This window comes from Flavobacterium psychrotolerans, assembly GCF_003097635.1.
GTDB lineage: Bacteria > Bacteroidota > Bacteroidia > Flavobacteriales > Flavobacteriaceae > Flavobacterium > Flavobacterium psychrotolerans.
The window spans coordinates 1-115,343 of the sequence record NZ_QCZI01000009.1; the positions used below are offsets into that span (position 1 = coordinate 1).

Annotated in this window: 92 protein-coding genes and 1 tRNA gene; 65 read left to right on the plus strand and 28 right to left on the minus strand. The window is 35.2% G+C overall.

The window, feature by feature from the left end:
* Positions 1-242: 242 nt before the first annotated feature.
* A tRNA-Ser gene (locus tag DB895_RS08135) sits at positions 243-330 on the plus strand.
* Between the two features lie 260 nt (positions 331-590).
* Positions 591-1,847: a site-specific integrase gene (locus DB895_RS08140; protein ID WP_116724872.1), complete on the plus strand. Its 1,257-nt coding sequence runs from the start codon at positions 591-593 to the stop codon at positions 1,845-1,847.
* A 27-nt stretch (positions 1,848-1,874) separates the two neighbouring features.
* On the opposite strand, the gene DB895_RS08145 is transcribed toward DB895_RS08140, so the two are convergent.
* Genes DB895_RS08145 through DB895_RS08155 form a run of 3 tightly spaced genes read right to left on the minus strand, consistent with a single transcriptional unit; the run spans position 1,875 to position 4,746 of the window.
* Positions 1,875-3,107 carry a hypothetical protein gene (locus tag DB895_RS08145; RefSeq protein ID WP_116724873.1) on the minus strand — a complete coding sequence of 411 codons (1,233 nt, stop codon included), beginning with the start codon at positions 3,105-3,107 and terminating at the stop codon, positions 1,875-1,877.
* Positions 3,104-3,544, minus strand: coding sequence for a Rieske (2Fe-2S) protein (locus DB895_RS08150; RefSeq protein WP_116724874.1), 441 nt, complete (start codon positions 3,542-3,544; stop codon positions 3,104-3,106). The genes DB895_RS08145 and DB895_RS08150 overlap by 4 nt, the downstream gene beginning before the upstream one ends.
* A 2-nt stretch (positions 3,545-3,546) precedes the next feature.
* On the minus strand, positions 3,547-4,746 hold the full coding sequence (locus tag DB895_RS08155; protein WP_166426950.1) for a di-heme oxidoredictase family protein: 1,200 nt from the start codon (positions 4,744-4,746) through the stop codon (positions 3,547-3,549).
* A 334-nt stretch (positions 4,747-5,080) separates the two neighbouring features.
* Here DB895_RS08155 and DB895_RS08160 point away from each other — a divergent pair, with 334 nt between their 5' ends.
* The 5 genes from DB895_RS08160 to DB895_RS08180 all read left to right on the plus strand — a co-directional run bounded on the left by DB895_RS08160 (position 5,081) and on the right by DB895_RS08180 (position 15,001).
* Positions 5,081-5,398, plus strand: a complete 318-nt coding sequence (locus DB895_RS08160) for a DUF6660 family protein (protein ID WP_317046138.1) — start codon at positions 5,081-5,083, stop codon at positions 5,396-5,398.
* Between the two features lie 148 nt (positions 5,399-5,546).
* The gene (locus tag DB895_RS08165) at positions 5,547-9,857 is read left to right on the plus strand and encodes a CusA/CzcA family heavy metal efflux RND transporter (protein ID WP_116724875.1); all 4,311 of its coding nucleotides are present in this window, start codon (positions 5,547-5,549) and stop codon (positions 9,855-9,857) included.
* A gap of 9 nt (positions 9,858-9,866) precedes the next feature.
* Positions 9,867-11,120, plus strand: a complete 1,254-nt coding sequence (locus DB895_RS08170; RefSeq protein ID WP_116724876.1) for an efflux RND transporter periplasmic adaptor subunit — start codon at positions 9,867-9,869, stop codon at positions 11,118-11,120.
* An 18-nt stretch (positions 11,121-11,138) separates the two neighbouring features.
* Entirely contained in the window at positions 11,139-13,160 is a 2,022-nt protein-coding gene (locus DB895_RS08175) for a heavy metal translocating P-type ATPase (protein WP_116724877.1), read from the plus strand.
* 353 nt (positions 13,161-13,513) lie between these two features.
* On the plus strand, positions 13,514-15,001 hold the full coding sequence (locus DB895_RS08180) for a hypothetical protein (protein WP_116724878.1): 1,488 nt from the start codon (positions 13,514-13,516) through the stop codon (positions 14,999-15,001).
* On the opposite strand, the gene DB895_RS14275 is transcribed toward DB895_RS08180, so the two are convergent.
* The gene (locus tag DB895_RS14275) at positions 14,978-15,145 is read right to left on the minus strand and encodes a hypothetical protein (protein ID WP_166426951.1); all 168 of its coding nucleotides are present in this window, start codon (positions 15,143-15,145) and stop codon (positions 14,978-14,980) included. The genes DB895_RS08180 and DB895_RS14275 overlap by 24 nt on opposite strands.
* 424 nt (positions 15,146-15,569) lie before the next feature.
* On the opposite strand from DB895_RS14275, the gene DB895_RS08185 reads away from it, so the two are divergent.
* The 14 genes from DB895_RS08185 (at position 15,570) to DB895_RS08255 (ending at position 27,348) form a co-directional block, all read left to right on the plus strand.
* The gene (locus DB895_RS08185; protein WP_116724879.1) at positions 15,570-15,875 is read left to right on the plus strand and encodes a helix-turn-helix domain-containing protein; all 306 of its coding nucleotides are present in this window, start codon (positions 15,570-15,572) and stop codon (positions 15,873-15,875) included.
* On the plus strand, positions 15,872-16,771 hold the full coding sequence (locus DB895_RS08190; protein WP_116724880.1) for a transcriptional regulator: 900 nt from the start codon (positions 15,872-15,874) through the stop codon (positions 16,769-16,771). The genes DB895_RS08185 and DB895_RS08190 overlap by 4 nt, the downstream gene beginning before the upstream one ends.
* Entirely contained in the window at positions 16,701-17,366 is a 666-nt protein-coding gene (locus DB895_RS08195; protein ID WP_116724881.1) for an AAA family ATPase, read from the plus strand. The genes DB895_RS08190 and DB895_RS08195 overlap by 71 nt, the downstream gene beginning before the upstream one ends.
* Positions 17,363-17,992 (plus strand): hypothetical protein, encoded by a 630-nt coding sequence (locus tag DB895_RS08200; protein ID WP_116724882.1) that lies wholly within the window; start codon positions 17,363-17,365, stop codon positions 17,990-17,992. Before DB895_RS08195 ends, DB895_RS08200 begins: the two co-directional genes overlap by 4 nt.
* Before the next feature lie 158 nt (positions 17,993-18,150).
* The gene (locus tag DB895_RS08205) at positions 18,151-18,861 is read left to right on the plus strand and encodes a DUF3800 domain-containing protein (RefSeq protein ID WP_116724883.1); all 711 of its coding nucleotides are present in this window, start codon (positions 18,151-18,153) and stop codon (positions 18,859-18,861) included.
* Positions 18,861-19,346, plus strand: coding sequence for a hypothetical protein (locus DB895_RS08210; RefSeq protein WP_116724884.1), 486 nt, complete (start codon positions 18,861-18,863; stop codon positions 19,344-19,346). The genes DB895_RS08205 and DB895_RS08210 overlap by 1 nt, the downstream gene beginning before the upstream one ends.
* A 411-nt stretch (positions 19,347-19,757) precedes the next feature.
* Complete coding sequence (locus DB895_RS08215; protein ID WP_116724885.1) at positions 19,758-20,129, plus strand: hypothetical protein; 372 nt, start codon at positions 19,758-19,760, stop codon at positions 20,127-20,129.
* 159 nt (positions 20,130-20,288) lie between these two features.
* Complete coding sequence (locus DB895_RS08220; protein WP_116724886.1) at positions 20,289-21,149, plus strand: DUF3347 domain-containing protein; 861 nt, start codon at positions 20,289-20,291, stop codon at positions 21,147-21,149.
* Between the two features lie 19 nt (positions 21,150-21,168).
* Positions 21,169-21,771 carry a heavy metal-binding domain-containing protein gene (locus DB895_RS08225; RefSeq protein ID WP_116724887.1) on the plus strand — a complete coding sequence of 201 codons (603 nt, stop codon included), beginning with the start codon at positions 21,169-21,171 and terminating at the stop codon, positions 21,769-21,771.
* A 181-nt stretch (positions 21,772-21,952) separates the two neighbouring features.
* Positions 21,953-22,465, plus strand: coding sequence for a DUF3347 domain-containing protein (locus tag DB895_RS08230; protein ID WP_116724888.1), 513 nt, complete (start codon positions 21,953-21,955; stop codon positions 22,463-22,465).
* A gap of 1 nt (position 22,466) precedes the next feature.
* Positions 22,467-22,925, plus strand: coding sequence for a heme-binding domain-containing protein (locus tag DB895_RS08235; protein WP_116724889.1), 459 nt, complete (start codon positions 22,467-22,469; stop codon positions 22,923-22,925).
* Complete coding sequence (locus DB895_RS08240) at positions 22,915-25,260, plus strand: multicopper oxidase domain-containing protein (RefSeq protein WP_116724890.1); 2,346 nt, start codon at positions 22,915-22,917, stop codon at positions 25,258-25,260. The genes DB895_RS08235 and DB895_RS08240 overlap by 11 nt, the downstream gene beginning before the upstream one ends.
* Before the next feature lie 1,410 nt (positions 25,261-26,670).
* Entirely contained in the window at positions 26,671-27,138 is a 468-nt protein-coding gene (locus tag DB895_RS08250; RefSeq protein WP_243694647.1) for a DUF6943 family protein, read from the plus strand.
* A 30-nt stretch (positions 27,139-27,168) separates the two neighbouring features.
* On the plus strand, positions 27,169-27,348 hold the full coding sequence (locus DB895_RS08255; RefSeq protein ID WP_116724892.1) for a hypothetical protein: 180 nt from the start codon (positions 27,169-27,171) through the stop codon (positions 27,346-27,348).
* A gap of 259 nt (positions 27,349-27,607) precedes the next feature.
* On the opposite strand, the gene DB895_RS08265 is transcribed toward DB895_RS08255, so the two are convergent.
* Genes DB895_RS08265 through DB895_RS08275 form a run of 3 tightly spaced genes read right to left on the minus strand, consistent with a single transcriptional unit; the run spans position 27,608 to position 28,996 of the window.
* Positions 27,608-27,811: a hypothetical protein gene (locus tag DB895_RS08265; RefSeq protein ID WP_116724893.1), complete on the minus strand. Its 204-nt coding sequence runs from the start codon at positions 27,809-27,811 to the stop codon at positions 27,608-27,610.
* A gap of 4 nt (positions 27,812-27,815) precedes the next feature.
* A complete protein-coding gene (locus tag DB895_RS08270; protein ID WP_116724894.1) occupies positions 27,816-28,238 on the minus strand; it encodes a DUF5675 family protein in 423 nt (140 codons plus the stop codon).
* Positions 28,238-28,996, minus strand: coding sequence for a hypothetical protein (locus DB895_RS08275; RefSeq protein ID WP_116724895.1), 759 nt, complete (start codon positions 28,994-28,996; stop codon positions 28,238-28,240). The genes DB895_RS08270 and DB895_RS08275 overlap by 1 nt, the downstream gene beginning before the upstream one ends.
* 1,034 nt (positions 28,997-30,030) lie before the next feature.
* Between DB895_RS08275 and DB895_RS14280 the strand changes: the two genes are divergently transcribed.
* The 4 genes from DB895_RS14280 to DB895_RS08295 all read left to right on the plus strand — a co-directional run bounded on the left by DB895_RS14280 (position 30,031) and on the right by DB895_RS08295 (position 34,675).
* Positions 30,031-30,174, plus strand: coding sequence for an Arm DNA-binding domain-containing protein (locus tag DB895_RS14280; protein ID WP_166426952.1), 144 nt, complete (start codon positions 30,031-30,033; stop codon positions 30,172-30,174).
* 329 nt (positions 30,175-30,503) lie between these two features.
* Positions 30,504-32,888 (plus strand): TonB-dependent receptor, encoded by a 2,385-nt coding sequence (locus DB895_RS08285; protein ID WP_116724897.1) that lies wholly within the window; start codon positions 30,504-30,506, stop codon positions 32,886-32,888.
* 5 nt (positions 32,889-32,893) lie between these two features.
* A complete protein-coding gene (locus DB895_RS08290; RefSeq protein WP_116724898.1) occupies positions 32,894-33,715 on the plus strand; it encodes a DUF4249 domain-containing protein in 822 nt (273 codons plus the stop codon).
* Positions 33,716-34,012: 297 nt separating this feature from the next.
* On the plus strand, positions 34,013-34,675 hold the full coding sequence (locus DB895_RS08295) for a thiamine diphosphokinase (protein ID WP_116724899.1): 663 nt from the start codon (positions 34,013-34,015) through the stop codon (positions 34,673-34,675).
* A gap of 88 nt (positions 34,676-34,763) precedes the next feature.
* On the opposite strand, the gene DB895_RS08300 is transcribed toward DB895_RS08295, so the two are convergent.
* Entirely contained in the window at positions 34,764-35,393 is a 630-nt protein-coding gene (locus DB895_RS08300; RefSeq protein ID WP_116724900.1) for a hypothetical protein, read from the minus strand.
* Positions 35,394-35,578: 185 nt separating this feature from the next.
* Here DB895_RS08300 and nudK point away from each other — a divergent pair, with 185 nt between their 5' ends.
* From nudK to uvrB, 3 genes are all read left to right on the plus strand, one after another.
* The gene (gene nudK / locus DB895_RS08305) at positions 35,579-36,163 is read left to right on the plus strand and encodes a GDP-mannose pyrophosphatase NudK (RefSeq protein WP_116724976.1); all 585 of its coding nucleotides are present in this window, start codon (positions 35,579-35,581) and stop codon (positions 36,161-36,163) included.
* 35 nt (positions 36,164-36,198) lie between these two features.
* Positions 36,199-37,152, plus strand: a complete 954-nt coding sequence (gene rlmF, locus DB895_RS08310; RefSeq protein ID WP_116724901.1) for a 23S rRNA (adenine(1618)-N(6))-methyltransferase RlmF — start codon at positions 36,199-36,201, stop codon at positions 37,150-37,152.
* Between the two features lie 61 nt (positions 37,153-37,213).
* Positions 37,214-39,205 carry an excinuclease ABC subunit UvrB gene (gene uvrB, locus DB895_RS08315; protein WP_116724902.1) on the plus strand — a complete coding sequence of 664 codons (1,992 nt, stop codon included), beginning with the start codon at positions 37,214-37,216 and terminating at the stop codon, positions 39,203-39,205.
* On the opposite strand, the gene DB895_RS08320 is transcribed toward uvrB, so the two are convergent.
* Positions 39,202-39,603: a tellurite resistance TerB family protein gene (locus tag DB895_RS08320; protein ID WP_116724977.1), complete on the minus strand. Its 402-nt coding sequence runs from the start codon at positions 39,601-39,603 to the stop codon at positions 39,202-39,204. The two genes, uvrB and DB895_RS08320, sit on opposite strands and share 4 nt — an antisense overlap.
* 52 nt (positions 39,604-39,655) lie before the next feature.
* Here DB895_RS08320 and DB895_RS08325 point away from each other — a divergent pair, with 52 nt between their 5' ends.
* From DB895_RS08325 to DB895_RS08335, 3 genes are read left to right on the plus strand one after another with little or no spacing between them, the layout of a single operon-like run.
* Entirely contained in the window at positions 39,656-40,492 is an 837-nt protein-coding gene (locus DB895_RS08325) for an alpha/beta hydrolase (RefSeq protein WP_116724903.1), read from the plus strand.
* A 43-nt stretch (positions 40,493-40,535) separates the two neighbouring features.
* Complete coding sequence (locus DB895_RS08330) at positions 40,536-40,988, plus strand: DUF1456 family protein (RefSeq protein ID WP_116724904.1); 453 nt, start codon at positions 40,536-40,538, stop codon at positions 40,986-40,988.
* A gap of 4 nt (positions 40,989-40,992) precedes the next feature.
* Entirely contained in the window at positions 40,993-41,667 is a 675-nt protein-coding gene (locus DB895_RS08335; RefSeq protein ID WP_116724905.1) for an NAD(P)H-binding protein, read from the plus strand.
* Here the strand turns inward: DB895_RS08335 and DB895_RS08340 are convergent.
* Both DB895_RS08340 and DB895_RS08345 read right to left on the minus strand, forming a co-directional pair.
* Positions 41,664-42,827, minus strand: coding sequence for a hypothetical protein (locus DB895_RS08340; RefSeq protein WP_116724906.1), 1,164 nt, complete (start codon positions 42,825-42,827; stop codon positions 41,664-41,666). The two genes, DB895_RS08335 and DB895_RS08340, sit on opposite strands and share 4 nt — an antisense overlap.
* Positions 42,828-43,086: 259 nt before the next feature.
* Positions 43,087-43,437, minus strand: a complete 351-nt coding sequence (locus DB895_RS08345; protein ID WP_116724907.1) for a 4Fe-4S dicluster domain-containing protein — start codon at positions 43,435-43,437, stop codon at positions 43,087-43,089.
* A 140-nt stretch (positions 43,438-43,577) separates the two neighbouring features.
* On the opposite strand from DB895_RS08345, the gene DB895_RS08350 reads away from it, so the two are divergent.
* From DB895_RS08350 to DB895_RS08370, 5 genes are all read left to right on the plus strand, one after another.
* Positions 43,578-44,636: an acyl-CoA reductase gene (locus tag DB895_RS08350; RefSeq protein WP_116724978.1), complete on the plus strand. Its 1,059-nt coding sequence runs from the start codon at positions 43,578-43,580 to the stop codon at positions 44,634-44,636.
* A gap of 136 nt (positions 44,637-44,772) precedes the next feature.
* Complete coding sequence (gene serC / locus DB895_RS08355; protein WP_116724908.1) at positions 44,773-45,858, plus strand: 3-phosphoserine/phosphohydroxythreonine transaminase; 1,086 nt, start codon at positions 44,773-44,775, stop codon at positions 45,856-45,858.
* Between the two features lie 136 nt (positions 45,859-45,994).
* Complete coding sequence (locus DB895_RS08360; protein ID WP_116724909.1) at positions 45,995-46,954, plus strand: D-2-hydroxyacid dehydrogenase; 960 nt, start codon at positions 45,995-45,997, stop codon at positions 46,952-46,954.
* Positions 46,955-47,077: 123 nt separating this feature from the next.
* The gene (locus DB895_RS08365) at positions 47,078-47,488 is read left to right on the plus strand and encodes a DUF6146 family protein (protein ID WP_116724979.1); all 411 of its coding nucleotides are present in this window, start codon (positions 47,078-47,080) and stop codon (positions 47,486-47,488) included.
* Between the two features lie 51 nt (positions 47,489-47,539).
* Positions 47,540-47,845, plus strand: a complete 306-nt coding sequence (locus tag DB895_RS08370; RefSeq protein WP_116724910.1) for a DUF6787 family protein — start codon at positions 47,540-47,542, stop codon at positions 47,843-47,845.
* Positions 47,846-47,872: 27 nt separating this feature from the next.
* Here the strand turns inward: DB895_RS08370 and DB895_RS08375 are convergent, their stop codons facing one another.
* Both DB895_RS08375 and folE read right to left on the minus strand, forming a co-directional pair.
* Positions 47,873-48,169 carry a hypothetical protein gene (locus DB895_RS08375; RefSeq protein ID WP_116724911.1) on the minus strand — a complete coding sequence of 99 codons (297 nt, stop codon included), beginning with the start codon at positions 48,167-48,169 and terminating at the stop codon, positions 47,873-47,875.
* Positions 48,170-48,214: 45 nt separating this feature from the next.
* Positions 48,215-48,886: a GTP cyclohydrolase I FolE gene (folE, locus tag DB895_RS08380; RefSeq protein WP_116724912.1), complete on the minus strand. Its 672-nt coding sequence runs from the start codon at positions 48,884-48,886 to the stop codon at positions 48,215-48,217.
* A gap of 325 nt (positions 48,887-49,211) precedes the next feature.
* On the opposite strand from folE, the gene DB895_RS08385 reads away from it, so the two are divergent.
* The 17 genes from DB895_RS08385 (at position 49,212) to DB895_RS08470 (ending at position 74,409) form a co-directional block, all read left to right on the plus strand.
* A complete protein-coding gene (locus DB895_RS08385) occupies positions 49,212-49,877 on the plus strand; it encodes an ABC transporter ATP-binding protein (RefSeq protein ID WP_116724913.1) in 666 nt (221 codons plus the stop codon).
* A gap of 2 nt (positions 49,878-49,879) precedes the next feature.
* Positions 49,880-51,571, plus strand: coding sequence for an LIC_10190 family membrane protein (locus DB895_RS08390; RefSeq protein ID WP_116724914.1), 1,692 nt, complete (start codon positions 49,880-49,882; stop codon positions 51,569-51,571).
* Between the two features lie 55 nt (positions 51,572-51,626).
* Entirely contained in the window at positions 51,627-52,523 is an 897-nt protein-coding gene (locus tag DB895_RS08395; protein ID WP_116724915.1) for an ABC transporter ATP-binding protein, read from the plus strand.
* A gap of 44 nt (positions 52,524-52,567) precedes the next feature.
* The gene (locus tag DB895_RS08400) at positions 52,568-53,404 is read left to right on the plus strand and encodes an ABC transporter permease (RefSeq protein ID WP_116724916.1); all 837 of its coding nucleotides are present in this window, start codon (positions 52,568-52,570) and stop codon (positions 53,402-53,404) included.
* Between the two features lie 16 nt (positions 53,405-53,420).
* The gene (locus DB895_RS08405; protein WP_116724917.1) at positions 53,421-55,709 is read left to right on the plus strand and encodes a T9SS type B sorting domain-containing protein; all 2,289 of its coding nucleotides are present in this window, start codon (positions 53,421-53,423) and stop codon (positions 55,707-55,709) included.
* A 30-nt stretch (positions 55,710-55,739) separates the two neighbouring features.
* Positions 55,740-60,851 (plus strand): T9SS type B sorting domain-containing protein, encoded by a 5,112-nt coding sequence (locus tag DB895_RS08410; RefSeq protein WP_166426953.1) that lies wholly within the window; start codon positions 55,740-55,742, stop codon positions 60,849-60,851.
* A 16-nt stretch (positions 60,852-60,867) separates the two neighbouring features.
* Positions 60,868-61,788: an alpha/beta hydrolase gene (locus DB895_RS08415; protein WP_116724919.1), complete on the plus strand. Its 921-nt coding sequence runs from the start codon at positions 60,868-60,870 to the stop codon at positions 61,786-61,788.
* A 2-nt stretch (positions 61,789-61,790) separates the two neighbouring features.
* Positions 61,791-63,608, plus strand: a complete 1,818-nt coding sequence (locus tag DB895_RS08420; RefSeq protein WP_116724920.1) for an MGH1-like glycoside hydrolase domain-containing protein — start codon at positions 61,791-61,793, stop codon at positions 63,606-63,608.
* Positions 63,609-63,879: 271 nt separating this feature from the next.
* Positions 63,880-64,662, plus strand: coding sequence for an MlaE family ABC transporter permease (locus tag DB895_RS08430; RefSeq protein ID WP_116724922.1), 783 nt, complete (start codon positions 63,880-63,882; stop codon positions 64,660-64,662).
* Positions 64,663-64,665: 3 nt separating this feature from the next.
* Entirely contained in the window at positions 64,666-65,418 is a 753-nt protein-coding gene (locus DB895_RS08435) for an ABC transporter ATP-binding protein (RefSeq protein ID WP_116724923.1), read from the plus strand.
* 7 nt (positions 65,419-65,425) lie between these two features.
* Entirely contained in the window at positions 65,426-66,400 is a 975-nt protein-coding gene (locus tag DB895_RS08440; protein ID WP_116724980.1) for an MlaD family protein, read from the plus strand.
* Positions 66,401-66,574: 174 nt separating this feature from the next.
* A complete protein-coding gene (locus DB895_RS08445) occupies positions 66,575-67,609 on the plus strand; it encodes a glycoside hydrolase family 130 protein (protein ID WP_116724924.1) in 1,035 nt (344 codons plus the stop codon).
* Positions 67,610-67,619: 10 nt separating this feature from the next.
* The gene (locus DB895_RS08450) at positions 67,620-69,872 is read left to right on the plus strand and encodes a glycosyltransferase (protein ID WP_116724925.1); all 2,253 of its coding nucleotides are present in this window, start codon (positions 67,620-67,622) and stop codon (positions 69,870-69,872) included.
* A 65-nt stretch (positions 69,873-69,937) separates the two neighbouring features.
* Positions 69,938-71,347 (plus strand): alpha-amylase family glycosyl hydrolase, encoded by a 1,410-nt coding sequence (locus tag DB895_RS08455; protein WP_116724926.1) that lies wholly within the window; start codon positions 69,938-69,940, stop codon positions 71,345-71,347.
* A gap of 304 nt (positions 71,348-71,651) precedes the next feature.
* On the plus strand, positions 71,652-73,067 hold the full coding sequence (rlmD, locus tag DB895_RS08460) for a 23S rRNA (uracil(1939)-C(5))-methyltransferase RlmD (protein ID WP_116724927.1): 1,416 nt from the start codon (positions 71,652-71,654) through the stop codon (positions 73,065-73,067).
* 96 nt (positions 73,068-73,163) lie between these two features.
* The gene (locus tag DB895_RS08465; RefSeq protein WP_116724928.1) at positions 73,164-73,685 is read left to right on the plus strand and encodes a DUF6452 family protein; all 522 of its coding nucleotides are present in this window, start codon (positions 73,164-73,166) and stop codon (positions 73,683-73,685) included.
* Positions 73,657-74,409 (plus strand): DUF6048 family protein, encoded by a 753-nt coding sequence (locus tag DB895_RS08470; RefSeq protein ID WP_116724929.1) that lies wholly within the window; start codon positions 73,657-73,659, stop codon positions 74,407-74,409. Before DB895_RS08465 ends, DB895_RS08470 begins: the two co-directional genes overlap by 29 nt.
* 8 nt (positions 74,410-74,417) lie before the next feature.
* Here the strand turns inward: DB895_RS08470 and DB895_RS08475 are convergent, their stop codons facing one another.
* Positions 74,418-74,654: a hypothetical protein gene (locus DB895_RS08475; RefSeq protein WP_116724930.1), complete on the minus strand. Its 237-nt coding sequence runs from the start codon at positions 74,652-74,654 to the stop codon at positions 74,418-74,420.
* A gap of 20 nt (positions 74,655-74,674) precedes the next feature.
* Entirely contained in the window at positions 74,675-75,877 is a 1,203-nt protein-coding gene (locus tag DB895_RS08480) for a THUMP domain-containing class I SAM-dependent RNA methyltransferase (protein WP_116724931.1), read from the minus strand.
* Between the two features lie 90 nt (positions 75,878-75,967).
* Between DB895_RS08480 and DB895_RS08485 the strand changes: the two genes are divergently transcribed.
* From DB895_RS08485 to DB895_RS08515, 7 genes are all read left to right on the plus strand, one after another.
* Positions 75,968-76,732 carry a class I SAM-dependent DNA methyltransferase gene (locus DB895_RS08485; RefSeq protein WP_116724932.1) on the plus strand — a complete coding sequence of 255 codons (765 nt, stop codon included), beginning with the start codon at positions 75,968-75,970 and terminating at the stop codon, positions 76,730-76,732.
* Positions 76,732-77,400: a ZIP family metal transporter gene (locus DB895_RS08490; protein WP_116724933.1), complete on the plus strand. Its 669-nt coding sequence runs from the start codon at positions 76,732-76,734 to the stop codon at positions 77,398-77,400. The genes DB895_RS08485 and DB895_RS08490 overlap by 1 nt, the downstream gene beginning before the upstream one ends.
* Before the next feature lie 117 nt (positions 77,401-77,517).
* Positions 77,518-78,330, plus strand: a complete 813-nt coding sequence (gene murQ, locus DB895_RS08495) for an N-acetylmuramic acid 6-phosphate etherase (RefSeq protein ID WP_116724934.1) — start codon at positions 77,518-77,520, stop codon at positions 78,328-78,330.
* Positions 78,331-78,351: 21 nt separating this feature from the next.
* Positions 78,352-78,573: a DUF6095 family protein gene (locus DB895_RS08500; RefSeq protein WP_116724935.1), complete on the plus strand. Its 222-nt coding sequence runs from the start codon at positions 78,352-78,354 to the stop codon at positions 78,571-78,573.
* The gene (locus DB895_RS08505) at positions 78,573-79,145 is read left to right on the plus strand and encodes a pentapeptide repeat-containing protein (protein ID WP_116724936.1); all 573 of its coding nucleotides are present in this window, start codon (positions 78,573-78,575) and stop codon (positions 79,143-79,145) included. Before DB895_RS08500 ends, DB895_RS08505 begins: the two co-directional genes overlap by 1 nt.
* Positions 79,146-79,338: 193 nt before the next feature.
* Positions 79,339-79,710: a DNA topoisomerase IV gene (locus DB895_RS08510; RefSeq protein WP_116724937.1), complete on the plus strand. Its 372-nt coding sequence runs from the start codon at positions 79,339-79,341 to the stop codon at positions 79,708-79,710.
* A 10-nt stretch (positions 79,711-79,720) separates the two neighbouring features.
* Entirely contained in the window at positions 79,721-80,497 is a 777-nt protein-coding gene (locus DB895_RS08515) for a TerC family protein (protein ID WP_116724938.1), read from the plus strand.
* A 28-nt stretch (positions 80,498-80,525) separates the two neighbouring features.
* Here the strand turns inward: DB895_RS08515 and DB895_RS08520 are convergent, their stop codons facing one another.
* The 7 genes from DB895_RS08520 to ychF all read right to left on the minus strand — a co-directional run bounded on the left by DB895_RS08520 (position 80,526) and on the right by ychF (position 89,112).
* Positions 80,526-81,827, minus strand: a complete 1,302-nt coding sequence (locus tag DB895_RS08520; protein ID WP_116724939.1) for a protein kinase — start codon at positions 81,825-81,827, stop codon at positions 80,526-80,528.
* 111 nt (positions 81,828-81,938) lie between these two features.
* Entirely contained in the window at positions 81,939-84,647 is a 2,709-nt protein-coding gene (locus DB895_RS08525; protein WP_116724940.1) for a DNA gyrase/topoisomerase IV subunit A, read from the minus strand.
* Positions 84,648-84,667: 20 nt separating this feature from the next.
* The gene (locus DB895_RS08530) at positions 84,668-84,970 is read right to left on the minus strand and encodes a nucleotidyltransferase domain-containing protein (protein ID WP_116724941.1); all 303 of its coding nucleotides are present in this window, start codon (positions 84,968-84,970) and stop codon (positions 84,668-84,670) included.
* On the minus strand, positions 84,970-85,374 hold the full coding sequence (locus DB895_RS08535) for a nucleotidyltransferase substrate binding protein (RefSeq protein WP_116724981.1): 405 nt from the start codon (positions 85,372-85,374) through the stop codon (positions 84,970-84,972). The genes DB895_RS08530 and DB895_RS08535 overlap by 1 nt, the downstream gene beginning before the upstream one ends.
* A 10-nt stretch (positions 85,375-85,384) precedes the next feature.
* The gene (locus DB895_RS08540; RefSeq protein WP_116724942.1) at positions 85,385-87,247 is read right to left on the minus strand and encodes a DNA topoisomerase IV subunit B; all 1,863 of its coding nucleotides are present in this window, start codon (positions 87,245-87,247) and stop codon (positions 85,385-85,387) included.
* 125 nt (positions 87,248-87,372) lie between these two features.
* A complete protein-coding gene (locus DB895_RS08545; RefSeq protein WP_116724982.1) occupies positions 87,373-87,900 on the minus strand; it encodes an NADPH-dependent FMN reductase in 528 nt (175 codons plus the stop codon).
* Positions 87,901-88,017: 117 nt separating this feature from the next.
* Entirely contained in the window at positions 88,018-89,112 is a 1,095-nt protein-coding gene (ychF, locus tag DB895_RS08550; protein WP_116724943.1) for a redox-regulated ATPase YchF, read from the minus strand.
* A gap of 200 nt (positions 89,113-89,312) precedes the next feature.
* Between ychF and DB895_RS08555 the strand changes: the two genes are divergently transcribed.
* Positions 89,313-89,852 carry a hypothetical protein gene (locus tag DB895_RS08555; protein ID WP_116724944.1) on the plus strand — a complete coding sequence of 180 codons (540 nt, stop codon included), beginning with the start codon at positions 89,313-89,315 and terminating at the stop codon, positions 89,850-89,852.
* 86 nt (positions 89,853-89,938) lie between these two features.
* On the opposite strand, the gene sucC is transcribed toward DB895_RS08555, so the two are convergent.
* Positions 89,939-91,135, minus strand: coding sequence for an ADP-forming succinate--CoA ligase subunit beta (gene sucC / locus DB895_RS08560; RefSeq protein WP_116724945.1), 1,197 nt, complete (start codon positions 91,133-91,135; stop codon positions 89,939-89,941).
* Positions 91,136-91,525: 390 nt separating this feature from the next.
* Between sucC and gltB the strand changes: the two genes are divergently transcribed.
* From gltB to DB895_RS08575, 3 genes are all read left to right on the plus strand, one after another.
* Positions 91,526-96,043: a glutamate synthase large subunit gene (gene gltB, locus DB895_RS08565; RefSeq protein ID WP_116724946.1), complete on the plus strand. Its 4,518-nt coding sequence runs from the start codon at positions 91,526-91,528 to the stop codon at positions 96,041-96,043.
* Between the two features lie 2 nt (positions 96,044-96,045).
* Complete coding sequence (locus tag DB895_RS08570) at positions 96,046-97,500, plus strand: glutamate synthase subunit beta (protein WP_116724947.1); 1,455 nt, start codon at positions 96,046-96,048, stop codon at positions 97,498-97,500.
* 303 nt (positions 97,501-97,803) lie between these two features.
* The gene (locus tag DB895_RS08575; RefSeq protein WP_166426954.1) at positions 97,804-101,109 is read left to right on the plus strand and encodes a C10 family peptidase; all 3,306 of its coding nucleotides are present in this window, start codon (positions 97,804-97,806) and stop codon (positions 101,107-101,109) included.
* Positions 101,110-101,310: 201 nt separating this feature from the next.
* Here DB895_RS08575 and DB895_RS08580 read toward each other — a convergent pair whose 3' ends face one another.
* On the minus strand, positions 101,311-101,439 hold the full coding sequence (locus DB895_RS08580; protein ID WP_317046145.1) for a tryptophan-rich sensory protein: 129 nt from the start codon (positions 101,437-101,439) through the stop codon (positions 101,311-101,313).
* Positions 101,440-101,641: 202 nt separating this feature from the next.
* Between DB895_RS08580 and lysA the strand changes: the two genes are divergently transcribed.
* Positions 101,642-102,862: a diaminopimelate decarboxylase gene (lysA, locus tag DB895_RS08585; protein WP_116724949.1), complete on the plus strand. Its 1,221-nt coding sequence runs from the start codon at positions 101,642-101,644 to the stop codon at positions 102,860-102,862.
* Positions 102,863-102,941: 79 nt separating this feature from the next.
* On the opposite strand, the gene pafA is transcribed toward lysA, so the two are convergent.
* The 4 genes from pafA to DB895_RS08605 all read right to left on the minus strand — a co-directional run bounded on the left by pafA (position 102,942) and on the right by DB895_RS08605 (position 114,863).
* Positions 102,942-104,552 carry an alkaline phosphatase PafA gene (pafA, locus tag DB895_RS08590; protein ID WP_116724950.1) on the minus strand — a complete coding sequence of 537 codons (1,611 nt, stop codon included), beginning with the start codon at positions 104,550-104,552 and terminating at the stop codon, positions 102,942-102,944.
* Positions 104,553-104,812: 260 nt separating this feature from the next.
* On the minus strand, positions 104,813-106,732 hold the full coding sequence (locus DB895_RS08595) for an OmpA family protein (protein ID WP_243694648.1): 1,920 nt from the start codon (positions 106,730-106,732) through the stop codon (positions 104,813-104,815).
* A complete protein-coding gene (locus tag DB895_RS08600; protein ID WP_116724951.1) occupies positions 106,707-107,651 on the minus strand; it encodes a PorP/SprF family type IX secretion system membrane protein in 945 nt (314 codons plus the stop codon). Before DB895_RS08600 ends, DB895_RS08595 begins: the two co-directional genes overlap by 26 nt.
* Before the next feature lie 12 nt (positions 107,652-107,663).
* Positions 107,664-114,863, minus strand: a complete 7,200-nt coding sequence (locus DB895_RS08605; RefSeq protein WP_166426955.1) for a gliding motility-associated C-terminal domain-containing protein — start codon at positions 114,861-114,863, stop codon at positions 107,664-107,666.
* Positions 114,864-115,343: the final 480 nt, after the last annotated feature.

Here is a 115,343-nt window from a genome sequence, read left to right on the forward strand (position 1 = left end):
CAAGATACTGAATTTCAGTATCTTGACCAATATCTAGCCAATATTTTCTACTTCAAATAATTACACCCAACGGGTTATCGTATTAGTCTTAAATCAGCCTGATTTCTACAAGATAACTTATGGATAATGAAATCATTGAATTTTAATTAAAAAATAAGTTCGTTTTTATTATAATTGATTTTGCAAAACGAAAAAAGGTTCCTATATTTGCAACCGCATTGAGAAATTAAGTGCAACTTATTGGAGAAATGGCAGAGCGGTCGAATGCGGCAGTCTTGAAAACTGTTGACTGTAACAGGTCCGGGGGTTCGAATCCCTCTTTCTCCGCCAGTAGAAATACAAATGGTTACAAAACCCACTAAATTCAACGATTTAGTGGGTTTTTTCGTTTCTAGGATAGTCAAATTATTCATTTAATCTCAAAGTTTTGGTGTCTTTCGAGGTGTCACTAAATTATAAAAATTTAAGTGACACCTCTCACAGAAAACCACCAGTACAGCAAGGTGTTCAACAACATATTCAAAATATGTACATCTTGTTTGTAATTATTAGAAATTTTAAATTTAATAATAACTAAAAGGTTACCACTTATGAACACTACTGTATCAATTCTCTTTTACATAAAGAGATCAAAAACCAACAACGAAGGCATCTGCCCTATTTATGCAAGAGTAACAATCCAAGCCAAACGATTTGAGTTTAGTGCAAACAAGTATGTAAATCCCGAAAGATGGTCAGGAGAAGGCTCTAAAGTCAAGGGCACTAATGAAGAAGCTAGAACAATAAATAGCCATCTGGATTATTTAAAAAATCAAGTTTTGGAAGCCGAAAAAAGATTATTCAAAAAAGACATTAAAGTTACATCTGAAAATTTGAAAAATGAATTATTTGGAGCTGCTGAAACTAAACGGATGCTAATCCCAATCTTCCAAGACCACAATAACAAAATAAAAGAATTGGTTGGTAAGGAATATGCACCAGGAACATTAGAACGTTATAAAACCTCTTTGAGCCATACAATTGAGTTCCTGCAATGGAAATACAAAGTTTGCGATATCGAGATAAACAAAATAGATCACGCTTTTGTAACCGATTATGAATTTTGGTTAAGAAGCGTTCGGAACTGTGCCAACAATACCGCAGTAAAATACATCAAGAACTTCAATAAGATAATCAAACTTTGTTTGGCCAATGACTGGCTAGACAAAAATCCGTTTGCAAATTATAAATCGAAAGTAAAGGAAGTCGAACGAGTTTATTTATCTGAAGAAGAAATTCAAAATATAATTGAAAAAGATTTCAAAACAGAAAGATTATCCCTAGTACGTGATATCTTCCTTTTTAGCTGCTTTACTGGTTTGGCATACATTGATGTCAAAAACTTGACAAAATCGCACATAAGCATCGGTATTGATGGCGAGAAATGGATATTTACCCACAGACAGAAAACCGAAACTGCTTCTAAAATTCCAATCCTTCCAGTAACGCAAATGATTATTGATAAGTATGAGAACCATCCACAAAGCAACAATCAAGATAAACTGCTGCCAATTTTAAGTAATCAAAAAATGAATGCCTATTTAAAAGAAATAGCAGGTGTTTGTGAGATTGAAAAGGAATTAACCTTTCATATTGCCCGGCATACTTTTGCAACCACAGTAACGCTTACAAATGGAGTTCCGATTGAAAGTGTAAGCAAAATGCTGGGTCATAAAAATTTACGGACGACACAGCATTATGCAAAGGTTTTAGATAAAAAAGTAAGTGAAGATATGAAGATTTTGAGAGATAAATTTTCAATGAAGTCAATTAATCAAGAGCAAAAACAATTGAAATCAAATTTTTAGATTATTATAGTGAAAAAGCGCTCATTTCTAAAAATAAGAAGAAATTCCCAAGCTCATTCCGTCTGTTATTGCAGGCGGATTTCCAAAAATATCTCGTTGTTTTTGATAACGATAATTAAATCGGATGACAGTTTGGGATGTAGGTCTAAAACTAATTGCAGGCATTATACTCCAAAGATCTTCTCCTATATTCCCTCCAGTTTCATTAAAAGTTCCAACATTCCAATCTACATATTCTAATCTACAAGCTACATTCAATACAGCATTTTCCCAACCTAAAATCGTTCTTTTCAAAACAGGTTGCACAATATCCATAAATCCACCATATTGCCTGTCTCCAAATTGTTGAGAATAGGTTCCGGGAACATCAACTTTAATCCAAGCAAATTCTGTTGTAATAAATGTTTTCGTTTTTGGAATGGTAGTATTAAAATCCAATGCAAAAATCGAAACGCGTCTTTTTTCATCAATCACAATTCCATCGTCTTGAAATTTATTATAGATTCCTTTCATATAGGATATTCCAAGCTCCCCTATTTTATTGTGTCTAATAGCAAATTTTCCAGTAAATAAAGGTTCACCACTATTTATTTCTTCGAATCGTTCCGGATTATTTTTTGCTGCTGGCAAGAACGTTTTGTTTTCAGTATTCTCAATTATTGAGTTGTCAAAGTTTCCAGATAAATAAACCTCATAGCCAAACATCCAATTTTTAGTATATTTTTTTCCAAAAAAACCAGCTCCGGCATTACTAAATGTTCCTGGTAACATTTGAGTTGCTGATATAGGTCTATCTGTAAATTCCCATTTTGGTCCGTCGTGATTTTGATTAAAAGAACCTATAGGATTTACAATTATTCCGGCTCTAAAATTAACCAATGGATGAAACTCAACATCTACAGAGGCAAATTCTATGGCTATTTCTTTTCCTCCGTCCTCAAATTCTATTTCACTTAAAAATTTTACTCGTTTGCTAATGGCTGATGACATAAAAACAGATAATCTTCTTGCCTGAAATTGATGTCCTTCTGAAATTCCATCTGTTGTCATTTTTTGCCAATTCATTTCTACATAACCCCCTATGGATATTGGTGTTTTATTGATATTCAACGCAGGTCTATTGTATAAAGCATCCATATTCAGGATGTTTTTTACAGTGTCTTTGGGGATTCTTTTTAGTAAACTAGGGTCAATTTGAGCAAAAGAAGTTAAATTAGACAGAAATACAAAAAGGAATATATAAGTTGGTTTTAATCTCATTTCAAGGATATTTTTAGGATGTTGTTTTCAATTACTATTGGAAATTTTCTCAAGTCTTTATCTGCAGGTCCGTTTTCTAAAACACCTCTATTACTAAACTCACTTCCGTGTGCAGGGCATTGAAGTTTGTCCCCAAAAACTTGTAATTCTGCTCCTTGATGTGTACAGGTCATTAGCATAGCTGCATAATCAGTAGCATCAAATCGATAAACACAAATAGGCGATTTTAATAGTTCATTTTGAATAATGATATATTTCTTATAAGTTGTTTCTCGTTCTTTTTTTATTTCAAAATCAGAAATCGGCATCAAAATATCCGATCCTTTGATTTCTTTTGAAAGGACAAGAGAAGAACTGCAACTTTGCAACAATGATACACCTGTAATTCCTGCTAAACAGCCAAAACCACACGTTTTTAAAAATTCTTTTCTATTCATAATTACAATGATTTTATAAATTTCAATACTGCGTTTTTATCCGATTGTGAAAGGTTTTGAAACGCATTTTTACTATTATTTGCTTCTCCTCCGTGCATAATTATTGCTTCTTCGATACTTCTTGCTCTTCCATCGTGCATTAAGTAATAATCACCTCCTTGTGAGTTTTCAGAAAGACCAATTCCCCAAAGTGCAGGTGTTTTCCATTCGAAAGTTTTGGCACTTCCTTCTGTATAACCATCGTCTAAACCTGCTCCCATATCGTGTAAAAGTAAATCGGTGTACGGAGAAAATGTTTTAAAAGAAAGCGGACTTATAGGCGAATATCCAGTAGTTAGTTCTGATTTATGACAACCTGTACAATTAATTTGTTTAAAAAGTTGTTTTCCTTGATTTACAACTTCATCATTTTGATGGCGTTGAATGGGCGCTTTTAATACATTCAAATAAAAAACCACATCATTTACTTTATGGGTAGCTACTTCTGGGTCAATTTCTAAATTAGAATAATGATCCGTGGGACTAAAAACAGACGTTATTCCCATATCCTGATTATAGGCATTAACGGATTGATGTAATAAATCAAAGGCAGATGCTTTTTTACCAAATCGTCCAATATGTTTTCCATTTTTGGTAATCGAGCTAGAAGAAGGTATTGAATAACCCGGAATTGTAATCCAGTTTACCGTTCCGGAAACCCCATCCCCATCGCTATCATTTGGATCAGCCATTGCTAACAAATCAGTATCAGATACATATTGTAAAAAGCCTAAACCTGAAAATGCAGGAGGTGTAAATTTAGAAAACGTTGCTCCAGCAGGAATTTGTTCAGGTAAGTAACCAGGTAAAGCTCTGTTTTGTAATTGTGGTCCACCTTGATTTAAAAATTGATTTCCAGTTTCGTCAATCTGACCAAAACGAGTGAGTGTTGTAAACAAATGCCCCTTACCGTCTCCAGCGTGACAGTTGATACAACTAGTTCCGACAAAGGTTGAACCCAACCCTGTTTCTCTGGTAAAAACTTCATTTACCGCTGCATCACCGCGCAAAAATTGAGATGATTGTGAACTCGAAAGCCCTTCTATAGTTCCATCTAATAATTCATCATTTTTAGGAATATCTACATAGCTTGTTTCGCAAGATGTTAAACCAATAAAAAGAAATAATATAATTAATGGCAGGTGTGAAATTTTATTTTTCATTACTATAAATTTTATTTTTAGGCAAAACTAAATAAATATTTAGGATAACAATATAAATATTAAAATATTTTAAAGTGTAATATTTTTACATTTGTTAAATAATTTAAAAACTAAATGGCAAAAGCACGAAGAATGAAAAACAAAAAAATTGTATACAAAAAAAAAATTACCGCATACACCGTTATTCGTGTTATAATGATAACTTTAGTTTGCTCAATTTTGTTACTTGGAATAACTGCGAGGATTATGCATTATTTTAATATTCACTTCAAATAATTAATAACGATTATAAATAATTATCAATTGTATAAATAAAAATCATATTTTTACAGTCTTGAAACTCACAAACATCATATTGTCAATTATAGTTCTAGTACTTTCTTGTATGCCCTGCGCAGACAAGGAACAAGATGCTTCATTTGAAAAAGTGACTATAAACAATAGTTCAAAACAGCACCACGATAAAGATGCTTGTTCCCCTTTGTGCATATGCAACTGTTGTGGTTGCCAAGGTTTCGCTTACAACATTTTATACAATTACAATTTGATTGATGTCAAAATAATAGTTGACAAAAAAGTGCCTGAATACAAATCAATTCTTACTTCCAATTTCTACGGAAGTATTTGGCAACCGCCACAAATTAATGTTTAATTTTTTATCGATTAATGTCTAAATAAATAGTAAAAATGCCTTGCGCATTGGTTACACTATTGCTCTACATTAGTCTTTTTCACAGTATTTGAATCATTCATTAACTGTGGATTATAAATTTATTATTAAACATTAAACATTATAAATAGTGTTAAACAAAATCATTCATTTTAGTATCAATAATAAATTCATCATTGGTTTGATGACTTTATTCTTAATCATTTGGGGAGTTTGGAGTGCTTCCAAATTGCCTATTGATGCCGTACCAGATATTACAAACAATCAGGTACAAATTATTACGCTTTGCCCTACTTTGGCAGGTCAAGAAGTAGAACAATTAGTAACTTTCCCGATAGAACAAAGTATTGCCAATCTTCCCGATTTAGAAGAAACCCGAAGTATTTCTCGCTTTGGTTTATCGGTAATCACGGTAGTTTTTGATGATGATGTAAATATTTATTTTGCACGCCAATTAATTAGTGAACGACTAAAGGAAGCGACCGACCAAATACCTCAAGGTATTGGAACACCAGAATTAGGACCTGTAAGTACAGGACTTGGCGAGGTGTATCAATACATTTTGCATCCAAAAAAAGGAAGCGAAAATAAATATTCGGCAATGGATTTGCGTTCTATGCAGGACTGGATAGTAGCCAGACAACTCAATGGGACTCCCGGTATTGCGGAAATAAATAGTTTTGGGGGTAAATTAAAGCAATATGAGGTTGGTGTAAACCCAAACCGTTTAAAAGCAATGGGAGTAACAATCCCAGAAATTTTTAATGCTTTAGAAAAAAACAATCAAAACACAGGTGGTGCATACATTGACAAAAAGCCAAGTGCCTACTTTATTCGTGGTGTTGGTTTGGTTACATCTTTAGAAGACGTAAGAAATATTGTTGTGAAAAGCAATCCAAATAGTGTTCCGATTTTTATAAAAGATGTTGCTGATGTTAAGTTTGGAAGTGCAGTGCGTTATGGAGCAATGACCTATAACGGAAAAGTAGATGCAGTTGGTGGTATCGTTATGATGTTAAAAGGTGCAAATAGTAATGAAGTGGTACAAAGGATAAAAGATAAAATGATTATTATACAAAAATCATTACCAGATGATGTGATTGTAGAACCTTTTATAGATCGAAGCACATTTGTAAACCGTGCCATATCAACTGTAGAAAAAAATCTAATCGAAGGAGCACTAATTGTAATTTTTGTATTGGTTTTATTTCTAGGAAACCTTCGTGCGGGACTTATTGTAGCTTCTGCAATACCACTTTCAATGTTTTTCGCATTGGGATTGATGAAAATTTTTGGAGTAAGTGCAAACCTAATGAGTTTGGGAGCAATAGATTTTGGGTTAATTATAGATGGTGCCGTAATTATTGTAGAGGCTACTCTTCATCATCTAGGGTTACGGAAATCCACACAAATACTCACACAACAGGAAATGGATAATGAAGTATTTGTATCTGCTTCCAAAATTCGCAGCAGTGCTGCTTTTGGAGAAATCATTATCTTGATTGTATATATTCCCATTCTTACTTTGGTAGGTATAGAAGGCAAAATGTTTAGCCCAATGGCTCAAACAGTGGGCTTCGCTATACTAGGAGCTTTGATACTTTCCTTAACCTACATTCCGATGATGTGTGCTTTATTCCTATCAAAAAAAGCATTGTCAAAAGAAACCCTTTCAGATAAAATGATGAAGTGGCTACAAAAAACATATCAGCCTTTGTTAGAAAAAGCTATTAAAATAAAATATTGGATAATAGGAATTACTGTTGGGGTATTTGTTTTTAGCATTTTATTATTTAGCAGAATGGGTGGCGAGTTTATACCACAGTTGCAAGAAGGAGATTTTGCGTTTGAATTTAAAATGCCTCTCGAAACTTCTTTATCCCAAAGTATCGAAACCTCTATGCAAGCCTCAAGAATTGCTAAGCAATTTGATGAAGTGAAAATTGTGGTAGGTAAAACTGGTGCAGGAGAAGTACCTACTGATCCAATGCCACCTGGAGCAACCGATTTAATGATTATTCTGAAACCGCAAAGCGAATGGAAATCCGATAGAACCTACGATGAACTAGGCGATGCAATAGAGGAAAAATTAAGCGTTATACCAGGGGTTTTTATCGAAAAAAGCCAACCGATTCAAATGAAATTTAATGAATTGATGACAGGAATTAAACAAGATGTTGCTATAAAAATATTTGGTGAAAACTTGGACAGCCTTTCTGTATATGCCAAAAAAGTCGAAAATGTTATTGTAAATGTAAAAGGAGTATCATCACCCCAAGTAGAACAAGTCGATGGTCTACCACAAATAAATATAGAGTATGACCGTTTAAGAATTGCCAATTATGGTCTAAATGTAGAGGATATAAACAGTATTGTAAGTACTGCTTTTGCAGGAAAAGCAGCAGGAGTAGTTTACGAAAACGAACGTAAATTCGATTTGGTAGTACGTTTAGACAGTTCATCTAGAAGAAGTATTGATGATGTAAATAATCTATTGATACCAACACCTACAGGCAATCAAATACCATTATCCCAAGTAGCGAAAGTGGATTTTAAATTAGGTCCGGCACAAATAAGTAGAGAAGCAGGAAAACGCAGAATTGTAATTGGTTTTAATATCCAAGACAGAGATGTGCAAAGTGTCGTTAAAGAAATTCAGGATAAGCTGGCTGCGAAAGTAAAGCTCCCTTCAGGTTATTATTTTACTTATGGCGGAACTTTTGAAAATCTACAAAAAGCATCCAATCGTTTAATGATTGCTGTACCAATATCTTTACTTCTTATTTTTATGCTATTATATTTTACGTTCAATTCTATGAAACAAGCCAGTTTAATTTTCACGGCAATTCCAATGAGTGCCATTGGAGGTGTATTTGCATTGCTACTTCGTGGAATGCCTTTTAGTATTTCGGCAGGTATTGGTTTTATTGCCTTGTTCGGAGTAGCAGTATTAAATGGAATTGTACTTGTTGGTACATTCAACCAACTCGAAAAAGAGGGATGGAATGACGTTATTAAACGCGTTATCGAAGGAACAAAAATCAGACTTCGTCCTGTTTTAATGACAGCTACAGTTGCTTCCTTAGGATTTTTACCAATGGCGTTATCACACAGTGCTGGTGCAGAAGTGCAAAAACCATTAGCAACGGTAGTAATTGGAGGACTACTATCAGCAACATTTTTGACCTTATTTGTATTGCCTTTGCTATATATCATATTCAATACAAAAATTAAAGTAAAGGGAAAATCGATAGCAACAATTTTAGTTATTGGATTGTTTCTTTCATTTAATAATGGTCAGGCACAATCTCGTAAATCTATTGATGAAGTATTGAGTTTAGGCCTTAAGGATAATTTGCAATACAACATCAATCAATCTCAAATTTCAAAAAATCAGCTTCTGATAAAAGGAAATAAGGAATTCCCTAAAACGGGCATCTTTGTGGAAAATGAAGATTTACGCCCTTCGGATAAAACGGGAATTTGGAAAATCGGTTTGCAACAGAGCTTTTATATGCCACAAGTAAACCAAGCCAAGAAAAATTACTATCGCGAACAAACCAAATACTACGAATTCAATAAAGAAGTTATCAATACTGAATTGAAAAAAAAGATCCGTTCAGTATATTATCAATTGTGGTATTTACAGGACAAGACGGCTTTGTACCAAAGATTGGACAGCATTTACGTCGGATTGTTAAAAACCACAATTCTGAAAGTAAAAACGGGAGAAAGTGCCGGTATCGAAAAAATTTCGGCTAATGTAAAACTGAAAGAAATTGAAACCAATATTATCCAGCTTCAAAAAGAAATGCTGGTGCAACAGCAGGCATTAATGCAATTATTGAATAGTTCAGAAGCAATCTTACCACTTTCTAAATCATTGGAAAAATTGGAATATGGTTTACAAAGTACGTCAGACAACCATCCAAATCTTCTTCTATTGCAACAAAATGTAGTGATTGCCAATAGTGAAATTGCGATACAAAAAAGCAATCGCTTACCAGAATTTACAGGTAGGGTTTTTTCACAGAAATTATATGGAGTTGAAGATCCGTATAGCGGTTTTTCAATTGCTACTTCATTCCCTGTTTTCGGAACTGGAGCCAATAGCAATAAAATAAAAGCAGCCAAAACTGAAAAAGAAATGCAGGAACAACAGCTACAATACCAAACGCAAATATTAAAATCTTCTTTGGCGCAACGCCAGACCGAAGTAGAAAAAAGCGTGTCGGGTTTACAATTTTATGAAACTTCGGGTTTGCAACAAGCCGAAGAAATTATAAAAGCCGCCAATCAATCCTATCGGGCAGGAGAAATTAGTTACGCCGATTTTTCATTGTATTTGAGCCAAACCATCGAGATACGAAAAAATTATTTGGACAATCTAAATGCCTACAACCAAGCCATTATCGAATACAATTATTTCACAAACAAATAAGCTAAAAAAATGAAATCTTTAAAAATAAAATATAAAAATTGCCTTTTGCTAATTGTCCTTTGCCTATTTCTAATTTCCTGCGGTAATAAAGAGAACAAACCCCAAGAGGAGGAACAAAAAATAGTAAAAGAAGAAGCAGAACCAACAATTGCTTCACTCACAGCCGAACAAATTAAAACGGTAGACGTTCAATATGGAATTATTGAACAAAAACAATTGACAGCTACACTCAAAGCAAATGGTGCATTACGAGTTCCAAACAATAACAAAGCAAATGCAACTTCGCTGTATGGTGGTGTAGTTAAAAGCATCAATGTACAATTAGGCGATTTTGTAAAAAAAGGGCAAGTAATCGCTACAATTGCTAATCCACAATTTATACAGTTACAAGAAGAATATTTGAGTACTGCCAGTAAAATAATCTTTGCGGAACAAGAAGTGGCCAGACAGAAAGAACTTAACGAAGGTAACGCAGGAGCTTTAAAAAATTACCAAAGTGCCAATGCCGAACTAAAATCAATGCGAACTCGAAGAGCCTCATTGCAACAACAAATCCAACTGATGGGCATTAACCCAAATAGTTTGAACAATGGAAATTTACGTTCTGCTTTGTCCGTTACAAGTCCTATAAACGGAACCATTAGTAATGTCTTTTCCAAAATTGGAAGTTATGTTGATGTCTCTTCTCCGGTAGCCGAAATTGTAGATAACTCACAATTACATTTGGATTTGAATGTGTTTGAAAAAGATTTACCAATGTTAAAAGTTGGACAAATTATTCATTTTAGAATTACCAATAATTCAGGCGAAGATTATAATGCAAAAGTGTATTCAATAGGTGCTTCTTTTGAAAACGATAGTAAAAGCATACCAGTTCACGCGACAGTTCAAGGCAATAAATCGGGACTAATTGACGGAATGAATATAACCGCAATTGTAAGTTTGAATGACATTACTACAAATGCAGTCCCTAATGATGCCATTGTCAGTGCAGACGGCAAAGATTATATTTTTGTTGTTACCAATAAACAAGCCGAAGAAGAAAAACCAGAAGAAGGAGAAGTGGAGAAAGAAACAGAAACAAAAGATAAGAAACAAAAAACAAAAAACACCAATTTTGAAAAAATTGAAGTGGTAAAAGGAGTTTCAAATATGGGCTATACCGCAATCACTTTAGTTAAAGACATTCCAAGCAATGCTAAAATTGTAACAAAAGGAGCATTTTTTGTAAATGCAAAATTGACCAACAAAGGGGAAGAATAAACATCAATCATTAAATAGATGAAACACCAGCACAAATACGATGCAAACGGCAAACAGCTTTGTTGCACATTGGAAGAAAAAATAAACAGCAAAACCAATAATCAAACAGGATGTTGTTCAACTCATAATGAGCCAGAAAATCATTCTGATGATGACGGTCACGACCATTCAGGTACAGATCAAACAATTTTCCAAATGTTTCTGCCAGCAATCATAAGTTTTATATTATTACTTATCGCCATAAATTTTGACAACTATTTTCCACAAACTTGGTTCACTGGATGGGTAAGAATAGTTTGGTATGCAATCGCTTATTTACCTGTAGGTTTTCCTGTGATTAAGGAGGCTTTTGAAAGCATTCGCAAAGGCGAAATATTTTCAGAATTTTTACTTATGTGCATTGCAACTATCGGAGCATTTTCAATTGGACAATTTCCCGAAGGTGTTGCAGTAATGTTATTTTACGCTATTGGCGAAATTTTTCAAACATTAGCAGTTCAACGGGCAAAATCTAATATCAAATTGTTATTAGATCAGCGACCAGATGAAGCAACTATTTTGAAAGACGGAAATGCGACAATCAAAAAAGCATCAGAAATAACCATTGGCGAAATCATCCAACTCAAATCGGGTGAAAAGTTAGCTTTGGATGGAAAACTTTTGACGGATAGTGCCACATTCAATACAGCGGCACTAACTGGGGAAAGCAAACCTGACACCAAACAAAAAGATGAAGTAGTTTTAGCAGGAATGATAAATCTAAACACCATTGCGCAAATTGAAGTTACAACAGCCTATACTGATAGTAAACTATCAAAAATTTTAGAAATGGTGCAGGAAGCAACAGCCAAAAAAGCACCAACTGAATTGTTTATTAGGAAATTTGCAAAAATATATACGCCAATAGTTGTGTTTTTAGCAATTGCAATATGCTTGTTACCAATGCTTTTTGTCGATAATTATGTGTTTAGAGATTGGTTGTATAGAGCATTGGTCTTCTTGGTTATTTCTTGTCCTTGTGCGTTAGTAATCTCAATTCCATTGGGCTATTTTGGCGGAATTGGCTCAGCCAGTAAAAACGGAATTCTGTTTAAAGGTTCGAGTTTTCTCGATATGATGGCATCTATTCAAGTGGTTGTTATGGACAAAACAGGTACGCTGACTAAAGGCGTTTTCAAAGTTCAAAAAGTGGTAGCAGTGGATATTTCCGAAGCCGATTTAGTAAAATTTACAGCAGCATTAGAAACTAAATCAACTCATCCTGTTGGAACCGCCATTATAGAATATGCCAAAGGTTCTGAAAAAAATGCAACCGTTACCGATGTGGAAGAAATTGCAGGACACGGACTAAAAGGGAAAGTAGATGGAAACGAAATCTTGGCAGGAAATGTAAAATTGATGAAGAAATTCAACCTCAGTTATGATGCTGAAATTGACAATACACCTTTCACGATTATCGTTATTGCCATCAATCAAAAATATGCCGGCTATTTTCTAATTGCAGACGAAATCAAAGAAGATGCCAAACAAGCTATCGAAAGTTTGCATAGAATAAATGTAAAAACAGTAATGCTTTCGGGAGACAAACAAGCCGTTGTTGATGCTGTTGCCAAAGAATTAAATATCGATCAGGCTTATGGCGATTTGTTGCCCGAAAACAAAGTCGAGAAAGTAGAAGAACTCAAATCAAAAAACTTAAGAATTGCTTTTGTTGGTGATGGTGTGAACGATGCCCCTGTAGTTGCACTTGCTGATGCCGGAATTGCAATGGGTGGTTTAGGCAGTGACGCCACTATTGAAACGGCTGATATTGTCATTCAAAACGACCAGCCTTATAAAATATACACAGCAATAAACATCGGTAAAAAAACCAAACAAATTGTTTATCAAAACATTGGTTTGGCTTTTGCAGTTAAAGCTATTGTTTTGGTTCTTGGTGCAGGCGGGCTAGCTACAATGTGGGAAGCAGTTTTTGCCGATGTTGGTGTAGCACTATTAGCGATATTAAATGCCGTCAGAATACAACGAATGAAGTTTTAAAACAAAAATATTTTAGTTTACTATAGCTAATTATTCTACTATCACAATTGATTATATCTCGATATAATCAATTGTGATTTTTAGTAAGATTTAATGTATTAATTATTAAAATATTATCATAATATTAATTATTTTAGTACGTTAATGATTATGCCTTTCAATAACTTATTTACTAAAAATTGAACCCCAAATTAACCCACAATTATTTATTCTTAATGAACAACCAAACTTCGTTAATTTAGATTGACGATACTATAAAGTGCTTGAAAAACCATCGAAATCACTATTAAATCATTTGAGAATTTACTAGTAAATTTTCAAATGAACTTAAAGTTCTATATTTCTAATCCTATATGAAGCCAAAATACATTTTAGAAAACTACGATAGAATACTAAAAGAAATCAAAAATCCAAAGATTATTTTCAGTAACGATTTAATGCCTATTCTAGAAAATTTTGCTTCTGAAAGCTTCCTTATTTACCAAGTAGATTTTATCAAGCAAGATAATACGACAAAATACATTGTCAAAAAACCAATCCACAATCTGCATCCAAAAGTTACAAAACTAAATTTCAAGGGAGGTGATGTTGCCGAAGAATTTGAACCATTCATTCCAAAAATACTTGATGAGTTGAACATTCCGGAGAAACAAATCAGTTTACGTTGGTGTTCCAAAAATGAGAATGTTTTATATCTTTTGCAAGAATGTGAAATCGAGGATTTATCGCAAGAAAATCGGTTCTTTCTGTATTGTTATCATTCTCTCAAAAATGAAAATCAGAAAATCAAGAAAATAAATAAAGAACGAGTTTTCAAATTAAAATCAAAAAAACAAATTGAACAATACATACATCGAAAGCAATATATTCTTGAGAATTTAGCCCATCGATTAGTCAAAGAAATCAATCCAATAAATTCATCCGATCTTTATCAATTTTCCAATAATTATGATAAAATTGATTGCCTAAAAATTGCCTATATCTATCTTGAAAAATTACTTCGCTTCATAGAAAAAGAATACCGGAATTACCTCAATGTAAATATTCAAATCCCAAATCGTTCCACTTTGGTCAAAGAATTTGGAATTACAAACAAACTCAAAGAAGTCAAATCACGATTATTAGGAAGCAACATAAACGACCAGTTATTAAAATTAGCCTATGAACCACTACTGAAAATTGCAACGATAAACATTCAAGAAAAATTAACATACTATGAATTCAATTATTGTTCAGAATTTATAACGACACTTTACAAACAGATTAATTTTGCAGATATGTCTGAAGAAACAATCAAAGAATTTCTTTTCGATTTAAACTTCAATTCATTACAGTTTTTTAAATACTTGACTTTTGAAATTTTACAGGAATTAGAAACGCAAGAAAACAATATCAAAAAAATAGATGTTCTATACCGATTTCTCAAAAATTACAATCAAAAGCAAAGTAGAAGCATCCTAAAATACAAGGCAAACTTACCTTCATTAAAAGAACAAATTATCAGTTGGATTGAAGAAGAAATCGAATATTTAACCAAGAAAATTAAACTCGAAGCCAATCAATTTACAAACGTTACTAACAACGATGAAAAGATTAAACTCTTGACTGGTTTATCAGTTGCACAATTAAGTTGTTTTTTCGGATTATTGATGGAAACAGGAATTATAAAACACAAAAATCAAACAGATGTTTTTCGATTTATTTCAGAAAATTTCAAAACAAATAACACCGAAAAAATTTCTGTAGATAGTATTAAAGTGAAGTATTATAACGTCGAAAACACTACTAAAAAGGCACTTCGAGAAAAAATAATCGAATTACTGGGGCTCACGAAGTTCTAAAACTTCTCGCATCATTCGCCAGCCGAAACCAACCATTCCAAGCAATATCTCATCTTCAATCTGGAGTAATGAGATAAGATTTGGAATTTTATGCAATTCCATAAATCGTTGCAGTTCGGGACTAATTACAGTTTCATTTTTCATAATACTATCTTTTTAAGATATACGAAAAAAACCCATTTTGGTATTGGTACAAACAACAGCGTGGGACATCGATCACCAGCCAAAGAGGTACGACCAAGCACCTACAGCTCCGATAAACCGAGCCCACGCATAGCGTAGGCGAACAGTTTATTTGTAGAGCTGATTTTGAAATTTGGTCGTTTTCTTTGGCTCGAAATAACTTTCGCAATATATATTTATAGAAGCTTTGCCTCTATTTTGTATTCATTAAGCAAATTTAGTCATAATTGTATTAAAATAGCATCCTAAAACACATAAATAAAAAACTTTTTTAATGTGATTGCCTTATTTTGTTGAGATTTGTTGGGGGTTCCGTAACCCCCGTAACTGTTTTGGTATTACTTAATTATTTCTCTTTGTCCAAAATATTTAAACCCACAACATTATGGCAATCGAAGTAATTACTCGCGAAGATTTGAATGAATTCCGTACACTACTTTTAGCAGATTTAAAAGAAATCCTGCAAACCAAAACACAACTCACAAAACAATGGCTCAAATCCAATGAAGTCAAAAAGTTACTCAACATCTCCTCTGGCACTTTACAAAACCTTCGAGTAAACGGAACCATTACCTACACTAAAATTGGCGGAATTCTATATTATTCCAACGCCGATTTAGAAAAACTATTAGAATCAAATAAGGTGGAAGCTTCGCCTAATTTATTCAATCCAAAATGGCTAGTGAGATGAATTACATAAAACATTTAACAGGTTTTTTCGAGAAGGTGGCTACCGACAAAACACTTAATCCAACACACGTAAGTCTGTATATGTCGTTGTTCCAATTCTGGAATTGCAATCGGTTCAAAAATCCAATCAGTATTTCTCGTGATGAGGTAATGCGAATAAGCAAAATCAGTTCCAAAGCAACCTATCATAAGTGCCTTAAAAACTTACACTCCCTAGGTTACATAAATTATGAGCCATCTTATAATCCATTCAAAGGAAGCCACGTTTATCTATTCAATTTTTCGGATGATTTAAAACCAATTCCAAAAAACGAAAAAACCACAATACCAAAAAATGAACCTGTTTTTGAACTAGTCAATGAACAAGTAGTGAACAAGCTTTATACTAGTACTGGTACAAGTGATGAAACAGGTACTGAACAAGCTCTGGTATCTTATATAAACAATACAAACATACCAAACATTTCAAACGATTTAAAGATTGCAAACTTGGACGAGCAAGCAAAAAAATTTGAAAATGATGATGAGTTTTTAAGAAATATTGGTACTGAAGAAAAAGAAAAAAGTTCCGCCAAAAAAGAAATGTTTTCAACATTCGCCGACACCGATGAAAAACAAACTGAAAAAAGTCGGCAAAAAGAGAATGTGCCAACAATAGAAAATGTGAAAGCTTATTTTCTCGAACAACACTTTCCAGAAATAGAAGCTATTAAGTTTTTCAATTACTTCTCCAGCAATGGTTGGTTAGTCGGTGGCAAAACCCCGATGGTCGATTGGCAAGCCGCAGCACAAAACTGGATGTTAAACGCACCTAAATTCATTTCAAATGAACCACAATCCAACAGAGCAAAACACCTCAACACAGGAACAGACAAAGACTATTCAGAGCCACTATAGCTACACTGAAATAATTGTTTGGTTAGAGAAAAAAGGTGTCGAATTATACGGAAATCATTTCAAAATCCTTGAAAGCGATTATTCAATAATTTACAAACTCATTGCTTATTTCCTAAAAGATGAAGCAACTTGCTTTCAATACAATATTAACCTCAACAAAGGAATTTTACTTTCTGGCCCAATCGGCTGTGGCAAAACATCACTAATGAATTTAATGAAACACTTAACGCCAACCGAACATAAGTTTTTCGTAAAACCTTGTCGAGATATAAGCTTTGAATTTATCCAGGACGGATACGAAATAATCCACAAATACAGCAAAGGCAAACTTTACCAATCAGAACCAAAAACAATATGCTTCGATGATTTAGGAACTGAAAACAATCTAAAATATTACGGAAACGAATGTAACATAATGGCAGAAATTCTATTAAGCCGGTATGATATTTTCACAAGTAAAAAAATCCAAACGCATATCACAACCAATCTTTCTGCAAGTGAAATTGAGAATGTTTATGGGAATCGGATTAGAAGTAGAATGCGAGAAATGTTCAATCTAATTGCCTACGACAAAACCATAAAAGATAAACGATGAACCGAATAACAAACTTCTGGAACCACTTCAAACAAAACAACTTCGTTTTTCTATTACTCAACGAAATCCCAAAAGACGAACTCAAAATACATTTCAATAAGTTAATTGAGCTACTCCATCAATACAATAAAGATCTTGACCTAATCATAAAAAATAAAGATAAAGGAGCAGAACTAATTATTACAGCAAATGGAAATCCTTATCTTTTCAAAGAAGTAGAATTACTAGTTCATCACGCTCCAGTTGTAAAACGTTGGAAAATAACAGCATTCCTTCAGCCAGAAAGAAGCATTTCTAAATACGAACAGAGAACCGATAAACCATTAGAATATTACGGTATAAGCCTACGAATTAGTGATATGTATTTCACTTCAATAGAAAACCTCGAAAAACCAACCGATTTAGGTATTATAATATACCTCAAAAACGACATTATTCACAAAGAAAACCCAAGACTTCGAGAAGCAGTTTACACCCACATAGAACATCTTGTAGGAGAAAAATCATTTGCCAATGACATTGTTTTTATTGAGATTGAGCAATTAACCAGTGAAATGAATAATATTGAATTGTTAGACTTGTATAATTTAGCTGATTATATAAATACTTTCAAAGTACAGAAATAATTTATCGCTTAAAAAAAAATTAATGATAGGCATTTTTGATTTGAAAAATAAGTAAATAGTATTTCCATTAACAATTTATTCTGTAAATTTCCGCTTTTTAAAATTCAATCGCTTTAGAGCATCTAATTGGTCGAATTTGCTATTAATTTCCACAATTTATGAATAATAAATATGATTTTTATATCGACGAAAGTTGTCATTTAGAAAATGATAATATTCCTGTTATGTGTATTGGTTACATCAAAGTACCAATGACCGATTATGTTGAATTACAAAAAGAATTCAATCAAATATTAGCAAAGCACAATCAAAAATCAGAGTTAAAATGGAATAAATTTTCAAATGCAAGAACAGCATTATACAAAGAATTAGTAGATTATTTCTTTCGGTCATCATTACAATTTCGTTGTATTTTAGTCAAATACAAAGAACGACTAAATCATAAAGATTTCAATCAAGGCTCACACGACAATTTCTATTATAAAATGACCTATTATTTATTACACCCAAATAATAGCAATGGAGATGAATATAGAGTTTTTATAGACATTCAAAATACTCGTGGTAGAGAAAAACTAAAAAAAATTAATGAAGTTTTTGATGCGGAATACAAAGGCAAAAGCCCATTCAAACAATTCCAGCATTTACATTCTCACGATAATAATTTCTTTCAATTAGCCGATTTCTTTATTGGAGCTATTACTTATAAAACAAGAGTAGTAATGAAGAATATCGAGAATCCAACTCCAAACAGAATGGATTTCATTCAATATTTAGAAACTAAATCTGGTTTTAATCTCGAAGAAGGAACAGAACCTTGGGAAACAAAGTTCAATATTTTTGATCACCAACCTAAAATAAAACTATAATGGATTTATTTAATTTGGATGATCACATACCCAATTTAGGAATAGACCCATCATCTGAACATTTAGAAGAACTATTTCAATTATTCAAAGCCGATTTTATTGATAACGTTTTTTATTTTGATGGTTGCAGAGTGAAAATAGATGTAGCAAATTCAAAAGAAGAAGGTTTCGAAACTTATCCGCACACTTTTGTAAAAATCATCACTAGAGGTGATAAAGGGAAAAGAAATTTTGATAAAAAAAGAGCCAACAAAATTCATTGGATAAAACCAATACTAGAAAATAAAGATACTCAAGACGTAACTTGTTTTCAATTTTTAGAAGCTGATGGTAAAATCAGGGACTATTTTTGGTTCAAAGAAGGAAACTTTTTAGTTGTAATGGAAAAAATCACTCCAAACTATATGATTATTTCTTGTTTTCATATTGATGATGCAAGAAACCAAAAATACTATGAAGACAAATATACAAAGAGGGTAAAATAAAAAATGCCACAACTACGGTGTTGTGGCGAACCAGATCCTTTTCCCTAGGGAAATGACTTTGCAAATATATGTCATCTTAAACCAAAAACCAAATTTTCTATTAAAAACGTGTTTTTTGACTAATTTCCAGTTGTGTTTTCATAAATATTTATAACAATATACCAAAAAGAAAATCAATTAACCAGTCCATTATCTCATTCAGCTGCACAAAACTTTCATTTAGTCCAAGTATTCCTAAACTCAAGTCTTTGTTTGCTTCATTTCGCTAATTACGTTTGCAATATCGAGAACATTCTTTTTCCGTTCGTTGGTAAAAGTCAAAATGATTTTAAAACATATTAATCTTTTTTAACAATTGATTAGTAATCAATTAATATAATTTGATTAATTTTGGTTCAAATTAAAGCACAAATGAATAAATTTCACATTTTAGTAATCGTATTATTTGGTTTCTTATTGATGCCAAGTAGTTCTTTTGCGTGTGAAAATAATTCATCTAAACATTCTACTACAAAAGAAACTTCCTCAAAAATGGACAAAGATGATTGTTGTAAAAACGACAATCATTCCAAAATGAATGACCACGAAGGTTGTGGAGGAAAATGCAGTCATTCTAAATGTGGTTGCGCTACTTCTTGTAACAGTTGTACTGTTGCTATTAATGAATTGAAATTTAAAGACAATCTTTTTAATTTCGTTTCTGAAAAACAAAAATTTTACAACTATGAAACCAACATTTCTTCTGGTTTCAATTCCCTTTGGCTTATACCAAAAATAAGCTGAATTCCAATTATGACAGCCACAATTGTATCTAATAGATACTAATTAATGCTTTCAAAATCATTTATTTTCTCGGTTAATCTCAATTTCAAAATGATGCCTTTGCTATGATTCATTTCGTTATTGCTTAACTAATTCAATTCTAAAATTATTTACATACAAATGAAATCATTAGAAAAAACAATGATGGCAATACTGCTATTGTTATCAGTTGTGATATCCAACGCACAAATTAAAAATGCTAAAACAGAATCCGTTAAAATTTACGGAAACTGCGCAATGTGCAAAGCCACAATAGAAAAAGCAGGAAGTCTTAAAAATATCGCAAACGTTGATTGGAATGCGGATACAAAAATGGCTGTCCTTACTTATGACCCTAAAATAACCAACCAAGACGAAATACTCAAACGTATTGCATTGGTAGGTTATGACAGTGATAAATTTCTTGCTCCAGACGCAGTTTATTCAAAACTTGCAGGATGTTGTCAATATAATCGTGAGGCAAAAGTTCCCGTGAAAGTAGATGCAATGTCAAGAGCTGATAAATCAGAACATTCAGAAATGAATATGTCCAATCATTCTACAACTACTAATGACCAAGCCGTAAATCAATTAAAATCAGTTTTCGACAACTATTTTTTATTGAAAGATGCTTTGGTAAAAACAGATGGAAGCGCTGCTTCAATAAAAGCAAAAGATTTGCTTTCAGCAATTACTGCTGTAAAAATGGAAACCTTAAAAATGGACGAACATTTGGTTTGGATGAAAGTATTAAAAGATTTAACTGCTGATGCCAAAAGTATTTCTGACACGCAGGATATCAAGAAGCAAAGAGAATCTTTTAAATCATTATCCAAGAGCACATACCTCTTGATAAAAGCTTCAAAACCAACCGAAGTCATTTATTATCAATATTGTCCTATGCAAGATGCCAATTGGTTAAGCAAAGAAAACTCAGTCAAAAACCCTTACTATGGCTCACAAATGTTGAGTTGTGGCAAAACAGTAGAAACAATAAAATAACAATTAAAATACTAAAAAGATGAAAACAATAATTATCGTATTAAGTGCATTTTTTGCATTTAGTTCAAACGCAATAGCACAAAAAGCTACAAAAAATGAGGAACAAAAAATAATTTATACTTGTCCTTCACATCCTGACGAGATGAATTCAACTTCTGGAAAATGCCCAAAATGCGGTATGGAATTGACAAAAATTACCGAAAAAGTACCTACCTACGCTACAAAAGGAAGCCAACCTATGAGTAAAACGGTAACAAGATATGTTTGCCCAATGGACGGCTCAACTTCTGATAAACCAGGAGAATGTTCTAAATGTGCAATGAAGATGGTAAAAACCACCGAAAAAGTAGATACACACCCTCTAAAAGGAAGTCAACCTACAAGCAAAATGGTAACAAAATATGTTTGTCCTGCCGATGGTTCAACTTCAACAACCGAAGGAAAATGTTCTAAATGTGGTACTGGAATGGTAAAAATTACCGAAACAGTAGATAACCACCCTCAAAAAGGAAGTCAACCTAAAACTAAAATTGTGACAAAATATGTTTGTCCAATGGACGGCACTACTGCTGATACCAAAGGAGAATGCCCTAAATGTGGAATGCAAATGGTTAAAAAATAAAATCATAAGCACTGATATCTGTATGCTTATGAACAACGCATCATAATATTTTTTGTGATGCGTTTATTATACAATCAATAGTAAAATGAAAAAGGTAATTTCCGTATTAAAATGGATTTTCAAAAAAATATTCATCAAAAAATGTTGCCAATAGCAACAATAACAATTTAAAAACAATAAAATGAAAAATATAATTCTTTCAGCCATAGCAATGGCATTCGTAATGGTTTCTGTAAATGCTCAAAGCAAAAAAGTACCCGCCAAATTTTCAATAGATAAAATCGTAACCAATTATTTAGCTTTAAAAAATGCTTTGACCAAAGATGACACCAAAGCAGCGGCGAGTGCAGGAAAAACTTTATACGCTAATTTCAATGCTGTAAAAGTAAATACGATTGATTCTAAACTCAAAAAAAACTATCTTGATATTACCGAAAGTGCCAAAGAACACGCAGAACACATTGGCGATAATGCGGGGAAACTAGAACATCAAAGAGAGCATTTCGTTTTGTTAAGCAAAGACATTAACGATTTGATTAAACTTTTCGGAACTAAACAAAAACTGTATCAAGACTACTGCCCTATGGCAAATGAAGCAAAAGGTGCTATTTGGATCAGTGAAGTTAAAGACATCAAAAACCCTTACTATGGTTCTAAAATGCTTACTTGTGGTTCAATAAAAAAAACATTGTAAAATGAATAGTATCATCAAAAGAATAGCCGTCATAGGTTTAATTCTTTTTTTGTTGATACAGTTATATCAGCCTGCTCGTAATTTAGGTTATGAGCAGGATTTAACTGCAAATTTCACAAAAGTCTATACTGTTCCTAAAAATGTAGAAACAATATTGCGTACTTCTTGTTATGACTGCCATAGCAATAATACCAATTATCCTTGGTATTCTAATATTCAACCCGCACGGTTTTTTATGGAAAGTCATATCAAAGAAGGAAAAGAAAATTTGAATTTTAATGAATGGGGGAATTATAGTAGCCGTAAGCAAAATAATAAATTAGATAGAATTGCAAAACAAATAAAATCTAACGAAATGCCTTTGGCATCATACACACTAATTCATAAAAATGCAATACTCACACCTACTCAAAAAGTGGAAGTAATCAATTGGATAAATACACTAAAAAATGAGGAATAATTTTAGAATAACAATCATAATTCTCTTTATTGGATTATCAGGAACTGCCCAAAAAATAGTTCGATACGATTTATATGTTAGAGATACAATTGTAACTTTTGGCGATAAACCAAAACACGCCATTGCAGTAAATGGACAAATTCCAATGCCAACTTTAACTTTTACCGAAGGCGACATTGCAGAAATTTATGTACACAATGAGTTAAACGAAGAAACTTCAATGCACTGGCACGGTTTAATGTTACCCAATCAATACGATGGTGTTCCTAATTTGACACAAATGCCAATCAAACCCCATACAACATATTTATATAAATTTCCAATTATACAACACGGAACACATTGGTATCACAGCCACACAGGATTACAAGAGCAAATCGGAATGTACGGTTCATTTGTAATGCTAAAAAAAACCAATGATCCAACTTTTAGAAAAGGAATTGACGATTTGCCAACCGTTCCAATAATTTTGAGCGAATGGACAGATATGAAACCCGAAAACGTTCATAGAATGCTACACAATGCTTCCGATTGGTTTGCAATCAAAAAAGGAACTACTCAAAGTTATGCAGAAGCCATACAACAAGGTCATTTCAAAACAAAAGTGACAAATGAATGGAAACGAATGAACGCAATGGATGTAAGTGATGTGTATTACGATAAATTCTTAATAAATGGTAAAAACGAAAGTCAATTATCACACTTCAAAGCTGGAGATAAGGTGCGTTTGAGAATTTCAAACGGTGGCGCATCCACCTATTTTTGGCTAACGTATGCAGGGGGGAAAATTACTGTAGTTGCCAATGATGGTAATGATGTTGAACCTGTTGAAGTCGATAGATTAATTGTTGCAGTTTCTGAAACCTATGATGTAATTATAACCATTCCAGCAGATAAAACCGCTTACGAATTTTTAGTTACATCAGAAGACCGCACAAAATCAGCTTCTTTATATTTAGGTGATGGTATCAAGCAATTAACAGCTCCTTTACCCAAGTTAAAATATTTTGAAGGAATGAAGATGATGAATGGGATGATGAAAATGAATGGTGATTTAGATGATATGGGAATGCAGATGAGCCTCAATCAAATGGATATGAATGTAGTAATGTATCCCGAAATAACGGGTGAGCTAAAGAAAAAAGGCGACGATAAAATGGAAAATATGAATATGGAAGGAGATAAAATGAATGGAATGGAGATGAATAAAGAGGAAATGAAAGTTAAGGATGTAGACAAGAAGAAAAAAGCAGGTATGAATATGGGGGACCATAAAATGGAGGGTATGGACAATCAATATGATTCCAATGCACTTTCTGATATTGTAACCCTAAATTACGCAATGTTAAAATCGCCAACAAAAACTAATCTTCCTAAAGATGCACCAATAAGAGAATTGAAATTTGAATTGACAGGAAATATGAACCGCTATGTTTGGAGTTTAGACAACAAAGTAGTTTCTGAAGCGGATAAAATACTAATAAGAAAAGGCGAAAATGTCCGCATCACAATTCATAATAATTCTATGATGCGCCATCCGATGCACTTGCACGGACACGATTTCAGATTATTGAATGGCCAAGGCGATTATGCGCCTCTGAAAAACATAGTGGACATTATGCCTATGGAAACTGACACTTTAGAATTTAATGCAAATGTAAAAGGCGATTGGTTTTTTCACTGTCATATTTTATACCATATGATGAGCGGAATGGGTAGAGTTTTTACCTATGAAAATCAAGCACCAAATCCCGAAATTCCAAACCCAAAACTAGCACAACGAAAATTGTTTGCCGATGATAGAAAATTTCATTTTATGGCAGAAAACGATTTTGCAACCAATGGTAATGATGGCGAAGCAATGTATCAAAGCACTCGTTGGAGCATTGGCACAGAATGGCGATTGGGCTACAACGATCATCACGGTTATGAAACTGAAACCCACATAGGTAGATACATTGGCAAAATGCAATGGATAATGCCTTTTATAGGTTTTGATTGGAGATACCGTAAAATGGGAATAGACGAGCAAGAAAGAAATTTATTTGGACAAACGAATACCAAAGATAACAGAGCTGTTTTTAGTGCCGGAGTAAATTATACCTTACCAATGCTTATTATGGCACAAGCAGAAATTTTTACTGATGGAAATGTTCGTTTACAATTCGAACGAAAAGATATTCCAGTTTCCAAACGTTTACGAATGAGTTTAATGTGGAACACCGACAAAGAATATATGGCAGGATTGCGTTACATTGTAAAAAGAAATTTTGGAATAACAACTCATTATGACAGCGATATGGGAATTGGATTTGGAGCTAGTTTAAATTATTAATTTTTTATTAAAGGTTAATTTTAAAGTGTTTGTTGTAAAAGACAAGCACTTTTTTTATGTGAAATCCATTTAGATCATAACAAACATTATTCCACCATTAGTCTTGATTTATATTTATCTTAAAACAGTGTGCTTTTTTCGTTTGCTTGTAAAAAGAAAGTTTTACATTCCAATTGCCACTCCTTTGCCAACGCTCCAAAAGTTTTTGTACGCCCTAGAACGTTTACGGTTCAAAAGAAAATTTGATGGTAGGGCAACAAAAACTTTCCCCCAAGCTGTGTTACATAATTGAGTATTATAGTTCATTACAAAGCTTTTATATTGTTTTTTTGTTTTTGCAATGAAGCTATAATATCATTTATGTAAAACAGCCGCTCCACCCAACGCGCTAGCCAGTGGCTCCAGGACAACATTTTTTATTGCTTCCTCGCACCGGCCTGCAATAAAAAAATCCGTCCTTCACCACTGTCCTTAACAACGTTCGCCATTTCATAGGGAATTTTACGGAACTACCTGCTTTCAAGAACTTTGACGGTCACTGTTTTTAGCAACTTTGTGTTTAAATCGGTAGTATTTACATTGCTTTTATGAGTAAAAAAATGGCTTTAATCTGTAGTTGATTTGCCTATGGATAAAGCCATTTTTCTACCCATAAAACCAAAAAAGCCAGCAAGAGTGTGATTTTTTATTTGCCAGAACTATTGAAGTAATTGTTTTCACGATGGCCAAGATGCCATAACAATTTCGTAGAACATTCTTTGATAACCGAAAATTTAATCATTCCAAGAACGTTTCTGGCATCAAGCCATCATAAAAACAATCAGAAACACCCCAGTAAGCAAATAAAAAACCACACACTTGCCTGAGCTACTGCCTCATCGCACTAGGAATTATTTTTTCATTGTTTTTGTAAGTATTGAAAATCACTTTACAACATTTTCAATAATTAGAGAAATTTGTCAAAAGTAATTTTCAATACCCACAAAATCAACCCCAGGAAAGAGTATGAAACTTTAAAGCAGAAAAATAATCGGAATGGATTTAAAATTTCTTTTTTCTGCTTTAAAGTTTCATACCCTTTCCCAAGAACTTCCTTCTTTCGGATCAACTTTTTTAGATCCCATTTCATAAGAACCCCTAGGTTGAAAGGAAAATAAAAAAATAAATAAAAAGAAAGTAAAAGTAAGCTCCAGTTTCAAGAAAAGAAAGTTCAAGCCTTCGGTTTTCAATAAAATCTCCACCCTACATTTTCGTTTCGCATCAACATTTTTTTAAAATCAAATCTCCACTTCCGAACAAATCTATCTTAAAGACCCGGGTAGTATTTTTTTGAAAAAACTTGCTTTTCTTGAAACCTCCACTTAAGAGATGACTTTCTTTTTTTTCCTTTTTTCTTTTAAAAAATTTCATATGTGGCTTGTAGTAGCAAGGCGCATCATCTTAAAAACCGAAAGTATGCCAAATTTCATCATCAAAACGCACCACAAAGACACGCTGTACACCAAACCCCATTTATTCATACTTAACAAAGGGATGAACAGCGGAAAGCCACAAAAAGAGCCATTTACGAACAGTTTTGTGGTCATTTTTCAAAATGAGGAAGATTGCGAGAGTATTTATTTTGTGGCTTACAGCTTATGGAAAACCAAGTTTTGGCATCCATTTTTAGTTGGTTCTGTTATTCCATTTTTACGCCTTCCAGATTTCTCAAAAGAGTTTAATCCAAAAGCCAGTTTTATGATGCAGGAACACGAAGAACATCAAAAAAATGTCGCAGCTCTCAAGCTTTTAGAGCAAAAAGAAAAACAATTTCACGAAAATATCAACCTTATCAATGATTTAAGAAGGGTAATTCTGTATCGCTATTCCAAAAAATAAAAACCAATTTCTAACTTTAAATTTTCACTAATGAAACTATTTATTTTGTACCAAACAGACAATTGGAAATCCAAAGCATCAAGAATATGTTTTGGAATTTTCGACACCAGAGCAAAAGCTATTGACAGCGCAAAATGGCAAGATTTATACAACCACAATTCCGAAGTGGTAGTTTTAGAAGTTACACTAAATCTATTTGAAGAAGTTTAATTTTTAGCCATAAAAAAGCCCAATCCTTACGGTTTGGGCTTCAATATGGTCTAATCCAAAGGTCACCACAACTAGAATTAGACTATTTTTTGTGCTTCTTGATGAAAATTTTGAGTACCAAAGATATTAAAAAACTGACTATCGCCCCAAGTGTGGCAAGAATTATAGTTTTTAGCACATCTTCCGAATGTAAATTCGGCAAAACACTCAAAAATGTACCGCCAGCGGTACCCATTACAGTTGAATTACTGTGATCCATCTATTTTTCGGTTGTCAATTGGCTAACTGCCGAAATTACACCACCAGCAACAGCCAAATATCCTGCTGCCGAAGTAACAATGACTGGCAAAGCAATTGGAGCAGCCAAAACAGTTCCGCCAACGGCGGCCAATGCCAAACCAATATTTCGAAGCACTTTGAAAAATTTTGGAGTTGGAGCTTTCGCTCTTTTTACTACATTCATAAATTTATTTTTTTGTCATTTCCATTTGGGAATCTGATTTAACAATCAATTGAACACTTTCATTATTACTTAAAGCTTTATAAACCAAATCTTTTAATTTGGTAAAAGCTTTTCGAGACATCAGACCTAAACCTGGTCCTGAAAGTTTCGTTACTGGAGCAATACAACCATTCAATTCTCGCAAAGCATTATTGGCAGGATGAAATAGAATTAAACTTCTGTTTTTTACTTCCAAAACCTCCAAATGCCATTGAAATTTCTTGCTGTATCGCTTTTTTATAAAATATTTCCCTTCCGGAATGCAGGAAACTTTCGTTTCGTTATTCTTCCAAGGTAATTCAATGGTATTACAAATAAATTTACCCTCGCATTCGAGTTTACCATTCGTTCCATCGGGGAAATAAGTTCTAGTTATCGAGAGAACCATTATACACCGCTATCTACTTTTACAATCGATAATGGATTGTAAGAGCCATTTTTCAACGCATACATTTGACCATTTACCTCTTGGTAAAATTCCACTCCCAAAGCTAAAAACAAAGGTTTGGTACTGGCAGGAGTTACAGGATTTGAATGATTGATAGCAACTGATGCATTGATATCCCAAGGTAAAATAGCCGTTTCTGAATTTGAAGCAACAAAAGTTTCAGCTTCAAAATCAATTTCTGCACCTGCAGAAATAACTTTATAATGAGTGGCTCCACTAGGTGCTGCAATCATATTCAAAGGAACAAATGAAGCTAAATCAACAATAATATCACCCGTTACACGGTTGATAGTTGCCACAAAAGGAGCAAACAAGGTAGTACCTAGTTTTCCACCAATGTTGAATTCAAAACCTGCTAAAAGTTCGGCTTCGCCATCAATTACATTTCGCAATCCTCTTACACTAGTGGTATCAGCTTGGATAACTTTAACCATTTGCTGCGTCAAACGACTAACCATTCTGCTGTCCGCAGAATTCAAAAGCAAGGCTCTAAATGCTGTTCTCAAAATCTTCCCAGCTTTTCCCGCTCGACCAAATTCAGAACCATTTTCACGTGTTCTTTGAAACGCAGGATCGCTCGCAATTCTGCTCGCATCGATGCCTCCTTTTTCACGTGCTAAATGACCATCTTTGGTCTTGTAAAAAGTAATATCTCCGATAGTACCTTTTAATTTAATTATGCCTTTCTGTCTTGCCATAATTTCTAAAATTTAGATTAATAAATTGTCTAAATCATCTTTCTGTTGCAACATCTTCCGATTGATTTCTAGACAAATTTTAGCCAATTAAACAGAATAAAAAAGCAAGGACAGTTCCATATGTCGCAAAGCGACACAAATGGCTTAAATCAACATAAATACCTGTTTAAAAGCATCATAAACCGATATAAATTGCAGAAGAATTTTATATTTCAAAAAATATTACTTTTGTAGAACCTTAAACATTGCTTACTAGCAAGTATAAGCTAATCAAAGCCTAGTCAAAGGCATAGATAATGTATGAAAATTGAAAAACAGAGGATTTGCATTTATCCGAAAGACATACAGCGCATAACAGGAAAGAGTTATCGCCAAAGTACCAGATTGATGCAAAAAGTAAAAACTGACCTCAACAAGCTCGAAAATGAGTTCCTAACTATCGATGAGTTTTGTTTGTATGCGGGATTAAAATATGAACAAGTAGCTCACTTAATTTTTGGTTAAAATGCAGATAAAATACCAACTACATTTTTACCATTGTAGATAAACAAATCGTTAAATAACTAGTTCATTTTTTAGTCTTGATGCTTTAGTATTCAGATTATTATGCTTATATTTGACTACTTTGAATTTAAGATAATTGTATCCTAATAAAGAGGTGTCAGTCGAGGTGTCACTTAAATAAAATACTTTGCGAAGTATTGGTTTTATTGGTATCTTTTGTAGCAAACAAATCCCTCTTTCTCCGCGAAATAACTTTCAAAAGTTATCAAAACCTCGAAAATCATACGATTTTCGGGGTTTTTTCTTTTAACAAACTTCCAAAATATTCATTCTTAATCAAAAATCAAGAGACTAAATCGAGACCCTATAAAATTATCAAATTCTGGGTCTCGCTAAATTGACAGAATTATAGATTGTCAAACTACAGCAATAAGCAGTAATAGGCAGTTCAATCACTTCTTCAATATATGAACATCTTGTTTTGTGGCAAACCTTACAGTAAATTAATTCATAACTAAAAGGTTACCAAAATGAAAGCAAAAATCACATTGCATTTTTATGCAAAATCAACAAAAGCCAATGGAACAGGATTATTTCCAATTTATGTACGACTAACTGTCGACGGGAAAAGATTTGAGTACAGCACTAAAAAAATCATCGAACCATCAAAGTGATCGAATGAACTAAGCAAAATGAAAGGTAATTCAGAAGAAGCTCGTTCAATAAACAGCATACTTGACTTTACTAAAAACCGAATCAATGAAATCCAGTTCGAACTTTTAAAGGATGGTATCAATCCTAATTTTCTGATATTAATTTTACAATATAACTCTAATCAATAAAAGCCTATCCGTAATAAAACCTTTGCTTTTTACAAAAACCAATCTCACATCTCAACAACCTCTAAATCTATCTTAAAAAAAGCAATAAAATAAGAGTTAAAACGGTAACAAAGCCTAATTTTACGCGTCTTAAAGATTTCACAAAAACGAGACCTACTGATATGATTCTAAAAAAAGCATACATCCATGCCATTATAGCGCTACTCTTTTTTGGCAGTGCCTTTTCCCAGCAAAAATTTACTTTAAGTGGCACCGTTTCTGACAGCAAAAGCAATGAAACCCTAATTGGAGTAAACATCCTTATCCCCGATTTAAAAACAGGCATTACCACAAATGAATACGGGTTTTATTCCATTACCATTCCGGAAGGAAGCTATAAAATTCAGGTGAGTTATGTCGGGTATCAAACTCTTGAAAAAAACATCAATCTGGACAAAAACACCAAAATCAACTTCAACCTATCCGGAAATGAAGAACAACTCCAGGAAGTTCTAATTACCGATACAAGAAAAGCAACCAACATTCGCAAAGCGGAAATGAGCTTGAATAAACTCTCTATTGCTACCATCAAAAAAATGCCGGTGGTTTTGGGTGAAGTCGATGTTTTAAAATCCCTCTTGTTGCTTCCAGGCGTTACCAATGCTGGCGAAGGTGCCTCGGGATTTAATGTGCGTGGTGGTGGCGCTGACCAGAATTTAATTCTGTTGGACGAAGCCACTATTTTCAATTCCTCCCACGTTTTCGGGTTTTTTTCGGTTTTTAATCCCGATGCTATCAAGGATTTAAAATTATACAAAGGCGGCATTCCGGCACGTTTTGGGGGCAGGGCTTCCTCGGTGTTGGACATTTATCAAAAAGACGGAAACAGCAATAATTTCCATGTAAATGGCGGTATCGGATTAATCTCCAGCCGAATATTAGCCGAAGGGCCAATCGTAAAAAACAAAGGTTCGTTCCTTATTGGAGGAAGAAGTTCCTACGCCCATTTGTTTTTGAAACTTTCAGAAAAACAAAAGGACAATGCAGCCTATTTTTATGATTTGAACGCCAAGTTCAGCTACAAACTCAACCCGAATAACAACTTATATTTGTCGGGCTATTTTGGTCGTGACGTATTCAGTTTGGCCAAAAGCTTTACGAATATCTACGGGAATTCTACCTTAAATTTGCGATGGAACCATCTGTTTTCTGACAAGCTGTTCTCTAATCTATCCTTAATTTACAGTGATTATTACTATGGATTGGATTTGGATTTTGTAGGTTTCAAATGGGATTCGGGCATCAAAAACTACAACATCAAATACGATTTCAAAAACTACATCACCGACCATTTTAAATTGAATTTTGGTGTGAACGCCATTTATTACGATTTCAATCCGGGAACAATAAAACCGTCCGACGCCAACTCTGGAATCAATTTTGGGCAATTGGAAAAGAAAAAAGCATTCGAACCCGCCATTTATATAGATGCCGAACAGGAAATTTCCAAAAAAATAGCGCTGACATACGGTTTGCGCTACAGTCTCTTTTATCGTTTGGGGCAATCAAATGTGAATGTTTATGAGAACAACAATCCTATTACCTTCAACCCAGAGTTGCAACTTTATGAAAAAGCTACGCCTATTGGCACCACTTTCTTCGGAAAAAACAAAACCATTGCCAATTTCAATAATCTGGAGCCGCGAGCAGCATTGGCCTACCAAATCAACGAGAAACAATCGGTAAAGGCAAGTTACAATCGCATGGTGCAGTATTTACAATTAATTTCGAACACCTCATCGCCTACTCCACTGGATGTTTGGACTCCTAGCGACAATTTCATAAAACCACAAATTGCCGACCAAGTGGCTTTGGGTTATTTCAGAAATTTCAACAACGATGCCTATTCGCTGGAAGTGGAAACCTATTACAAAAAAGTAAAAAACAGACTCGACTATATTGATGGCGCTAATTTGATTGCAAATAATGCCATCGAGCAAGTAATCCTCAACGGGCAGTTGCGATCCTATGGTTTAGAATTGATGTTCCGAAAAAATGAAGGGCGATTTAACGGTTGGGTTTCCTATACCCTGTCTAAATCCGAGCAACAAACACCGGGAAGAACAGCCATTGAAACGGGTATCAATAATGGAAATTGGTACAACTCCGTCTATGACAAACTGCATAATGTAGCCGTAACTAGTTCCTATAATTTAAACAAAAAATGGAGTTTTGGGGCCAACTTTGCACTACAAACCGGACAGCCCGTGACCTACCCTAACGGGCAATACCAGTATCAGGATATTATCATTCCGAGTTATGGGTTAAGAAATGAAAACCGTTTGCCCGCTTACCACCATTTAGATATTTCAGCCACTTTAAGCCCGCACAAAAACGAGAAAAGAAACTGGAAGGCAGAATGGGTTTTTAGCATATACAACCTTTACAACCGCAGAAACGCAGCCTCGATTAATTTCAGGCAAAATGCAGATACCGGAAATAATGAAGCGGTACGAACTTCCATTTTTGGGATAGTTCCCGCAGTCAGTTATAATTTTAAATTTTAAGCATCATGAAAAACTTATATGTACTGGTGGTACTCCTAACGGCACTTTTCTTTAACGGTTGCGAAGACGTGGTCAATGTAGATTTGAATTCGGCTCCGCCTAAATTGGTGATTGATGGGGCAATCAACTGGCAAAAAGGGACTTTGGGGAATACCCAAACCATCCGCTTAAGTACAACCTCAGACTATTTCAGTAGTGCAAAACCAACTGTTTCTGGTGCCACAGTGTTTGTTAAAAATAGTGAGAATACTGTTTTTACCTTTGCGGAAACTTCCAATACGGGCAATTACGTATGCACGAATTTTATTCCGCATTTGAATGAAACGTATACCCTTACCGTTGTTAGTGCTGGACAAACCTACATGGCAACAGAAACATTAACCTCAATTGCACCTATCAAAAATATTGTCCAAAACAACGAAGGGGGCTTTACGGGAACTGACATAGAAATTAAAGCATTTTATACCGATCCCGCAAATGAAGAAAATTATTATTTGTACAAATACAAATATCCAAACCAAATAAAATCAGGGTATTACGTAGATGATGACACGTTTTTTCAAGGCAATGATTTCTTTAGCCTTTCGCAAAACAATGACATCAAAGCGGGCGATCAAATAGAGATTTCGCATTTCGGAATTTCGAAAGCCTATTACAATTACATGAGCGTTTTGTTGAGTATTGCAGGAAACACCGGTGGCGGTCCATTTCAGTCTCCTCCGGCAACGGTGCGGGGAAACATCATCAACACCACGAATTTTTCAAATTATGCTTTGGGATATTTTAGATTGTGCGAAGTGGAAACTAAAAACTATACCGTTCAATAGGAACAATTCCAAATGCATTTCGGGAGCTTTTTCCGGCTATCCATTACAAAAAAACAAGACAACAATCGGTTTTCTAATTCCTGCAAGGAGCTTCTTCTGGTCGCTCTTGCAGTAAAAGAAAACCAAGGATTCTTCCCACTGTTTTGTTTTCCATTTCTATACTGGCTACTGGATTCCGGATTTAGATTATAGTGAGGTCCATCTTTTAGGGTCGGATAACGATTTTAAATTTTAGATTTTTCATACATTTACAACAAAACGGAAATCAAGAATCAAAACTCCTAAATCAATACGCTAATGTCATCCCATCATATCGTTCGCGACGACCAAGAACCCGCTTTAATCATCGCCAACGGCGCTTCCTGCCAAGAGGAATTATTGGGCCAATTGCTGGAATGGTCGCCATTAGTCATCGTATTGGATTCTGCCATAGAAAGAGTCATCAACTTAAACATTAAAGTAGACGTGGTTTTGGGCGACTTTGACAGAGGTTTTGACCCACATGAATTTTTAAAATCTCAATATCCGATAGAAATTGTTCATACACCAGACCAAAACAAAACCGATTTGGAAAAAGCATTTGATTATCTCATAGAAAGAAAAATCCCTGCGGTAAACGTGGTTTGGGCAACTGGAAAACGCGCCGATCATACCATTACAAATCTGACCAATATTATCCGTTACCGAAATGAATTAAAAATTGTCATTCACGATGACCACTCAAAAGTGTTTTTACTGCCTAAAAAATTCGAGAAATGGTATCCTGAAAATACTCCAATTTCTTTGATTCCCATAGGGCATGTTACCGGAATACATTCTGAAAATTTATTCTATCCCTTAAAAAATGACAGCCTGACCATTGGTTACCGAACCGGAAGCAGCAATCACGTCACCCATGACGGCATCGTAACTATTATTCATAACGAGGGAGATTTACTGATGATGGAATGTATGGATTAAGCATAGATACTCCATAAATAGTGTATGAGTAGTGTATAAAAAAATAGGCCACATTGGATAAAAGGGCTTGCGAAAAAGTGGGGTAAAACTATTCTTTTACAATAATTATGGTAGCCTTAAAGCCGGTTGCCAGATTCCATTGATTGGCAGAAACAAGCATTCCTTGGTCATCATACACCTTAAACTCGGCTGTGTTAGGTCCGGAATAGCCTTGATTTAAAGCTTCAAAATCAATTTTATTGAATCCTTTTTCTAGGTTAAGTTCAAAACCTTTGAAGTTGCCTTCCAAAAAAACACGGGATTGAACCTCTTTGTCATTGACTAAAACCCGAATTAGATCACCATCCACTTCACCAAAATCGCGATAGCTTATTTTTACAAAAGTTGATCTGCTCTTAAAATCACCCAAATATTCGTTTTTCCTAAATATTTTAGACTCGTCTTCTCCTACTTTTCTGTTCAGTTTTTCTTTATAAATATCCCCAGGATTCTTGAAATTGTTGGGATTCGTAAACTGCAAAGTATTGGTCTCCAATATAGATTTAGAAGAGGTAATGGGCTTGGTATTTAATTTAAATACTGATGGAGCAGCTATACTTGGAGTGATTAAATTATTCCCAACAGGTGCAAAAGAATTTTTCTTATTAAGAAACTCATTTTGAGCAATACCGTCAAACGAAAAACCAATTATTATTAGGATTAAAAATATCCATTTCATGCAATACCGCTTTATCCATCCCAATCATGTATTAATAACAAGAAAAAAGATTTTATTTTAGTCGATAAAATTAATCTATTTACTAAAAACCCAATAGATTTTATCATTTTTTTATCATTTTGAAAAGAAAACAATTTTCAAGTTTACAATTCGTTATATTAGTAACAAAATTAGTGGTTCATCCTATGACAAATCCAAAAATAAAAATTATAAAAAGCGAAATCCTTTCTGACAATTGGTACACCTTAAGGAAGATAACATACGATTATCAAAATAAAGAAGGGAATTGGGAAACACACTACCGGGAAGCGTATGACAGAGGCAATGGTGCTACTATTCTACTCTACAATAAATCCAACCAAACCGTTATTCTTACCCGTCAATTACGAATTCCGACCTATTTAAACGGAAACGAAACCGGCATGATGATAGAAGCTTGTGCAGGGCTTCTGGACACCGACAATGCGGAAGATTGCATCAAAAGAGAAACGGAAGAAGAAACCGGATATCGGGTAAGCGAAGTACGAAAAATCTTCGAAGTTTACATGTCTCCGGGTTCCGTAACCGAAATTATTTATTTTTTTGTGGGAGAATATTCCAAAGACATGAAAGTTAACGAAGGCGGTGGTTTAGACCACGAACAGGAAAATATTGAAGTTTTAGAAATGCCTTTCGAAAAAGCGTTGCAAATGATACCTTCCGGCGAAATAAAAGATGCTAAGACCATCATGCTTTTGCAATATGCTAAAATCAACAATCTACTCATTTAACTTTTTTCTAAACGTTTTCTTATCTTTGCGCCATTATGGAAAACGAAAAACCAAAAATCATCGTTGAAAAAATCAAATTACATCCAAGGAACCCGAACCGTTTTGGATATAATTTTGAGCAATTAACCGAGATTTGCCCAGAACTGAAAGATTTTTTCTCTATCAACGAACATGGTGTCCAAGCATTTGATTTCAGCAATCCTAATGCTATAAAACTCCTGAACAAGGCATTATTAATTAAGCATTATGATGTTAATAATTGGGATATTCCTGAAAATTATTTATGCCCTCCCATTCCCGGCAGATCCGATTATATTTATAACATAGGCGATTTATTAGCTTTAAGTAATAATGGTGTCATTCCGGAAGGTGAAAATGTGCAAGGTTTAGATATTGGAATTGGAGCGAATTGCGTTTATCCAATTATTGGAAATTCCGTTTACGGATGGTCATTTGTTGGAACCGATATTGATGAAAACGCCATTCAAAATTGCAAAAAAATCATTGAACAGAATCCTAAATTAATAGATGTCATTAGTTTACAATTACAAATAAACTCGCGTCATATTTTCAAAAATATCATTTTACCCGAAGATAAATTTGCCTTTACAATTTGTAATCCTCCTTTTCATTCCTCGAAAGAAGAAGCTACAATGAGTAACATTAGGAAAATAAACAACCTCCAAAATACTAGAAACACAAAACCACTTTTGAATTTTGGGGGTCAAAATGCCGAATTATGGTGTGAGGGTGGAGAAATTGGTTTCATTACGCAAATGATTTACGAAAGTGCCAAATATCCTATGCAAGTGCTTTGGTTTACAACATTGGTTTCTAAAAAAGACAATCTGAAGAGTATTTACAAAACGTTGAATAAAGTTGATGTAGTTGCCATAAGAACCTTTGAAATGGCTCAAGGACAAAAGAAAAGCCGCATAGTTGCCTGGACTTTTTTGAGTGAAGCTCAGCAAAAAAACTGGAAGTTTTAAGTTTTTCTAAACAACTTTATTTTTCATTCCATTGTAACTTTGTGACTTTGAAACAAAACACATGAATTTCCAAGTTTCTTCCGAATACCAACCCAAAGGCGACCAACCTCAAGCAATTGAAAAATTAGCCAAAGGAATTATAGATGGCGAAAAATTCCAGACTTTATTAGGTGTTACCGGTTCCGGAAAAACATTTACCGTTGCCAATGTCATCCAGGAAGTGCAACGGCCAACCTTAGTTTTAGCGCATAACAAAACGCTGGCAGCTCAATTGTATTCGGAATTCAAACAGTTTTTCCCAAATAATGCGGTTGAATATTTTGTTTCCTATTATGATTATTACCAACCCGAGGCCTTCATGCCGGTTACGGGTGTTTTTATAGAAAAGGATTTGTCCATTAATGAAGAGTTGGAAAAAATGCGAATGAGCACCACTGCTTCCCTCCTTTCTGGTCGCAGAGATATTTTGGTAGTTGCCTCGGTTTCGTGCTTGTACGGAATAGGAAATCCAGTAGAGTTTCAGAAAAATGTGATTCCAATAGCCAAAGGACAAATCATTTCTCGCACTAAATTATTGCATCAATTGGTGCAAAGTTTATATTCCAGAACCGAAGCCGATTTCAATCCCGGTAGTTTCAGGATAAAAGGCGATACGGTGGATGTTTATCCGAGTTATGCAGATGATGCCTATCGCATTCACTTTTTTGGAGATGAAATTGAAGAAATTGAAAGCTTCGATGTCAAAAATTCCCAAGTCATTGAAAAATTCGAAAAACTCACGATTTATCCCGCCAATATGTTTGTGACCTCACCCGACGTGTTGCAAAATGCAATTTGGGAAATCCAACAGGATTTAGTCAAACAAGTCGATTATTTCAAGGAAATCGGCAAACATCTGGAAGCAAAACGTTTAGAAGAGCGCACCAATTTCGATTTAGAAATGATACGGGAATTGGGGTATTGCTCCGGAATTGAAAATTATTCCCGTTATCTTGACGGTCGTTTGCCTGGCACAAGACCATTCTGTTTGATTGATTACTTCCCTGACGATTTTTTGATGGTAGTTGACGAAAGTCACGTGACGCTTTCCCAAGTGCACGCGATGTATGGTGGCGACCGAAGCCGAAAAGAAAATTTAGTAGAATATGGGTTCCGCCTCCCAGCAGCAATGGACAATCGCCCGTTGAAATTTGAGGAATTCGAGGCGATGCAAAACCAAGTGATTTATGTTTCGGCTACACCAGCCGATTATGAATTGCAAAAAACCGATGGAGTTGTTGTTGAGCAAGTGATTCGCCCAACAGGTTTATTGGATCCAATTATCGAAATCCGTCCAAGCCTTAACCAAATTGACGATTTGATTGAAGAAATACAAGCTCGCGCAGAAATTGACGAACGCGTTTTAGTGACTACTTTAACCAAAAGAATGGCGGAAGAACTGGCAAAATACTTGGCAAAAGTGGGCGTTCGTTGTAGGTACATTCATTCTGAAGTCGATACGCTGGAACGAATCGAAATCATGCAGGATTTGCGAAAAGGGATTTTTGACGTGCTAATTGGGGTAAACTTGCTTCGAGAAGGATTGGATTTACCGGAAGTTTCTTTGGTAGCTATTTTGGATGCCGATAAGGAAGGTTTTTTAAGAAGCCATCGTTCTCTGACACAAACCATAGGACGTGCGGCGAGAAACCTGAATGGAAAAGCCATTATGTATGCGGATAAAATTACCGTCAGCATGCAAAAAACGATTGATGAAACCAATTATCGCAGAACCAAACAAATCAACTACAATACCGAAAACAATGTGGTTCCAATGGCTTTGAATAAAAAAATTGAAAGCGCCTTTACCAAAAACCCATTGGTAGATTATGAATTGGGATATGGTATTGCTGAGGCAGCGGAACCGATTACGGAATATTTATCGAAACCGGAAATCGAAAAACGAATCCGTGAAAAAAGGAAATCTATGGAAAAAGCGGCAAAAGAATTAGATTTTATCCACGCTGCAAAATTGAGGGATGAAATAAAAGTGCTGCAAGGACAATTGCCTTAGTTCAATTGTTCCTGAAAAACTTCCAATAAAAAATCCGGGGAAACCATCCCTGTTGTAGAAAGTTCCATAGCTTTCAAAACCCTTTTCATAGCGAACGGATTCAAACCCATTGTGATTCCGATTTCATGAATGGCCTCTTTTTCTCTTTCGTGTAAAGTACCATCGCTATGCATTAGCAATGCCAGACGATAAAATTGCTGGATACGTTGAAATTCGGTTTTGATTACTTCTGAATACTGCTCCTGATGAAACAGTTGCTTGAAATCGTCTTTGTCAATTTGAAACTGATTGGCGATTAATGCTAAAAATTCCAATTCTCTATCGTGGAGTTTTCCATCCACAACAGAAAAAGCAACCATTTCTGCTAATAAATTTAGTTTTTCTTCGTAGGTATTCATCAAATGTTTATTTTTAGCTAAATTATATCTATTTGACAACTTTAAAAAATAAATCACTTTGAAATCTATTTTGTCTATTTTAATTCTTTTTGTTTTCTGTTCCATTCATTCACAAAACCCGGATCCACAAGACGAACAGGCGAAGCAAAGTACCGCGACAAAACAGGTGTCGACCTTTACTATTGAAGCCACACAACTGCAAACCACAAAGAAAATTTGGATGTATTTGCCCAAAAATTATGCAACTTCAACAAAAAAATACCCCGTGATTTATATACATGATGCACAAAATGTATTTGATTCCAAAACTTCATATTCAGGTGAATGGAACGTGGACGAAAAACTGGACAGCCTCAATGCACAGGTTATTGTTGTTGGCATTGAACACGGAAACGACAAACGAATTGAAGAACTGACACCTTACAAAAATGAAAAATATGGCGGAGGAAAAGCCGATAGTTACCTAGAATTTATCGTCAAAACTTTGAAACCCGAAATAGATAAAAAATACAGAACAAAAACCAATGCAAGGAATACCATCATTATGGGAAGCTCCCTTGGAGGTCTGGTTTCTTATTATGCCATTTTAAAATATCCGACGGTTTTTGGAAAAGCCGGAATTTTTTCTCCCGCCTTTTGGATTAACAGAAAAGAAATTATCGAACTAACCGAAAACACCAAAAAACTGAATACTAAAATCTATTTTCTTTGTGGAGATAATGAAGGAGATAAGGACATGGTATCCGATTTGAATAAAATAGAGGATTTGGTTTCAGGAAAACGGTGCGAATGCATGAAACTAACTAAAAAGCGAATTGTTAAAGGCGGACAACACAACGAAAAATTATGGAGGGATGGTTTTGTAAATGCGTATCTTTGGCTCAATTAATTTAGATTTCAGAATTTGAAACTTTAACTTTTAAACTAAAAGCATGAATAACAACGATATTTTCAAAAAACTACGGGTAGCACTAATGTTGCGCGATGACCAAATCATTGAAATACTGGAATTAGTAGATTTCCGGATGTCTAAAGGCGAAATAGGAAATATTTTCAGGAATGAAGACCATCCCAATTTCATGGAATGCGGTGACCAGGTATTGCGTAATTTCTTGAATGGTTTGGTAATTCATTTGCGAGGAACAAAAGAAAATCCCAAAAACCCCAATGATGTATTAGCAAAACATAAAGCTGAAATACCCCTTAAAGAAGGCGCTAAAGAACGAATTGAATTTAAAGCAAAACCAAAAGACGAAGAAAAATCGAGGGGCGACCAAAAACCATCAAAATCTGGCGCGACCAAAAAGCCTTTTAAAAAGGCGGCACCTAAAATTCAGGTAGTGGAAAAAGTAAAATACAATTTCGGTAAGAATAAGAAATCCTAACCTTTTGAAAACGGCTTTAACCATAGGAAGTACAGGTCTAATTGGCTCTCAACTTTTACAATTGCTTTTAGAAAGTGATGATTATAAACGTGTGATTACTTTCGTCAAAAGAGATTCTGGGATAAAGCACCCAAAATTAACACAACATATTATCGATTTTGACAAACCTGAAACCTATAAACAATGGATTTTAGGCGATGATCTGTTTTGCACCATTGGCACCACCATAAAAAATGCAGGAAGTAAGGACGCTTTCAAAAAAGTAGATTATGAATATCCGCGTCAATTTGCAGAATTGGCTTTAGAAAACAAGGTCAAGCAATTTTTAATTGTTTCATCTTTAGGAGCTGATAGTTCTTCTAACAACTTTTACCTTAAAACCAAGGGAGAACTGGAAGATTTTCTTAAAAATTCTGTCTTTGAAAAAATCGCTGTTTTAAAACCTTCACTACTTTTAGGAAATAGGCAAGAAATTAGATTAGGAGAAAAAATAGGTGCTTTTTTTATGCAATTATTTTCCTTTTTGTTTATTGATGGCTTAAAGAAATACAAACCCATACAGAGTAAAACCGTAGCAAAAGCACTTATGGCAATAGCACAAAATAATGACAAAGGTTTCAGGATATACGAATCAGATAATATTCAACAAATTGGTAATAACTCTGGTCCTGAAAACTAATGATTCATTTCAATTTTATTGATTATTTCTTGCTCTTCATCTGTAAAGGTTAATCCTGACACATTCCAATAAGGAGATAGTATTACATTTTTTTTATTAAAAAGAGTTTTGTCTTTAAAGACCTCATTTTCATTAAAAGAAAAATTTTGGTCGCTGAAACCCGTAGTTACAAAGTAATTTTTTACTTCGATATCAGTTGATTTCTTATTATCAATTCTCTCAAAGCCAATTTCCTCTCTTGAACTCACTAAATAATAATTGGTATCATCAAACCTATAAATGGTCTTAAATAAAGATTTGTAAATATTTTTAGATCCTAGGGTTGTTTTTTCCTTAAGCCCCGCTATAGTACTGGCTGAAACATCTGAACTTACCTCAATGATAATTTTTTTTTCATTATCGTAAATTATATTAAAATCATCCAACAAACCTTTAGCTCCATCAATAGGATTAACGGTCATTAAATAATAGTTCTCATTAGCCGAATATGCCTTGATTAAAAATTCATACTCTTTTTTTGCGTCCGGCTCCAATAAAGGATTCAGATACTTAAAATTGTAATAATTCTCCATAATATCATTTAGATTATAGCCTAAAAGTTCGTTACTGATATCATTATCTATCAAACCATAACATCTATTTTGTTCTACTAATATATCGGAATTAAAGTTTTTAGATCTATTATCAATTTGAAAATTCAACAATCCGTCATTATAATAAGTGCAAACTCCATTAAGTTTAAAGAACTCTCTTGAATATACTTTTAACCGAGCCGGAACAGTTAGTTTTTTGATTGAATTTTCGACCAACGATTTAAGAATTTTTTGGGGATGTTTTTTCGTTAATATAATTTCATCAAGATCGTGTACACTACTTTTTAAATATATTACTGTTGAATTTTCTTTTATTGTTGTAGACCTTAGGATGACTCCCAAATAAGATGAATGTGATATTTGAATATTTGATGCTCCTTTTAAAACAAAACTAACGGTACCTTCTGAATTGCTTAATAGAATTTGTTTTGTTTTAATAATCAAGACAGTAGCATCTTCAATGGGAAGATTACTATCAATATCTTTCAATACAATTGACTTCTCAGCACTCTGAGATGAAGTCTTAGAATAAAAAACTAAAAAAAGAAGTACAATGAATTTTTTCATTCCAATTAGCTTTTATTTAGACAAATCTAATAAAAAAATTAACAAAAAATATAATTCTCCTTTTTTTATTAAAAATCAGTAAGAGTGGAGATTAAGAAAAGATCGTTATACAATAGGATTAAGTAAAATAATGCTAAAGCATTTTATTGAAACCAATAATCGTTAAATCAGGATAGTTCCTCAAGGTTTTAAAAAAGCACAAAAAAATCCTGAAAGTAATTTTCAGGATTTTAAATTTATTTACTGTATGAATTTTCTTTTATTCGTTGTGTAAAAATGATTGTCTGTTTAGCAACGTTTCTTCGCTCTCAACATGATTATCATCGGGAATACAGCAATCAACCGGACAAACTGCAGCACATTGAGGCTCATCATGAAACCCTTTACATTCCGTACATTTTCCTGGAACAATATAATAAATATCGTCTGAAATTGGAGTCTGGGGTGCGTCGGCATCCACTTCTTCGCCAGAAGGCAAAATCACTTTCCCTCTTATTTTTGTCCCATCTTTATACCTCCAATCGTCCGCACCTTCATATATTGCCGTGTTTGGACATTCTGGCTCACAAGCACCACAATTGATACATTCGTCTGTTATTATTATTGCCATTATTTTTTATTTTAGGATTTTAGAATTAAGGTTTAGGATTTCGGATTCTAGTATCTTTCGTCTTTTATCTTTTTTCAATAACTTATTATAGCTTATTTTTGTGCAAAATTACACTCAAAACATTTCAAATGCAAATCAATATGACTTTAGAGCAAAAAAAAAATATTTTTATTGAGCTGGGGAAGTTTTTAAGCCAATTTTCTACTACAGAAAGTCATAAAAACTCTTTGGTTTTACAAAACGATTTTTTTTTTGATGCTTTTCAGAACTTAATCCAATTATCACAGTCGCATAATGGTTGGTACACCAATGAAAACGTGCGGTTCTCCATCCAATCATGGGCAGAAGCCTTGACGGAGGAAAACTTAAATCAATGGTTGGCTGCATATGATTTTACAAATGTGGAAAGCAAAACTATTGGATTAATATTAGCCGGAAATATCCCGCTAGTGGGTTTTCACGATTTCCTTTGCGTGTTGATTTCAGGCCACAAAGTTTTGGTAAAAACAGCATCAAACGACCAACATCTATTGCCCTTTTTGGCTAAATATTTAATTGCACTCGAACCAAGACTGGAAAGTTACATCACTTTTGCAGAGGGAAAGCTCGAGAATTTCGATGCCGTTATTGCTACCGGAAGCAATAATACCGCACGTTATTTTGACTATTATTTTAAAAATAAGCCCAGTATCATCCGGAAATCCCGGAATTCAGTAGCCGTTTTGGATGGTTCAGAAAGTAAGGAACAAATGGTAGCGTTGGGCGAAGACGTTTTTCGTTATTTTGGGTTAGGCTGTAGGAATGTATCCAAAATATTTATTCCTAAAGGATACAATTTCGATGCTTTTTTCAATGGAATGTTCCCATATCAGGATATCATAAAATATGAAAAATATGCCAACAATTACGATTACAACAAAGCCGTTTTCCTGATGAGCAATTTTGCATTATTGGATAATGAATTCTTAACTATCAAGGAAGACACAAGCTATGCATCACCCATTTCGAGTGTTTTTTATGAGTATTATGATGATTTGGACAATCTTAAAACCCGTTTACTTATTGAAAGCGAACAAATTCAATGTGTTGTCTCCAACAATTTAATTAAAAACAGTATTCCGTTTGGAACCACCCAAAAACCACAACTTTGGGATTATGCGGATAATGTAGATACGATTGCTTTTTTAATATTCTTATAAATATAATTTAAGGCAATCTTTATTCAACTACAACGTTTTTGTTAATAACATCAAAATAATTAACACCAAAACAACCGCTATTTTAAGTTCTATTTCCGAAATTTGCAACTTAATTTTTTTGAATTAAATTTACAACATGAAAAAACACAACTATAGCGCAGGCCCTTGTATTTTACCTCAAGAAGTTTTCGAAAAATCGGCTGAAGCCATTCTTAATTTTAACAATTCTGGACTATCTATCCTAGAAATTTCGCATAGAAGTAAAGATTTTGTTGCCGTTATGGACGAAGCTAGAGCCTTGGCTTTAGACCTTTTAGGATTAACCGGGAAAGGCTATCAAGCACTTTTTTTGGCTGGAGGAGCGAGTTTAGAATTTTTGATGGTTCCTTACAATTTAATGAAAGAAAACGGAAAAGCTGCCTATTTGGATTCGGGGACTTGGGCAAGTGCAGCAATTAAAGAAGCTAAATTTTTTGGGGAAACGGTAGTGGTTGCTTCTTCAAAAGAGCAAAATTACAATCATGTTCCTAAAGGATATGAAGTTCCTGCAGATGCCAATTATTTCCATTGCACGAGCAACAACACCATCTTTGGAACACAAATGAAGGAATTTCCTAATTTGGACATGCCAATAGTTTGCGATATGAGTTCGGATATATTTTCTAGAGTTTTGGATTTTTCAAAATTTGACATTATATATGCTGGCGCACAAAAAAATATGGGTCCAGCCGGAACTACATTAGTGGTTATTAAGGAAGAAATTTTGGGTAAAAACGGAAAAACAATCCCTAGCATGCTAGACTATGCTAAACATATCAAAGCAGAAAGTATGTATAATACGCCACCTGTTTTCCCAGTTTATGCTTCATTATTAACCTTGCAATGGTTGAAAAAATTAGGAGGAATTCCTGCAATTGAAAAAATAAACAATGCGAAAGCAACTTTGCTGTATACAGAAATAGACCGAAATCCATTATTCAAAGGAGCTGCTGCTGTTGAAGATCGTTCGAATATGAATGCCACTTTCTTATTAAATGATGAAGCCCATACTCCAATATTTGATGCTTTATGGAAGGAAGCCGGAATTTCTGGTTTGCCAGGGCATCGTTCCGTGGGCGGTTACAGAGCTTCTATGTACAACGCACTTCCTATAGAAAGTGTTCAGGTTTTAGTTGACGTTATGAAAGATTTAGAAAAAAAAGTTTCTAAAACTAGACTTTAGAGATTAGATTATTCACCTATAAGTATGGTGCCTAGCCCAGATAGCAGTGAAAATCCTTTTTATTTTTTCTTTAAAAATAAAAAGATTGTAACGAATAGCTGGATTAGCTCCAAATAAAAATTATAAAACAAAATAAATGAAGGTATTAGCCAACGACGGAATTTCTAAAAGTGGAATTGAAGCATTAGAAAAAGGTGGATTTGAAGTGATTACCACTAAAGTAGCGCAAGAACAAGTAGCGAATTTTGTGAATTCAAACAACGTAAGCGTAGTGCTTGTGAGAAGTGCAACGAAAGTGCGTAAAGATATTATTGATGCCTGCCCTGGACTTAAAATTATTGGTCGTGGCGGTGTAGGTATGGATAACATTGATGTAGATTATGCTCGTTCTAAAGGAGTTCATGTGATTAATACTCCTGCATCTTCGTCAGAAAGTGTGGCCGAATTGGTGTTTGCCCATTTATTTTCCGGAGTTCGTTTTCTTCATGATTCCAATAGAAGTATGCCGTTAGAAGGCGATTCAAATTTTGAAGGATTAAAAAAAGCATACGCAAATGGAATTGAGTTGCGTGGAAAAACGTTAGGGATTATTGGTTTTGGACGCATTGGCCAAGCAACTGCTAAAATGGCATTAGGACTGGGAATGAAAGTTATTGCAGCCGACAAATATGTAGACAATGCAACCATTAAAGTTGATTTTTATAACGGTCAATTTATAAATGTTGAAATTATTACAGAACCGATCGAGGACTTATTTAAACATGCCGATTTTATTACCTTACACGTTCCTGCGCAAGATGGATACGTTATTGGTACTAATGAACTTGTTGCAATGAAAGACAATGTTGGAATCATTAATTGCTCGCGTGGGGGCGTTATTGATGAAGTGGCATTGATTAATGCGTTAGATAGCGGAAAAGTTTTGTTTGCCGGATTGGATGTTTTTGAAAACGAACCAACTCCTGAAATCAAAATATTAATGCACTCTAAAATTTCATTAACACCTCATATTGGAGCAGCTACATTAGAGGCTCAGGATAGAATTGGAACTGAATTAGCAGAACAAATTATTAGTATTTTGAAATCTGACAAATAACAAATTGTTAAAAAAACCATGGATAAAGCCAAGCATTTTGTTTGGCTTTTTTTTTGTGATAAAAAAACAACTTTTAAAAAGCCTTACCATTAGTTTTCTTAACTTTATAGAAATTAAATGGGCATGAAAAAGTTGTTGTTTTTCGGATTTATTTTTATAGTGACTCTTAGTTGTACGACCACAAAATTGAAGGTTTCTAATCCTGAGAAACCAGAATTGACCCAAAAAGATACGATTCGAATTGCAAACGAGGAGTTACACTATGAAATCATTATATTCGATGCCGGATTTAATTCCTGGCTAGCCAGCAAGGCAAAACCCAGAACGTATTACTCTTTGCCTTTTTTAGAAAATAAAAATTATCTTTTTGTAACGGAATGGAATGCCCGAGTTTTACAACCGCAACGATACGACCCAAATTTATATGAAATGAGGATTGATTATGACCCCAATATCCATTATGGTCTTGAAGTGAACTATTTACTTTATAATTATTTCGTCTATTTCCAAAATCAATACAAACAGAAATTATAAAGGCATTTTACAGCACATAATATTTTATATTTGTAATCAATTCTAAATTGTATGAAGCAATTAAAAAATCGTTGGAATATTGAGTCTAATTTTCAGTTTTTCATTATAATTGTTGTCTTTGCGATAACTGGATCTGCTTCTGCTTGGTTATCCAGACCTTTTTGTTTTTGGTTGGGAATCACCAAAGAAGACTTAGGATTTTGGTTTACACCAATTCGGTTACTGATGATTTTCCCAATATATCAAGTCCTATTGGTTCTTATCGGATTCTTGTTTGGACAATTTAAATTCTTTTGGAATTTTGAAAAAAAAATGCTGCGCAGTATGCGATTGGGGTTTATACTTCCGAAGGAATAAAAATATTACATAATCATTAATACATTCTCAATTCCCTTTCTTGATTAGGTACGTATAAATCCAAGTGATGGTAAACGTGGGAATGACATCCGTAAACGGAAGAATTTCTTCTAGGAATGCAAAAACTCCAGCAATTCTACCTATTTTTCCCTTATAGAGCCGCGTCATTAAAAGTCCGGACAATGGCGCCCAAATTACATCTGAGAACTCCCCAATTAAAGGAATTGAAAAAGATAGCATTCCTATAGCATCAAAAAGCAACCCTAAAATTAAATCTCGATTCTTGGAATTGGATTTTACCTGATTTTGAGTTTCTTGTTGCATTTATTTGAAAAAATATTTCATTTGAACCAACAAAACTAATGCCAATTATTTTTCAGGCTTAATCATATTAAAAAAATCATTTCTGTTTTCCTTCTCATTAAAAACTCCTCCATACTGCAAAGTCGATGTAAAACTGGATTCGTGTTTAATGCCACGGCTGGAAACGCATAAATGCTTGGCTTCCATAACAACGATAACATTTTCAGTATCCAAGGCCACTTTTAATTCATTGAAAATTTGCATAATCAAACGCTCTTGTACTTGGGGACGGCGAGAATAATAATCCACAATTCGGTTTAATTTAGACAAACCAATTACTTTTCCACTAGAAATATAACCGATGTGAGCTTTCCCAAAAATGGGTAAAAAATGGTGTTCGCAAGTAGAGTTGAAACTAATATTGGCTTCCACTAGCATTTTGTCATAATGATAACTATTATCAAATACCGATAATTTGGGTTTGTTTTTAGGATTTAATCCTCCAAAAATTTCTTGAATGAACATTTTAGCCACGCGATGTGGTGTTCCTTTCAAGCTGTCATCTGTCAAATCAAGACCTAGTTCTTCCATAATAACATGAAAACACTTCTCGATAGCAGCCATTTTATCTGCATCCGATTTTACAAAAGCATCAGCTCTCATAGGTGTTTCTGCACCGTTCATTTGATGTTGATCACCTAAAATTTCGAATAATTCTTTATCAGTCAATATGCTCATATTGTTATTTTTTTAGTGTGATTTTATTCAATTCCATTAAAGTCAGTCTCCATCAATTCAAATTATTAGCAAATTATTAAAAAAAAAATGGAAGTTTATTCCGATAAAATGGTTTAAAATGTCATTTAGTGTTTCTTGTTTTTTTGAAAAAAAATGGATTTGTTTAACAAATGTATAAAAATTTTAAACAAAATTTTATCCAACGCATATTTAATATTTACTATACTATAAATAATAGTTATGCAATAGACAGCATCCACTTAAAGTTGTTAATAATGTCTCATATTTATGAAAAACTTTGTTCCTTTGCGGAAACCCTCTATAAATGATACTAGCAAAAAATATCCACAAATATTACGATCAATTACATGTCTTGAAAGGAGTGGATTTACATATTAAAAAAGGAGAAATTGTTTCTATCGTAGGGGCATCTGGAGCGGGAAAAACCACTTTATTGCAAATTTTAGGCACTTTAGACCACCCAACTACAACAGAAGGAATCGAATTAAAGATCAATAGCAAAGACATTCTAAATATGAATGACAAAGCGTTGTCAAAATTCAGGAACTTAAATTTAGGGTTTATTTTTCAGTTTCATCAATTACTACCCGAATTTACTGCATTAGAAAACGTTTGTATTCCAGCTTATATTGCGGGGAAAAGCAGTTCTGAAACCGAGCCCGAAGCAAAAAAACTACTGAATTATCTCGGACTTTCTGAAAGAATCAACCATAAACCCAATGAACTTTCCGGTGGGGAACAACAACGCGTAGCCGTAGCCAGAGCCTTAATTAATAAACCGGCAATCATTTTTGCTGACGAACCATCAGGAAATTTAGATACGGCATCTGCCGAAAATTTACACCAATTGTTTTTTAAATTGCGAGATGAATTTGGACAAACTTTTGTTATTGTGACCCACAATGAGGATCTGGCGAATATGGCAGACCGAAAATTGGTCATGGTGGACGGACTGATCTCAAATAAATAATCATGTTACTGATCCTATTTTCGTGGTGCTATATTTTATTTACCACACTTAATCTGGGGTTTACTTATGGCAAAATAGCCAAATTGAAATGCTATGATTTTGTTGTACTTGTTTTTTTAGGATTGTTCTCCACTACAATTTTGGCGAGTATCTGGGCCATTTTCGGGAGAATAAACGTAGAGTTTCATCTGTTTTTAGTATTGTTAAATGGCATCCTATACTTCAAATACAAATTGGAACTCCAAATATTGTATCACGATTTTTTTAAGGAAATAAAAGCTATATCAAAGCAACTGAAGATTTTCCTTTTTCTGATTTTTGTCCTAATTCTGATGCAATGTGCTTCGCCTTCTTTCTTTATCGACAATGAAAACTATTATGTGCAAACCATAAAATGGCTCAATGAATATGGCTTTGTAAAGGGACTTGCCAATCTTCATTTCTTTTTGGGGCAAACAAGTGGTTGGCATATCGCTCAAAGTGCCTTTAACTTTTCATTCCTATATCCTAGTTTTAATGATCTTAATGGTTTTTGCCTTTTGTTGCTTAACCTCTTTGCCGTTTTAAAATTAAATACGTTTCAAGAAAACAAAAATAAAGTGGCTTTAATAATCGGGATTTTGCCGTTGGCCAACCTGCTGTTTTTTCAATTCATAAGCGTACCCTCTCCCGATTTGGCAGTTTATATCCTTTCCTTTGTTCTTATTTATTATTTTCTAGAATATTTTCAAAGTATCACTGCTCCTATTTTTAATTTAATTGTTGTGCTTGCCCTTTTCATTGTCTACATAAAGATTACCGCAATGCCAATACTACTTCTACCCATCGTTATATTACTATTCAATTTTCGGGAATTAGTTTCAAAAATCACCATTAGCTATATTCTGGGAACCCTTGTTTTAGGTCTTTTTATCGTTAAAAATTTGATTCTTACGGGATATCCTTTTTTCCCTTCTTTATATCTAAAGGAATATATCACAATAGATTATGCCGTGCCTTTTGAAATGTATACCTTTTATTTTAACAAGGCAAAATTATACGACTTCGTTGTAACAGAAACAGAATACTACAATTTAGACAGTCTGCAAATTATTTCCAAATGTCTTTTCCATTCCAGAATGGATAGTGTGTTTAATAGTGGTATTGTGATTTTATTTTTTGCAGTTCCTGTTTTCTTATGGTGCTACTATAATAAAAAACCGTATTGGATGGTATATCTGACAATGACCGTTCAACTGCTTTTCCTTTTATTAAGTTCACCTCAATATCGATTTATATTACATTATGTTCTGTTTTTTGGGTTTCTGTTATTTTCTTACTTCATAAAAAAAGTAAAAATAATAATTCCTCTCTTCTTTTTGAGTAGTATTCCCATTGTGTTGCTCCTCTTTTTTCCGATAAAAAACAAAATTTTATCCTATCAATATAATTCTATTTCACTGAAAAATGGTATTGTCCCAAGTAAAAACTCCAACTTAAAGACCAATTTCTACCCTGTAAAAATGGGAAACCTTACTTATTTTTCTCCAGACAGAAAAACGTATTTTTGGACAACAGGCAACGGCAATTTACCGTGTTTAAACACCAAACAATTGCTTTATCTTAAGGACAAATTGGGTTACATTCCACAACAACGCACTTCCAATTTAGCGGATGGATTTTATTCTATGCCCTTTAAAAATGGCTCAAATTAAATTTCTCCATTAAGTAACAATTCCATACCTTGTTCGTCATATCAAAAAAAATATTTTGAAAACCATACTTTCTATTAAAAATCTAAACAAACGTTTTGGCTCACTTCAAGCCGTAAAAAACGTTTCCCTCGACATCCAAAAAGGCAACGTATACGGAATTCTCGGCCCAAACGGCAGCGGAAAATCAACTACGCTGGGCATCGTTTTGAATGTTGTGAACAAAACTTCCGGTGAATACAGTTGGTTTGGTGGCACGATGCAAACCCATGAAGCACTGAAAAAAGTGGGAGCCATTATTGAAAGACCCAATTTTTACCCTTACATGACCGCCAGAGAAAACCTAGAATTGGTTTGCAAAATTAAAGGCATCAACAATGTTAAGGTACATGAAAAACTTGAATTGGTGGGGTTGTTAGAAAGAGAAAACAGCAAATTCAGTACGTTTTCGCTTGGAATGAAACAACGATTGGCTATTGCCTCTGCCTTGTTGAACGACCCTGAGATTTTGATTTTGGATGAACCGACAAACGGTTTGGATCCACAGGGAATACACCAAATTCGGGACATCATCAAACTAATTGCCTCTCAAGGAACGACAATTTTACTGGCTTCCCACTTGCTTGATGAAGTGGAAAAAGTTTGCAGCCACGTTTTGATTTTGCGAAAAGGAGAAGTTTTATATTCCGGAAGAGTAGATGGAATGTCGTCTAACGAAGGTTTTTTCGAATTGCAATGTGAGGATTCTTCGAATTTAAAGGCTGCGTTGTTGCAACACCCAGCAGTTGACAAAATTACGGAAGAAAATGGAAAGGTATTGGTTTATTTAAAAACACCATTGGAAGCATCCAAATTAAACCGCTATTTGTTTGAGAAAAACATTTCATTGAATCATTTAGTGAAACGCAAAAACAGTCTGGAAGAACAATTTTTAGAATTGACAAACAACAAGTAAAAAATTCAATTTTAAATCATAAACATCAATTCCAAAACCTAAAAATGAAACGATTACTCTCTATAGAATTACAGAAAATATGGAAAAACAGAGCCAGCCGCATGTTGACTTTGTCCTATTTTATTATCCTATCTTTTATCGCATTAATTGCCTCAGTCAAGTTTGACTTAGGTGTAATTAAATTTCACCTTGCCGAAATGGGGATTTTTAATTTCCCTTTTATTTGGCATTTCAACACCTATGTTGCGGCAATATTAAAATTATTTTTAGCAATAGTTATCGTTTCCATGATGGCAAACGAATACAGCTATGGTACTTTAAAACAGAATCTCATTGACGGAATGAGCAAGAAAGAGTTCGTTTTGTCTAAGTTTTTAACCGTGGTTTTATTTGCGGCAGCATCAACTATTTTCGTATTTATCATGTCGTTAATTTTAGGATATACCTTTTCATCTTATACGGAATTCAGTATTGTTTTCTCTGGCTTAGAATATCTTTTGGCCTATTTCGTGAAGTTGGTTGGATTTTTCTCTTTCTGTTTGTTTCTGGGAATTTTAGTTAAACGTTCCGCATTTGCACTGGGATTTTTGATGGTTTGGAATATCATTGAAGGGATTGCAAAAGGGATTTTGTCGTTCAGAATATTTCCCGAGGGGAATACCGCCTCCATTATTTCTCAATTTTTCCCTTTAGAATCAATGTCTAATTTAATTTTAGAGCCTTTCAGCAGGTTAGCTCTCGTAAAAAGCATTGGGACACAAATTGGATTTGAAAATGCTAAAGATTATAGTGTGCATTGGTACAGCCTTTTAATTGTTGTGGCATGGATTGTTATTTTTATGTTAACTTCCTATAAATTACTAAAAAAACGAGATTTATAGTATCTTTGCCGATGCTATGAAAACATTCCGAAACCTCTTTTTTATATTCCTTTTAGGCAATTGTACGACCAATACATTTGCTCAATATATCCAAGTGAATGATAGTTTCAGCGCTCAATATCTTGTCGAGAATGTTTTAATTAACAGTCCGTGCGCGAACGTTTCTAATTTTAAAGTTAGTGGGGGGAATTTTGGAACACTAGAAAACAGTTTCGGCTATTTTAATTCCGGTTCCAGCGGTTTTCCATTTCTTGACGGAATTGTATTAAGTACTAGCAAAGCCATTTCTACACAAGGACCAAATTCATCCATTTTAAGTGACGATGCATCGGGATGGGGAGGCGATTCTGATTTGGAACAGGCTTTAAACATTTCAAATACCTCAAACGCCTCAGTTCTTGAATTTGATTTCACCCCATTGACCAGCAAAATTAGCTTCGACTATATTTTTGCGTCCGAGGAATACCATGGAACGGCATCCTGCAAATATTCGGACGGATTTGCCTTTTTGTTGAAAGTGGCTGGTAGTGCAAATCCGTATCAAAATTTAGCCGTCGTCCCCAACACAACAACTCCTGTAAAAGTCACTACGGTTCATCCCGATATCTCTGGGGGTTGTTCTGCTCAAAACGAAACATATTTTGGCAGTTTCAATGGAGTAAATTCACCAACAAATTTTAACGGACAAACGGTTGCCATGACGGCAAAAGCCGATGTTATTCCCGGCACAACTTACCATATCAAATTGGTTATCGCGGATGAAGCCAATCCTCAATACGATTCAGCAATATTCCTTGGTGGGGGAAGTTTTAAAATAGGAACCGATTTAGGACCAAATCGATTAATTGCAACAAAAAATCCAATCTGTGACGGAAAAACGCTTCCCCTGGATGCCTCTGAAACAGGAACTAATTTTTACAAATGGTATCGCAACAATAGTTTAATTGTTGGTGCAAATAATCCAAAATATACCGTATCTTCCTCTGGAACGTACAAAGTAGAAGTGACATTAGGCACATCTGCTTGCAAATCAATCGGGGAAGTAACCGTTGAATATTCCCCCCTACCCAATTTAACTAATACCACGATAGTACAATGCGATGAGGATCATAACGGAACCACAATGTTCAATTTGACAAAAACAGATAACATCATAAAAAATAATGATCCAAATTTAGGCAATGTGGTTTATTATGAAAATTTATTGGATGCCCAAAACCAAACCAAACCCATCTCGAACCCCAATGCTTACAGTAGTATTCCGAAAACCATTTATGCAAGTGTACCCAATGCTTTTGGATGTTCAAGTATTGCGAATGTAATATTACAAATTTCCAATAATAGCGTGTCTTCGAGAGATTTGGAAAGCTGCGATTTAGACGGAATAATTGATGGGTATTATGGTTTCGATTTAAGCAAAGCAAACCCAATTGTATTGGCAGGATTGCCTTCAGGATTGGTCGTAGAATATTATGAAACCATGAGCGATGCGCTTTTGCAGACCAAATTGTTAGCAAACATTTACCGAAATACCGTTCAATATCAAATGACCATTTATGCGAAAATAGTTAATGGCTCTGATTGCTATGGAATAGTGCCCTTGCGTTTATACGCAAATTCAAATTCTCCCCTTAATTTTGAGGATGAAGTTTCGGTTTTATGCGATGGAAATTCACAAACACTACAAGTGGCATCTACATTCAGCAGCTATTCTTGGAGCACAGGCGATAAAGGAAACTCTACTAAAGTCAAAACTCCCGGAGAATTTACGGTTACAGTTTCCGATAAAAACACCTGTTTGGCCACCAAAAAATTTACTGTCCTCATTTCTGGATCCCCTACAATCACGTCTATAATTAGCAATGATTTTCAAGAAAACGGAAATACCGTTTTAATAAACTATACGGGTTTTGGAGATTATGAATTTTCACTGGATGGAATTTTTTATCAGGATAGTCCCTACTTCACCAATGTTTCTTCTGGAGTCTATACCGTTTGGGCAAGAGATAAAAACGGCTGTGGTAAAACTTCCAAAAAAGTATACGTATTGGATTACCCTAAGTATTTTACACCGAATGACGATGGTTTTAATGATATTTGGACAATAGAAAACATAAATACAATTCCAAACTCCAAAATTACCATTTATGATAGGTATGGAAAATTAGTGTATCAGTTTAAAGGAAATGGAAATGGCTGGAATGGTAAATTAAATTCCATAAATCTGCCGGCAACTGATTACTGGTTTGTAATTTCTTTAGAAAATGACAGAATTGTAAAAGGACATTTTACGCTGAAGAGATAGGATATGCCATTAATTCATTATTTTTATAGAATGAAAAAGAATGTCTTGTGGTGTTTTCTAATACTCTCCTGTTCGTGTTTTGCTCAATTTAGCAAGACGCATTACATACCGCCATTATCGGGTTCAAACAATCCATCATCAAGTGCCCAAGAGCAATTGTTATATATTTCCACACCAAATGTAACACCCGTAAACTTTAAAATACTGCAACTTGGCGGCACTAGTATTACGGGTAGCGTTTCAAGAAGCACACCCTATATTTTTGATGTAGGTTTTGGATCAAATACGCAACTTCTTGTTGAAAAAAATTCAGTCAATACAATATTAAAAAACAAAGGATATATCATTGAAGCTGAGGACTTAATTTATGTATCAGCAAGGATTTTAGCTGGGAATGGAAATCAAGCTGGAGAATTGGTTTCTAAAGGATTGGCCGCTTTAGGAACACAGTTTCGGATTGGTTCCTTATTGAATACCACGGCTAATCCATTCACTGATAATCATTATACTTTTGTATCCATACTTGCAACAGAAAATAATACCACTGTACAATTTAGTGCTATCAAAGCTGGGGTTTCTTTAATAAATAATCCTTCGGCAAGTAATGTTCCTCCCTCTATAATTCTAAATAGCGGAGAAAGTTTTGTCATGGCCGTTGAAGGCCCGACAGAAGCCAATCGTGATGGCTTAATAGGCTCGTTAGTAGCTTCCGACAAACCTATTGCTGTAAATTGTGGTTCATTTGCGGGATCAAATGCATCGACAAATCTCGATCTTGGTTTTGACCAAATTGTTTCAGCAGAAAGAACGGGAACGGAATATATTTTCATCAAAAGCACTGGACAAGCGGTTGTAGAAAGAGCGCTTCTTATAGCTCATGAAAACAATACCGAGATCTATCTAAATGGAAATTCAACACCCGATTATGTATTAAACGCAGGACAATACATTGCTCTAGACGGAAACAACTACAATACGCAAGGAAATCTTTATGTTAAAACTTCAAAAAAAGTTTTTGCTTACCAAACTGTTGGGGATAACAGCCGATCCGATTTTGCGAATCAAGAATTGTTTTTTGTTCCACCGTTAACCTGTGAAACGCCGCACGTCATTGATAACATTCCTCAATTGGATAAAATCGGAACACGTACTTTTAAAGGTCGAGTTACCATTATTGGCGAGACTAATTCTAATTTAAACTTCCAAATTAATGGCAGTCCATATTCCCTAAATGCACTTGCTGGCTTACCTAATGTTTCTATTATTGGACCAATTTCAGTAACGGGAAATTCCAATTATGTCACCTATACCATTACGGGATTAACCGGGAACATTGGTGTTTTTTCATCCGGCCAACTGTATTTAGCCGCTTATGGAACAGATGATGCGGCTACCTTTGGTGGTTTCTACTCCGGTTTTACATTTAAACCTGAAATCAGTTTTGATTTATTGGATGTAACTAAAACAAACTGCATTCCTAACACCCGATTATCCGTGAATTCATTAAGCCCTTTTGATATTTTTCAATGGTATATTAATGAAACTGAAATTGTTGGAGCTACAAATAGCTCTTACTTTCCTACTCAACCCGGATATTATTATGTTAAAGCTACCATTTCCGGTTGCGGTACACAATTAAATTCAGATAAAATTCCAGTAAGTTCCTGCCCAACAAATGTTGATAATGACTTGGCCAATGACAATGTTGATATTGATGATGACAATGATGGAATTACCAATTGTTCGGAATCATCGGGAAATCAAAATATCGACCTTACCGACATGGATAATTTAAATATTACTACATCGGGAAATACTACTTGGCAACAATTTTCACTAAGCACAACAGGAGATTTTGTCACCAAAGTCGCTATTGGAAAAAACAGTGCCGTTTCCTTCAAAAAAAAATTCGCACAACCTACCAGTGTTTCGCTGGAATATGTTTCTACAGCTAATTCAGTTAATTTATTGAATGCAGGAGCGGAATTCATTGTAAATTCAGATATTGACAAAACAATCACAGTGCTTAATCCAAACAATCAGTTATTGATTGACACTAATTTTGATGGCATATACGAAAGTGGCGTAACTCAATTTTCTTCATTTGAAATCCGGTTCCGATTGAATAGCATAATTCCGTTAGCTGCAGGAACAGGTACATATAAATTCCAATCTTATCTTACCAATTCAATTACTTTTACGCATAAAAACCTTTCTGATTTGGTAGAAAATAAGGCCACTTTTAAATTGATTGCCACTTGCGTTCCTAAGGATTCCGATTTGGATGGCATTCCCGATTATTTGGATTCAGATAGCGACAACGACGGAATTCCTGATGCGAATGAGGCTCAAGGCCAAAATTTTACTGTACTTACCAATACCGACAGCAATAAAGATGGTCTGGATAATGCGTTTGGTTCAGGGCTAAATCCAATTGATACCGATGCTGACGGAGTTTTCGATTATTTGGATTTGGACAGCGATAATGACGGAATTTTCGATTTAATTGAATCTGGAAACAATGCCGTTGATGCAAATCTGGACGGAACAATTGATGGAAATCCGAACACTTTTGGCACAAACGGATTCGTTGATGCTCTTGAAACATTTGCAGATTCTGGAATGCCAAACTACACAATCGTCGATACGGATACCGATGGAATAAAAAATTATATAGAACTGGATAGTGACAATGACGGTTGTTTCGACACTATTGAAGCAGGGTATCCGGATGGGAATAATGATGGGATGGTAGGAAATAGTACTCCAACAGTAAACACTAATGGTTTAGTGGCAAATACCGCAGGCTACACGCCTCTGCCAAATTTAAATTACATCATCCTTGCGCCGATTTCGATTACTGCCCAGCCCGCTATCCAACCCGTTTGTGAATTACAAAACACAACCGCAAGTATTACTACAACTCCAGTAGATTTCTACAATTGGCAAGTATTTTCGAGTGGGATTTGGATCGATATTACTGACAATACCATGTACTCAGGAAGTAGAACCAACCTATTGCAAATTAATAGGGTAACTGCTTCTATGAATGGAATTAAATATAGAGTCAAATTACAAAAAAACGGCAACTCCTGTGATGTTTTTTCGGACGAAAGTGCATTAACTATTTATGCCTTACCCGTTCTCACATCACCCATATCACTTATACAATGTGACGAGGATGCGGTTACCGATGGTATTACCAACATCAATTTAAGACAAAAAGAAAATTATATTTCTTCTGATTTTAAAAATGAAATATTCACTTATTTCACATCGCAAATAGGAGCTCAAAACGCGGAGGTTAGTTTACAAATTCCTAATCCATCACAATTCCAAAGTGGCAATCGTTCGGTTTGGGTAAGGGTAGAAAACACCCATTTGTGTTTTAGTGTAGCCCAAATTGACATTACTATTACCGCCACTAAAATCCCACAGTCATTCCAACAAATGTATTCCAAATGTGATGATTTTTTAGATACCAACGGAAATGACAATACCAATAATGACAATAAGGATGGAATCGCTACTTTTGATTTCAGTAGTGCTACCGCTGCAATTAAAGCAATTCTTCCTGCAACTTCCGCTTTTACGATAAAATATTATAAAAATGCTGAAGATGCTTCTTTAGAAACGGATATTTGGGGTAATTCATTAGAAATATCTCAAAATCCTACCGATTTAGGCAGTATTTTTAATTACCGAAACGCCGATTCATCCCATCAAAAACAAATTTGGGTTCGTGTAGAAAGTGACATCGATAATTCCTGCTTTGGACTCGGACCGTATGTTAAACTAACCGTTGAAGCCTTACCAAAAGCATATCCAATTAATGCTACAAATACCATTAGGCACTGCGATGACAATCAAGACGGAATTTACGCCTTTGATACCTCTACCCTGCAATCTGCCATTTTGAATGGACAAACGAATGTATCTGTAAGCTATTTTGACGAATATGGAGATCTTTTATCCAGTCCGCTTCCCAATCCATTTGTGGTAAATTCGACAAAAACTATTACCGTAAAAGTAATTAATAATTCAACCAAAGCTCCTGATGGACCTTGCTCGGGTGAAGAAACCATTAAATTTGTAGTGGATGTTTTGCCGCAAGCTTTCCCAATAATGCCCTCACAATTATCTGTTTGTGATGATGAACTAAATCCCATGGATCAGGATGGGATATTTGCCTTTGACACATCTTCCTTTGAAACCACAATCCTTGGCGGACAAAGCGGAATGACTGTAAAATACCTTGACGGAAACGGAAATCCATTACCAAGTCCCTTGCCAAATCCGTTCGTGACTACCACACAAAATGTAAAAGTTAGGGTAGAAAACCCTATCAATCCAACGTGTTCTGCGGAGCGAATTTTGCCTTTTGAAGTCATTAAATTACCAGAAATCGATTTAAACCAAGATGGCTCTGATTCCGAATTTGTCTGTGCGAATCTCCCCAATTATACCGTTACGCTTAGTGCGGGCATTTTAGGCGGAATAGCCCCTTCCAATTATCGGTATCTTTGGTATTTAGATGGCATATTAATTCCCAACGCTACTTCCTCAAAACTAACTGTAAATACTCCAGGAAAATATAGTGTGGACGTAATGAATAGTAGGGGTTGCATAAGAACCAGAACAATTACCGTTTCTTTATCAGATATCGCAACGATTGAGGATATTAAAATTGTGGATTTAGCTGACATTAATACTGTTGAAGTTCTTGCAAGCGGAAAAGGAGAATATGCTTACAGTATCGACATCAATAACGGATTTCAATCTTCTAATTTTTTCACGAATATACAAGCTGGAATACATGAAGTATATGTGAAAGATTTGAATGGATGTGGAATTGTAGGCCCTCTTGAAATTTCAGTTTTGGGTATTCCTAAATTTTTCACTCCTAATAACGATGGAAGTAACGATACTTGGAATATTAAGGGCATCAACAAAAATTTCAATGCAAATACCAATATCCAAATTTTTGATCGTTATGGGAAATTAATAAAACAATTGAATGCCATTAATGAGGGATGGGATGGTAATTATAATGGGAACATACTTCCTTCAGATGATTATTGGTTTGTAATTACCCTTGAAAACAATAAAATAGTAAAAGGACATTTCAGTTTAAAACGATAAAATTAACTCATTTTGTATGCAAAAAATTATTAATTCCATGGTAGCCTGTTTGATTTTTATTACCGGAAATGCCCAAGAGGTTAAAGTTAGCGCCGGAAAAGTACAGCGTTTTGAAAACTTCAAATCCCAATTTGTTGATGTTCGAAATATTGATGTTTGGTTGCCCGATGGCTATTCCGACAAAGAAAAATACGCCGTTTTATACATGCATGACGGGCAAATGCTCTACGATGCTGAGACCACTTGGAACAAACAAGCATGGGAAGTAGATGACGTTGCCGGAAAATTAATTTCCGAAAACAAAACGCAAAAATTCATCGTTGTTGGAATTTGGAATAGTGACCAAAAACGGCATCCGGAATATTTCCCGCAAAAACCATATGAAAGTTTGACCCAAATTCAAAGAGACACAATTACCTCACAGCTACAAAAAGCAGGGAAAACAACAGCCGTTTTCAAACCATTCTCCGATGCGTATTTGAAATTTTTGGTAACTGAATTAAAACCTTATATAGACAAAACATTTTCTACAAAAAAAGACAGAAAAAACACATTTATTGCCGGTTCCAGTATGGGAGGATTGATTTCTATGTATGCCATTTGTGAATATCCCAAAGTTTTTGGGGGTGCAGCCTGTATGTCTACACATTGGCCAGGAGCATTTTCAGCAGCCAACAATCCAATTCCTGATGCGTTTATAAACTATTTGAAAAACAATCTTCCAAACCCGAAAAACCATAAAATTTACTTTGACTATGGCGACCAAACCTTGGATGTCCTATACAAGCCTTTACAGGAAAAAGTAGATGTTGTCATGAAAGCAAAAGGGTTTACAGATAAAAACTGGATTACCAAATTCTTCCCTGGTAAAGACCATTCGGAGAAATCTTGGCATGACCGATTGGATATTCCATTGGTGTTTTTATTGAAAAAGTAATTATGAAAAAAACAATAACGTTCTTTTTACTTGTACTTCCTTTAATCAATTTTGCTCAGAAAGTATCTTTTGAATTTTCTTATTTCTCCGAAAAGGCAAAAAATGTTGCTGTAGCAGGTAGCTTTAATAATTGGTCGACAGAGGCACTTCCCATGAAACAGGGAATCGACAATGTATGGAGAGCCTCCATAGAAATCGAACCCAATTATTACTACTATAAAATTGTGGTTGATGGCAATTGGATTCCTGACCCTAACAACCCATTGAAGATTAATGATGGAGGCACAAGCTTTAACTCGATCGTAAAGATTGGAAATCCACCCATTCCATTACGTAAAATAAGTAAAGATCCTTTTCCAAAAGAAAAACTTCCAGAACCTATATTAAGTGCTAATCCAGAATTAGTGGAATTGTATTATGAAGCTTGGAAGATGGCTTGGAAAAAAATTGGTTCAGGTACTCCGGAAAATGGCTTTTCAAAAAAATATATGGACGAAGGGTTCAATGAATTAATTTACCAATGGGATTTGTGTTTTATTACCAGTTTCGGTATGTATGGGCGAAGCGTCTTTCCCGTGATGCCCTCATTGGATAATTTTTACAAAAAACAAAGAGCCGATGGTTATATTCAAAGAGTATATTGGGAAACCAACGGGAAAATTGCAAATGAACCTACCGCAGAGGAACCAATGGTAAATCCACCTCTTTTTGCTTGGTTGGAATGGCGTTATTATGAAATATCTGGCGATGCTACCCGTTTTAAAAAAGTATTACCCGTTTTAGCCACCTATTTTAATTGGATAGAGAAAAATTGTCGAACAGAAAAGGGAAAAGGACTGTATTACACTTCTGAATTAGGAAGCGGAATGGATAACACACCCCGCAAAAATGTAGGCAAAGCCGCATGGATTGATTTTTCGTCCCAACAAGCGTTAGCTGCTCTGTATATTCAAAAAATTGCAGAAAAAACGGGAAACAAAACCACCGAAAAAGAGTTTAAAACCCATTATGAGCAAATAAAAGGTTTAGTAAACTCCTTGTTGTGGGACAATAAATCAGGATTTTATTATGATTTGACCGAACAAAACACCTTAAGCCCAACGGTACATATTGGTGCTTTTTGGACGCTTTTTTCAGAAATAGCTCCTAAGCAAAATGTCCCGTTTTTGCTACATCATTTACAAAACCCAAACGAATTTTGGAGAAAACATTTGGTTCCGACTTTGGCGGCAAATCAACCCGAATATGATAGTAAAGGACATTATTGGCTGGGCAGCGTTTGGTCTCCCACCAATTACATGGTAATTCAAGGCTTGAAAAAATATGGCGAAAATGATCTTGCGGATACCATCGCATTTAACCATCTCAAAAATGTAGCAAATATTTATTATCATTTTAAACCTGACATCGAAAAAATTGCATACGAAGAGCGTTATGCTGACTCCTATAAAACCATTTGGGAATGCTATTCCGCAGATTATGAAAGTCCTGCAACCCGTTGGGATAACACCTTTTACTCCCGTCAGGATTTTGTGGGTTGGTCTGGTCTTGCCCCAATTTCTTTGTTAATCGAAAATGTTTTGGGATTTGAAATTAAAGGAAATCAAAATCAAATTTGCTGGACTTTAAAGCGAAACGACACTTTTGGGATAAAAAATATCGAATTAAAAAACCAAAAAGTTTCATTGTTATGTGAACCGCAAGGGACAAAACAAAAAATCACTATTCATTGTGAGAAACCTTTCGAATTGGGCATTATCAAGGGGGTCAAAAAACAGACCTATAAAATTTCGAAAAAAAATCAAGTCATTACAATTTGATTTCTAAAATGACTGATACTAATGAAATCAAATTTAGACACAACGATAAGAAAGCTAATTGTGTAAAATTAAAAAAATTTCAAATAAAAAAATCGTCTTGTTCTGAAAAAATGAAACGATTTTTTTATTTATTAACGCGTACAAATCAAATTGTACTGCCGCCTTTGAGCTTTCAACATGACACTTTTAGAACATTAAAAAGCTATAAAACCAAAGAATATTCATATATTTGATATACTATTTTCGATTAAAAATTAATTCATCTTTGTTTATGAATAGTATTTTTAAAATTATCGAATTGTTCAAATCTTTCTTATTGGAAGTTGGTGAGCTCTCCTATTTTGCCAGTCGCTTTTTTAAAGAAGTTTTTAAACCTCCTTATGAGTTTAAGGAATTCCTTAGGCAATGTTATAATATGGGAAACCGTTCCCTACTGCTTGTTGCCGTTACGGGATTTATTATCGGATTGGTTTTTACCTTACAATCGCGGCCTACACTTCAGGAATTTGGCGCTGTTTCCTGGATGCCTTCCATGGTGAGCATTTCAATTATTAGGGAGATAGGTCCAATTATCACCGCCTTAATTTGTGCGGGACGTATTGGTTCCGGAATTGGTGCTGAATTGGGCTCCATGCGGGTAACCGAACAAATTGACGCGATGGAGGTTTCCGGAACAAATCCTTTCAAATATTTAGTAGTCACACGAATAATGGCTACTACTTTTATGCTCCCCATTTTAGTTTTTTTTGGAGATGCCATTGCCATATATGGATCCTATCTGGTGGAGAACTTAAAAGGGAACGTTTCCTTTTTATTGTACTACAATCAGGTCTTTGACGCCTTAGAATTTGGCGATTTAATTCCTGCAACCATCAAGACTTTCTTTTTTGGATATGCCATAGGATTAGTGGGGTGCTTTAAAGGGTATAACTGTAAAAAAGGCACCGCCGGAGTAGGTCTTGCTGCAAATTCCGCAGTAGTTTTTACTTCTCTGCTGCTTTTTATCATTGATTTTGTTGCCGTATTTGTTACTGATATTTTTTATGATTTATAAGATATGAACAAACCCATTTCCAATCAAAAACCAGTGATAGAAATCAAAGACTTACGTAAAAGCTATGGTGACAACCATGTTTTAGACGGTTTCAACATGTACTTAAATGAAGGTGAAAATTTGGTAATTATGGGGAAATCAGGTTCCGGAAAATCAGTCATGATAAAGTGCTTAATTGGATTGGAAGAACCTGATGGTGGTACCATTATGGTAATGGGTAAAAATATTGGGGAATTGGAACGCGAGGAGTTAGATGAGCTTCGAACAGAGGTTGGGTTTCTGTTTCAAGGTAGCGCACTCTACGATTCAATGACCGTTCGGGAAAATTTAGAATTTCCGTTGAGGCGTCACACAAAAAAATTTGGAAAAATTAAGGATACCACACCATTGGTCATGGAAGCCTTAGAAAATGTAGGTTTGGCTCAAACAATAAATTTGATGCCGGAGGAGCTTTCCGGAGGAATGAAACGCAGAATTGCTCTTGCCAGAACTTTAATCCTACTTCCGAAGATTATTCTTTACGACGAACCCACCACGGGATTAGACCCTATAACTGCAAAGGAAATTTTATTATTGATGATGTCCATTCAGAAAAAATACAATACCTCATCTATTATCATTACTCATGATGTGGATTGTGCCAGAATGATATCCAATCGAATGATTTTATTGGTTGATGGTATTAATTATGCAGAAGGGACTTTTGAAGAGTTATCTACATCAAAAGACCCGAAAGTTCGTGCCTTTTTTAAATAAACAAAAAATGGAAAAAACAGTCCCACAAAAAATTCAACTTGGTCTTTTTGTTATCGTCGGATTAATAATTTTTGTCCTGGCCATTTATTTCATCGGAGATAAGCAGAAAATGTTTGGAAAAACAGATCATCTGAGCGCTGTATTTAACAATGTGAACGGCTTGCAAATAGGCAACAATGTGCGCTATTCCGGGATTAATGTAGGAACGGTTCTGGGTATTGAAATGGTGAGCGACACTATCATCCGAGTGGATATGATTATCGACAAAGCCATTTTACAACATATCAAAAAAGATGCCGTCGCCACGATTAGTTCTGACGGATTGGTGGGAAATATGATCATTAGTATTACACCGGGTGATGGGACGCAACCTCCAGTTCATCCCGGTGATGAGATTCGGTCTTTGAACCGCATTCGCGGAGAGGATATTTTAAATACACTTAGTATAACCAATAAAAATGCGGCTCGACTTACCACTGATTTACTTAAAATAACCAATGAAATAACTCTTGGCAAAGGAACTCTGGGTCTATTGGTTAATGATACTGTCATGGGAGATGATTTGAAACAAACCCTAAATTATTTGAAACTGACTAGCAAAGGAACTTCGGAGTCCGTGACAAATTTGAACAAAATCATCGTGTCATTGAACAATAAGGACAATGTGGTTGGTGTTCTAAAAGATTCGGCAATAGCCAATAAAATCAAAACCATTGTTCGTAATTTAGATAAATCGAGCAATGGAATAGACAAGGTAGTTACCAATCTAAACACGACAATCCTGAACATTAAAGACGGAAAAGGAGCTATAAACTACCTTTCAAACGACCCAAAATTAGTTCGGAAAATAGATTCTACAATGAGTAATATTAACAACGCCAGTATCCGTTTAAATGAAGATCTCGAAGCCTTAAAACATAACTTTTTATTTAGGGGATATTTTAAAAAACAAGAAAAGGCAAAATTGAAAGAGAAGAAATAGACGACTGTTAAAACACAAAACAAAACTTACAAATAATTGATTACTAATATTTTAAAAGTAAAATATTTGAAATTTATAAAATTTCAAATATTTTTTTTTGTAAATTTGAGTAAGGCGTTGGTTCAAATTACAACAGAAATATAATGCGATAAATAGTATCAAAAAACTCAAGTTATGATAACAATTGAAAAACACGGAATTATTCTAAGTCCAACGGAAAAGGAGTTTGAAAACAACGGAGTCCTTAACCCTGGCATCTTTCAGGAGGGAAACACGATACATATCCTATACAGGGCGGTACAAGAAGGAAATTTGTCAACTATTGGTTACGCAAAAACCGATGGCCCCCTTAAAATTGTGGAAAGATACAAACACCCCCTAATTACCCGCGATTTCGATTATGAGAGCCATGGCGTTGAGGATGCTCGAATTGTAAAAATTGAAGACACTTACTATATCACTTATACCGCTTATGATGGTGTGAATGCTATGGGAGCTTTCGCTACCTCTAAAGATTTGATCCATTTTGAGAAACAAGGAATCATTACTCCCACCGTTAATTATCAGGAATATGAATCTTTAGTACTATGTTGTGGCGAAAAATTAAACCCAAAATACCATCATTACTACAGGCTGTTTGCACAAATAGGTTTAGTTGCAGATGAGTTTAGATTGCTTAGAGATAAAGACATCGTATTCTTTCCAAGAAAAATAAATGGAAAATTTGCCCTTTTGCATCGAATATGGCCAGGCATACAGATTGTCTATTTTGACCATTGGAGGGATTTGACTAAGTCCTTTTGGGAGGATTATCTCAAACATTTAACCGATTATATTGTCCTTGATCCCAAAGGAATTTTTGAAGTAAACTATATTGGAGCTGGCGGCCCACCCATTGAAACTGATGATGGCTGGTTGCTTATTTACCATGGAGTACATGAAACCACAACAGGGAGAACCTATCATGCTAAGGCCGCTTTACTTCAAATAGACAAACCAGAAAATGAAATATCCAGATTAAATTTACCTCTTTTCTCACCTACAAAACAATGGGAAATAGAAGGCGAGGTCAATAATGTTGTTTTCCCAACTGGCCATGCCCTCTTTGGTGATGATCTTTATATTTATTACGGAGCGGCAGACAAGCACATTGCAGTTGCCAAAATGAGTTTAAAAGAATTACTTATTGAATTAGTAAAACAACCCTAAAACAATTATCATGGAATTTGAAAAAGGGATGAAAATGCTAATTGTCAGCTCCTATCCACCACGGGAATGTGGTATTGCCACCTTTTCTAATGACATTGTCAATGCGGTAGAAAATGTATTTGGAAATACACTTCCGATTGAAGTGTGTGCATTACAAAACAACGCTCAACAAGTTGATTATAATGATGAAGTAACCTATGTTTTAACCACAACTTCTTTAGATGATTACCGCTTAGTGGCAGAAAAAATAAATGACCGAAATGACATTGGGCTAGTTTGTGTTCAACATGAATTTGGTCTTTTCGGAGGGGAATTTGGCGATTATATCCTGTCCTTCATTTTAGCGTTAAACAAACCAGTTATTACTGTTTTCCATTCCGTTTTGCCGGAACCGGAAGAAAAAAGAAAAAAAGTGGTTCATGCCATAGCTGACCTTTCAAATCAAATAGTGGTTCTTACAAAAATATCCCGAGAAATTTTGGTTGACCATTACAATTGTCCAATATCAAAAATAACCGTAATTCCCCATGGTACCCACACTATTCTTTGGGAACAAAAAGAAAATTTAAAAACAAAATATAATTTATCCGATAAAATAGTTTTGTCCACATTTGGTTTGATTAATGAAAATAAAAATATAGAAACGGTTCTGTATGCATTGCCGGAAATTGTAGCTAAATATCCTCAAACACAATATTTAGTTATTGGAAAAACCCACCCAGAAGTTATTAAACGTGAAGGAGAAAATTACAGAGATCAACTTATTAAAATTGTACAAGAACTTCAATTAGAAAACAACGTGGTTTTTATTAATGAATATCTTGAATTGTGGCAGTTACTTGAATACTTAACTTTATCAGAAATATATCTATTTTCATCCAAAGATCCCAATCAGGCCGTTAGCGGTACCTTTGCTTATGCCATGAGTTGCGGATGTGCCGTTATTTCTACACCAATACCTCATGCTGTTGAATCTCTAACGGATGGCAACGGAATATTATTAGATAATTTTGACAAACCAAAAGAATTTGAAAAAGCCATTCTGAAACTTATCAAAAATAAAGAAGCACGTATTACAATGGGAAAAAATGCATTCTCCTTAGCACACGCTACATCATGGGAAAATATCGCTATTCAATACCGATTGCTGTTCGATCAATTGACGAATAGAGAAGGCGATTTGAGATTCAACTCCCCTCCCATAAAACTAGACCACATAGAGAAGCTCACTACGGATTTCGGCATCCTGCAATTTTCTAAATTAAGCGAGCCAGATCCAGAATCGGGATATACATTAGATGACAATGCACGAGCATTAATTGACATGGTAATCTATCATACCCATTACCATGATTCAAAGTCTCTAAAACTAGCAGATACCTATATGGAATATATTGAAGGCATTCAGAAAGATGATGGCTGGTTTTACAATTACAAAAGCTTTGACCATCAATTAACAAAGCAAAATTTAGAAGTAAATCTTGAAGACGCTAACGGAAGAGCATTATGGAGCTTGGGAACTGTAATTGCTAATAAAGAAACCTTACCTATGTGGCTGGTGTTGCGAGCAGAAAAATGTTGGAACAAAGCTATAGAAAGAATACATGACATTACCTCTCCGAGAGCCATCGCTTATGCCTTAAAAGGTCTCTTTCATTATTATTCTAAATATCCTAATGAAGAAATAAAGAATCATATTGAAAAACTTGCTAATGAACTATTGCGCCATTATCACATCAATTCTGAAGAAAATTGGTGTTGGTATGAAGACTACATGACCTATGCCAATAATGTCCTGCCAGAGGCAATGCTTTACAGTTATATGGTCACTAGAAAACCGAAATATAAAAAAATTGCTCTCATTACGTTTGATTTTCTTTTATCGCAATATTTCATGAAAGGGCAGTTAAAAGTAATCTCAAATAGAGGATGGTTCAAAAAACAAAACGAAAGAGTGTTTTATGGAGAACAGCCCATCGAGGTATCCACCACCATCATTGCTTTAGATTTGTTTTATGAAGTCACGGGAAATAGTAAATATAAAGATCAGCTAAAATTGGCTTTTAACTGGTTTTTAGGAAACAATCACCTCAAACAAATCATGTATAATCCAGAAAATGGTGCATCCTATGATGGCCTTGAAGACAAACACGTCAATATTAATCAGGGAGCTGAATCTACTTTATGCTTTTTTAAAGCACAATTGATTATGGAAAAATACGCTGAAAAACAGAAATTTAAAAAAACGTATGCCCATTCTTAACGAGTTCATTTAATTATTATTTTTTTGCAAAAAAATTATATCTTTATGCTTCTAGACTATAATTTATGAATTCTATCCGAAAAAATGTTGTTTTGTTACTGCTATTCCTCTTATGTAGTTGCAATCATTCTGACAAAAAGAACCCTTCTGAATTAAATAGTGATGTACTCTCCAGATACAAACCCAAAAACTATGTGGAAGTAAAACATCCAGAGTGGAGCAAAAACGCAACAATTTATGAAGTAAATGTACGTCAATTTACTCCAGAAGGCACTTTTAAAGCATTTGAAACTCATTTGCCTAGATTAAAAGCAATGGGGGTTGATATTATTTGGCTCATGCCCATAAATCCTATTGGCATCGAAAAAAGAAAAGGCACTTTGGGCAGCTATTATTCCGTGAAAGATTACTATGGCGTCAATCCTGAATTTGGAACAAAAGAAGATTTAAAAGCACTTGTCAAAAAAATTCATACCATGGGAATGCATGTTATTGTAGACTGGGTTGCAAATCACTCCTCTTGGGATAATGTCTTGGCAAAAGAGCACCCCGATTGGTATTCCAAAACTCCAGAAGGGAATTTTCAACCAACTCCTTGGTACGATTGGGAGGACATTATTGATTTTGATTATGACAAACCTGAATTGAGAAAATACATGACCGATGCCTTAAAATATTGGGTGAAAGAAGCTAATATAGACGGTTATCGTTGTGATGTTGCTGGATTTATTCCAGTTGATTTCTGGGAAAATGCCAGAGCAGAAATGGATGAAATCAAACCTGTTTTTATGCTTGGTGAATGGGAATCTCGTGATTTACACAGAAAAGCTTTTGACATGACATATTCTTGGAGCTTATGGGATAAAATGCATTCCGTTACCAAGGATGGGAAAAGTTTGGCCGGCTTGGTTGAATATATGGCACATGATGTGAGTACATTCCCAAAAGATGCCTACCGAATGACTTTTACGGAGAACCACGATAAAAATTCCTGGGAAGGCAATCAATATTCTAATTTTGGTGATGGACTGGAAGCTTCCATGGTTTTGGCTTGTACTATTAACGGAATGCCACTCATTTATAGCGGACAGGAAGCTGGACTGAATCGCTCCTTAAAATTCTTTGATAAAGACTTAATTGAATGGAAAAACCATCCCTACGCAGCCATTTACACAAAACTGTTTGACTTAAAACATAAAAACCAAGCATTATGGAACGGGAGTTATGGAGGCGAAATGATTCGTGTTTTTAATGACAAACCAGAACAAGTTATTTCATTTTCAAGAACTAAAAATGGAGATCAAGTAATTCCAATCATTAATTATAGTAATAAACCAGTTACTGTAAAACTGAACTCAAAATATCAAAAAGGAACTTACAATGAACTGTTTTCAAACACAATTCATGTATTTATTGGCGATGACATAATTACTTTAGCCCCTTGGAAATATTTAATTTTAGTAAAACAGAAATAACAATTCAAGACCCAATTTATTTATAACTTCTGGATTTTGGTATATGGCAAAAAACTAAATAGATTTCCTTTTTTCAAACCGTATCAAAGTATTAAAGAAACTACGAGCAACAACTTCCCATACTTTTTCAAATACATTTTGAGATAATGTACTGTATTCGGATTTTCATTTTGAACCATTCCATTTTTAAACTAGGTATCCTTAAATCAATCTGGATTCAAAATAATGGAAAACAAACACCAACTTGTTGAAAATATTTCCCAATTTGAATTTTTAATACCAATCAAACCCTTATTTTTGCGCCATGGCAAAGAAAAATACAGACAAAATCGTTTTTGATCACATAAAAGTCCTTGATGCGGGCGCAAAAGGTGTTTCGGTGGCAAAAGCGCCAGACGGAAAAGTAATATTCATTCCCAATGTCGTTCCAGGAGATGTGGTAGACGTGCAAACATTCAAAAAGCGCAAAGCCTATTATGAGGGAAAAGCCGTTCGTTTTCATGAATTTTCGGAACATCGAATCGAACCCATTTGCGAACATTTTGGGGTTTGTGGCGGTTGCAAATGGCAAAACATGAAATACAGCCAACAGTTGTACTACAAACAAAACGAGGTAAAAAACCATTTGCAACGCATAGGAAAAGTGGAACTTCCGGAATTTGAGCCGATTTTAGGTTCGGAAAAACAATTCTTTTACAGAAACAAAATGGAATTTGGTTTTTCCAATGCCCGTTGGCTTACCGAACAGGAAATTGATAGTACCGAAGATTTAGGAAACAGAAATGCATTGGGTTTTCATATCCCAAAAATGTGGGACAAAATCCTGGACATTACCAAATGCCATTTGCAGGAAGATCCTTCTAATGCGATACGAAACGAAATTAGGGCTTTTGCCAATGACAATGATTTGGCATTTTTCAACCCAAGACACCACGAGGGATTTTTAAGAACATTGATGATTCGAACAGCGTCAACCGGAGAAATCATGGTTTTGATTCAGTTTTTTGAAGAAGACAAAACCAAAAGGGAATTATTATTGAATTTCCTTATGGATCGTTTTCCGGAAATAACTTCGCTACAATACGTAATTAACGGAAAACCAAACGATACCATTTATGACCAAGAGGTAAAATTATTTAAGGGTCGCGATTATATCCTAGAGGAAATGGAAGGTTTGAAATTTAGCATCAATGCCAAATCTTTTTACCAAACCAATTCTGATCAGGCCTACGAATTGTATAAAATAACCCGCGAATTTGCCGGATTGACAGGAAATGAGGTTGTTTATGATTTATATACGGGAACAGGAACCATAGCCCAATTTGTTTCTAAAAATGCAAAAAAAGTGATTGGTGTAGAAAGTGTTCCTGAAGCCATTGTTGACGCCAAAGCAAACGCAAAACGCAACGAAATTACCAATTGTGAATTTTATGTAGGAGACATGAAAGTGGTTTTCAATGACAATTTTCTTGCCCAACACGGTCAGCCTGATGTCATTATTACTGACCCGCCAAGAGACGGAATGCACAAAGACGTAATCGAACAAATCTTGAAAATTGCTCCGGAGAAAATCGTTTATGTAAGTTGTAATTCGGCAACACAGGCTAGGGATTTAGCCTTAATGGATGAATTTTATAAAGTAACCCGCGTACGGCCGGTAGATATGTTTCCGCAAACGCATCATGTAGAAAATGTGGTACTTTTAGAGAAACGAAAATAGTGTTCTGTATTAAGAAAATTACAGGAAGTAGGTTTCAGTTCACAGATCCTATTTTTAGTTGTTGTCATTGATTTTTGTTATTGAAATTTGAGTTCTATGAAGAAAATACTTTTACTTATTTTCGTACTAACATTGTCCTTCTCCAGTTGTGAGAAAGATGATATTTGCGATGCCAATACGCCAACAACACCAAGACTCATTATAGATTTTTATGACATTACAAATCCTACCATTACAAAAAACGTAACTAATCTAGGCATTGTAGGAGACGGATTGACAACAGGGATTTTATTTAATGGGGTTCATCAAATTCAGGTTCCGCTAAAATTGACCGATGATAAAACAAAATTCAGCTTTGTTTTAAATGCAGGAAATACCAATCCTGCTTTAATTTACACTGATATTCTTGAATTTAATTATTCCCGAAAAACAGTTTTTGTCTCCCGAGCGTGTGGCTACAAAACATTGTTTGACCTGAATAATGATGCTGCTTTGCCCAATCCCTTTGTACTAAACAACAATCCGCTTGCTACTCAAGGCATTTGGATCCAAAATATTACTGTCGAAAAATATAATTTAGAAACTGAAAATGAAACACACATCAAAATATATTTTTAGTATTTGCTTCGTGTTGTCGTCATTTTTGATGCAGGCACAAGAAACAAAAAAAGCAGACAGTATTCCCGTAAAAATAAATCGCTATGGACTGCGAGTTGGTATAGATTTGTTCAAACTTTCCCGCTCCTTTTATGAAAAAGACTATAAAGGATTGGAAGTTGTTGGAGATTACAGAATCTCCAAAAAATATTATCTAGCTGGAGAATTGGGTAACGAAAATAAAACGGTTGATGATAATCGGTTAAATTTTACCACAAAAGGCACCTATTTTAGAGCGGGATTCGATTATAATTTCTACGAAAACTGGCTTGATATGGAAAACAAAATCTATATCGGAATGCGATATGGCGTAAGTTCTTTTAGCCAAAAACTAAACAGTTATAAAATCTATAACGCACACCCCTATTTTGAAAATACTCCAGTAATTATATCTGGAGAAAAATTTGACGGATTAACGGCACAATGGGTTGAAGTTGTTGTTGGAGTCAACGCAAAAATTTATAATAATATTTATGTGGGGTTCAGTTTTAGGATGAATAATTTGATTTCAAATAAGAAGCCGGCAAATTTCGACAACCTGTACATTCCTGGTTTTAATCGGACCTATAATGGGAATTTTGGCGTAGGATTTAACTATACCGTTTCCTATTTCATTCCTATTTATAAGAAAAAAGCAGACGTAGGAGCAGCAAAAAAGGAAGACAAGAAAAAGAAAAAATTCTAAATTCGTAATTACTTAATTTCCTTAATTCCCTTCAAAAACATCCATTTCATAAACAGTTTTTCGCCATCATTGGTTTTTACAGCTTGAAATTTTGGGGCTAAAATGGTTCCTATCACAAAAGCAGTCAGTGGAATCCAAAAACCAGACAGATTGGTGTACTTTTCTACTAGGTAACGAAACCCTACAAACAAAATAATAAAAGAGAGTAGGTTAAAAATAAAGGCTCTTACTTGTAATTTATTCATGATTTTATAATTTATTACTATTATTCTATTATTGAATTATCCGACTCTTGGCTCAAATCATTTTCACGAACTTGTGCAAACTTAGTCCTCTTGCTTCCCTCATACATTTCGTATTTAACCAGTCTGGCTTCAATACTCGCATTGAAAAGTTTAATTTTTCTGGAAGGTTTTAAGCCCACAAATTTTAGTGCTTCAAGATTCCCGGTGATAAACCAAGCATTGGTTCCTGGATAATTTTTCTTAAGCGTATCGCCAATGTTTTTGTAGAACTCTTCCATGTGTATATCCAAACGCTCATCATAAGGCGGATTGAAAACCATGTGTAATTTTCCTTGAGTAGTTTTCTCGGTATCAAAAAAGTTTTGTTCCTCAATGGTTATATATTCGTCCAAATTTGCATTTTTAATGTTGTCTTTGGCTTTCATTACGGCACTTGGCGCTTTATCGTAACCCTTTATGGTATAATGAAATTCTCGTACTTTTTTCAACAAACTATTAGTGATGCTGTCAAACAATTCATTGTCCCAATCGTTCCATTTTTCGAAAGCAAATTCTTTTCTGTTGATGTTGGCCGGAATATTACACGCAATCATAGCTGCTTCAGCTAAGAAAGTTCCGCTACCACACATGGGATCCAGGAAATCGCCTTGACCGTCCCAACCTGAAAGCAACAGAATTCCTGCAGCAAGCACTTCGTTAATAGGTGCAATATTGGTTGCGGTTCTATACCCACGTTGATGAAGCGAATTTCCGGAAGTATCCAGCGCCACCGAAACTTGGTCTTTATCGATATGGATGTTTATTCTTAAATCAGGAAAAACTTTGTCAATGCTTGGTCGTTGGCCAGTTCTTTCTCTAAATTGATCTACAATCGCATCTTTACATTTTTGGGACACAAATTCGGAATGATTAAAATAATCCGAATGCACCGTTGCATCAATTACAAAAGTCTGATTCGCATTGATAAATTTTGACCAGTTTACGCCCGAAACGCCTTTGTATAAAGCCTGTTCGTTATTGGCCTTAAAGAAATAAATGGGTTTCAAGATTTTCAAAGCCGTACGCAAAGACAAATTCGCCTTGTACATAAACCCTTTATCCCCTTTAAAACTGACCATTCTCACACCCTGTTCAACTTCTTGTGCGCCCAATTGTTGCAATTCTTTTGCTAATATTTCTTCAAAACCAAAAAAGGTTTTGGCAATCATTTTAAAATTTTCCATAGCCTCCTAACCCCCAAAGGGGAAATTGTTATCGTTATATTTGGCAAAAATAGACTAAATTTGCATTTTAAATGAAATTCAAAATAATAAATGCCGAATTCAATAAAACCCAAGTCCCAAGACCTACAACACAAAACCCACAATTGGTTCGCCTCTTGGTTTGACACTCCATATTATCACATCCTTTATAAGGAAAGAAATTATAGAGAAGCCCAGGTTTTCATGGATAATCTGACGCACTATCTCAACCTTCCCGAAAAAGCCAAAGTACTTGATTTGGCCTGTGGCAAAGGCAGGCATTCCATCTATCTAAATCAGTTGGGCTATGATGTTGTGGGCGCCGATTTGTCTGAAAACAGTATTGCGGAGGCCGATAAAAACAAAAATGCAACCCTTCATTTCCAAGTCCATGATATGCGCGAAACTTTTGATGATAAATTTGACGCCATATTTAATTTGTTTACCAGTTTTGGTTATTTTGAAAATGACGAAGACAACTTGACCACTTTAAAGGCGATGAAAGAGAGTTTGACTGAATATGGTTTTGCCGTAATTGACTTTATGAATGTCAATCAAGTGGTTGATAATTTAGTTCCCGAAGAAATAAAAACGGTTAATGGGATTGCTTTTCATATCAAGAGATACATAAGTGAAGGACATATTTATAAAGAAATTGACTTTGAAGACCAAGGCGAAAAATTTCATTTCACTGAAAAAGTAAAGGCATTAACGCTCAAGGATTTTGAAGCATTAATGGAAGAAGCCGGTATTTTTTTATTGGATATTTTTGGCGATTATAAATTGAAAAAATTCCATAAAACCGAAAGTGAACGATTAATTATGATATTTAAATAATGAATTATCTTTTACCGTTATTTTCCGTCCTGATAGGTTACATCATTGCCCTGTTTTTAAAACCGAAGAATAAAACCAACCTAAAATTACTGTTGGCATTTAGCGGGTCTTTTCTATTGTCTTTGACGGTTATTCATTTATTACCTGAAGTTTACGAAAGTCATAACCCTTCCATAGGAATTTTTATTATGGTGGGAATCTTGTTCCAAATCATCTTAGAATTTTTCTCGAAAGGAGCCGAACATGGTCACGTTCACGGACACGAAAAAATGACTCATATTCCTTGGTTGCTTTTCATAAGCCTTTGCATTCATGCCTTTCTGGAAGGATTTCCCGTAAGTCACCATCACAATTTAGCGATGGGAATTGCCATTCATCATTTGCCCATAGCCATCATCCTAACGACATTTTTTATCAATTCAAGCTTGGATAAAAAAGCCATTTTTGTCTTTATGATAACTTTTGCCGTTATGACTCCGCTGGGAACACTATTATCAAACTATTTACCAATATTAAACGACTATTACTCTGAAATTACCGCCATCGTGATTGGTATTTTATTCCATATTTCATCGACCATAATTTTTGAAAGCAGCGAAGGGCATAAATTCAATATTGCTAAGGTTTCGATGATCATTTTAGGGGTTGGATTGGCGTATTTTTTGTAACCACAAAACCACCAATTTATATTTAATCCATATTTGCTAAAATTTTATTTGCTAAATTTGTAAATTATCAAAAACATCTTTGTGCCTTTGTGCCTTTGTGGCAAAAAATATAACGAAATGACTTTCACCAAAACCACCGAACAATCCTCAAAACACGAACATTTAGAAAAAATGTCAGTTCAGGAATTACTTTTTAATATCAACCAAGAAGACAAAACCGTTCCGCTTGCCGTAGAAAAAGCCCTACCGCAAATTGAAATTGTAGTTGCTGAAATCGTGGCTAAAATGAAATTGGGCGGGAGATTATTTTACATAGGCGCAGGAACTTCCGGCAGATTGGGAATTGTAGATGCTTCAGAATGTCCACCCACTTTTGGAGTTCCGTTTGATTTGGTCAACGGAATCATTGCCGGTGGAGACAAAGCCATTCGCAGAGCTGTAGAAAATGCCGAAGATGATGCAAGCCAAGCTTGGATTGATTTAAAAGAACACAATATCAATGAAAATGATGTCGTAATTGGAATAGCCGCATCGGGAACAACGCCTTATGTCATCGGTGGATTACAAGCCTGCAATCAAAATAATATTAGCACGGGAAGTATTTCTTGCAATGCTGGAAGTCCGCTTTCGCAAACGGCAAAATTCCCAATAGATGTTGTCGTTGGACCAGAATTTGTCACTGGAAGTTCTAGAATGAAGGCTGGTACTGCACAAAAATTAGTGCTCAATATGATTTCTACAGCTACCATGATCCAACTGGGAAAAGTGAAAGGCAATAAAATGGTGGATATGCAATTGAGTAATAGCAAACTGGTGGATCGTGGCGTAAAAATGATTATGGGAGAAATTCCCGTTTCCTACGAAGAGGCTTCTGAATTGTTGAAGAAATTTGGTAGCGTGAGAAATGCAGTTGATAATTTTGAGAAATAAATTCTAAAATCCTAAATTAAAATGGCAACGAACCGAAAAGTTTTATCAAAAGGAATCAATTATTTAGCATGGGCCTTGCCTTTGCTGTTCATTGGGCCTTCCGTAATTTATAATGCCTTTATCAATAAACAAAACGGTTGGCATTATTTGGTTTTAGCTGTTGGAATCATTGCTTGTTTAGGGGCCGTTTATTTGATGTTTATGGGGTTAAAAACAATTGTCAGAAGTTTATTTAACGATTAATGGAAAATCTCATTCACATTCACAAGACTTTCGAAAAAGTCGTTTATATCGACAAGAAAATCAACAACAGGGAATTTGACGGTTGCATTTTCAAGAACTGCGATTTCTCGAATAGTGATTTCTCATATAATACCTTTATGGATTGCGAGTTTATTGATTGCAATTTGGCCATGACACAATTAGCTGGAACAAGTTTAAAAACCGTGAGCTTTAAAAATTGCAAATTACTAGGCATTCAATTCCATACTTGTGATGACTTTTTGTTTGCCGTGAATTTTCAGGATTGCGTTTTGGACTACTCCTCGTTTGCCAACAAGAAAATGCCGAAAACCCATTTCAATTCCTGTTCCCTAAAAGAAGTTTCTTTTATAGGAACCCATCTTTCGAATTCTGTTTTTGAAAATTGTAATTTAGAAGGAACCATCTTTAATGACACGCTACTGACAGGCGTTAATTTTAAGTCGGCCTACAACTATAAAATTGATCCCGAGTTTAATCCAATGAAAAAAGCAAAGTTTTCAATGCAAGGAATCCCGGGGCTTTTAGAGAAATATGATATTAAAATTGAGTAATCCTCACCCCCCAACCCCTCTCCAAAGGAGATGGGAGCCGAACCGTCGAAATGAATAATTCAAACCTTAGCCCTGATTACTTCACTTTTTTTCTATTTTCATCGGAGTTCAGTGAACTTCGTTTGCAGTGGTAATCCTTTTTTGAGGAACGAAAAAAAAGATTGAAACGAATAGCAGGAAACAGCTCCAAAAAATGAAAAAAAATATACTACTTCCTTCACTCCTATTGCTCTTTTCGTGCTACAATGTAGAACGCAATTGCAAGGATTTTAAAACTGGAAAATACCAATCTGAAATTTTGATTGATGGCGTAAAAAAACAGAGCACTTCTATTAGAACCGATTCGATGGTCATAGAAACCTATGAAGGAAAAACGGATACGGCTTCGATTCGGTGGATTAATGATTGCGAGTATGTTTTGCAGAAATTGAATCCTAAGAATATGGCTGAAAAAAAGGCAATTGACATTAAAATTTTGACAACATCAAAAAATTCCTATACCTTTGAATTTGGAAGTATAGGAAGTAATGCCAAACAAAAAGGGACTGCAACCCGAATCAACTAAAATCAACTAAATGGAAGTTTTTTTAAACCCGAATGCCTGGATTGCCTTATTAACATTGACTTTTTTAGAGATTGTTTTAGGAATAGACAATATCATTTTTATCTCTATTGCTACTGGGAAATTACCCGAAGAAAAACGAAAAAAAGCCACGAAAATCGGAATGTTCTTAGCCATGTTTATGAGAATAGCATTGCTGTTGGGGATTACGGTGTTAATTGCAATGAAAGAACCCTGGTTTAGTATTGACTTGAATTGGATTAGCGCGCAAATTTCCGGCCAAAGCATTATTTTATTTCTTGGAGGATTATTTTTAATTTACAAGAGCACCAAGGAAATCCGCGAGAAAGTGGAAGAAAAAGGGGAAGAGGAAAAGGAACTAAAAAAATCAGCGGCAAAATCTTTTGGGAATGTCATTGTGCAAATTATTTTAATTGATTTGGTTTTCTCATTTGACAGCATTCTTACTGCCGTAGGAATGACCAATGGAGTTGAAGGTGCTATTTATATTATGATTACCGCGGTAGTTATATCAGTATTGATTATGATGCAATTTGCCGTTCCTGTAGGAAATTTTGTAAACAAACATCCCTCGATTCAAATTTTAGGGTTGTCCTTTTTGATCTTAATTGGATTTATGTTAATTACCGAAAGTGCCCACTTAGCGAATGCTTCCTTTTTTGGCAATCATGTTGATGTGGTCCCTAAAGGCTATTTGTATTTTGCCATTTCATTTTCACTTTTAGTGGAGGTTTTGAATATGAAAATGTCTAAAAATAAAAACAAATAACTAGGCGTAATTTAGGGGAAGAACGAAATTATAAATTCTGTATCACCTCTAAAACATCCTTAAAATCTGGCCGTTTTTTATAATCCTCATCCAGACAGGAATTCATAATGGAGGAAATTTTTTGAAATTTATTTTCATCAGAATAGGTCGTTCTGGTTAAAATATCCTCCATAAAACATCCAAAAGCACGCACATCAAGACGTTCAATTCCTTTTGAAAACGAACTGTTTTTGTCGTAAAAAGAAGCAGCTCCAAAATCCCCTAAATAGCCGTATCCATCAATCCTATATAATGTATTGTGGGCGTATAAATCACCATGAAGGATTCCTTTGTTGTGCAGGTGTTTTGCTGCCGAAGCAATGCTGGTTATCAATTCTATTGCTTCTAGCCATTCGAATTTTTGATCTGAAGCAAAAACATCTCTGGAACAGGTTTCCAAACTGGGAGGATTACCAAGATTTGTAAACTCCGGAGCGATTAATTCCATTACAAAACCCTGCTTATTTTCTGGATGTTTTTGTATTTGAGCTAAAAGCGGCACTAAGTTGGGATGATTCCCTGTTGCTAAGCACGTTGCCAATTCGTCGCTGGGATAGCCATCGCTAGTAACCTTCCCTTTAAACAATTTAATTGCAACAGATTTTTGTCTTGTTTTCCAAAATGCTTTGTAGATAAACCCTGAAGCTCCTTCTCCCAATTGTTCTTGTAGCTCCAGTTCTTCCCAAGAGATAAATTCTATTTCAGGATAATCCATAACTTTTGATGAGCAGGGATTTCCGGAAAATGCTAACCAGGATAATCGGGGCAATTCAATGAGCCATTGCGGCAATTCTTGTAATTGATTTGCTGAAATTCTTAAAAGTTCTAAATTTCTACAATTTGCCATTTCTGAAGGCAAGTGCATAAGCTGATTCCCTGCTAAAGCACATTTTTGTAGTTGCACGCACTTTCCTATTGAATTTGGAAGGCAAGCAATTTTATTGTCCGTTAGGATCAACCATCGTAATTTTTTGGGGAATGCATTTTCTGGAATGAATGCTATTTTGTTTGATTTGAAGCCAACCATGCTTAATTCGGGGCAATCGGCTAGTACTTTTGGAAATTCTCTAAATTCATTGTTCGCGAAAAATACAATTTTTAGTTTTTTAAATTTTCCGAAATCAGCAGGTAAAGCACTTAGTTTATTATTCGATAAATCTAAGATTTCTAGGGTATCGCACCATTCAAATAATTCTCTTGGAAATTCAGTCAAGCCTTCGGCTATTTCAATATGTTTTACTTCAGACAAGGAATTATTTTGAACACAATTTTTTATAATATTCGATTTCATAAATGGTAAATATTCTAATCCCTTGTCTTTTTTATTTGGTCAATAAACGGCCAAAATTCTAAAAAACACAATAAAAATTTCGAAAGTGGATTTTGTTTTTTGCTACTTTAATTATTCTAATGACAAGGTAATTTGACCGTCATCATCGAGTTGAATATCACCATCATTTAATTCAATTTGGGTATTACCATGCACTTCTAATTCTTCCGGCACAACTTCTTCAGGAATCTCATAAGGCAATGACTCCAACAAATTAACCTGCTTTAATTTATCGGCAGTCAACTGGTTGCCTAATGCCTTGAACCCTTTTACGGTGATGAAAGATTCTATATCTACTGTTACATTTTCTTTTTGCACGCCCTTAACTTTTGCAAAAACCAATTCTGCTACAGGTCGATAATCCGTGGCGACAATTTCCAGTTGCGAGTTGGGATGTTCGGTTATAAAACTTTCTTCCTTATTTTCAGTTTCTACCAAGAATCTTTTAATGTAATAGCGTTCTTTCTCTCCGTCATAATATATGGCTGAAATCGGTTTTTTCGGAATCCATTTTTCTAAAACTACCATGTCTTCGTCAAAATGAGTCGTCAATTCTGGCGTTATCACTTTTAGTTTACCTGATTGCGAAATCACTAAAATTTTATCATTCGGTCTGAATTCTCCAAGCAATTCTCCCCTCGCATCAACGTTCAATTTTTGAACCGTGTCGTCAAACCAAACTTTTCTTGGCAGTAAAGTGGAGATTCCTTTTTCTTTGATTTCGATTTTTTTGATTGGATATTTCGTCACCAAATTCCCTTTGGATGCGCGTCCTTTAATCGCTAAACTGGCAAAATCAATGTCGAATTTCAATTTTTTAACACTGCCCACTTGGCGCAATAAAATAGTAATTACTTCGGCTTCCCCGTTTGGATTGCAGGTGAAATATAAAATTTGTGAACCCGCAGTCTCATTCGTCAAATCATAAAGTTTATCCCGAGTTACTCCGGAAACATTGAAACGTTTGATATAAGTGGGGCCTGATTTTCCATCTCGGTAAATCATGTTGTAAATCGTTCGTTTATCGCTTTTGTCAAAAATGGCGATATGAATAATGTCTTTTCCGATGAATTTTTTTTCGTCTACTTTACAAATCATCATTTTACCGTCACGCAGAAAAACAATCACGTCATCAATATCAGAACAGTCAGTAACGTATTCGTCTTTTTTCAAGCCCGTACCCACAAAACCTTCTTCCCTATTGACATACAGTTTTGTATTTCTTAAAGCTACTTTTGTCGCTTCGATATTATCGAAACTTCGCAATTCCGTTTGGCGTTCCCGACCTTTCCCGTATTTCTCTTTTAATTTTGCAAAAAAAGCAATGGCAAAATCGATTAGATGTTCCAAGTCGAATTTTACTTGTTCGATATCGCCTTCCAGAGCCTCAATCTTATCTTGGGCTTTGTTGCTGTCAAATTTAGAAATACGCATAATCCGAATATCCAACAACCTAAGAATATCTTCTTCAGTAACGGCTCGTTTCAGGTGTTTTATGTGCGGTTTCAAACCTTTATCTACGGCATTGATTACGCCCTCTCTGCTAGTTTCTTCTTCAATATCACGGTATATTTTATTTTCGATAAAAATACGTTCCAAAGACAGGAAATGCCATTGTTCTTCAAGTTCCCTCAATTGGATTTCAAGTTCGCTTTTTAGTAATTGTACGGTTCTGTTTGTCGAAATTTTCAACATATCCGAAACGCCAATAAATAGGGGTTTATTGTCTTCAATCACGCAACCCAATGGTGCGACCGAAGTTTCACAACCCGTGAATGCAAACAATGCATCAATGGTTTTATCTGGAGAAACCCCTGGAAAAAGATGGATTAAGATCTCGACATCGGCAGCGGTATTGTCTTCTATTTTCTTGATTTTGATTTTCCCTTTTTCATTGGCTTTCAAAATACTGTCAATCAAAGTGGTTGTATTGGTCGAAAACGGAATTTGGGAAATCACCAACGTGTTTTTGTCCAATTGTGCAATTTTTGCGCGAACACGAACGCGTCCGCCACGCATTCCGTCATTATAATTGGAAACATCAGCAATACCTGCGGTCATGAAATCTGGAAAAATCTGGAAGGGTTTTCCTTTTAATATTTTTATGGAAGCATCAATCAATTCATTAAAATTGTGGGGCAACACTTTCGTAGATAGTCCAACAGCAATCCCTTCAGCTCCTTGTGCCAAAAGCAATGGAAATTTAACAGGAAGGTTATTCGGTTCCGCACGACGACCATCATAAGAAACGCCCCAATCGGTAATTTTTGGAGAATACAGAACCTCCAAAGCAAATTTAGACAAACGTGCCTCGATGTAACGGGAAGCCGCAGCGCTGTCGCCCGTTAAAATATTCCCCCAGTTTCCCTGGCAATCAATCAATAATTCTTTTTGTCCAATTTGCACCATGGCATCCCCAATACTCTGATCTCCGTGTGGATGGTATTGCATGGTATGACCAACAACATTGGCTACTTTGTTGTACCGACCATCATCTAACTCTTTCAAAGAATGCATAATTCGGCGTTGCACCGGTTTAAATCCGTCCTCGATAGCAGGTACAGCACGCTCTAGAATTACATAGGAAGCATAATCCAGAAACCAGTCTTTGTACATTCCGGTGACTTTGGTAATGGTGTCGGTGCTGTCTTCGTTATTTTCGTAAAAATGTTGCATTCCTCCCGAAGTTTTTATGTCTTCGAATCCTTCTTCGTTCGTTGACTCGAACGCTTCATTGTTTTCGTCTTCGTTGGGGATGATGTTATCTTCTTCGTCTTTCATTTACCTTAAATCGATGCTATTTATTTTTTATAAAATACTTTACCCACTCTATTTATATGATCTTCCAAACTCGGAGCATTAAGCAATTTATAAATTGAAATGTCAAACAAATAAGGAGTATTTAAATCGTCAATTTCAGAAGTTATTTTTCCAATTAAATCATATTTCAAATCATTTCCGAATAATGTTAAATCAATATCTGAACCTGTTCTATAATTGCCTTTGGCTCTTGAACCATAGATAATTACTTTTTCAATTTCAGGATGTTTCTTGAAAGCAGAATTGATTTTATCGATAGTTTCTTGGTTTAGTCCAAATTCCATTATAAAAAGGTTTTCATTTTAGTATAAAATTTTTCGATTAAAGGAAAATATATATCTTTAATTTTATAATATTCCACATCTAAAATATTTCCGTGATAAGTATGTACTGTCTTGTTTCTACTTTCAATCATATCCATCCAAATTTGTCCTTCTTCAATTATTTCATTCTGAAAAGCCATTCTTGTTGCATCTTTTGAACCTATAATCCCCAACAATCCTTTATCCAGTAGGAAATCTTTCATTACTTTCCAAGCTAATTCATGTGTGAATTCAAACCGTTGAACCGTTCCTTCCTTTTCTAAATCGGAAGGGTTTTCGTAATCTTTTATAGCGATTTTAAAAACTTTAAAGGCGTTTTCAAAATTAGCAAACCTTTGTTCCCAACGTATATCTTGATTTTCCATAGTTTTTAATTTAACTTGCTTCAATCGTATCTAATTCCACCTTCAAGTTCTTAATGATAAATTCTTGTCTGTCGGGCGTGTTTTTACCCATATAAAATGACAACAACTGCTCTATTGACGTGTTTTTATCCATCATAATGGGGTCGAGCCGAATAGTTTCCCCTATGAAATTCTTGAACTCGTCAGGAGAAATTTCTCCCAGTCCCTTAAATCGGGTGATTTCCGGTTTGGGTTTCAGTTTTTCTATGGCCGCTTTTCGTTCGTCATCCGAATAACAATAGATGGTTTCTTTCTTGTTTCGAACCCTGAAAAGTGGTGTTTGCAAAATGTACAAATGTCCTTCTTTTATTAATTCCGGAAAAAATTGCAGAAAGAACGTTATCAATAACAATCGAATGTGCATGCCATCAACATCGGCATCGGTGGCAATTACAATGTTGTTGTAACGCAGTTTTTCCAAACCGTCTTCAATATCCAAAGCCGCTTGCAACAAATTGAACTCTTCGTTTTCATACACAATTTTTTTGCTCATTCCATAACAATTCAGTGGTTTCCCGCGAAGGCTAAAAACGGCCTGCGTATTCACATCCCGAGATTTAGTAATGGATCCCGAAGCAGAATCTCCCTCGGTGATAAAAAGCGTACTGTCCAGATTTTTTGGATTCTTGGTATCAGGAAGGTGTGCGCGACAATCTCTTAATTTTTTGTTGTGCAAATTGGCTTTTTTGGCTCGATCTGTTGCCAATTTTCGAATACCGGAAAGTTCTTTACGTTCCCGTTCCGCTTGCAAAATTTTTCGCAAAAGCGCATCAGAAGTTGCGGGATTTTTATGCAAGTAACTGTCTAATTTATTTTTTACGAAATCGTTCACAAAAGTACGAACAGACGGCATTCCGGGTTCTGAACCCATATCGGTAGAACCTAATTTGGTTTTGGTTTGCGACTCAAAAACAGGCTCCATTACTTTTATACTGATGGCCGTTACTACGGATTTTCGTACATCTGACGCTTCAAAACCTTTGTTGTAAAACTCCCGTATCGTTTTTACAATGGCTTCCCGATAAGCCGCAAGGTGCGTTCCTCCTTGCGTTGTATTCTGTCCGTTTACAAATGAGTGGTATTCCTCGCTGTATTGAGTTTTGCTGTGCGTTAAGGCAATCTCAATATCATCGCCTTTAAGGTGAATGATGGGATATTCCAAATCATCGGCGTGAATAGTTTCTTCCAATAAATCTTTCAACCCATTTTCAGAAAAATATTTTTCGCCGTTGAATAGTATCGTCAACCCATTATTCAGATAACAATAGTTTTTGAGCATTTTGATCACATACTCATATCGGTACTTATAATTTTTAAAAATCGTTTCATCAGGAGTAAAAGTAACTTTGGTACCTTTTCGTTTGGTGGTTTCGATGACGTCTTCTTCAAGAACCAAATTTCCTGCCGAGAATTCAGCTACTTTCTGTTTGTCATCACGAACGGATTCCACGCGAAAATAATTAGACAACGCATTAACCGCTTTGGTACCAACTCCATTCAAACCAACGGATTTCTTAAATGCCAAGGAATCATATTTTCCGCCTGTATTCATTTTAGAAACTACATCAATGACTTTTCCTAACGGGATTCCTCGACCGTAATCCCTAACGGAAACGGTTTTGTCTTTGATGGTCACTTCAATTGTTTTTCCCGCACCCATAACGAACTCATCGATGCAGTTGTCCAAAACTTCTTTCAATAAAATATAAATTCCATCATCAGACGAAGAACCATCACCTAGTTTGCCAATGTACATTCCAGGACGCATCCGGATGTGTTCTTTCCAGTCGAGTGAGCGAATATTGTCTTCAGTGTATTGATTTTGATCTGACATTTTGAAATTTATCGAATTTCTGCTAATATAAGGCTTATCGGCAGATTTTAAAAGAATCAGTCGCCAAAGTTATTAAGAATGATATTGACAACGAATTTTAGATTTCTGACTGCAAATTTAGGATTTTAGATTCCGAAATTTGCAACGATTTCCCTGAGTTGCTTATCCAATTCTGGATTTGAAATTCTTCCTTTTTCAATATCAAAATTATTATCAAAACTAGGTAATGAAAAAGTAGCTATTACATTTCCGCCATAAAAAGGAAAGGCATTTTTGGCTATTCCTAAAACGCTTGCTCCACCCTTGGCTCCGGGTGAAGTTGCCATGAGTAACATGGGTTTTTGTTGAAATATTTTACCCGTGATTCTGGAACACCAATCAAATATATTCTTGAAAGCAGCCGAATAGTTGCCATTATTTTCCGCCAATGAAATAACCAAAACATCGGCACTGGCAATTTTAGCCAAAAAAACTTTTGCCAATTCATGTTGTCCGATTTTTTTTTCTATATCTACACTAAATAAAGGCATTTGAAAATCATTCAAATCCAAAACCTCTACTTCGGCATTTTCAAAAAGATTTGCGGCATACGTTGCTAATTTTTTATTGATGGAGTTTTTACTGGGACTTCCGCCAAAGGCTATGATTTTCATAATAATTTCTTTTTTTAAAAGTAATGAAAATTCGAACATAAATTATAAAACATAAAAAAACCTGTAAAATTACTTTACAGGTTCTATCTTAACTTGATTCCTAAATATTAATCCTAATTACACATTAAATCTAAAGTGCATTACGTCTCCATCTTTTACTATGTATTCTTTTCCTTCTACCTTGAATTTTCCAGCTTCTTTACATTTGGCTTCTGAACCATAATGAACATAATCTTCGTAAGCAATTACTTCGGCACGGATGAATCCTTTTTCGAAATCAGTATGAATTACACCTGCCGCTTGTGGTGCTGTTGCTCCAATATTGATAGTCCAAGCACGAACTTCTTTAACACCTGCTGTAAAATAGGTTTGTTGTTTCAATAATTTATAGGCTGCACGTATCAAAACTGATGCGCCTGGCTCACTTAAACCCATATCTTCCAAGAAAACCTGACGTTCTTCATAACTTTCTAATTCTGTAATATCAGCCTCTGCACCAACTGAAAGTATTATAACTTCAGCATCTTCATCTTTAACCAATTCCCGAACCTGATCTACGTATTTATTTCCGGTAACCGCTGAATTTTCATCGACATTGCAAACATACAAAACTGGTTTTGCTGTAATCAATTGAAAACTTTCCATCAAAACTACTTCATCATTGTTTTGGGGAATTATTGTTCGAGCTGATTTTGCCTGAAGTAACGTTTCTCTAATTCTATCCAAAAGGGCTTTTTCAGCCTGCGCTTCTTTATTTCCAGTTTTGGCAGCACGATTTACTTTTTCTAACCGTTTTTCCACGTTCTCCAAATCTTTCAACTGCAATTCGATATCAATGGTTTCTTTATCACGAATTGGATTTACATTCCCGTCAACGTGAACAATATTATCATTATCAAAACAACGCAAAACGTGAATTATAGCATTACATTCCCTGATGTTTCCAAGAAATTGATTTCCTAAACCCTCGCCTTTACTGGCTCCTTTTACCAAACCTGCAATATCTACAATATCCACAGTTGCCATTTGAACACGTTCTGGTTTTACTAATTCCTCCAATTTTGCCATTCTCGAATCTGGAACATTCACAACTCCTATGTTAGGCTCAATGGTACAAAAAGGAAAGTTGGCACTTTGCGCTTTTGCATTAGACAAACAATTAAACAACGTCGATTTTCCTACATTTGGCAATCCTACAATTCCTGCTTTCATTTTTTATAAGTTGACGATTAACATTTTAGTTAACGGTTAGTATTTTATTTTAAAAGTGTGCAAATATAAGGTTTCTATATCATTAAATATATTATTAAGTTTTCGCATGTGAATTATGTAAGTGTTTTTAATAATTACATAAACTTCCCGAAACTTAATTATCTAAATTTGTAATGTATTAAATTCTAAATCAAAATGTTATGAAAACTATTATCTTAGGAATGTCGGCTTTTATATTTTCTTTAAATATTCAAGCTCAAAATCAAAATGTGAAATCAGAAGTAAAAACCACGATTACTACTACTAAAGATTCAGACGGTGAAAAAAAATCAGTTAAAAGCGAAGAAGTTCGTGAAGTCCAAAATATAGAATTAAAAGATGCTGAGTCTAATACTCTGAATAAGGAAATGAAGGAAACTCCTATTCAAGTAACCTCAGTAACAAAAATAACAAATCCAGACGGAAGCACGCGGACAGTTGATATTGACAGATCGTCTTATTATATGTCGAATAATAAAACATACAAAGTAGATTTAGATACCTACGGATATAAAGTAATTTCCAGTGACAATAGACATACTGGATTACTAAGAAAAACCTCGACCAATAGCTATATTTATAGAGCAAAAGGGAAAACCGCGATAGGCTATTTTGACACCAATGGAAATTTGATTTTGGAAACGTATAATCCAAAATTAGATAAAGTAACCGTTGAAACGTTTACTGTCGTAAAAAAATAATTTATATTTATATAAATATAAAATCCTGAACGAGAGTTCAGGATTTTATGTATAGTATAGAGACGCTTTGCAATGCTTCCCAACTATTATTTATTCAATGCAGCCTTAACCTGATCTGCCGCTTCTTGAAATTCAACAGCAGATAAAATTGGCATGCCCGAATTATCAATTAATTCTTTCGCTATTTCAGCATTTGTCCCTTGAAGACGAACGATAATAGGTACTTTAATAGCATCCCCCATGTTTTTGTAAGCATCAACAACACCTTGGGCTACACGATCACAACGAACAATACCTCCGAAAATATTAATCAAGATTGCTTTAACGTTTGGATCTTTCAAGATGATTCTAAAAGCTAATTCCACACGTTTTGCGTCAGCTGTTCCTCCAACGTCTAAGAAATTTGCAGGTTCAAAACCTGCATATTTTATTAAATCCATTGTTGCCATAGCTAATCCCGCACCATTAACCATGCAGCCTACGGTTCCATCAAGATCCACATAGTTTAAGCCTGCTTCTTTCGCTTCCACTTCGATTGGGTTTTCCTCACGAACATCACGCATATCAGCATATTTTTTTTGTCTGAATAAAGCATTATCATCTATATTTACTTTAGCATCCACCGCAATAATTTTATTGTCAGATGTTTTTAAAACTGGATTGATTTCAAACATGGAAGCATCACAACCAATGTAGGCATTGTATAATGAAGTCACAAACTGTGTCATTTCTTTAAACGCATTTCCAGAAAGGCCTAAATTAAACGCAATCCTTCTAGCTTGAAAACCTAATAAACCTGTAGTCGGATCAATTTCTTCTGTAAAAATTAGATGTGGGGTATGTTCAGCAACTTCTTCAATATCCATACCACCTTCGGTTGAATACATAATCATATTGCGCCCTTTCCCTCTATTTAAAACAACAGACATGTAAAATTCGGAAGTGTCACTTTCACCAGGATAGTACACGTCTTCAGCAACTAAAACTTTGTGCACTTTCTTCCCTTCAGCAGAAGTTTGAGGTGTAATCAATTGCATTCCGATAATTTGTTCCGCCAATTCCTCAACTTGCTGTAAATTTTTAGCCAACTTCACTCCTCCACCTTTTCCACGACCACCTGCATGAACCTGCGCTTTTATAACATACCAACCGGTTCCCGTTTCGGCAGTTAATTGTTTTGCGACAGCAATCGCTTCTAGTGGGTTGTTTGCAACATAACCACGTTGAATTTTAACACCATAACTGGCTAATATTTCTTTTCCTTGGTATTCGTGTATATCCATATTGAAGTTTTTGACAAGATCCCGAATCTATTTCAGGATTACAGTGGCACAAAAATAGCAAAATTAAACATAACTGTAATTTTTTTTTGTTTTAAATGGAATTAAATTTGTTTCTTTTAAAACATTGAAAATTAAATTATATAAAAATTAATCCCAAATTTGTTATAATTTTCAAACTGAATTCCATAATATACCATTTGATACAAAATCAGAAACTCACACCATCTTTTTTTAGTTTATTATTATCAATTCATCAATTAGGATACATTTAAACAACATTATCGTCAATTATTAAACCTTTTTTTATTATTACTGTAAAAATTCAGCCTTTAAGGCTTTTCAATTCATTATATGTTATGAAATCTTTAATTTTGTAAAAAATTATCAAGAATGAAAATAAAAGAACAAGGCCTTTATTTGCCGGAATTTGAACACGACAACTGTGGTGCAGGATTTATTTGTAATTTGAATGGAATTAAGTCTAACGACATTATCCATAAAGCTCTCGATATCTTAATAAAACTAGAGCATCGTGGTGCCGTGAGTTCTGATGGGAGAACAGGAGATGGAGCAGGAATCCTTTTTGATATTCCCCATGATTTTTTTAAAAAAGTATGTGATTTTGAAATACCTGAACCAAGAGAATATGGTGTAGGAATGGTTTTTTTGCCTAAAAGCGAAAATCAAACCACTTTTTGCAAAACCACTTTTGAGGCCGCTATAAAAGATCAGAATTTGTCTATTTTAGGCTGGAGAGATGTTCCCGTAGATGTCTCCAATTTAGGCCAAATTGCCGCCGAAAAAGAGCCTGCTGTAAAACAGGTATTTGTTGGCAAAAATGGATTAGACCTTACCGAACAACAATTCAACGCCAAAATGTTTGCTGCAAGAAAAATTGCAGAACATACCATCATAAACTCAAGAATTTCAGAAAGCCATAGATTCTATTTTTCAAGTTTTTCTACAACTACCATAATATATAAAGGTTTGCTGATGCCGGAAGACATTAGCCGATATTATACCGATTTGTTGGATGATGACTTAGTGACTCGATTGGCATTGGTTCACCAACGATTTTCTACCAACACTTTCCCTTCCTGGGAATTGGCACAACCGTTTAGATACATGTGCCATAATGGTGAAATCAATACCCTTCGCGGTAACATCAGCAGAATGAGGGCTCGTGAAGAATTGATGAAAAGTGATGTTTTTGGTGAAGACATCAAAAAAATGTTTCCTATCATATTAGACGGAAAATCCGATTCAGCTTCTATGGATATGGTTGTTGAATTGTTATTAATGACAGGCCGTTCCCTACCAGAAGCCATGATGATGGTGGTTCCGGAAGCTTGGGAGAAACACCAAACCATGTCAGAAGATAAAAAAGCATTTTACGAATACAATTCCTGCATTATGGAACCTTGGGATGGCCCAGCTTCCATTCCGTTTACCGACGGAAATGTAATTGGTGCTTTATTAGACAGAAATGGATTGCGTCCATCACGCTATACCTTGACAAAAAGCGGATTCGTAATTATGTCCTCAGAAATTGGGGTTTTAGACATTAAACCAGAAGATGTAGTACAACATGGTCGATTAGAACCCGGGAAAATGTTCTTGGTAGACATGAATGAAGGCCGTATCATTGAAGATGATGAGATTAAAAATTCCGTTGTAACCAAAAGACCTTACAAACAATGGTTGGATGAGAATTTATTGCAATTGGCTAAAATTCCATATACCGATAATGCCATACCTGTAGAAAAAATTGATTTTGAAACCAGACAACGCTTGTTTGGTTATACGATCGAAGACTTAAAAACCATTATCAACCCAATGGGATCACAGGGCAATGAAGCCTTGAGCTCTATGGGTAACGATACCCCGTTAGCGGTTTTATCAGATCAACCACAGCTTTTATACAACTATTTCAAACAGTTATTCGCTCAAGTTACCAACCCTCCATTGGATGGTATTCGTGAAGAAATCATTACTGATACCAGTTTGGCTATTGGAGGTGATTATAACATCTTTGACATTGAACCGAAACATTGTAAAAAAATAAAAATTCAAAATCCCGTTATTTCAAATGAGGATTTGGACAAAATAAGAAATATTAATCACATTGATTTCAAATCCGTAACCATTTCTACCTTATATGAAATAGAAAAAGGGGTAAATGGTTTGGAAACAGCATTGGAAAAATGCGTTCAAGCAACTTTCAAAGCAGTTTCAGAAGGCTGCAATATTGTAATCCTTTCCGATAGAGGAGTTGACGAAAAAATGGCTCCAATACAAATGCTACTGGCTTGTTCTTACATTCACCATACATTAAATATTCTAAAAGTGCGTTCCAAATTTGGAATCATAATCGAATCCGCGGAACCTCGTGAACCACATCATTTTGCGTTATTATTTGGATATGGTGCAAGTGCCATAAATCCTTATATGGTCAATGAAATCATTTACGATCAAGTAAATCAAGGATTTATTGCAAATGTGAATGCAGAATATGCTATCAAGAATTACAACAAGGCAATTGCCAAAGGGATTCTTAAAATCATGAACAAAATTGGGATCTCTACCTTGCATTCCTATAGAGCTGCCCAAATTTTTGAAATTTTAGGATTAAACAAAAAATTCACTTCTAAATATTTCCCTTTCACACCTTCCCGTATTGAAGGAATTGGTTTGATGGAGCTCGAAAACGAAGTAAAGAAAAGATACCAGACTGCATTTCCAAATTCAAAAATAGCGAGCCTATTGCCTTTGGAAATCGGAGGGATTTACCGATGGAGACGTAACGGGGAAAAACACATGTTTAATCCAACTACCATTGCAAAATTGCAACAAGCCGTTCGATTAAACAGTCCGGAAAGTTATAAAGAATACTCCGATATGGTCAACAATCAAAGTGAAAATTTGATGACAATTAGAGGTCTATTTGAATTCAACAACCTCGATCCAATTTCCATTGATGAAGTGGAACCTTGGACAGAAATTGTAAAAAGATTCAAAACGGGTGCCATGTCCTATGGTTCCATCAGCTCAGAAGCCCATGAAAACTTAGCTATTGCCATGAACCGAATTGGTGGAAAAAGCAACTCTGGAGAAGGTGGAGAAGACCCTAAACGTTTCCAAAAAGAATTGAATGGAGATTCAAGAAACAGCGCCATCAAACAAGTAGCCTCTGGACGATTTGGTGTTTCCATCAATTATTTGACCAATGCCAAAGAAATTCAAATTAAAATGGCTCAAGGTGCAAAACCTGGAGAAGGCGGACAATTACCTGGTGAAAAAGTAGTGCCTTGGATTGCAGAAACAAGAAATTCAACCCCTTATGTAGGATTGATTTCTCCTCCTCCGCACCATGATATTTACTCAATTGAGGATTTGTCACAATTAATCTTTGATTTAAAAAATGCCAACCGTGAAGCTCGTATCAATGTAAAATTAGTTTCTGAAGTAGGTGTTGGAACCATTGCAGCCGGTGTTGCTAAAGCAAAAGCCGATGTAATCTTGATTTCAGGATATGATGGAGGAACGGGTGCCGCACCATTAACTTCACTACAACATACGGGAATTCCTTGGGAACTTGGACTTGCCGAAGCGCAACAAACCTTAATCTTAAATGATTTAAGAAGTCGTGTCGTTCTAGAATGTGACGGACAATTAAAAACAGGTCGTGATGTAGCAATTGCCGCTTTACTTGGAGCAGAGGAGTTTGGTTTTGCAACCGCACCGTTAGTAGCCTCAGGTTGTATCATGATGAGAGCTTGCCACCTGAACACCTGTCCAGTGGGAATCGCCACCCAAGATCCCGAATTGAGAAAAAATTTCAAGGGAACGCCAGAGCACATTATCAACTTCATGTATTTTATTGCGGAAGAGTTGAGACAAATCATGGCGCAACTAGGATTTAGAACGCTTAAAGAAATGGTGGGACAATCCCAAAAATTGAATGTCAATAAAGCCATCAAACATTATAAAGCGAGCGGATTGGATTTATCCACTATCCTATTCAAACCTGAAAAAGCGAAAGAAGTACCAAATCATAACACCACTACGCAAGACCACGCATTGGAGCATGTTCTTGATTTTGATATCATCAAAGCGGCAATTCCTTCTATTTATAGAAAAGAAAAAACGAGAGTAAATTTCCAAATAAAAAACACGGATCGTTCTGTGGGTGCTATTTTAAGTAATGAAATCTCAAAAATATATGGTGCTCAAGGATTGCCGGAGGACACCATATTAGTTGATTTTGAAGGCTCTGCCGGACAAAGTTTTGGCGCATTTGCTACCAATGGATTGTCATTCAAAATTCACGGAAACTGTAATGATTACTTAGGAAAAGGCCTTTCCGGAGGAAAATTAATCATCAAGGTACCTCCTACTGCCACATTTATACCAGAAGAGAATATCATTATTGGTAACGTTGCCCTTTATGGCGCCATTACCGGTGAAGCCTATATCAACGGTATGGCAGGAGAACGTTTTTGCGTTAGAAATTCTGGAGCGACTGCGGTTGTTGAAGGAATTGGAGATCACGGTTGTGAATACATGACTGGGGGAACAGTTATCATTTTAGGTAAAACTGGAAGGAATTTTGCTGCCGGTATGAGTGGTGGTGTGGCATATGTTTTTGATCCAAATAAAAAATTCGATGCTACTTTATGCAACATGGAAATGGTTGCTTTTGATCCTTTAGAAAAAGAAGATGTAACCAAACTGAAACATTTGATCAAAAATCATTCAATGTACACCAATAGTCCATTGGCAAAACGAATTTTGGGAGATTGGGAAAACCAATATAACCATTTTGTAAAAGTAATGCCTACCGATTATAAAAAAGCATTAAAACGATTAGCGGAAGAGAAGCAAATAGAAGAACTAATAGCACAATAGTCATGGGTAAAATAGGTGGATTTAAAGAATTTAATAGAACCGACGAAAGTAATATAACTGTTCTAGAACGAGTATCGAATTATAATGAATTTACGGTTCCGTTATCCAAAGATAAAATTAAGGAACAAGGGTCGAGATGTATGGATTGTGGGATTCCTTTTTGCCACAGCTCCTGTCCGTTAGGGAATTTAATACCTGATTTTAATGACATGGTGCATCAGGAAGAGTGGCAAAGTGCTTTGGAGATTTTGCAATCTACCAATAACTTCCCTGAATTCACGGGTCGTTTATGCCCTGCTCCATGCGAAAAATCATGTGTTTTGGGTATTATCGCAGAACCGGTCGCTATAGAAAACATTGAAAAAAGCATCATAGAAAGAGGATTTGCCGAAGGCTGGATTAAACCACAACCACCAGAAATCCGAACAGGAAAAACGGTAGCTGTAGTAGGTTCTGGTCCTGCGGGATTGGCGGCAGCACAACAATTAAACCGTGCGGGTCATACCGTTACCGTTTTCGAAAGAGACAATGCCATAGGCGGATTGTTGCGTTATGGAATTCCGAATTTCAAATTAGAAAAAGGAATCATTGACCGACGTGTAAAAATTTTGGAAGCTGAAGGTATTGTTTTTAAAACCAACGTAAACGTAGGCATAAATTATAGTGTGGAAGAATTGAACACTTTTGATTCTATCGTATTGTGTGGTGGAGCAACCGAAAGTCGAAGCTTGCCCACCAAAGGAATTGAAAGCAAAGGCGTGGTTCAGGCCATGACATTCTTAACACAACAAACCAAATCGTTATATGGTGAGGCTATCCCTGACCAAATAAAAGCAACCGGCAAAGACGTCATCGTAATTGGTGGTGGAGATACTGGTTCCGACTGTGTGGGAACCTCCAACAGACACGGTGCGAAATCCGTGACCAATTTTGAGATCATGCCAAAACCACCCGTTGGAAGAAGCGAATCAACTCCTTGGCCCTACTGGCCTTTGCAGTTAAAAACCTCTTCCTCACATGAAGAAGGTTGCGACAGAAACTGGTTAATTAACACCAAAGAATTTATTGCCAACGATAAAGGAGAACTTACCGGTTTGAAAACCGTGGAAGTGCAATGGAAACTGACTCCGGGACAAAGACCGGAACTCATAGAAAAAGCGGGCTCCGAAAAAATATGGCCTTGCGATTTGGCATTATTGGCACTTGGATTTACAGGTCCTGAAAAAACGTTAAGCACCCAATTGGGACTAGAAATTGACATGCGCAACAACTATAAAGCAACGAATTACAAAACGAACGTTCCTCACATTTTTACCGCTGGTGATATGCGAAGAGGACAATCCCTAATTGTTTGGGCTATTTCTGAAGGCCGAGAAGCTGCCAGAGAAGTCGATTTGTATTTGATGGGAACTACTAATTTACCTACTAAAGGGAGAGGCGATTTGCCCAGTTTGTAGTGTCATTATAAATATTTCAAAGCCCTTAAATTGATTTTTAAGGGCTTTTTTTGTTTTATTGGTAATAGAAAACTACCTCTGGGTAGAGCCCACGAGGTATTAATCGGAAAAAGTTAATTTTTGTTTTATGGAAATTGCTTTTTTTTTAAAAAAAAATACAAATGTGAGTACTATTAGGAGGTGTTTTATTTCAAAATAAATGGATTTAATTAATTTTTAGTGAGTACAGTAAAATATTGCTAAAAATCAAGAAACTACACTAAAATATTAAAGCAATCAGTTATTTTTGCAAAAAAAATTATGATGAAAAAACTCATTAAATTAAATTGTTCCGCACGGAGCAGAATTAAGAATTTTGTAGCACTTATTGTATTGGTCTTCGGTTCTTTATTCCATCTGCATGCTCAAACTGTTTCGGAGGAAGTAGCCCTAAAAGTAGCTAAGAATTTTTACGAAATGAATGTCAATCCTGAGATTAAAAAGGAAGTAGCAAAGGGAAAAAGTTTTGTTTTTAAAAACATCACTAAAGAATTGAAGGAAAACAACGACACCTATTTTGTTTACGACGTAAACGAAAATGATGGGTATGTAATTGTATCAAACGAGTATGGCATCAATCCAATTCTGGGATATTCAGATAAAGGACACCTAAGCAACGCTAAGAAAGCCATTTCTCCTGAGTTCGCCTATTTATTGGAGGATTTTCAGAAAAAAATTGAATACGTAAAATCGCATTCCAAAAAAACAGACAGAACCATTAATAACAAATGGTCATCATTGACAGGTAAAAGTGCAGTAACCCTTGTTTACAGCACAGCAGTTGCACCATTAATTAAGACTAACTGGAACCAATCACCTTATTACAACGCTTTGTGTCCAAGTGACGCAGGCGGCCAAGCCATAACAGGTTGCGTTGCCACTGCCATTGCACAAGTTATGAAGTTTTGGAACTATCCAACAACCGGCACAGGATCCCACTGTTATACTGAAAATGGATATGGAAGAGGAAGTTACGGTAATTTATGTGCTGATTTTGGTGCGACGACATACAAATGGTCAGATATGCCAAATGAGTTGAACAGCACTAGCACTCCTACACAAATTAATGCAGTTGCTACACTAATGTACCATGTGGGTGTGGGTGTAAACATGGGATACAGTCCTAGCGCTTCAGGAGCTTGGCCAACCACAAACAATGCATTAGTTGCTTACTTTAATTATGCCCCAGACACCAATTTTTTAAATAGAAACCAAACCCCAAATGCAGAGTGGAGTGCACTAATGAAAAATGATTTAGATAAGGGATATCCTGTTCTATACACTGGGTTTTATGTAGGTGGAGCAGGTCACGAATGGGTTTGCGACGGATACGATCAGAACGGATTATTTCACATGAATTTTGGATGGGGTGGCGGTGCAAACGGTTATTTTAACTTAGACAATCCAAATGGATTTGTAAGTTCCCAGGCCTGTTACTTTAATTTACGCCCAGCAGTTTCAAACTCCTATAATGTATATGTAAAAAGAGAAGGAAGCACACAAGTACCTAAGATTCATTCTTGGACAAACGATACAGGGACAGATGTTTCCTTAACTCCATGGGCAAATTCTCCATCTATGACAGCTGATACTGACGGTTGGTACAAATCAACTAACTACACGGCTAAATCATTAGGAACATTATTTAAATATACTGACAAACAAACTCAAGATTTTAAATATTACAGCAAAGATGTTTGGATTTTATTGGATGCTAGTGGAAATCAAAAACAGATATACAACACAGATCCAAGAACATCAAGTGCTTATCCTATTATATCTTTCATTTCTCCAGAATTGTTAGTTTACAACGAAGGCCAATCGATAAATGTGGACGTTACTTCTGCAATGGTTGGCGGCACAGGAACACCAAAAATATACTATACGAAAAGTGAAGGTGGCGTACCTGCAGATCCTACATCGAGTTCAACTCTATATACAGGCCCAATCACCACTATCAAAACAACTACTTTTAAGTTTGTAGCTATACAGGATGCGAAATCTTCAGTTATTAAATCAGTTACTTATACCTTTAATCCGGTACAAACTGAATTTACGATTTTCGTAAAAAGACTGTCCAGTACAGAAAACCCAAGAATTCATGCTTGGTCTAAAGAAACCGGAACAGATGTCGCAATAACTAATACTGCCAATTGGCCCAACAACCTTCCATACATGGTTGCACAAAGCACTTGGTACACCTACACCACATCAAAAAAATCATTAGGAGTGTTGTTTAAATATACTGACAAACAAACGCAGGATTTCAAATACTACTCTTCTACAAAATGGATTCTTTTGGATGCCAGCGGTAACTTAAAATCTGTTACAGACACTAATCCAGAACCAAGCGGACTTGCTTTTTACAAAAACAAACAACCTAACGCAAACGGTAAATACACATCCGGAATAACCGTAACTGCAGGTGTTAACAGGACAATTGGTTGTGCGGTATGTCCGTACCTGGATTTTTACACCCTTGACGGTTCTGATCCAAAAACAAGCACAACAAAAGTGAGCTTCAATAGTTCTATTGATTTTTCGGTAATCAAAGACACCCGTTTAAGAGCCATTTCTTCTATAACCAATCCTACAACTGGTACTATAGAATATACCAATGAAGTAGACGAGTCATTCGTTTTTGAAACTGTGGCAACTCCAAGAGTTAAGATAACCACTAGCCCTACACCAAATTCAGCCGGAAAATACACAACAGGCCAAACGGTAACGGTTACATTAACAGTTGAAAACCAAACACCTGACAATCCCAAAAGCATCAAATACAATACGGACGGAACAGATGTTTATTATACGAATTCTACAACTTATACTTTGCCTTTGCTAATAACTACAAATACAGTAATTAATGCTAAAGTAGTGTTAGAAGACAATGGTTACAGATATTCTATTTTTTCCGAACAAGCTACTAAAACCATAGAATTCGAGACCATAGCCCCAATAACTATTTACGTTAAAAAAGGTGCTATTCCATTCGGACAAGAACCAAAGATTCACGTTTGGTCAAAACAAACCAGTACAAATGTAGCAATTACAAACACGGCAAACTGGCCCAGTAACTTACCAGTTGTAACCCCTGTAGGAAATCAAAATTGGTATAAATACACGGTTCCAAACAACAGTAGAGCATTAGGTTGTTTATTTATTTTTGGGACTGCTCAAACGAAAGATTTTACAGGAATAAATGCAGATACATGGATAGAATTTAATTCAGACGGAACCGTAAAAAACATATCAAACACAGCTCCATACGCAGCAACATTAGCTACTGCTAAAAATATGGAAGAGATTAATAACGACTCATTAACTCTTTATCCAAACCCAACCAACAACTTCTTAAATGTAAATTATCCGTTTGTAGGTTCAGAGCAAATTGAATTGAGTATTTTTGATATAAGAGGAACAACTCTTTATTCTAAAAAAGAGAATTCCGTAAACGGATTTAATAAAGAATTGAATGTTTCAAATCTTAATCTAAGCCCCGGTACTTATATTTTATCTTTGACATCAAGTAAAGGAAAAGAAACAAAACGTTTCATAGTGTCACAATAAACACTACAACAAAATTATTCCAAGAGAGAGGTTGTCCGAAAAGACAGCCTCTCTTGTTTTTAGTACTTGTTTGAAAACACACTTTAATCAGAGCTGATTGTTAAACCCAAATCAGCATTAGATATTTGCTTTATCGAGGTTAACCTCATAGAATCATTAGTTCGTTATGCCATAAATTCTAACGATTAATTCGGGTTAAAACTATTTATTCAACCACCAAATGCTAACATTCAATACAGTTGCAAAACCTACCCAAAGCAAATAAGGGATAAAAAGACAAACTGATATTTTATTGATTTTGGCAAACTGAATATAGGTTTTATAAATCATCAAGCAAAACGATTTCCATACCTGCCAACATTAGATTTTTTAATCCAAAAAAATAAGTGCGACCATACTTATACCATTAAAAATTTACTAAAGCCTAAAAAACCTATTGTTATATATATAACACATTGTTATATTTTGTTATTTTAAGATATTTACTTTGATGTCTCACTTTAGTATAATAAATTTGTAAAAAATTAGCGAAATGCAACCAAAAGATTTAGTACAATTAGCAGAACAATTCGGTAGTCCATTATATGTGTATGATGCCGCAAAAATAAAATCACAATACCATCGTTTAACGGCCGCTTTCTCTAAAGTGGAGCGTTTGCGCATTAATTATGCCACAAAAGCCTTGTCTAATTTGGCTATTTTGCAATTGCTCAGACAAATTGGGTCTAATCTGGACACGGTTTCCATTCAGGAAGTGCAACTTGGTTTGCACGCCGGTTTTCAACCAGAACAAATTATTTATACCCCAAACGGTGTTTCTTTTGAAGAAATAGAAGCTGTGGCACAAATGGGCGTACAAATTAATATTGACAATCTTTCCGTATTGGAACATTTTGGGACCAAACATCCTAGCGTTCCGGTTTGCATCCGCATCAATCCGCACGTAATGGCGGGTGGAAATTCGAATATTTCGGTGGGGCACATCGACAGTAAATTCGGAATTTCCATACACCAAATGCCGCACATACTTCGCATTGTAGAAAATACCAGAATGCACATTAACGGGATTCACATGCACACGGGGTCAGATATTTTAGACATTGAGGTGTTCCTTTATGCTGCAGAAATTCTTTTTGATGCCGCAAAAAATTTTAAAACACTAGATTTTCTGGATTTCGGAAGCGGATTCAAAGTCCCTTACAACAAAGGCGATATTGAAACGGACATTGAAGAATTAGGGAAAAAATTGTCGAAACGCTTTTTGGCTTTCGAAAAAGAATACGGTCGTGAACTGACTTTGGCATTCGAACCCGGTAAATTCTTGGTAAGCGAAGCTGGTTTCTTTTTGGCAAAAGTAAATGTAGTAAAACAAACTACTTCTACGGTTTTTGCCGGAATTGATAGTGGTTTCAACCATTTGATTCGCCCAATGTTATACGGTTCGCAACATCACATTGAAAACATCTCTAATCCAAAAGGTAAAGAACGTTTCTATACCGTGGTGGGCTACATTTGTGAAACGGATACTTTTGCGAACAACCGTAGAATTGCCGAAATTAATGAAGGTGATATTTTATGCTTCAGAAATGCCGGCGCCTATTGCTTCTCGATGTCCTCTAACTACAACTCCAGATACAAACCCGCTGAAGTTTTATGGAAAGACGGCCAAGGCATCTTAATTCGCGAACGGGAATCGTTTGAGGATTTGTTAAAAAATCAGATTATGTTACCCTTAGAAGTAGCTACTGCATAACTAAACTACAACAACACCAACTAAAAAATCCCGATCACTGAATCAGTATCGGGATTTTGCATTTTATAAAACAGTATGGCTATTTATCTAAAATCTCTAACAAAACATTAGACTCCGTTCCGTTAGGAAAAGGAATTTTAAGCAGTTGCGAAAGTGTTGGAGCAATTTCCGTAATCACTTTTCTATCGTGTGTTTCACCTTTTTTGATGTTACATCCATAAAAAAGGAGTGGCACATGGGTATCATAGCTATATGGAGTACCATGTGAAGTACCCGTTCCTTGGTATTCAATATACCCAGGTTTGTCTAATAGTACCAAATCTCCACCCTGGGCATATCCTCTTGCAATGCAATTGAGATAAAAATCATTACCCGATGCCGCTAAAATGTCTTCTTCGCTATAGACCCTTTTCACGTGTTCCTGTGACATCAAAAAGGTTGTAAAACTTTGTTTCACTTTAGACAATTCCAACCCTTTACTTTTAATAATATCTTTATTGAAAAAGAGATTAAAACTAGAATAATTCAATATCAAATCATCCCCAAAAGTAGCTACAGAATACTTTTTTAGTGACGTTACCAAATCTTTAGGGCTAACACTTTTTACATCGTATTTATTGTCTTTAAGAAAATTTACATTTTCTGCTCCGGCATGGTCTGCCGTAAGGAATAGTAAATAATTATCTTTCCCAACCGTTTTATCCAAATAAACCAGAAAATCAGCGATGGTCTGATCCAAACGCAAATAGGTGTCTTGCAACTCCATGGAACGCGGCCCGAGAAGATGCCCTATGTAGTCGGTTGAAGAAAAACTTACCGTAAGAAAATCTGTGTTGTCATCTTTTCCTAATTCTTCTTTTTCAATGGTTTTCATGGCAAAATCAGCCAAAAGATTGTTGCCAAACGGTGTAGATCTTAAAACTCCCGCATCATTTTTATCATACATTTCTTTTAAATTATATGGAAAAACTGGCGCTGTACTGTTATATAATTTCCCTTCATATGGATTTTCATCGGTAAGACTTTCATTGTAAGTTGCTATAGGTTTAAACAAATCCCAACCTTTGGTAATATAGGGTATGTATCTTTTTTCTTGATTGAATTGTGTTACCCAATCCGGCAATGCCGAGCCATAAAAAGTACTAGATATAAAAGCTCCCGTTTTGCTATACCAGAAAGCCCAATTGGCAAAATGTCCCGCAGGTAAAATGGCTCCGCGATCTTTAAGACTTATCCCGATGACTTTTCCTTTAAAGTTAGTTGCCAAACGCAACTCATCGGTAATGGTGGTACTTTTCAAATTTTTTGGAGACATTTGTCCTTCTTTATCTGTTCCGTCCCCAATTGTTTTTACAGAAGCGTCTTCGGTACAATAAATTTCTTTACCCAATGTCTTGTCAAACCAATCATTACCCACAATTCCGTGTGTAGATGGTGTAGTTCCCGTATAAATGGAAGCATGCCCAGGAGCTGTATAAGTTGGCACATAATTGTAATGCATGTTATGAAAGGTATATCCCTTTCCCATCAGTTTCTTGAAGCCATTGGCAGAAAAATCATCTGAAAAACGGTATAGATATTCCATTTTCATTTGATCGACCACGATACCCACCACAAGTTTTGGGCGCTGTTGTTGGGCCTGAACATTCAGAATCATTGTAAGTGCAAAAAACAAAATTAACTTTTTCATATAGGTATAATTTAATTTTTATCTGTTATATATGATATCGTCCTTGTATATATTGCTGTTTGTTTGCAAAAAATTAATGTTGGTGGCGATTTCATGTATTCGTTAAAATTTAAACAAAAATAGGTGTTTAATATGATGTAAATAAAAGAACTATAAGAATTAACAATAAAGCAATACCGTTATGTAAAAAACACTTTTTATGTTAACCTGGAGCAAAAAAATGCCATTGTTTCCAATGGCATTTTTCTTCATCAACGTTATTATCTTAAAATAATAAACTCGCAACGTCTATTAATGGAATACTCTTGTTCGGTGCATGGTTTAGATTTACCACAATTTATTAATGGAACTGATTCTCCATATCCTTTTGATCGGAGTCTTTTACGACTTATTCCGTTTTTGACTAAATACTCTAAGGTGGATGCGGCACGCTTGTTTGAAAGTAATAAGTTGTATGTGTCAGAAGCTTGGGAATCCGTATGTGCTCCCAATTCAATTTCCATTTCGGGATACTTATTTAGCAAGTCTAAAAGTACATTTAAGATTTTTGCCGCTTCTGGTTTGATTTCCCATTTATTCAAATCGAAATAGATATTTTCAAGTACAATCTGTACTTTTCCATCCTGACGTTTCGAAACGATTTCTTCGGCATCATCATAACATTCCATAAACAATTCAATGGTATATTCTAATTTACCATCTTCATTTGTAGTGAATTCTTCACTATGTGGAATGTAGAAATCCTTAGCTGCTTCAATTCTGTATTTTTTATTTGGTTCCGTAGTAAAAGTATATTTGGCATCGGCCCCAACTAGCATTTGTGTTAGCAAAACTTCTTTATCGTCATACAAAGACACTAAGGTTCCTGGCAATAAATATTGAGTGTTTTTATCTTTTACTTCACCTTCAATTACAAATCTTTTTTCATTTTCAATTCTGGTAAAACTGTACAAATTATCACATCCTTTTCTATTAGATGAAAAATAACCTTTATTATTTTTCTCATCAAACAGGTAAGCAAAATCATCTAAGTTGCTATTAATATTTTCTCCAAGGTTTAAAGGCTTACCAAAAACTCCTTCTTTGGATTTACTCATGAAAATATCCAGTCCGCCTAATCCCTGATGGCCATCGGAAGCAAAATAAAGAATTGATCCGTCATCAGAAATGACTGGAAATTGTTCTCTATGAATTGTGTTAATGACATTACCCATATTTTGTGGCGTACCAAAAGTACCATCTTCATTTACATCAACCACAAAAATATCAAAAGACCCTACTGATCCAGGCATGTCACTGGCAAAATATAATTTTTTGCCATCTTTGCTTAATGCAGGATGTTCAGTAGAGTAAAAATCACTGCAAAATGGCAACGATTTTATATTCTCCCATTTCCCATCAATGAATTCGGCTTTATAAATTTTAATTCCGGCAACTTTTACTTCGCCAATTTTAACTTTTTTGTCATTCGTTCTATTAAAGTACATAAAGCGCCCATCGGGACTAAATGTGGCAGAACTTTCATGGGTTTTGGTATTGATTTCTTTTGGAAAAGGCGCTACATTGGTCAACATTCCTTTGTCATTTATTTCGGCACTAAATAGATCCAAATAAGGCATATCATTCCAAGTACTCGACTTAGAATCTGTATTTCTTGATGACGCGAATGCCACTTTTCCTCCATTTAATGACAACCCAAAATCACAGTTTGTCGTGTTTTTTGTCATGGGTTGAATTACGTAATTGAAAGGAATACTTGTGGCAAGATTAGCAATAAAATTTGTCGTGCTCACATTGTATTTTAAATATTCACTCATGATGACATCCGCTTTGGGATAGTCTGCAATTCCTAATAATGATTGGGCGTATTTAAAATAAAATTCGGGATTTATATGTTCTTTAAAGGTCAAAAATAACTTCCCATAAACCCGAACGGCATCTTTCATTTGAGAATTATTGTAGTAACAATCCCCTAGATTTTGCAATACGTTTTGGTTTTCTTTGACTTGTTCATACATTTCCGCAGCTTTCACATACGATTTCTTTTCGAATAAAATATTCGCTTTCTTTTCACTTACTTTTTGACCAAAAATAGTGAGGCTAAAACAAAATATAAAAAGGATATAGGTGTATTTTTTCATTTTCTTTTTGTTATTAGAAGAACCTAGGTGATTTTTCATATCCTTTTGAAGATAGAATAGACGTGTCTATATCAAACAATAAAAATATTTCGTGTGATCCAGAATTGTATTTTCCAAGATTAGATAATGTATAATCGTATGAATATCCAATTCGTAAAGTAGGTGTAACATAAAAATTAACCAAGCCACTAACCGAATCATCTAAACGATAACCAGCACCTAGTCCTACCAGATTATTTATCAAAAAATTTGCGGTTAAATCTAAAGACAAAGGAGCTCCTGAAACGCCTTTCATCATAAATGCCGGCTTGAATTTCAAATTCGGATTCAATTCGAATACATACCCTCCAGTAAAAAAGTAATGAATGGCTTCAACTCCAGTATAATTAATTCCGTTTTTACTTTCCATATGCTTTGTCGTCAGCAAGTTAGGAACAGACAACCCTAAATAATAGTTATCACTGAAGAAAAATGTTCCAGCACCAACATTGGGTAACGTTTTGTTGACGTTATCAAAAGCATTATCGGGCAAATTATCAGTGTATTTAAAACCTGCAAAATCCACATCATAAATAGTGACTCCGCCTTTTAATCCGAAGGACAATTTATTCTTGTCTGAAATTGGCAACACATAGGCAAAATCGACATAGATATTATTCTCATGCACAACGTCACCAATAACATCATTAACAAAAGACAACCCCATTTCTACTTTCTTCGCGATAGGTGAATGAACAAATAAACTCCCTGTTTTTGGAGCTCCCACTGCACCAACCCATTGTGTTCTATACAATCCTCCCAAATTAACCACCCCCTCAGTATCTGTAGCGTATGCCGGATTTATCACACTCATATTATACATATATTGTGTAACCTGTGGATCTTGTTGGGCTTTTGCTAGAGTGGAAACTAGAAAAACGCCAATAAAAACTAAATATCTATTTCTTCCTTTTTTCATCTTGTATTTGATTTATCTACTTAAATAGATTCGGCCTTGTTTTGGACTATTAACTCCATCGTTGAATTCTAAAATATAGAAATAAACACCTACTGGAAGTAAAGAGTCTCCTAATTTTATTCCACCTTCTGAAGTAGTTCCATCCCAAAATGGCGTATTTATATTCCCTTTATAGAGTACATTTCCGTATCTGTTAAAGATTTCTAATTTAAAATTCGGATAAGCATCTGCTAAATTTTTAATTTCAAACGTATCGTTAACATTATCATTGTTTGGCGAAAAACCATCCGGAATCAAGAGGTCTTTACATTTTTTCAAGTCCGTAGTCACTTGCAAACGAATTAAACTTTCACAACCATAAGTTGATTTTAGAGCGGCATAATAAACCTTTGCGTCTTCCAGTAAATCGGTGGTATTATATGCAGTACCTCCAGTAGCCGCATCATACCAAACTACTGTTTCTGAAGTTGAAATATTGCTTGATAAATTCGCAATTGTAGGTTTTTCATAGTCACAGAATTCATTTCCTTTTGAAACAAGAATTGGAGTATCTAATTGAGTTACCACAAATGCAAATGGAATTAAAGTACTACCTGATGTTCCACAAGAACTTACTTGAGATTTAATTTCGGAAATAGTAACGGTTACATTCCCAGAGTTATTTAAATCCGTACCTGGAATCATGAAACTTCCCTTTCCACTACTAAAGAGAACAGGAACTGTCGCTGTTGCAGTACTTGCATCCGATAATTGATAAATAATGTCATAATATCCATCACTCAAACTATTGGCTCCAGAGATGGTTACTTCATTTGAAAAATTGATACAGGCTGTTGCTGCATTAAGTGTTGCGCCTGAAGCATTTGGTATTGGAAACACTTGGAAATCTACATTAGCATCTTCACTTAAATTATTACATCCAGAAGAAAGACTGGTAATTGCATTGATTGAAAAATTAAAATTCGTAGCAGTTAACAAATAAGAAGCTGGAATTGTAAAGGGCGATACCGAAGAACCACCTAAAACATTAACTATTCCTGTAATCCCTGTGCTTGGTGTGCCTGGAGGAATCGTATTAACCGTATAATTGAATTGGTAATCCCCATCAGGCAAACCAACAGCATTACTAATCGAAACTGTAGCATCACTTCCTATACAAATATTAACTATGCTCAAATTGGTATTTTCCAAATTAGAACTTGGGCGTATAATAATCTGAGCGGTTATATTTGGATTGACAATAGTCGTACATCCAGATAATACATTTGTGATTCTAGAAATTGTAATTGTTGTAGTCCCATCATTAGGTACAGCCGAAGCATTAATAGTAAAGAAACCTGTTCCTTTATTATCAATTGATACACTTGCACTTTGATTGAGTAACTCATTAGGTATTGATAGATAATAATCTATAATATAACTGCCCTCAACCATATTAGACAAGGATACTGTTACATTATTCCCTTTACAATTAGCAGAACTAACCGCAATATTCGAAGAATTTAATACCGGATTAGGCAGTACCGTAAATTGTACGGTTTCAAAATCGCTTCCACATAAGTTGGTAACCGTGTAAGTATAACTATAGGTATTTGGAGTAAACGTTGAAATAGTAATGGTACTTGATGTTAAAGGTAAATTTGCACCATCAGTCCAAACTCCACCGGATTGATTATCCTTCAACAAAGTAAATAAATCAAATGTTCCCGCTGAAGTACAAACCTTTTGAACACCAACAAAAGTTCCTGCATTGGGTATCGGATCTACAGTCACTGTTACCGTTGCGGTATCATTATCGCAAGGTTGATTTCCGCTAAGGGTGTACGTATAAATTCCCGCTGGATCTACTGCTGGATTAAAAATTCCTGAACCACTAGCAAGCGCAGGAGACCAAGTTCCACCCAAGTCTGGAGCTCCTTTTAAACTTGCAAACAAATCTTGTGTTCCACTTGTCTTACATAAAGTTAGGGTTCCTGGCAATCCGGCATCTGGACCGTGGGTAATATTTATGGTTAATTCTGCAGAATCCGTTGTGCAAAATGTGCTTCCAACCGTATAAGTATATTTTCCTGCCGTGTCAATCTTTGGATTAAACATACCTGTTCCACTATCTAAAGCAGGTGTCCAAGTTCCTCCTGATTGTGGTGTCCCAAGAAGGTAAGAAAATAAATCTACAGGATTTACATTTGAACATATCGCTACGGTATTATCAATACCTGCATCCGGAATTGGGTTGATTGTCACGGTCACAGTAGCGGTATCTTTATCGCAAGGTTGAGTTCCGCTAAGGGTATAGGTATAAACTCCAGCCAAATCTACTGATGGGTCAAAAATTCCAGAACCGCTTACCAAAGCAGGAGACCACGTTCCTCCCGATTGTGCAGTAGTACCTAAAAGTGAGAATAAATCTTGTTTTGCACTATTTTGACAGAAGACAACATTTTGAGATGTTCCAGCCTCTGGACCAGGTGTAATTGTCATTGTAATGGTAGCGGTATCATCTCCGCAAGGTGCAACACCACTAATAGTATAAACATATGTACCTGCCAAATCAATTGAAGGATCAAAAACGCCAGTACCACTCTTCAAAGCAGGAGACCATGTTCCACCTGTCTGAGGTGTCCCACCAAGAAAAGTAATTAAATCTACAGGAACTGCGTTCGAACATAAATTTGCAGATCTGTCAATTCCTGCATCGGAAGCCGGAAGAATTGTTACTGTTACTAAAGCGGTATCATTCGCACAAGGCGGAGTTCCTGATACGGTATAAATATAATCACCCGATACATCTACCTTTGGATCAAACATTCCAGTACCACTTGCTAAAGCGGGTTTCCATGTCCCACCTGCTTGTGCAGAAGATCCCAATAACAAATATAAATTTTGCTCCCCCCCTCCACTGCATATAGAAAGGTTAGCGTTGCTTCCCGCTTTTGGAGGTTGCGTCACGTTGATTGTTGTAGATCCAGATTGAACCTGACTACAACTTGGTGGACCATCTAGAGCAATACTTACTAAGTCAAATTTAGATGTAGCAATCAATGCAATATTTAAAGTGGCAACTCCAGAAGAGCCGATATTTATAGTAGAACTATTCGCTCCATTAATGGTATAGGTAACAATTGAATTCGGAGTTCCAGTAAAAGTTATACTTGCATTATTACCAGAACAGATTGCAGTATTGGAAGAAGAAATTTTAACTGTTGGTAATGGATTGATGTTTATGGTAACCGCTTTATTTAATGGATTACTACAACTTGGCGATCCAAAAGAATCAACCTTTACTAAAGCATAAGTAGTGGTGGCTAATAATGCAGTAGTAATTACGGCAGTTCCCGCTCCATCTAAAACAATTGATTGATCACTTCCTCCATTTACTGTATACGTAACGGTCGCATTTGGTGTACCCGAAAAAGTAATAGTTGCATCTGAACCCAAACAAATATTTGAGGCAGTAATAAGATCAGCGGTTGGCAAAGGTAAAACAGCAACTGTAATGGAACCTGAACCCGTTAGCAATTTACTACATCCTGGTGTACCTGAGGAAGTTATACTAACGAGATCAAACGTTGTTGGTGAAGCATATGAATTAGTTATAGTCGCAACACCCAAGTTATTTAGAAGTATTGTTTGACTACCTCCTCCGTTAATAGTATAAGTTACTGTGGCATCCGGAGTACCTGTAAATGTAACTGTGGCATTAGAGCTTGAACAGATGGTTGAATTATCAACACTCATACTTGCCGTTGGATCTGCTACTGTTATCGTGATACTTTGGTTCAAAAGTTTACTACAACTCGGAACACCTGTTGTCGCTACACTTACTAAAATTATGGTCGTGTTTAAGGCGTAATTCGTTGCCAATGTCTCAGTACCCGAACCATTAAGTGTAATCGTTTGGTTTAAACCACCATTAACCGTATATGTAACTATTGCATTTGGTGTACCCGTAAAAGTTATTGTAGAATTCCCTGACGAACAAATTGTGGTATTATCAACACTCATGCTTGCCATCGGATCTATTACTGATATCGTAATACTTTGGTTCAAAAGTTTACTGCAACTCGGAACACCTGTAGTCACTACGCTTACTAAAGTTATTGTAGTATTTGCACCATATTTAGTTGCTAACGTCGCTTTTCCTGAACCATCGAGTGTAATCGTTTGGTCTGCACCTCCATTAACTGTATAAGTAACTATGGCATCTGGCGTACCTGTAAAAGTTACTGGAGTATTGTCTGACGAACAAACTGTCGTGTTGTCGACAGTAACACTTGCGGTTGGGTCTACCACCTTTATAGTGATGCTTTGATTCAAAAGTTTACTGCAACTCGGAACACCTGTTGTCACTACACTCACTAAAGTTATTGTAGTATTTACGGAGTAACTTGTTGCTAAAGTTGCTTTTCCCGAGCCATCTAGTACTATTGTTTGATCTGAACCACCATTGATTTTATAGGTAACGATTGCATTTGGCGTACCCGTAAAAGTTACCGGAGTATTATCCACAGAACAAACTGTGGCGTTATCAACACTCACGCTTGCCGTTGGATCTATTACTGTTATCGTGACACTTTGGTTCAAAAGTTTACTGCAACTTGGAACACCTGTAGTTGCCACACTTACTAAAGTTATTGTAGTATTCGCACCATATTTAGTTGCTAACGTCGCTTTTCCCGTACCATCAAGTGTAATCGTTTGGTTTGCACCTCCATTAACTGTATAAGTAACTATGGCATCTGGCGTACCTGTAAAAGTTACCGGAGTATTATCTGACGAACAAACAGTCGTGTTGTCGATACTAACACTTGCAGTTGGGTCTATCACTTTTATGGTGATACTTTGATTCAAAAGTTTGCTACAAATTGGGGCAATAGTTGTCGCCACGCTCACTAAAGTTATTGTGGTATTTACGGAGTAACTTGTTGCTAATATTGCTTTTCCTGAGCCATCTAGTACTATTGTTTGATCTGAACCACCATTGATTTTATAGGTAACGATTGCATTTGGCGTACCTGTAAAAGTTACTGGAGTATTATCTACCGAACAAACTGTTGCGTTATTAATGCTCACGCTTGCGGTTGGATCTATTACCGTAATCGTAATACTTTGGTTCAAAAGTTTAGTACAACCTGGAACACCCGTTGTCACCACACTTACTAAGGTTATTGTAGTGTTTGCACCATATTTAGTTGCTAAAGTTACTTTTCCTGAACCATCAAGAATAATTGTTTGATCTAGACCGCCATTGACTTTATAGGTAATTATTGCATTTGGCGTACCCGTAAAAGTTAATATGGTATTATTATCCGCCGAACAAACAATTGGTTTATCTACACTTACATTTGCCGTTGGATCTATTACCGTTAATATGATACTTTGGTTCAAAAGTTTACTACAAATTGGAGCAACAGTTGTTACCACACTAACCAAAGTTATTGTAGTGTTTAAAACATAATTCGTTGGCACTGCTGCTTTTCCTGAATTATCGAGCTGTATCGTTTGATCTAAACCACCATTGACTTTATAGGTGACTATTGCATTTGGCGTTCCTGTAAAATTTAGTGTAGGACTTGCTGATGAACAAACTGTTGTATTGGGAACACTTACACTTGCAATTGGGTCAACCACCGTTATAGTAATGCTTTGAGCTAAAATTTTAACGCAACTTGGCATACCTGCTGTTGCTATACTAACCAATGTAAAAGTAGTTGTCGCGGCATAAGTGTTTACTATTGAACCTAAACCTAAACTATTCAAAACTATAGTTTGATTGCTTCCCCCATTTATTGTATAAGTTACCGTTGCATCCGGTGTTCCTGTAAAAGTTACAGTAGCACTTGAGCTAGCACAAATTGTGGTACTAGGCGAAATAACAACTGTCGGCAGTGGCAAAACTTTTATCACAATACTTTGCGGCTGTACCTGACCACAACTCGGCAGGATACCTGAAGCTACGCTAATTAAGTTATAAGTAACATCTGCAAGTAATACTGGAGTCACCAAGGTTGCATTACCTCCTGCATCCAACACAATTGTTTTGTTTGCTCCACCACCCACGTTATAGGTCGCGGTAGCATTTGGCGTTCCGGTAAAATTCACAACAGTACTTGATCCTGAACAAACTGTAGGATTGGCAGCTATAGAAGCCACAGGTAATGGCACAACAGTAATCGTAACTGTTTGTGGAGCTTGCGGACAAACCCCATCTCCAACTACGGTGTAGGTGAATTTATAATCCCCAGGAAGAGTTAAAGTAGAAACATCTACCGTTCCTAAATTCCCGTTAATCGTGGGTAATGGACCAGTCCAAGACCCCGTATTATCTGGAGTTCCTCCAAGTAGATTAAACAAATTAAAAGGAGCCGTCGCAGCTACATCAGTGATACAAATATTTTTTGTTCCAGCTGTTCCTGCTTTATTGATCTTTCCTAAAGAAACAGTAACCTGAAAACGAGTTGCACTCTCACAAGGAAGAACAACTGTGGTGGCATAATAATCTTTTCCATCAACTAATAGCGCCGTTGTTGGCAATGGGAATCCTCCAGAGGGAGCGGAATACCAATTATTACTCCCACTGGCAACTAAATTAGCCACAGTTGGTGGACTTGAGGGATCATTACAAAATTTTTGTAATGGATTCCCCGTAGGAACAGGAACCAAACTAACCGTTGCTCTTACTGCATACCTAGAAGTTTCGCAACCTGTATTCGGATTTGTTTGGCTTGCCCAATATATATTATCATTAACCAAAACCTCAGTTAAAAGCTTGGGAGATCCTCCAGCAGGTCCTGAATACCATTTTATATTATTCCCAACTAGGGTAAAATTTGCAATTGTAGCTTCATTTAAATCTGACACGCACGGCCCTTGAAGAGAATTTCCGGTTGGAGGTAAATAAATAGTCACAACTACTTTTTGTCTTACGCCACAACTTCCTGAGTTGTCATCTGCAAAATAATCCTCTCCATTTATTAAATCGGCTGAACTTAACAATGGCGTTACCGAAGTTGCCGTATCATACCAAACTACACCATTACCATTAGGCGTAGCAACAAGATTGCCAATTGTAGGTAATTGTAAATCACAAAAGGTCTGATTTGAATTTGCAACTGTGGGACATTGCGCAGATATACTTGTCAGGCTAAGAAAAAATGCCGAAAAAGAGAAGATCTGAAATATTTTTTTTCTACTAAGAGTAATAATTCTCATAAGCATACAAATTGACAAATTAGGAAATTTAAAAGGCAAATATATAACGTTTTCGAAAACAAAAAATTTATTATAATAATTCAACAAAAGCGATCAATTATTTTAGGAATTAAACAAAAACATAGCAAGTGTTAAAAAATAACAACATTATATACACTATTACAAAAATGCAACTTTTTTTATTATTACAATCAATTTTACTAAAAATATTTTAATATTTGGCAATTTAAACCCTTGCCAACCATGAAAAGTATAAAAATAATACCGCTCCGATGTGTAGAAAAAAATTTGTATCCATTTTACAAAATAGCCTTAAATAACCGTTAAAAAATTAACACTTGTTTAAATGCTTGATTATTTGAATATTGCAATACCAAAAGAAAATAAAACTAATGCCATTTCGACTTTATTGACACGATATTATTACATTTTCTAAATAAATGCAATGGGCAATCATTTTAGAAAAATTTAAGCTAAGGA

Bases quoted from the DNA above. Each gene is read 5' to 3' on its own strand.
- DB895_RS08140 (WP_116724872.1), top strand. From the start codon at position 591: ATGAACACTACTGTATCAATTCTCTTTTACATAAAGAGATCAAAAACC.
- DB895_RS08145 (WP_116724873.1), bottom strand. From the start codon at position 3,107: ATGAGATTAAAACCAACTTATATATTCCTTTTTGTATTTCTGTCTAAT.
- DB895_RS08150 (WP_116724874.1), bottom strand. From the start codon at position 3,544: ATGAATAGAAAAGAATTTTTAAAAACGTGTGGTTTTGGCTGTTTAGCA.
- DB895_RS08155 (WP_166426950.1), bottom strand. From the start codon at position 4,746: ATGAAAAATAAAATTTCACACCTGCCATTAATTATATTATTTCTTTTT.
- DB895_RS08170 (WP_116724876.1), top strand. From the start codon at position 9,867: ATGAAATCTTTAAAAATAAAATATAAAAATTGCCTTTTGCTAATTGTC.
- DB895_RS08175 (WP_116724877.1), top strand. From the start codon at position 11,139: ATGAAACACCAGCACAAATACGATGCAAACGGCAAACAGCTTTGTTGC.
- DB895_RS08180 (WP_116724878.1), top strand. From the start codon at position 13,514: ATGAAGCCAAAATACATTTTAGAAAACTACGATAGAATACTAAAAGAA.
- DB895_RS14275 (WP_166426951.1), bottom strand. From the start codon at position 15,145: ATGAAAAATGAAACTGTAATTAGTCCCGAACTGCAACGATTTATGGAA.
- DB895_RS08185 (WP_116724879.1), top strand. From the start codon at position 15,570: ATGGCAATCGAAGTAATTACTCGCGAAGATTTGAATGAATTCCGTACA.
- DB895_RS08190 (WP_116724880.1), top strand. From the start codon at position 15,872: ATGAATTACATAAAACATTTAACAGGTTTTTTCGAGAAGGTGGCTACC.
- DB895_RS08195 (WP_116724881.1), top strand. From the start codon at position 16,701: ATGAACCACAATCCAACAGAGCAAAACACCTCAACACAGGAACAGACA.
- DB895_RS08200 (WP_116724882.1), top strand. From the start codon at position 17,363: ATGAACCGAATAACAAACTTCTGGAACCACTTCAAACAAAACAACTTC.
- DB895_RS08205 (WP_116724883.1), top strand. From the start codon at position 18,151: ATGAATAATAAATATGATTTTTATATCGACGAAAGTTGTCATTTAGAA.
- DB895_RS08210 (WP_116724884.1), top strand. From the start codon at position 18,861: ATGGATTTATTTAATTTGGATGATCACATACCCAATTTAGGAATAGAC.
- DB895_RS08215 (WP_116724885.1), top strand. From the start codon at position 19,758: ATGAATAAATTTCACATTTTAGTAATCGTATTATTTGGTTTCTTATTG.
- DB895_RS08220 (WP_116724886.1), top strand. From the start codon at position 20,289: ATGAAATCATTAGAAAAAACAATGATGGCAATACTGCTATTGTTATCA.
- DB895_RS08225 (WP_116724887.1), top strand. From the start codon at position 21,169: ATGAAAACAATAATTATCGTATTAAGTGCATTTTTTGCATTTAGTTCA.
- DB895_RS08230 (WP_116724888.1), top strand. From the start codon at position 21,953: ATGAAAAATATAATTCTTTCAGCCATAGCAATGGCATTCGTAATGGTT.
- DB895_RS08235 (WP_116724889.1), top strand. From the start codon at position 22,467: ATGAATAGTATCATCAAAAGAATAGCCGTCATAGGTTTAATTCTTTTT.
- DB895_RS08240 (WP_116724890.1), top strand. From the start codon at position 22,915: ATGAGGAATAATTTTAGAATAACAATCATAATTCTCTTTATTGGATTA.
- DB895_RS08250 (WP_243694647.1), top strand. From the start codon at position 26,671: ATGTGGCTTGTAGTAGCAAGGCGCATCATCTTAAAAACCGAAAGTATG.
- DB895_RS08255 (WP_116724892.1), top strand. From the start codon at position 27,169: ATGAAACTATTTATTTTGTACCAAACAGACAATTGGAAATCCAAAGCA.
- DB895_RS08265 (WP_116724893.1), bottom strand. From the start codon at position 27,811: ATGAATGTAGTAAAAAGAGCGAAAGCTCCAACTCCAAAATTTTTCAAA.
- DB895_RS08270 (WP_116724894.1), bottom strand. From the start codon at position 28,238: ATGGTTCTCTCGATAACTAGAACTTATTTCCCCGATGGAACGAATGGT.
- DB895_RS08275 (WP_116724895.1), bottom strand. From the start codon at position 28,996: ATGGCAAGACAGAAAGGCATAATTAAATTAAAAGGTACTATCGGAGAT.
- DB895_RS14280 (WP_166426952.1), top strand. From the start codon at position 30,031: ATGAAAGCAAAAATCACATTGCATTTTTATGCAAAATCAACAAAAGCC.
- DB895_RS08285 (WP_116724897.1), top strand. From the start codon at position 30,504: ATGATTCTAAAAAAAGCATACATCCATGCCATTATAGCGCTACTCTTT.
- DB895_RS08290 (WP_116724898.1), top strand. From the start codon at position 32,894: ATGAAAAACTTATATGTACTGGTGGTACTCCTAACGGCACTTTTCTTT.
- DB895_RS08295 (WP_116724899.1), top strand. From the start codon at position 34,013: ATGTCATCCCATCATATCGTTCGCGACGACCAAGAACCCGCTTTAATC.
- DB895_RS08300 (WP_116724900.1), bottom strand. From the start codon at position 35,393: ATGAAATGGATATTTTTAATCCTAATAATAATTGGTTTTTCGTTTGAC.
- nudK (WP_116724976.1), top strand. From the start codon at position 35,579: ATGACAAATCCAAAAATAAAAATTATAAAAAGCGAAATCCTTTCTGAC.
- rlmF (WP_116724901.1), top strand. From the start codon at position 36,199: ATGGAAAACGAAAAACCAAAAATCATCGTTGAAAAAATCAAATTACAT.
- uvrB (WP_116724902.1), top strand. From the start codon at position 37,214: ATGAATTTCCAAGTTTCTTCCGAATACCAACCCAAAGGCGACCAACCT.
- DB895_RS08320 (WP_116724977.1), bottom strand. From the start codon at position 39,603: ATGAATACCTACGAAGAAAAACTAAATTTATTAGCAGAAATGGTTGCT.
- DB895_RS08330 (WP_116724904.1), top strand. From the start codon at position 40,536: ATGAATAACAACGATATTTTCAAAAAACTACGGGTAGCACTAATGTTG.
- DB895_RS08340 (WP_116724906.1), bottom strand. From the start codon at position 42,827: ATGAAAAAATTCATTGTACTTCTTTTTTTAGTTTTTTATTCTAAGACT.
- DB895_RS08345 (WP_116724907.1), bottom strand. From the start codon at position 43,437: ATGGCAATAATAATAACAGACGAATGTATCAATTGTGGTGCTTGTGAG.
- DB895_RS08350 (WP_116724978.1), top strand. From the start codon at position 43,578: ATGACTTTAGAGCAAAAAAAAAATATTTTTATTGAGCTGGGGAAGTTT.
- serC (WP_116724908.1), top strand. From the start codon at position 44,773: ATGAAAAAACACAACTATAGCGCAGGCCCTTGTATTTTACCTCAAGAA.
- DB895_RS08360 (WP_116724909.1), top strand. From the start codon at position 45,995: ATGAAGGTATTAGCCAACGACGGAATTTCTAAAAGTGGAATTGAAGCA.
- DB895_RS08365 (WP_116724979.1), top strand. From the start codon at position 47,078: ATGAAAAAGTTGTTGTTTTTCGGATTTATTTTTATAGTGACTCTTAGT.
- DB895_RS08370 (WP_116724910.1), top strand. From the start codon at position 47,540: ATGAAGCAATTAAAAAATCGTTGGAATATTGAGTCTAATTTTCAGTTT.
- DB895_RS08375 (WP_116724911.1), bottom strand. From the start codon at position 48,169: ATGCAACAAGAAACTCAAAATCAGGTAAAATCCAATTCCAAGAATCGA.
- folE (WP_116724912.1), bottom strand. From the start codon at position 48,886: ATGAGCATATTGACTGATAAAGAATTATTCGAAATTTTAGGTGATCAA.
- DB895_RS08385 (WP_116724913.1), top strand. From the start codon at position 49,212: ATGATACTAGCAAAAAATATCCACAAATATTACGATCAATTACATGTC.
- DB895_RS08390 (WP_116724914.1), top strand. From the start codon at position 49,880: ATGTTACTGATCCTATTTTCGTGGTGCTATATTTTATTTACCACACTT.
- DB895_RS08400 (WP_116724916.1), top strand. From the start codon at position 52,568: ATGAAACGATTACTCTCTATAGAATTACAGAAAATATGGAAAAACAGA.
- DB895_RS08405 (WP_116724917.1), top strand. From the start codon at position 53,421: ATGAAAACATTCCGAAACCTCTTTTTTATATTCCTTTTAGGCAATTGT.
- DB895_RS08410 (WP_166426953.1), top strand. From the start codon at position 55,740: ATGAAAAAGAATGTCTTGTGGTGTTTTCTAATACTCTCCTGTTCGTGT.
- DB895_RS08415 (WP_116724919.1), top strand. From the start codon at position 60,868: ATGCAAAAAATTATTAATTCCATGGTAGCCTGTTTGATTTTTATTACC.
- DB895_RS08420 (WP_116724920.1), top strand. From the start codon at position 61,791: ATGAAAAAAACAATAACGTTCTTTTTACTTGTACTTCCTTTAATCAAT.
- DB895_RS08430 (WP_116724922.1), top strand. From the start codon at position 63,880: ATGAATAGTATTTTTAAAATTATCGAATTGTTCAAATCTTTCTTATTG.
- DB895_RS08435 (WP_116724923.1), top strand. From the start codon at position 64,666: ATGAACAAACCCATTTCCAATCAAAAACCAGTGATAGAAATCAAAGAC.
- DB895_RS08440 (WP_116724980.1), top strand. From the start codon at position 65,426: ATGGAAAAAACAGTCCCACAAAAAATTCAACTTGGTCTTTTTGTTATC.
- DB895_RS08445 (WP_116724924.1), top strand. From the start codon at position 66,575: ATGATAACAATTGAAAAACACGGAATTATTCTAAGTCCAACGGAAAAG.
- DB895_RS08450 (WP_116724925.1), top strand. From the start codon at position 67,620: ATGGAATTTGAAAAAGGGATGAAAATGCTAATTGTCAGCTCCTATCCA.
- DB895_RS08455 (WP_116724926.1), top strand. From the start codon at position 69,938: ATGAATTCTATCCGAAAAAATGTTGTTTTGTTACTGCTATTCCTCTTA.
- rlmD (WP_116724927.1), top strand. From the start codon at position 71,652: ATGGCAAAGAAAAATACAGACAAAATCGTTTTTGATCACATAAAAGTC.
- DB895_RS08465 (WP_116724928.1), top strand. From the start codon at position 73,164: ATGAAGAAAATACTTTTACTTATTTTCGTACTAACATTGTCCTTCTCC.
- DB895_RS08470 (WP_116724929.1), top strand. From the start codon at position 73,657: ATGAAACACACATCAAAATATATTTTTAGTATTTGCTTCGTGTTGTCG.
- DB895_RS08475 (WP_116724930.1), bottom strand. From the start codon at position 74,654: ATGAATAAATTACAAGTAAGAGCCTTTATTTTTAACCTACTCTCTTTT.
- DB895_RS08480 (WP_116724931.1), bottom strand. From the start codon at position 75,877: ATGGAAAATTTTAAAATGATTGCCAAAACCTTTTTTGGTTTTGAAGAA.
- DB895_RS08485 (WP_116724932.1), top strand. From the start codon at position 75,968: ATGCCGAATTCAATAAAACCCAAGTCCCAAGACCTACAACACAAAACC.
- DB895_RS08490 (WP_116724933.1), top strand. From the start codon at position 76,732: ATGAATTATCTTTTACCGTTATTTTCCGTCCTGATAGGTTACATCATT.
- murQ (WP_116724934.1), top strand. From the start codon at position 77,518: ATGACTTTCACCAAAACCACCGAACAATCCTCAAAACACGAACATTTA.
- DB895_RS08500 (WP_116724935.1), top strand. From the start codon at position 78,352: ATGGCAACGAACCGAAAAGTTTTATCAAAAGGAATCAATTATTTAGCA.
- DB895_RS08505 (WP_116724936.1), top strand. From the start codon at position 78,573: ATGGAAAATCTCATTCACATTCACAAGACTTTCGAAAAAGTCGTTTAT.
- DB895_RS08510 (WP_116724937.1), top strand. From the start codon at position 79,339: ATGAAAAAAAATATACTACTTCCTTCACTCCTATTGCTCTTTTCGTGC.
- DB895_RS08515 (WP_116724938.1), top strand. From the start codon at position 79,721: ATGGAAGTTTTTTTAAACCCGAATGCCTGGATTGCCTTATTAACATTG.
- DB895_RS08520 (WP_116724939.1), bottom strand. From the start codon at position 81,827: ATGAAATCGAATATTATAAAAAATTGTGTTCAAAATAATTCCTTGTCT.
- DB895_RS08525 (WP_116724940.1), bottom strand. From the start codon at position 84,647: ATGAAAGACGAAGAAGATAACATCATCCCCAACGAAGACGAAAACAAT.
- DB895_RS08530 (WP_116724941.1), bottom strand. From the start codon at position 84,970: ATGGAATTTGGACTAAACCAAGAAACTATCGATAAAATCAATTCTGCT.
- DB895_RS08535 (WP_116724981.1), bottom strand. From the start codon at position 85,374: ATGGAAAATCAAGATATACGTTGGGAACAAAGGTTTGCTAATTTTGAA.
- DB895_RS08540 (WP_116724942.1), bottom strand. From the start codon at position 87,247: ATGTCAGATCAAAATCAATACACTGAAGACAATATTCGCTCACTCGAC.
- DB895_RS08545 (WP_116724982.1), bottom strand. From the start codon at position 87,900: ATGAAAATCATAGCCTTTGGCGGAAGTCCCAGTAAAAACTCCATCAAT.
- ychF (WP_116724943.1), bottom strand. From the start codon at position 89,112: ATGAAAGCAGGAATTGTAGGATTGCCAAATGTAGGAAAATCGACGTTG.
- DB895_RS08555 (WP_116724944.1), top strand. From the start codon at position 89,313: ATGAAAACTATTATCTTAGGAATGTCGGCTTTTATATTTTCTTTAAAT.
- sucC (WP_116724945.1), bottom strand. From the start codon at position 91,135: ATGGATATACACGAATACCAAGGAAAAGAAATATTAGCCAGTTATGGT.
- gltB (WP_116724946.1), top strand. From the start codon at position 91,526: ATGAAAATAAAAGAACAAGGCCTTTATTTGCCGGAATTTGAACACGAC.
- DB895_RS08570 (WP_116724947.1), top strand. From the start codon at position 96,046: ATGGGTAAAATAGGTGGATTTAAAGAATTTAATAGAACCGACGAAAGT.
- DB895_RS08575 (WP_166426954.1), top strand. From the start codon at position 97,804: ATGAAAAAACTCATTAAATTAAATTGTTCCGCACGGAGCAGAATTAAG.
- DB895_RS08580 (WP_317046145.1), bottom strand. From the start codon at position 101,439: ATGATTTATAAAACCTATATTCAGTTTGCCAAAATCAATAAAATATCA.
- lysA (WP_116724949.1), top strand. From the start codon at position 101,642: ATGCAACCAAAAGATTTAGTACAATTAGCAGAACAATTCGGTAGTCCA.
- pafA (WP_116724950.1), bottom strand. From the start codon at position 104,552: ATGAAAAAGTTAATTTTGTTTTTTGCACTTACAATGATTCTGAATGTT.
- DB895_RS08595 (WP_243694648.1), bottom strand. From the start codon at position 106,732: ATGAAAAATCACCTAGGTTCTTCTAATAACAAAAAGAAAATGAAAAAA.
- DB895_RS08600 (WP_116724951.1), bottom strand. From the start codon at position 107,651: ATGAAAAAAGGAAGAAATAGATATTTAGTTTTTATTGGCGTTTTTCTA.
- DB895_RS08605 (WP_166426955.1), bottom strand. From the start codon at position 114,863: ATGAGAATTATTACTCTTAGTAGAAAAAAAATATTTCAGATCTTCTCT.